Consider the following 115,343-nt stretch of genomic DNA (forward strand, 5'->3'; position numbering starts at 1 on the left):
AAACTCTGCCAATTCCTGCAAGCGTGCAGGTTTTGCACCGTGATAACCTCCTATTGAATTATGAAAATAACTTGTACGCGCTCCATTTAAACCTATGCGTTGTTCAAAAACACGATACCGCGAAGTGTCTTGCAAAATCTGCTTATCTGCTTCAGAAGCTTGAAAAGGCTGCTCTACCAATCGTGCCGCCATAAAGTTTTCGGTATTCACATAACGGCGATCTACTTGTACCAAATCAAAAACAATCAAAATTGCCATAACTAAAATCACTTGGATTTCAGATACTATTTGTTTGATGTAAAACCAAATTAACCCGGCCGCGATCAGTACTAAAATCAGCGTTTTGAGCGTGTCGTTTACCAGAAGTGATTTTCGGTCTTCTTTAACGGCACTTATAAAATCCATTCCGAAATTCTGAATGTAATATGCGTCATTGCCGCCGGCAAAAGAAAATAGACTTCCGTTGAATAATAGAATGATCAGAGATAGTCCTCCGGTAATTCCCGTAGTCCATTTTAAAGCTTTGAGCTTATCTTCTTTTGCTTCGGTTTTTTGTAAAATTTTATACAAGCCAAACACCGCCAGAACAGGTACACAAAGCTCAGCGATCACCTGTATTGAAGTTACAGCCCTAAACTTATTATAGAGCGGAAAATAGTCAATCCAAAGATCGGTAAACCAAGAAAGGTTACTTCCGAAGCTTAACAACAGCGAGAGTATCGTTCCGCCCAAAAGCCACCATTTAAGGCGTCCTTTTACCATAAAAATTCCTAAAACGAATAAAAATACTACAACAGCCCCGAGATAAGCCGGACCTGAAACTCCAGGTTGACTTCCCCAATAATATAGCCCGAATTGCCCAAAAATAGATTCAACCTGAGCAGGCGGAACTCCTTGTTGCAATAAAAACTGCGTAAAAGCACTGTCTTTATCATAAGGCTCAGAATTTGAACCTCCATAAAGACCCGCGATAAACAGGTCTAAAGTTTCAGAAATCCCGTAGCTGTATTGATTGATGTATTCTTTATCTAAACCACCAACATCAGTTTTAGGTGTTCCATCAGGATTGATGGTCAGATCGCTTTTTCCACGAGTACTAAAAGCGCTATACTCTGAAGTTGCCATCAAACTTGCCGCATTAGTACCTATAGCAAGGACAACAGCCAAAACTAAAACCCCCACACTTTTAAAGAAATGTGGTAATTCATTTTTTCGGAAAGCGTCTATTAAATAAGCTACGCCAAGCACTAGAACCAACAACATCAGGTAATAGGTCATCTGCACGTGATTGGCGACAATTTCTAACGCCATCGCAACCGTAGTGAGAATAAAACCCCAGATATACTTTTTTCTAAACGTAAGAAGGATTCCACTTAAAACCAGCGGCATATAGGCGATCGCGTGAGCTTTTGCATTATGGCCAACTCCTAAGATAATAATGAGATAACTAGAAAACCCAAAGGCTAAGGCACCCAGACCGGCATATTTCCAATCGAGTTTAAGCACAAGAAGCAGCACGTAAAAACCTACAAAATAGAGAAATAAATAGTCTGCGGGTCGTGGCAAAAACCTGATCCTAAGATCTAAACTTTTGATCCAGTTAAATGGATATTTAGCTCCCAATTGATACGTAGGCATTCCGCCAAAAGCTGCATCCGTCCAGTACGGTTCTTCGCCGGTAGCGGCTCTAAAATCCATTTGTTCCTTAGCCATCCCGCGGTATTGCTGAATGTCACTCTGAAACATCTTTTTCCCGGAGAGCACGGGACTAAAATAAAGTAATGCAGTAATTATAAATATCAAAACCACAACAAGGTGTGGCGCGATCTTTTTAAAGGAAAATGTCATATAAGTTAGCTATACTAAAGCGTGGAAATTAGTCAATTTCTTCATAATCGATATATTCTCCCACAGTTTTATTTGAAGTCTGATCGCGATGCGGAACACGGTCTATAACCGTCTCTCCTTCTTTTTTAGCTGCAGGTTCTTTATAGCCGGGACCTTGGGCCATATTCTGAAAACGCTCCCCTACCTTTTTGGCCAAGTAACGCATAATATAAGGAGATAAAAATCTAAAAAGGATTCGCAATCCAAAGAAGATTAATAAGATGATAAGCAATGTTTGAATAAACTTCATCAGCACAATATTTGCGACAAAATTAACCATTACCACACGTTTTCACCTTAAAAAAAGAATAAAACCTAGCCTGTTGGGTTGTATGTTAACTTTAGGCTATCTCTTATTTTTACACTATGTTTGTCAGATTGCAGGTCAAAAAAATTCTTAGTTCCAGTTTTATGAAATTCAGTGCTATGCCGAATAAATTGATTTTTAGTTTATCGCTGTTGTTGTGCGCATTTGCTCAACAAGCTAAAGCTCAATACACTGAAACCCTAAACTCAAACAGGCCGGGACAATCTCAAGGAGCCTTTGCCGTGGGCCGCGGCGTTTTTCAGGCAGAATTAGGAGCGACAATGGGTAAAGAATCACATAATTTACTCTACACAGAAACTGACAATATCGGGGCGGAATTTCAGTTGAGATACGGTGCCATTCGTGAGCAGTTAGAATTTAACTTCAGCGGAACTTATTTATATGAAGATATTGTTCCTACAGCCGGTGCTGCAGAACCATACAGCCATAGTGGTTTTCCCATTATTACGCTAGGAGCAAAATATCTGCTGTACGATCCTTATAAAAATTACGAAGAAAAAATTAATCTGTACAGTTACCACGCCAATCGTGCATTTAAGTGGCGTACACTAATTCCCGCAGTTTCTATTTACTCAGCCGCAAATTATGTGTACGAAGACGATAACCCATTTTTACCTAGCAGTCAGGCGGGTTTTACTCCAAAGGTCGTTGCGATCACACAACACAACTGGGGCCGTTGGGTTTGGGTCAATAACTTTATTTATGATCAATTTTTAACTGATTTTCCTACTAAAGCCTGGATCACCACAATGACGCATTCGTTCAATTCTAAAATTGCAGCTTTTGCAGAGTTTCAGGTGATTATGAGCGACATTTATGCTGATGACCTATTTCGCTTTGGCGGTGCTTACTTGATCACTAAAGATCTTCAGGTAGATGTAAGTGCACTCATCAATTTTAAAGAGACTCCTAAACGCCAGCAATTGGGATTAGGATTGTCTTACCGATTGGATTTTCATAGCCACGATGAATTGCTTCCGCAGAAATAAAAAATACGGTTACCTTTACAAGCTATATTATTAGAGTAGAATGATTACAATAAAAGAAATGAAAACAAAACAGGAACTGACAAAATTTGTCAAGTTTCCGTTTTCACTTTATGATAAGAACAGTAACTGGGTTCCTCCGTTAGTCAATGACGAGCTTGAAAGTATGGATCCTGAAAAGAATCCTGTTTTTAAAAATGCCGAGGCCCGCTTCTTTTTAGCTTATAAAAACAACAAACCGGTTGGTAGGATCGCAGCGATCATCAATCATATTGAGATCAATGAACAAGGTAAACCTAAAATGCGTTTTGGGTGGTTTGACGCCATTGATGACCTTGAAGTAACTAAAGCACTCATTGCTCAAGTAGAAGAAATTGGGCGCGCTAATAACTTAAATTGGATTGAAGGTCCGGTAGGTTTTAGCAATATGGAAAAGGCCGGAATGCTCATCGAAGGTTTTGAATACCTCAATACGATGATCACTTGGTATAACTACCCATACTACAAAGAACATTTTGAAAAACTGAATTTTGAGAAAGCTTCTGAATGGGTTGAATATAAGATCCAAATCCCTGAAAAATCTCCCGAAAAGGTTGAAAAATTTGCGCGAATCATTGTAGAGCGTTACAACCTTAAGTTGATTCACTTTAAAAATAGCAAAGAGATTCTGCCTTATGTAGATGATATGTTTGGGCTGCTCAATAAGACCTACAACGATCTGAGTACTTTTGTACCTATTCAACAATATCAGATCGATCATTATAAAGATAAGTACATCAAATACATCAATCCTCATTACATTAAATGTATTGAGAATGCTGAAGGTAAACTCATTGCCTTTGCGATCACGATGCCTTCATTTAGTAAAGCATTAAAAAAAGCTAACGGTAGTCTGTGGCCTTTTGGCTTTATTCATCTGTTACGCGCAAGAAATAATAACGATACGGCTGCCTTTTATTTAATTGGCATCGATCCCGAATATCAAGGTAAAGGGGTTACCGCAGCGATTTTTCAAACAATGCAAGATCTGTTTACTGCTAACGGTATTACTGAAGTGGAGACCAATCCTGAACTTGAAGAGAACAAAGCAATTCAGCAGCTTTGGAAAAAGTACGATCATCAACTGCATAAACGAAGAAGGACCTATAAACGTGATTTATAGGCCCTAAACTCTTTTAGATTATAGCTGTGCTATATTATTATTCGGTAAGAATAAAACTTACCTGAATTTTTGAAGTTATCGTTAATTCGCCAGGTGCTAAAGTACGTTGCGTGCTATCTGCCGATTCTGCCATTGCCATTTTGTACATTGGCTGTGGTTGAGGAACGCTTGTTCCTAATTCTGCGATCGTAATCGCTTTGCCAATTCCTTGTCCTAATACTTGCGCATATTCCTGTGCTTTAGCTTTAGCGTTAGCGATAGCTTTCTTGCGCGCTTCGGCTTCATAAACTTCCATTTTTGAAGAAGAAAATTCTACACCGTTGATGGTATTGATGCCCGAAGATAAAAGTCCTGCCATTATTTTATCGTAGTTAGAAAGATCTTTCAGTTTTACAGAAATAGTCTGACTCGCGCGATAATTATAGGTTTTGGTATTGTAATCGTAGTTTTTGTTCAGATTTACATATTCGGTCTGCACTTGATTCTGCGGAATATTCATCTTCAGTAAATAATCTAAAACCTTATCAACGCTGGTGTCATTTTCAGCCTTGACTGTTTTTGCGTCTTTTCCTTCGGTTTGAACTCCCATACGTATGGTAACTTCATCGGGTACTGCTACTACTTCCCCTTCTCCTGTTACGTTTACTGTTGGTTGAATAGCTTGTGCGCTTGCCATAGTGGTCATTGCGGTAATTGCTAGAATTAAAATAGATTTCATAATAGTTGTTTTTTATTTACCTCAATAAAAGCAAGTCCTGTGCCATTAAAGCCGACCTGTCTTGTTGAGTATAAATAAAATTACAATAGGAATCGCTAATAAACCTACCATCAAGGTATTAACCTGAAACAAAGCAGGCACCATTAACAAAGTAATAACATAACCACCAACTGCGCCACCAAAATGGGCATCGTGACCAATATTGTCATTATTAGCCCGCATCCCATAAATTGAGTACAATAAATAGCCAATCCCAAAAATATACGCCGGAATAGGTACAGGAATAAAAAACATATACAGACTCATATCTGGGTAAAGCAAGATCGCAGCATACAAAATTCCTGACACGGCGCCACTGGCTCCCACCGCAGTGTAATGATATTCATCTTTATGAAAATAATAGGAAAGTAAATTTCCCAGGATCAAACTGCCGAGATAAATAACCACAAATCCCCAATTGCCTAAAAACGAAATAACTATAGGCGCAAAGAAATAGAGCGTAAGCATATTAAAAAATAAATGCGACGTGCTCACGTGCAGAAAACCTGAAGATAATACACGTATCTGCTCGCCTCTACGCACCGCCCCCGTATTAAACTTATATTTTTTAAAAAAGGAATAATCGTTAAAACCTTTAATTGAGATCAACACATTGACACCAATTACAATGGCAGTAATTATACTTAAATCGCCCATAAAAGCTCAAATTTTGGATTCAAATATACCTATATTTGTGCACTAACTGCCGTTTCATGTGATGCCGTTTATAGGTAGAAATAAACTATAACTCGGAATGTTGTTGAGACGCTTGTAAGAAGTAAATTTTAATTTCTAAAACAGGTTAGAGATCCTAGACGCTTAGTAGAAACCTAAAAAGAACTTTATAGATTCAGAATTTTTACGCGCAGTTACCCATAAAAACAAAACGCACATGCAACGCCTTCTTTTTTGGCTGGTTTATCCTCTATTGTGGATTATCTCTAAACTCCCGTTCTGGCTATTTTATAAAGTTTCTGATGTTATTTTTTTCATCTTATACTACGCGGTAGGTTACCGAAAGAAAACGGTACGTTTCAATCTCAAAACGGCATTCCCTGAAAAATCAGATGCTGAACGTAAAAGCATCGAAAAGAAGTTCTATAGACATATGTGTGATATGTTTTTAGAAATGATCAAATCGATCTCTATCTCTGCCGATGAACTCAAAGAGCGCTTTCAATTTGATGACTTGAGTATCGTTGAGAAATTAGTTAAGGAGCAACGCAGCTCCTTAATTATGATGGGGCATTATGCCAGTTACGAATGGCTTACGGCGTTGCAATTCTATTTTGATCACAGTGGCTACGGAATTTACAAACGAATTAAAAACCCGTATTTTGATAAGCTAATTCACGAGATTAGAGAAAAATGGAATTCTAAGCTGTTAGCGAATAAAGAAGCTACTTTCATTATCAGAAAACAACAACGCGCCGGAAAAATGGCTACGTATGCGTTTATTGCAGATCAATCACCCAAAACCCGAAAAAACTATCACTGCACCGATTTTCTAGGAAAGAACGTGCCCTTTTTCACCGGAGTGGAGCGCCTGGCAAAATCTGAAGATATGCCAGTTATCTATCTCGCGGTAGACAAAATAAAAAGAGGCTATTATAAAGCCTCTTTTAAAGTTATTACCGAAGATCCCACCACGCTACCGGATTATCAAATTACCGATGAATTTGCAGCATTGCTAGAAGCGCAAATCAAAGCAAATCCGGAATATTATTTATGGACACATAAGCGGTTTAAACACGCCCTTTAGGTTTAAATACCCGCTATCGATTTAATTTCGCTGATCATTGTATCTGCAACTTGATCTGCTTCGGTTTGGGTTTGTGCTTCCGTATAGATACGAATGATAGGTTCTGTATTTGATTTTCTAAGATGTACCCAATAATTTTCAAAATCAATTTTCACTCCGTCTATGGTATTTACATCTTCATTTTGATAACGCTGCGCAATTTCCTTTAAAATAGCATCCACATCTAAGGTCGGCGTTAATTCAATTTTCTTTTTACTCATAAAATACGCCGGGTAACTCGCGCGTAATTCACTTACTTTAATTTTCTTTTTCGCCAAATGGGTTAAAAATAAAGCAACACCCACAAGCGCATCGCGGCCATAATGAGACTCCGGATAGATTATTCCACCGTTACCTTCTCCTCCAATTACAGCATTAACCTCTTTCATTTTAGTCACCACATTCACTTCCCCTACAGCTGCAGCGTGATAGGTTCCTCCGTGTTTTTGAGTGATGTCTCTTAAGGCTCTTGACGAACTCAAATTAGAAACCGTATCTCCGGGATTTTCACTCAATACATAATCTGCACAAGCTACTAGAGTGTATTCTTCGCCAAACATTTCGCCAGTCTCATCAATAAACGCAAGTCGATCTACATCAGGATCAACCACGATTCCTAAATCGGCATTTTCTTCCGGAACCAACTTACAAATGTCAGTGAGATGCTCTTTTAAGGGTTCAGGATTATGCGGAAAGTTTCCGGTAGGCTCACAATATAATTTTTCAACATAAACCCCTAAACGTTCTAGAAGCATTGGGATTGCAATACCTCCGGTAGAATTTACACCGTCAACCACAATCTTAAAATTAGCAGCTTTGATTGCATCTTCATCTACCAAATCCAGATCCAAGACCTCGTCAATATGAATGTCGATATAGGCATCATTTTTATGAATTGCACCCAAAGCATCAACTTCAGCAAAAGTTACCGCAGAATCTTCGGCAAGTTTTAAGATCTCTGCACCGGCTTCAGCATTGAGAAATTCACCATTTTTATCCAGAAGTTTTAATGCGTTCCACTGTTTAGGATTGTGAGATGCGGTTAGGATTATCCCGCCATCAGCGTGCTCTAATTGCACCGCGAGTTCTACCGTTGGTGTGGTAGAAAGATCAAGATCTACCACGTCAATCCCCAAACCTACTAAGGTTTGCATAACCAACTGCTGCAACATCTCTCCGCTCAGGCGCGCATCTCGACCTACCACGACTTTATACGTGTCTTTATTGCGTTGCTTTTTTATATAAGTGCCGTAAGCAGCTGCAAATTTCACCGCGTCTATAGGGGTTAAATTCTCTTCAGGCTTTCCTCCAATGGTACCACGTATTCCTGATATTGATTTTATTAGGGTCATAAATAAAGTATTCTGATTTTATTGAGCTTATTTTCAAAAACTGAAAATTATAATGCTCGTAGTTTTAAAATTTCTGGTCTGACAAATATAGCCATTAGAGGCGCTTCTGTATCTTCAGAATTTGTAATTTAAGCCTGTGAATTTTTTAGCGCACATATACCTGTCTGGCAACGATACGCTTATTAAGCTGGGTAATTTTATGGCTGATGGCATAAAAGGTAAACAATACAAAAACTACCGGCCTCAATTGCAAAAAGGAATTTTACTACACCGCAGTATTGATAGTTTTACAGACTCACATCCTATTGTAAAACAAAGTACAAAAAGACTGCATCCTAAATACAGTCATTATAGTGGGGTTATTGTAGATATTCTTTACGACCATTTTTTGGCAAAAAACTGGAAAAAATATAATAAGATCCCTTTACCTCAATATGTTGAAGATTTTTATGATTTGCTTGATGAGCATTATGATATTCTTACGCCCTCTATTCAGCGTATGGTACCGCATATGATCGCAGACAACTGGCTGTTGAGTTATGCTGAAATTAGCGGTATTGCGACGGTGCTTTACAATATGAATAGACGCACTAAAAACATAAGTGGAATGGATCGCGCAGTCGAAGATCTGCAGTTACATTATCACGACTTTGAAAACGAATTCACACTATTTTTTGAAGAACTTCGGGCATTTTGCTCCAACCGAATCAAAGAACTTGACATTCAATTTAGATTAAAAAACACCTGACCTTATGCAACAAAAAAACGTCTTGAAGCTCCCATTTTGTTTCCAATTTTTAGTGCTGAGCTTTTTCTTGATTTTAGCAGCCTGTAAAACAGAAACTCCAAAACCCCGCAGCATTGAGCGTGGGAAAATCGCAGATAGTATCATGGTGGTTTCTGCACGCGAAGAAGCATCTAGAATTGGAGCTCAAATTTTACAAAAGGGAGGAAATGCCTTTGACGCGTTGATTGCTGTTGATATGGCACTTAATGTGGCTTATCCGTTTGCAGGAAGTTTAGGCGGTGGCGGATTTATGGTCTACCGCAAAGCTGATGGTGAAGTAGGCAGTATTGACTATCGCGAGAAGGCTCCTATGGCAGCAACGCACGATATGTATCTTGATAAAGAAGGTAACGCAATAGATTCCTTAAGTCGGCAGGGACCTTTGGCGGTAGGCGTTCCCGGAAGCATCGCCGGTATGTTTGCCATTCACGAGAAATTGGGTTCAATGCCCATGGCAGAAATCCTTCAACCTGTGATCGAGTTGGCTGAAAAGGGTTATCAAATTACCGAGAATCAACTGGCGCGCTTTCAAAATTATGCTTCGGTTTTTGACCAAGTGAACGGCAAAGAAACACTGTATTCTATTGGATTTCGCGAAAGTGATTCCATAAAAATTAAAGCTGGTGATCGCATTAAAAATCCGCAATTAGCTTCAACGTTGAAACGGATTGCCGTTAATGGAAAACAGGAATTTTATGAGGGGGAAACCGCAAAAAAATTAGTTGATTTTATACAGAAACACGGCGGGATCATCAGCCTTGATGATTTAAAAAATTATGAAGCGGTATGGCGAGAACCCATCATTTCAAATTATAAAAATCTTCGGGTGATCGGGATGCCTCCACCATCAAGTGGCGGAGTCTGTTTAGCCGAAATATTAAAAATGATCGAACCTTATGATTTAAAATCTTTCGGTCATAATTCAGTAAAAAGCATTCAAGTTATTACCGAAGCAGAACGCCGAGCGTATGCTGATCGTAGTTTCTTTTTAGGTGATCCTGATTTTAATGAGATTCCTATTGACTCGCTTACAAGTGAGGCGTATGCCACGCGACGTATGCAATCTTTTGATTTTGACAAAGCAACGCCTTCTGCTGAAGTAAAGCACGGGGCGATCTCAGGATACGAGTCTATGGAAACCACACATTTTTCCCTCATTGATCAATATGGTAATGCAGTAGCCCTTACCACTACCCTAAATGGCGCTTACGGCTCAAAATTATATGCAGATGAATTGGGCTTCTTTTTAAATAATGAGATGGATGACTTTAGCGTAAAGCCCGGCGTGCCGAATATGTTCGGACTTATAGGCGCTGAAGCGAACAAGATTGAGCCTCAAAAACGAATGTTGAGTTCTATGACTCCTACTATTGTAGAAAAAGAGGGGCAACTCTGGATGACTGTAGGTACCCCTGGAGGATCAACCATCATTACTTCGGTGCTGCAGACCATTCTCAATGTAGCGGTTTTTGACTACGGAATGCAAGAAGCGGTAGATGCGCCACGCTTTCATCACCAATGGCTTCCTGATGTTGTTACTTTTGAGCCTGATGCTTTTGGTAAAGAGCTTTTAGACACCTTAAGTAAAAAGGGGTATGAAATACGTCAGGAGAATAGTGTGATTCTGGGTAAAGTAGATGGAGTTCTTGTTCTTCCTGATGGAAAGTTAGAAGGTGGTGCGGATCGCAGAGGCGATGATACCGCAGTTGGTTTTTAAAGCATTATACACTAATCAATGCATAATGCAAATTATAACGTTTTTAGTGTATATTTTAAATTATAATCAAAATAGATTATATTTGGCATTATATACTAAAATCTATAATTTTAAATGAAAGCTGTTCTTACAGGAGATATCGTAAATTCCAGAGCTTTTATGGGCTGGCAAGATGCTCTCATTGAAGTGTTAAATAGGTATGGTTCAAGCCCAAAGACCTGGGAAATCTTCCGTGGTGATAGTTTTCAATTGATTGTGGATGCAGCTTTGGCTTTAGAAGCCGCAATTCATATAAAGTCTGTAATAAAATCTAATGCAGCTATAGATGTACGTATCGCGATAGGCTTAGGTGAATGCTCTTATGATGCAGATCAAATTACCTTGGCAAACGGCAGTGCTTTTATACATTCGGGTACAGCTTTTGACGCTATTAAGAATAGAACGCTAGTGCTTCAATCAGCCAACGAGCAACTGGATGAAACGCTAAATCTTATGCTGTCGTTAGCAAGTCTTACGATGAATCAATGGCCACCGGTTACCGCGCAGATCGTTAAAGCGCGTCTCGAAGAACCTCAGCTCAATCAAACCGAATTGAGCCAGAAGCTTGATAAAGCTCAGAGTGCTATAAGTAAAGCGCTTTCCCGTGCAGGTTATGACGAGATTCATTCAATGCTACAGTATTACACTAAAAAAATTGAGACCTTATGATCGTTCTTGCGCTAAAATTGGTTCTGGCTCATATCTTAGGAGATTTTGTGCTTCAGCCGTCTAAGTGGGTAAAGCATAAAATGAAACACGGTTGGAAATCAAAATACTTACTAGCGCACGTAGGTGTTCATCTGATTGCTTTATTGATTTTACTCCAGTTTGACACCGCTTACTTTTTAGGCATTACAACTATCATTCTTACGCACTACGCCATTGATGCGCTTAAAATAAAGTTTACAACAAAAAAGAACAGCCGCAAGCTATTTGTCGCAGACCAGATCGCACACCTTATGGTGCTCAATCTCGTACTTTATTATTATACGCCATACCGCATTGATTTCACTGAAATCCTAACGTCACAATCTCTGTTGCTCGTCACCTTACTATTTTTTGTGACCTATGTTGCCGGAATTCTTATGCGTGTTGCGCTTCAGCCGTGGCAAGATGCTATTGAGCCTGCTTCAAAAAAAGAAAATGCAAAAAGCACCTCGCTCGCGGGAGCCGGAAAGATTATAGGGATTCTTGAACGCTTGTTTGTGTTCACCTTTATTTTACTCAACACCTGGTCTGCCATTGGATTTCTCATCACGGCCAAATCAGTATTCAGGTTTGGTGATTTAACCGAAGGCAAAAACCGAAGACTCACCGAATATGTCCTTATAGGCACCCTATTAAGTTTTGGGATCGCAATAGGTTGCGGCTTAATGTTTAGATACTTAAGCGCATTAGACACATTTAACGCCTAAACACCTTCTTTGCGTAACACTTCTAGTGGCGAACTTTTAATCACACTGCGACTGTTGCTCAATCCAATGGCTAAAACAAGCGCTGTAATTCCTGGTAATAGAACCAAAAATGGAATTGCCGATGGAATAAATGCCGTATCAAACGCAAAATAAGCGAGTAACAAACTGCTCAATAGCGACAGCAAAATACCAGACAGCGTTCCCAAAAGTCCTAAGTACAAATATTCTAGACCTTGAATGCGCAATATTTGCTTGCTCTTTGCTCCCATCGTGCGCAGCAATACACTTTCCCGAATCCGTTGAAATTTACTCGTACGCACAGCACCTAGCAAAACAATGATCCCAATTAGAATACTGAAAAACGCCATAAAGTTGATGATGTAACTTATTTTGGTAAGCAACTCTTCAACAACGCTAAGCACCTGCCGTAGATCAAGAATCGAAATATTAGGGAATGCTTTTACTAATTTCTGTTGAATGGCTGCTGAAGCTTTTGCATCAGGAACCTGTGTGGTGATCACACCAAACTGTGGCGCACGCTCCAACACTCCTGCCGGAAATACGATTGAAAAATTCAACTGCATTCTACTCCAATCTACGGTGCGTATACTTCCTATTTCGGTTTCTAAGAGTCGGCCTTGTACATTAAAGGTCACGCGGTCTCCTACTCCAACTTTTGCATCTTCAGCAAAATTGTCACTTACAGATATTGGAACAACCTCAGCTTCTTCGGTAAAGGTTCCTGTAAATGTTCCGACTTGTAAAACTTCCGAAGCGATTAAAGAATTCCTATAGGTCGTTCTGAATTCGTGGTTTAAGATCCATCGATTTATGTGTACGGTCGTGTCTTTTTTTAAGTCGGCATTATCACGACCGTTAATGCTTTGCACGCGCATCGTCACAATTGGAATCTGATCTAGCGGCGGCAATTCATTCGAAGTAAGTGTTTGTGCAACTTCAGTCATTTGATCATTTTGAACGTCGAGCAAGATCATATTGGCTTGATTGGCTTCACTATCTAAATTGGCCTGAGCGAGCAGAATATCTTTAGTAAAGTAAAGCGTACTTATCAAAAACGAACCAACGCCTATCGCGAGAATCAACACCACCGTTTGATTCTGAGGCCGGAACAAATTACGTAAGCTTTGCCGCGAGGTAAAGCTCCAACTTTCGGGAAAATACTTCCGAAGTAAACGCATGAATGCACGGGCGATTCCACCTAGAATACTAAAAACAACGAGAATTCCGCCTAAGAATGATGCGGCATACTTCCAATCTTCCAACAGCCAAAACGCAAATAAAAACACAAAGGTGAGTATCGCCAATGAGACTGCTATCGCCGTTTTTGACGACTGCTGATTGTCTGAAGCACTTACCCGTAAAGTTTGTAAAGGAGAAACCTGCAGCGTACTCAACAACGGGTAGAGCGCAAATAAAACCGACATAAAAGCGCCGATGAAGATTCCTAAAAAGATAACCGGCCAAGATAATTTAAGTGCGACATCTACCGGTAATAATCCTTCTAAAAGAATAGGAAATAACTGCTGCAACAACAAACCGGCAATGGTTCCTAGAATTCCACCTACGAGTCCTAAAACACCAATCTGGATCAAATAAATAAGAAATGCCTGCTTACGGCTTGCTCCCAAACACTTTAAAATAGCGACCGATTTGAGTTTGTCTTTGATATAAATCGTAGTCGCACTTGCAATGCCCACGCATCCTAAAAGTAAGGCGATAAAACCTACTAAATTCAAGAACTTCCCAAAGTTTTCGTAGCGTCGGCCAAGACGCTCACTGGTAGATGTATGGGTGTCGAGATCAGCATCTGCCTCATCCAGCCGATTATCAATCGCTTGATCAAGAAGTTCCATATCTTGATCAGGTGCTTCAAAATAAAACTCATAATCAATTCGGCTTCCCAACTGAACCAAACCGGTTTTTTCTATAAATGGGTACGGAATGACCACTGGTGGAGCGATTGCGCTAAAAACGGCGTTGCTTCCGGGAAGCGCTTCAACACCACCTAAAACAGGCAGTTTCACTTCACCTATTTTGATCGTATCTCCAACCTTTACATTTAGTTGAAGCATCACTGTAGCATCGAGCAAGGCACCTTGCTTCTCTTGAAAATCTTCAGCAGCCGATTCTGGTTGCGTCTCCAACTTTCCGTAGAATGGAAATCCGTTGCTAATCCCCCGCACTTGTAGTAATTTGGTCGCTTGATTTTTTGGAAACAGCGCCATCGAGGAAAACGAAATTTCTTCAGCATCTGCCCCTCCTAAAGAATCTACAATAGCTTGTGCTTCTTCGGTTAGTGGATGATCGCTGTCGATTTTAAAATCGGCGCCCATCAAGGCTTTTGACTGCAAGGAAATGTTATCCTTTAAAGTTTCTCCAAAAGATTGAATGGACACAATCGCTGCAACTCCCAAAATGATCGAAACCATAAAGAGGCTCAACTTCCCGGCACTTGCTTTAAAGTCGCGCCACGCCATTTTTCTCAACCAGCCTAAGCGCAAAGAACTTTTCAAACCGCTCATACGCTTGCTTTTGTAAGGTTTGCTATTCGGCCTCCTTTAATGGTGAGAATATTCTGCGTTTTCTGAGCGAGTTCCATATCGTGTGTAACCAAGACTAATGTTGTCCCCAATTCTTTATTCAACTCAAAAAGCAAATCAACAACAGTTTCACCGGTTTCAGCATCCAGATTTCCCGTGGGTTCGTCTGCGAACAAAATTTTAGGATCGTTGGCAAAAGCACGTGCAAGCGCTACCCGCTGCTGCTCTCCACCAGAAAGTTGCGATGCGTAATGATTTCCGCGATCTCCAAGACCAACTTTAGTGAGTAATTCGGCTGCTCTTTTCATTGCGTGCTTGGCACCTTGTAACTCTAAAGGAACCGCCACATTCTCAAGTGCGGTAAGCGTAGGTAATAATTGAAAATCCTGAAAAACAAAACCAACATCTTTATTGCGCAATAAGGCACGTTCATCTTCGGTAAGACTACTGAGCTCGACACCATTTAAAGTCACTGTTCCAGAATCTGGTTTATCAAGACCGGCACATAAACCAAGTAAGGTGGTTTTACCACTTCCCGACGGACCAACGATAGAAAAGGTTTCTTTTTCTGTTATACTAAAGTTAATATCATCAAGTACTTTGAGCGTTTTTGAGCCACTGGTATAGCTTTTTGCTAAATTTGAGATTTCTAATATAAATGCCATAAATGGGTATTGCTTGGAAGAATAGTTTTGGACGCTTTTTTAGTCCGAAGCTTACGTGAAAACCTCACGCGCGCCAATAAATGTTTAAAATAATCAATTACCTTTTAAATCTACCCTCTTGAAAAATAGAATTCCCTTTTATCTCCTTTTTGTTTTCTTGATCCTTGCTGCTTGTAAAGATGCTAACACCACTAATGTTGAAGAAAATGAATCACAAAATACTTCTGAAACTACTGATGCAGAAGATCAAAATGCTACTTCAAACAGCATTTTATTCTTTGGCGACAGCCTGACTGCCGGTTACGGCCTGGAAGATCCAGACAATGCATTTCCCGGTTTGATTCAGGAAAAATTAGACAGTCTCGGACTTGACTATAATGTGATCAACGCCGGTTTAAGTGGCGAAACTACCGCCGGAGGTAAAAACAGATTAGAATGGGTACTTGAACCTGATGTAGCTATTTTTGTATTAGAATTGGGAGCTAATGATGGTTTACGAGGCGTTTCGGTGGCAGAAACACGTGAAAATCTGCAATGGATGATTGACAAAGTAAAAACGGAAGCGCCGCAGGCGAAAATCGTTCTTGCGGGGATGCAGCTTCCGCCAAATTTGGGCACCGAATACACCACCGATTTTAAAAATATGTTTCCACAGTTAGCTGAAGAAAATAATATTGCTTTTATTCCTTTCCTATTACAAAACGTAGGAGGTATCGCAAGCTTAAACCAAAACGATGGTATTCATCCTACCGAAGAAGGGCATAAACTGGTAGCTGCCAATGTATGGCCTGTTTTAAGACCACTTGTTCAAGAGTAAACAATGGCGCAAAAAGAAACCAACCTGGAGCAGCTCTACGATTACCTCAATGATGAAGAAGATGCGAGGAGTTGCAAGGCGATCGATGAAGAATCTTGTAGAGAAACGCCAAAAAATTATTTCCTCATTCTCATAAGTAATATGCTCACCTCTCTGGGGGACACCTTGAGCAATCCTAAAACGGTACTCACGTGGATTATGAGTTATGTGAATGCTCCTGTGATGCTCATCAGTTTTATTGTTCCCATTCGAGAATCAGGGTCGATGTTGCCCCAATTGTTTATTGCTCATTACATAAGAAAACGTGCCGTACGCAAATACGTTTGGGTCTTAGGTTCGTTTCTACAATTTCTAGCTATTGCCGGTATCGGGTTGGTCGCCTTATCTTTTGAAGGAATTATTGCCGGTTGGTTGATAATCGGATGCCTAATTGCGTTTAGTCTTGCTCGCGGCTTGTGCTCCATTGCTTTTAAAGACGTTTTGGGAAAAACAATTCCGAAGAAAAAACGCGGAAAATTAAAAGGTTACACCTCATCGGTAAGCGGAATCTTGGTCTTAGCAGCCGGTCTATTTATTCTTTACCGATCTAAAGATGATGTGGGTATCGAATTTTACAGCTACCTCATATTCTTTGCTTCAGCATTATGGCTGATTGCTGCGTTGATCTATGCGAACATTAAAGAATTTCCCGGTGCTACCGAAGGAGGTAAAAACGGTCTAAAAGAAGCTTGGAATCGTCTGAGTTTACTCAAAGAAGACAAACCTTTTAGAAATTTTATTATCACTCGTTCTCTACTCCTTTGCTCTGCCTTAACTGCTCCTTATTACATTTTACTAGCACAGCGCTATGTAGGTAAAGAAGCCTATTTATTGGGTTTGTTCATTATTGCAAATGGAGTCGCTTCCATCATTAGTGCGCCGGTTTGGGGTAAAATGGCAGATAAATCCAGTAAAAAAGTAATGACTTATGCTGCGATGCTTACTGCAGGTTTAGGACTCATTGTAGTTGGATTAATTCAATTTATCCCAAGTTTACGCGATCAGGTTTGGTTGTATCCTTTGGCGCTTTTCGTCTTAGGAATTGCCCATCAAGGAGTGCGCCTGGGACGTAAGACCTACATTGTAGATATGGCAGAAGGCAACCGCCGTACCGATTATGTTGCAGTAAGCAACACGCTCATCGGCATCATACTACTAATAACTGGAGGTTTGAGTGCTCTTGCTTCGCTGATCTCTGTTGAAGGCGTAATTGTTTTACTTTCAGTTTTAGGCATTATTGGTGCCTTCAAGGGTTCTACCCTACCCGATGTAGAATAAACGTTTTGAAACATTCATTTTCTAAGCAGCAAAAAAAAAAAACGCCACGTTTTAAGTGGCGCTCTTTCCATTGCTGGATATTGTTATATCGGCTGCATCCTGGATGCCCTTAGATATTAAAGATTACTTCTTTTTAGAAGCAGTCTTCACCGGCTTAACAGCAGCAGGTTTTGTAGCCTGTTTAGCTGGAGCAGCCTTTTTAGATGACTTGTTTTGTGCCATTGTTTGACTCATTTTATAGTACTAATGTATGCCGAAATTTGATATGTTTTACAAAGTGTTCGGTGGATTTTAGTTAAATTTATAGTTAATATTTCGGTGCTTTTTTGAAGCGCTTTTTAACCAATAAAATATGAGCAATCCCAGTAAAATAGAGGCTTATTTTGAAACGGAACATCCTTTTAAAGATGCTATTTTAACATTAAGAACCATAGTTGAGCAAACAGAACTTGTTGAAACCTTTAAATGGAGTGCTCCTGTGTACACCATAGACGGCAAAAACGTCGCAGGGATCGGAAAATTTAAACATCATTTTGGGGTTTGGTTTTTTAACGGCTCGCTTATAAAAGATAAATATGGGCGGCTGCACAATGCACAGGAAGGTAAAACCAAAGCCTTGCGCCAGCTGCGCTACACCGATGCTTCAGAAATTAAAGAAGACGAACTTTTATACTACCTCAACGAGGCGATTAGCAATCAGAAAAAAGGATTAGAATTAAAATCCGCGAAGCCGGTAAAAAAAGTGGTTTTACCTACAGAACTCACTCAGGCGTTCTCAGAAGATAAAAACTTAGAAAAGGCTTTTAAAGCACTCACTCCGGGAAGACAAAAAGAATACGCCGAGCATATTGCTTCTGCCAAACAAGAAAAAACCAGACGATCCAGACTCGAAAAAGCCACACCACTTATTCTTGACGGCAAAGGCTTACACGATAAATATAAAAATTGCTAAGATGTCGGCTAACAAAACACAACCTACAGAAGCTTCGGTATTGGATTATATCAATGCAGTGCAACACGAGCAACGCAAGAAAGATGCATTAGAACTTTATGCCATTTTCAACGAACTTCTCCCTGAACCGGCAGTGCTATGGGGCGATAGCTTGATCGGCTATGGATTGTATCATTATAAATATGATAGCGGCCGCGAAGGTGATTTTTTTCTTACGGGATTTTCACCGCGTAAACAAAATCTTTCAATTTATATTATGCCGGGTTTTAAGCGCTATACAGAATTGCTTGAACAACTGGGCAAGCACAAAACCGGGGCTTCGTGCCTTTACATCAACAAACTCGCAGACATTGATCTTGAGATTCTAAAAAAACTGATTACCGAATCTGTGGCTTATATGCGTGAGAAATATAAAGCTTAAAACTTATCTCTTTACAACGCCAATAAAGCTATTATTTGCACGTTGACCTAACTACAACTACATAATTTAACTATGCGATTATCTCTTTCTATTCTTGTTGCCAGTATCATTTTAGCTAGCTGTGGTTCGGTGAAGAAAGAAAACATTGAGTATTTAGATACAGCGTATAAAGCTTCTGCAGAAGCTCCTGAGCTTAATATTTTTCAGCCTAAAGATTCCCTGGTAGCTCACGATGTGCTGATTTTTGTTCACGGTGGAAACTGGAACAGCGGGAATAAAAACACCTACTCTGTATTAGGGCGCAACTTTGCAGGCAAAGATTACCTAACCGTCATTCCCGGTTACTCGCTGAGTCCTTATGCTAATTACGATCAGATGACTCAAGAGATAGCCAAAGCTATTAAGTGGACGCACGAGAATGCCAAAGCATATGGCGGCGACCCTAACCGAATCTTTTTAATGGGGCATTCCGCAGGCGGTCATCTGGCTGCGCTAGCGGCTATGAATCCAAAATATTTAGAAAATACAGATTATATAAAAGGAATTATTCTCGACGATGCAGCCGGACTCGATATGTATTCCTATTTGCAAGAAAATCCTCCTGGTGATGATGAGTATTACAATGTGACTTGGACGACCAATCCCGATGAATGGAAAAACGCTTCGCCGTATTATTTTTTAGATGAAAATACGCCGCCTATTTTAACCTTGTTAGGAACTAAAACCATTCCGTCACTTTACTATTATAATGATTTGTTTCATAAGAAGCTTCTCGAGTTTCAGCCCGAAGCACAACTGCTGATTATGAATAAAAATCATACCGCGATGGTGACACAATTCTTCAATCCGTTGAGTAAGTATTTTAAGGAGATTCAAAATTTCACTTCAAGTATTGAGTAAACTACCTCAGGCAAGCCTTTGGCAGCGCCAATAAAAAAAAGGGACAGTAAAACTGTCCCTTTTTTGTTAATCTTCTTCTGCGATGATCTTGTTCTGTTTAAAAGGCCGTACGATGAGTCGGGCTGCTTTGTCGTAGTTGAGATAACTGTAAGTCCAGTTGAAAAAGGTCACTACCCTATTTCTAAAGCCCACGAGAAACCAAAGGTGTATGAACATCCAAATAAACCATGCCAGAAATCCACCAAAGTGAATTTTACCCATATCGACCACGGCTTTGTTTCTACCTATGGTCGCCATTGAGCCTTTATCAAAATACTTAAAGGGCTCTAACTCCTCTTTACGCAGCATCTTTTTAAAATTCTTCGCCAGGTTTTTACCCTGCTGAATAGCGGGCTGTGCCAATTGCGGATGACCTTTTGGGAAATCTTCGGTTTCCATTAAAGCAATATCTCCAATGGCATATATATTTTGAAAACCAGCGACATGGTTGTACCGGTCTACTTTATAGCGATTCAGTTTTGGTAATAAAGCAGTTTCTTCAAAACCTTTGATAGAAGCACCGGTCACACCTGCAGACCAAATAAAAGTTGCGGTGTCTAGCACTAGATCTCCTTTTGTAGTCACACGGTTATTCTCATAATTGCCTACAAAAGTTTCTAAGTGAATGGTCACGCCCATTTCCTCTAAAAACTTCTGCGCTTTTTCTGAAGATTGCTTGCTAAAAGGCGGTAACACGCGATCTGCACCTTCAATCAGGTGAATTTCAATCTCGCTGGTATCCATATCAGGATAATCGGCTTGGAGGACATTCGAGCGAAGTTCGGCAAAGGCACCACTCAGCTCAACACCAGTTGGGCCGGCTCCAGCGATTACAAAACGTAAAAGTTCTTTTCGTTTCACCGGATCTTCGGTTCTGTTGGCCTTCTCTAAATTTTCAAACATCAGACTTCGAATGTTTAAAGCCTGCGGAAGGCTTTTCATCCAGATCGCATTTTCTTCAATAGTTTTATTTCCGAAGAAATTAGTGCGCGTACCTGTAGCAATCACCAGATGATCATAGTGCAAGTCGCCAATATCAGTACGCACTTTTTGCAGTTGAGTATCTATACGATGCACTTCAGCCAACCTGAAATGCATATTTTTTTGCTTCCTGATGATTTTCCTGAGTGGGTATGCTATAGATTCTGGCTCGAGCCCAGAAGTAGATACTTGATACAATAAAGGCTGAAAGGTGTGGAAATTTCGCTTGTCGAGTAAAACTACTTGATAATCTGTTTTTTTAAGTTTTTTGATCAGGTTCATACCTCCAAACCCCCCACCAATAATAACGATGCGCGGTTGGTTAGTTTCAGGAATATTCATGGTAGTTAATTTGTATCAAAGTTAACGTACAGGCGCTAGAACCATTAATCTTTATCATTATTTTAGCAATAGCTGTAACATATTACTCCGCTTCTGTACAAATACTCCAACTAACAATTTAATATTGGATCCGCAACTTGAAAAACAATTTGTAACACAGCTTGAAGCCAATCAAAATATTGTGCATAAGATCTGCAGGCTTTATACCCACGATCAGGAATCGCATAATGATTTGTTTCAAGAAATAACCATTCAATTATTTAAAGCCTATCCTAAATTTAGAGGAGACTCTAAGTTTACCACCTGGATGTATCGTGTAGCGCTCAATACAGCAATTACGCTATATCGCAAGTCTAAGCGACGGATTAAAACGCAAGACTACGATAACGTGATGTTTAAAATAGCCAGTACCGATTATGACGACACTATTGAAGAACAATTAAAATTAATGTACTCGGCGATCAGGCAACTCAACGATATTGATAAAGCGCTAGTATTTCTTTATCTCGAAGACAAACCCTATAGCGAGATCTCTGAAACTTTAGGTATTTCTGAAGTGAACGCCAGAGTAAAAATGAACCGGGTAAAAGGAAAGTTGAAAGACTTATTAAATGTGTAGAACGATGGATGAATTAGATTTCTTAAAAAAAGACTGGAAGCGCCAAGAGGCAGATCTTCCTAAAGTAAGTGTAGACACTATATATAAAATGATTCATAAACGCTCTTCGTCTTTGATGAAGTGGATTTTATATGTATCTATTTTTGAGTTTGTATTATGGACTATTCTTAACATAACTACGGTAAACGCCGAAACCCTTGAGACACTTAGACAAATACATTTGTATGAATTTGAAATTGTAGGTATTGTATTGCAGTATGCCGTTCTAGGCATCTTTATCTATCTATTTTACAAGAATTATAGAGAAGTACAAACTACAGATAATACAAAGCATTTAATGAGTCGTATTCTCAAAGTGAGACGTACGGTTAACTTTTATGTCGCTTATAACCTGATAATCTTTTTTATTATAGGGATGGTGGTATTCATTGCAATGCTCAATTTTGACCCGAAGTTCAACGATGTAATGATACAAGCCGAAGACGGTACGCAATCTATGCCGTTAGGATTTATAGCCGTATTTATTGTGATGCTGCTCGTTCTAGTCGCATTGCTGTGGGCTTTCTATAAGCTGCTTTACGGTATTTTATTACGCCGATTAAAACGTAATTACAAAGAGCTTAGCAAGCTAGAAATGCGTGACTAGATTGCTTCTCTTCTTTATTCTTAGAATATCAAAGCCTGTCTTGATTGAGACAGGCTTTTTTATGCTCAAACCTTACCTCTACCCTAAACCATCTCCGGGCAGGCTTTTGGGGAACATGGTGATTAGCGAAAACTTTTAAAGATTTAAGAAAATCATAATCTTTTTTATGGAGCTATTAACAAGTGGTACACTTATTTTTGTGACAAACAACCTATTATGCCCAAAGTCTTACTCGTTCTTTTTATTGCTGTTTTGCTGAATGCATTTACTGTAAAAGCACAAGAATACACTTCTGCATCTATAAAGCAAACCATTCAAGATTTTAAGAAGGACCCTCGCGGTCCTTATTTACGTATACGTTGGTTTTGTGAAGACGGCACCATGCGTGAGCCTAAAGATCCGTGTCCGGAAGGCGTAGACGGTATTCAGCACGCAAGCTATAAACCGCTAACCGAAAATCTGGCGGAGCGTAATCATTTATTTTTTGGTGAAATTTTAGCCGCAACTGATAAAAATAAATTTTGGGATGCAGCACAAGAACAAAGCCGACTAAAACAATACCAACTCAACAAATATTTGCAAAGTGTAGATAATGGTTGGATTCTGGAAAAAGCACAATTTTACCGCGGGGCGATACAATCTGAAGATGAAGAAGCTTGGGGAATCGAATTCTACGAATGGTTACTTAAGGATGACGCCCGATTAGAAAAGAATTACTACGTTATTCGTCAATCTTTAAAAGATATTCCGCATTCAGGTGATGACAATATTGCCCAGCGTATGCGAAGCGAATCAAAAGTTATCGCTGAAGAATTCCCAAAATTTATGGACGTTCGCGTGAAAATTCACGGGCAACCTGAAGTAAGTGATCTCGCTCTTGTTCAAAATTTCCGTCAAGAATATAAAGATCAACTCACTCCGGAACTTAAGGAGCAATTTGATGCTTTAGTGGCTACGCTAAATGAATATTATGCACCTGTCAATTTAGAGCGCCTTAAAAATCAAGTTGCGAGCATTAAAGGGGACTTTGATGTAAAACAGCAACTGCTCAAGTTTACCACAGACTTTGATAACAACACTCCGGCTTACGACGTCATTCCTGAGATTAGTGATCTTTTGTGCAACATTAGAACGCAGGTAACGCAAGTGAAAAAGGCCTCAGAGCGTCTAACGCTTTTAGATGTTTCTTTAAAGTTAGAAGAAATGCTTCTGAAAAAAGCCGCAGACTGGGAGCCAGAAGATCTGCGCGACCTCTTAGATAAAAACTATTACCTAAGCTACGCAACCGCCGGTACCGGACTTCTCGAGGTTTGGGAATGGGAAGAAGTGGCTTCAGTTATTGCTCCTATAAATTATACCACAGTTTCTTTAGCCGAATTGAATTCCATTTTAAACACTTCACGCAGCATTGTGCAATGGAGTGCGGCAATGGCTAAAGCCAATTACGATGCTGTAGTTGAAAAATACGCCGAATTTGAACCTCTCGCAACGGGCTTTATTGACGATCGCGTGCGGTCATCTGTGGCGCTTCCTTTAGGAAAAACGGTTAGCGAATTGGGTGATTTTATTTCAAATAAATCAAACTTGGAGAACGATGTGATGCAAATTGATGAGCAAAGCGCTATTCACGGCTTGAATCCTGGTTATGCACTGGGCGAATTGGTTGTCGTATCGGGAAATCCGGATGCGGTTGAAGTTTCTAATAAAAAGATCTACATCTTTAAACGTCCACCTTCAGACCTAAAACCGGTTGCCGGAATTGCTACAGTAGATGAAGGAAATTTAGTTTCTCACGTACAACTTCTCGCGCGTAATCTAGGTATTCCTAATGCTGCTTTAAGCGATAATAACCTTGAAGATCTTCAAGAGTTTAATGGCAAAGAAGTGTTCTACGCAGTTTCAAATAAAGGTACAGTGATCCTAAAACCTGCAGATGAAATGACTTCGGAAGAAAAAGCGCTTTTTTCATCTGAAGAACGTAAGCAGACAAAAATTGCCGTCCCAATCGAAAAAATTCAGTTAGATCAAAAAAGCATCCTCAATATGCGGGATATCGATGCTTCCGCAAGCGGAATTCTTTCAGGACCAAAAGCTGCAAATTTAGGTCAGTTGAAAAAAATGTTCCCAGATCACGTAGTGGAAGGATTAGTGATCCCATTTGGGATTTTTAGAGATCATATGAATCTCCCAATGCCCGGTCAAGGCAAAAGTTACTGGGAATTTCTTACCGAAATGTTTGAAACCGCCGAAGCTAAACGCCAGACAGGAACTCCTGATGCTCAGGTGGTAGATTATCAACTTGCCAAACTTGCTACCTTGAGGGACGCGATCAATGCGATGCAATTGAAACCTGCCTTTATTAGCGAATTGCGTAATTCATTTGCTTCTATTTTTGGTAAACCTATAGGACAGGCCCCGGTGTTTTTACGTAGTGACACCAATATGGAAGACTTAAAAGAGTTCACAGGTGCCGGATTAAACCTGACGCTTTTTAATGTGGTAGAAGAACAAAAGATCTTAGACGGAATTAAAAAAGTATGGGCGTCGCCTTATACCGAGCGTAGTTTTAAATGGCGCCAAGTATATCTTTCTAATCCCGAAAATGTGTTTCCTTCAATACTTGTAATCCCAAGTGTTGATGTTGATTATAGCGGCGTTATGATCACCAAAGGAATCAACGAAGGTACAGACGAGGATCTTACAGTAGCATTTAGCCGAGGTGCCGGTGGAGCTGTTGATGGTCAAGCTGCCGAAACTCGCTTAGTAACCGCTAACACGACTAAACTATTAGCTCCGGCTAGACAGCCGGACTATATTAGACTTCCGGTTTCCGGGGGAACCAAAGGATATTCGACTTCTTTTGAAGCTTCGATCTTGAATGATAAGAATATTCAAAGCTTGAGAGAAGTGGCAGAAGAAATTAGATCAAAAATTCCTGAAGAAACTAACAGTGATCCTAAGGCTGCTTATGATGTAGAATTAGGTTTTCAAAATGATAAATTATGGCTATTTCAGATCAGGCCATTTGTCGAAAATAAAAATGCGCTGAGCAATGGATATCTTGACTCCATTTCGCCTAAAACCAATCCTGACGAATATATTGAGATGGACAGCAAACTTTAAACTTCCGCAGTAATTTCTATAAAAACAACCTATGAAAAAAGTACTAATCTGCATACCGGTCATTCTCCTCACCTTAGCATTTGCAGTACCTGACAGCTTCTACCCTATTGACGGATACGAACGTACAGGCATTGACAGATTGGCCCAACTAGAAAAAATAGTGCGCGACAGTATTGCGTATAATCGTATTCCGGCCGGAGCCTATCTTTCGGTTGAAGATATAAAACTTCGATTGACCGGAAAACAAGACAGCGCGATCGCTTATATGACTGAGGATGCAGAATTTCAGAAAAAAATAGGCGGTTTGTTTTATGGTTTAGACCAGAGCTATTCGATCTCGGTATTAGATATGACTGATAGTACTAATCTTAAATACGCTGCGCGAAATGAAACCCGAGGATATCAACCGGGAAGCGTGGGTAAATTAGCTATTCTCATCGCGATGTTTGACCAACTCGAAAAACTGTGTCCTGATGATTGGGGAGCACGAGTAAACCTACTTAAATATAAACGCGTAAAAGGCGGTCCGTTTGCAGTATATGATCATCACACGATTCCGGTTTATGATATTGAGCAAGATAAATTAACCCGAAGAACCGCGCGCGAAGATGATGTTTTTAGCCTTTATGAATGGATTGACCATATGGTTGCCGTGAGTAATAACGGGGCTGCAAGCGTGGTCTATCGTGAGGCTTTATTGCTGAAAGTTTTTGGAGAAAAATACTTTGACCTTACTGACGAAGAAGCTATGCAATGGTTTAAAGATACAGACCGTGGCGAGGTGACCAGACTTGCTAATGAAGTAGTAAACGAACCTTTACGCGCAATGGGAATCACAGAAGATGAGTGGCGTCTGGGTGGTTTTTTTACTAACGGTGGAGAACGCTATGTAGGCAGAATGGGCGGCAGTATTGGTTCACCTAAAGGATTGATGAAGTTTTTGATCAATCTAGAACAAGGTAAAGCGGTAGATTCCCTTTCTAGTTTAGAAATGAAACGCATTATGTATCAAACAGAACGTCGTATTCGGTATGCATATTCTCACGAATTAGACTCAGCTGCTGTGTATTTCAAAAGCGGAAGTTTTTATAAATGTGATAAAAGTAAAGGTGCTTGCGGCGACTATGCCGGGAATGTTTTTAATTATATGAATTCTGTAATTATTGTAGAACATCCTGATGACGGTCCCAAGTATATTGTATGTCTAATGACTAATGTGCTTAGAAAAAATTCAGCTACAGATCATATGTATCTCGCAAGCCGTATTGATAAAGTTTTACAAGAAGTAAACCAGCCAAAAGCCTCAGCTACGGGGCAATAACATATAAAATTGGTACGCATTAAATCCCGTTCATTTTTTGGACGGGATTTTTTATTTACCAAGTTCATTTAAGTCTAAAAAATTCTCGTCAGATTATTAAAGAATCTTACTAAATTCAAACGGAATTCAGGTTCAGAAAATAACCAACACGCAGTACAAGTCCTATGAAAACTATTCAATATAAAAAAGAGATTCAAGCGCCCGCGACAAAAGTGTACCGTACAATGCTAGGCTTAGATAACATAAAAACTTATGAGAAGTGGACGGCAGCGTTTGACCCCTCCTCCACCTATGAAGGAAGTTGGGATAAAGGTTCAAAAATATACTTCGTGGGCAAAGATAAAGAAGGTAACCGTGGCGGAATGATTTCTGAAATCGTCGAGAATATTGCTAACGAATTTATCTCTATACGCCATTATGGAATTTTAAAAGGAACTCAGGAAATTACTGAAGGTCCAGAAGTAGCATCGTGGGCTGGTAACTTAGAGAATTATAGCTTTAAGGAGCATCAAGGGATCACCACAGTTACCGTAGATAGCGAGGTCCCTGAAGAATATCTTGATAACTTCAATACTACGTGGTCCAAAGCTTTAGACAAGCTTAAAGAACTTTCTGAAGCTTAAATCTTAGGTTGAGATACTTAAATTAAATTTCAGATTTGTGTCAAAAACATTTTTCAACTAAATTTACATCGTACACGATTTAATCGCAAAAGATATAAAATGAAATATACTACCACTCAAAGCGTTTTTAGGATTATCTTAGGTACTTTAATGGCCATTGCCGGCGTTGGGCATCTCACCTTTCAGCGACAAGAATTTCAGGCTCAGGTACCACGCTGGCTACCGGATAGTGCCGCTTTTATGGATTTTGTGGTACTCGCTTCGGGGGTTACAGAAATTCTATTAGGTCTCGCAATGATCTTTTTAACTAAACATCGCATTAAAGTGGGCTTGATCTTAGCGCTCTTTTATGTGCTGATCTTTCCCGGAAACATTTCGCAGTACACCAATGGTATTGATGCTTTTGGTTTAGATACGGATCAAAAAAGGTTAATACGCTTGTTCTTTCAACCGGTGTTGATCTTATGGGCGCTTTGGTCTACCGGAGCACTCACCTATTTGAAAAATCGATTTAAAAAATAAGCAATGAATTTCTACGATTTAGAAGCCAAAACACTTCAGGGAGAAACGATCTCAATGAATTCTTTTAAGGGAAAAACGGTTCTTGTAGTGAACACTGCGAGCAAGTGCGGCCTTACGCCACAATATGAGGGACTTGAGGCACTGTACGAGAAGTATAAAGATAATGGTTTAGAGATTTTAGGCTTTCCCTGTAATCAGTTTGGTAATCAAGAGCCCGGCAGCGCTGATGCTATAGAAGAATTTTGCCAGATGAATTACGGTGTTCATTTCAAAATGTTTGATAAAATTGAAGTTAATGGCAGTAATACGCATCCCGTTTTTAAATACCTAAAGAAGCAGCTTGGCGGAACTTTAGGAAGTCGCATTAAATGGAATTTCACCAAATTTCTCATTGACAAAAACGGACAACCTGTAAAGCGCTTTTCACCCCTGACTAAGCCCGAACATCTGACTAAAGAAATTGAAAAAATTCTGTAAATGAATCAAGAAACTCCTCAATTGCATCTTGAAAACCAATTATGTTTTCCACTTTATGCGGCTTCACGGCTTATGACCAAAATGTATGCACCTTTGCTAAAAGAACTGGATGTAACCTACCCGCAATATTTGGTTTTACTGGTTTTATGGCAAAATGGCGAACAGACCGTGAATGCCATTGGATCCTGCTTACTCTTAGAATCCAACACCCTCACTCCTCTTCTTAAACGCTTAGAACAAAAAGAGTTATTGGTGCGTAGTCGTGCCCAGCACGATGAGCGTGTGGTTTTAGTCAAACTCACACCTAGCGGTCAAGCGCTAAAGGAAAAAGCAGTAAGTATTCCGCAGCAAATTGCAAGTCTTTTTAGCGACGTAGATCTTAAAGAAGAAGATTATACCACCTTTGAGAAAACCTTAGCCCAGCTTGTACTGGTGTTGAAAGAACGCAGCCAGGAAGTTTAAGACCCCAATGAAGTACCAGTTGTCGTATCTAATAAAGCAGGTTGCAACTTTTTAAGCGCCAAGGACGCAAAGGAGCGCACATCACGGTTTTTAGCGGTTATTTTGAGTTCGGCAAGCAACGGCAGGAATGAAGTATCTCCTAAAAATTGAATCAAATAAATCACAGGAAGTCTAAGGTTTCCATCACCTACTTCAATGAGTTTTATAAGGGCCTTATTAAAACTAATATCATCTTCTAAAATCTCTTGATACACATCGACGTCCTCGATAATTGCGAGCTCTAATAAAGGCAATAAACTGTGTTTTAATTTAGGGGAAAGAATGTTATCTAAAAACTCGATGGCATTCGCCCGCGTATCGCGATCAGTACTTACAAAGCCTTTGTAGGCCACATCAAGATCTTTTCGACTGTAGTACACCGCAAGGAGTTGAAAAATTGTTTCAATACGCAAGCTTAGTTGCCGATCTAAAACCTCTAGCAAACCTTCGCGTGCTTGAAGTAATTCGGTTTGATCATCTTCCGGTAAGCGATCATATGCCTTAGCATTAAAATTACTTTTGATCACTTTACGACTACTTACAATATCCCGATACTCAAAGGTATACTGCAATAGAAGCCTAAATACCGTTTTGGGGAAATAATTAAGCTTAGGATTCTTTCCTTTTAATTTATGTAATGATTTTGCTGAAGCACGGCGAATAAGGTTATCGCGACTCTGGAGTAAGCGCAGTAAGACACGCACAGAAGCTTGTGTCTCAAACGTCTGTATCACCGCCGGGATATATTTCTTTGCATTGTTTTTCAATAACTTTTCAGCTTCTCTGGCTAGCAAGATCTCACTAATGCTTTCCCCGTAAGCAATAAGCGCTGCGATGGCATCTTTTCGGTACTGTTTAACCGTCAGAAAATCAATCAACGCATCAATAAATTGCGGAGCTCTCGAAATTCCTGCAGCGATAATGGCGTGGCTTACAATATGCGGATTCCGGTTATTAAAGTTAGCCGAAATAAAAGAATAAAATTGCGGCATCTGCGCGTAACCAATTGACTCTAACAGAAACGAAAGTTCCTCAGGACGGTGATCGCTATCTGGCAATTCTAATTCTGCCAGCCACAATTCGATACGCAATTCAAGATTGTAACGGCTTGCGATCTGTTGGTTATTTCGTGCTTCTTTGGCCAGGCAAAGTAAGGCTGCGTGCGCAATATAATCGCTGCTGTGATTGAGATAGCTATCAAAAATTCGGCTATCATTTAGCGAGGTATGCAAAATGAGATAATTCATCGCCGCGTACACTACTTCGTCATCTTTAAGATGCACCATATCGCGTACGGCTTCTAGCGCAGTGCCCTCAGGATAATGGTAGAGTTGATTAATAGCAGCGATTTTAACCGCATCGTCTTCGTGATTCAGTAGAGGAATGATCTTTTGCTTTAAGATCTTAGCATTACGTTTATTTAGATGGTTGAGATATTCTACAATTTGTAAAGGATTCCCATTGCTTAAAATACGTTTCCCCAGCTCTAAAGGTGACTTGCGCTTGCGTCTCGGAACTCCTTCGGTGACCTCAACAGCTTCTTTAAGACTTTGTCTAAAACTCTTAAAGTAAGAATCTCTAACTCTAAAAATTCCGACAATCCAAACCAAAATCAGAAAAATGATAATTACCGTAACATAGTTAGACGGTAACGACAATCCTTTTATCACAAAAATTAAAAGACAGCCGGCGATTCCTGTAGCGACACTATCAACCACCACATCGATAAATGATTTGGTGCGGTTTTTTATTTCTAAGGAAACCGGCACCATCGCAAGTTCGGTAGCAGCTTTATTGACAGATTGCTTAAAACTTCCGTCAATACCTTTGATGATTATGAGCACCCATAATTCTGGAAATGTCAGGAATAATAAAGAACCTAGTGCAATACCTAACGGAAGGATTAGCAACGAACTATTAACTCCCAACTTTTCTACTACCCGGTTGGTCAAAAACAATTGAATCCCAAGCGAGACCAAATTGAAGGTCGAAAACCAAAAGCCAAAAAACGAGGCCAGTTGATCTGCATCAGGAATGGATCGCGCAGCAAAATCACTAAATTGAAAGTCTACAAGTTTAGCAACAATAACACCTAAACCTATGATCAAGGCCAGATAGGTTAAGTGTCGCGATTTTAATAAAAGCTTATATGCAGAGTCCCCAAGCGATTGGTTACTACTTTCTGAAATTGAAGCTCTGCTGACGTATCCCTTTTTATAGATCAAGGATAGTAACGGAATACAGGAAATAATAAACAATGAGGCGATCAGCAACATATTTCCATTACCAATATACGGCACGAGAATAGTCGTTAAGTAGCCTCCAAAAATCCCTCCTGCAATTGCCCCGGAACCGATGAAACCAAAAAGTCTTTTGGCTTCTCTGGCGTTAAATACCATATTCGCTAACAACCAAAATTGACTTGTGGTGAGCACGGCGAAAATTCCGCTAATAACATAAAAAATATAAAGCGCTATGGCGCCGATAGCGTTTAGCTTATACAATACGGCTAAAAACACAAAAGCCAGTGCAAAGAACACCAGCGATGAAACCATAATACGACGTAAAGAATACCGCCTTACCGCTTGATTATAAAAATATGATGTTACGATTGCCGTTGCAGCTATAAGTAAGTAACCAAACGCAAGATTATCTGCTCCCAGCCCCTTTAGAAAAAGCGCGTTGACAGTAGGTTTTACAATAAGCAAGATCGTGATGATCAAAAAGACGTATAACTGCATGAAAAAAGAGATGGTTATTTCACCATCTCTTATATTAAACGTCTTTTTAAGGAACTTCTTAATCACCTAAGTTGCCAGCGCCTTTTGTAGCACTTGCAAGTAAAGTTCGAGATTTTTGTAGAGCTTTCTCTACAGGAAATACTAAATTTCTTATAATTTGTTCACCGTTAGGATCTTCAATAAGCGCAACCATAATATACTTGCGACCATCTTCTCCCCAAACTAAAATAGAATCTGAATGATATTGTTTCCAAGAACCAGATTTTCTAAATAGACGTGCATTAGGTGCTATACGCTCAAGCGTATTTACAAACTTGTGGTGTAATGAAGGATTCTCCATAATATCAAGCATTGCTTTAGAACGCTCTGGGCTTACCAATTTACCGGTAACTAATTTGTAGTAAAATCTGCAAACTTGTTCTGCAGTTGCGGCATGGCTTAGTCCTTTCATTGGGTCAGGTCTACGTTCTCCGGCAGCCGCATAGCGCTTTCCTACCCAAAGACCACCGCCTTTATTCTGATCGTATAACTTATAACGGTCGCTGGTAAGAACACTTGAGATCTTGTCATATCCCAAACGGTCAATCATACGCGTACTGGCCTGATTATTTGATTTGCTGATCATCAACCACATATCTTTTTTAACTTCTGCGGTTTCTTTAAGTTCTCCTTTTTCGATCGCATCCATCGCTGAAAGTAGGATTGCAATTTTAGGCAAACTCGCAGCATACATCATTTCTTCACCATTAAGACCTGCATATTGAATCGCATTAGGGTCATCAAGACTCACAATACCCACAGCCATCTTTTTCTGGTCTATCAGGCGTTTCATTGTAGGATCTTTAGCGATCTGATTGTATAATTGAGTAGTTAAAACACTGCTGTTAAAATCTTCTAGCGGTGCATCAATACAATCTTTAAATGGAAGTTCTTGTGCAGTTATTTTTGAAGTCATTGCTACTACTAGCAATACAAGGGCGAAACTTAGTTTTCTCATAAACAATTTTTGGGTCTAATTGATTTTGGGGCTTTAACGCAATATTTACATTAATAGTATGCAAAGGTTAAAGAAAAATCAACCTAAAATCAATATTTAACATTCTTTGTTTTAAATAGTTGCAAGCGCTATGCCAAAGAAATGTTAAAACTCAAGAAATTTGTAGGTTTATTTCACTGACTAATAGTCCCATCTACGGGTTTGATTAAGCTGTTCTTCTTTCTCTAATTCTTCCTGCGGAATTACTTTTAAGAAGGAAGGATGCTGCTCTATGGCATACTCAATCATTTCTACAATATCCTCTACGCTATCATTTTCGTAGTCGATATCTAATGGTTTTTTAATTTCCATAGTCTGAAGAATACCGCGTTTTTTAATACGAATTCCCTTTTTATCAAAAGATCTTCTAAAACCATCAATAACGATAGGCACTACTACAGGTTTGTATTGTTTAATGATATGCGCGGTACCTTTTCTAATAGGTTTCCAAGGTTTTGTAGTTCCCTGCGGAAAAGTGATCACCCAGCCGTCGTGCAATGCGATCCCAATATTTTCGGTATCGCTCAAGTTTACAGGTCTGTCAATCTCTTTTCCTTTAGATCGCCAAGTTCTGCTAACTGAAACTGCACCGGCATAAGCCATAATACGCGGTAATAATCCACTGCGCATCGTTTCGCTTGCTGCTACATAATAAATGTTGAGTTTAGGCTGCCACAGATAACCTACATTTTTGATGCTATCTACTCTACCGCTTAAACTCGCATTAAATACGTGAAACATCGCGACAACATCAGCAAAATAGGTTTGATGATTAGAGACAAAAAGTACGTTTGTGTCCGGCAGATCTTTTATAATTTCAGAACCGTCTATCTGTAACGCATTAAAACCACGATAGCGGCGATGTGACATCACACCCGCCACTCGTATAAGCCACTTCTTGATGAAGTCATAATGCCCAAACGGATTGGTTTTAAAAAGTCCCATAGTTTTTTGTACGTAATAAAAGGATAGTTGTGAAATATAAAATTAAAACTTCAAATTATATGCCTAAAGTCGATCTATTTGCTGAAATGCCCATTTGACTTCACTTAGCATCATTGCGGTCGCGCCCCAGACCACGTGCTCTGAAAGATAAAAAGCAGGAACGTCAAGCATCGTCCCGTAAGAGGTATCTATGCGTTGCTTTATAACGCTTTTGTCTGCAAGAAACTCCTCTAGCGGAACTTCTAATATCGCTTCAACTTCTGCATCTTCTTTGGTAAATACCGGAGTTTGCTCTACATAGCCTATAAAAGGTTGTACCCAAAAATTACTAGGTGGAATGTATAATTTAGTGAGCTTCTTCACGACATTTATTTCGCTTTGCGGAAGGCCTACTTCTTCTTCTGTTTCTCTCAAAGCAGTATGTTTAATACTCTCATCAAAGGTTTCGGCTTTACCACCGGGGAAGCCTACTTGGTTACTGTGAACTCCTTTATAGGTTTTTCTTAAAATGAGTACGAGTGTCGTTTCCCCTTTAGTATTAGGATAAAAAACTGCCATCACCCCTGCCCATCGCGGCTTTTTGGCTTCGATATCCATTTCGCTTAATGCACGAATGCGTTCATCGGGCGCCATAAGAAACTGCGCTTCTTGTCCTAATAATTCCAAATTGCTTAATTTTGGAACTTGTTTTAAAAACTCATCAAACTGCATATATGCGTACTTCTCTTTACTTTTTACTTAGCTTAATTCTATTGACGGGAGCCGGATGTGAAGATAAAAAAACAAAAGAAAAAGCCGAGGAAACGCAACAAACTGAGACTGTTTTAGATAGCACTCCAGAGCAAAAAGCTCAAGCCGAAAACGAGCGTCTTAAGAAAAAACCGGGTTCAATTATTGAATCTCAAGCAGAGCTAATCCCCTTTTTGACCGAATACGGAAAAAAGAATAAAGAAACGCGAGCACGTATTTCAACGAAATTTGGTGATATTGACATTCAACTTTACCGAGATACGCCTTTGCATCGTGCCAACTTTGTGCTTCTGGTAAAACAAGGTTATTTTGATGACACTATGATTCATCGCAATGCGCTGGATTTTGTTGTACAAGGGGGAAATAGCGATGGTTATGAAACACCTAAGAAGCGCCAGCGTATAGGAAATTATCTCATTCCCAACGAAGCTAGTGCTAATCACACTCACGTGCGCGGCGCATTTTCGGCAGCAAAATATTTAGAGCAAAACATCAGCGATGCCTCTTCTCCTTTTGAATGGTTTATTGTGGTTCCTGAGCGTGGCGCTCATCATCTTGACGGCGAGCATACGGTTTTTGGCCGCGTGACTCAAGGTATGGATGTGGTTGACGAAATCAATAAACTCAAAACAGATGACAACGAGTGGCCTATTGAAAATGTATATTTAAAAGTAGAATTGCTAGATTAAGCTTTTTAATCTTTGAAAATCCCGGTTTCTAAACCGTCTAAGCTGGTCTGATTTTTTTCGGTCCAGTATTCTTTAATACCGCTTTCTCCTTTTTGTTCTGCCCAAACCTTTAGCGTTTCGCGTTCCCCTTTATAGTCCATAAAAGGAACTCCAAAACCACAGGAAGTTTGTACCAAATCTATTTTTAACTTGAAGATCTGTCGGGAACCTGCAGTTTCTTCAAAATACTTCATATACGCAGCAAACTGATCATCGCGCTCATGGTAAACTTCGGCCTCACCATAAAGTCTCAAAATCAATGGATTTTTTTCAAACGAACAAAACATAATCGTCATCCGCGTATCTTCGAGCAAATGCGCTGCGGTTTCATTTCCGCTTCCGGTAAGATTGAGCCAAAGTACCTCTTGTTCATTCAGAATATAAAAGGTGTTCATGCCTTTAGGTGAAATATTCACACGTCCTTCGGCAGCTGCCGTACCCACAAAAAATATCTTTTGGGCATCTATAAATTCTTGAAGTTGTTGATTGAGATGCGGAAGCTTTTTGCCCATGATTGAAAGTTTTTTTAAAGCTACGAAAGTAATTGCAGTCTGCTACCGCTCTGCCTTGCTATAAATAGAAGGCAGTTGCACTTCATATACCACCGCTAACGTTCTAATGACAACTACCACAAGTCCTGAAACTACTGCATTTACACCAGCAGCAATGCCGTAATGGTGCATTATGACATACAACGTTCCTCCTGCAATACACGCACTCGCATAAATTTCCTTTCTAAAAATCACCGGAATTTCATTACACAGAATATCGCGAATCACTCCTCCAAAACAAGCAGTAATAGTCCCGAGAGCCACACAAATAACCGGGTCCAGGTTGATCAACAATGCAATTTCTACACCGGTGACCGTATATAACGCAATACCAATGGTATCAAATAAAAATAATGATCTGCGCACGTAACGCAATTGCTTTCTAAAAATAATACCTACTATAGTAGTCGCAACGATGATATACACAAAGGTTGAATCTAGCAACCAAGAAACCGGCGATTTGCCAATGAGCAAATCACGTAAAGTGCCACCGCCCACCGAAGTAACCGTCGCAATGATCAAGATCCCAAAAAGATCCATACGCTTTTTTGTTGCCGTGATCACTCCCGAAATCGCAAATGCGATAGTTCCTAAAATATCAATTATACTGGCAATATTTTCCATTACTGCTGGGTGTAATAGTTATAATCTTTAAGCACCCGATCTACGAAGTTAAAAGGTGTTTCTTCTGGAGTGATCTGCATGGTTGCCGCCAATTTCTGACTCAATTTTAGAATAACATTGTGTTTGCTGTGCAGGCGTGCTTCGGTATAAATGGTTTTTACCTTTTGAATATCGGCATCTGTAAACACAGTCACTTGTGGATATTTAGGTACATAATCGTCTGCTATAGTTTCTAAAATTGTATGGCTGATTTTTACCTTTTTACGTTCAGTAATTACGGTTGTTCCGGCAGCGATATCTCCCAGGCGTTGCCCTTTTCCGTTAAGCAAAATGGTAAATACCGCCACTCCCCCACTGGTAAGAGTTATGTCTACCATACGCATCAACCAGCGCACAAAATAACTTCCAAAACCTGGTTTTGAGCCATCTATTTTTACCACACGTAAACCTAAAGCGGCCTTGCCCGGGGTACGACCATCCCAAAAAGCTTCGAGTAATAAAAAGTATAAAAACGAAGGAATCCCAACGATCATAAAGTAAATATTGATCGAACCGTTAGAATTAGAGTCCAGTCCATACGCAGAAAGCAAAAAGATTGAGGCAATCCAGTAAGCACCTAAGATTAAAAGGTCTATCAGGTAGCCCAAAATACGATCACCAATACCTGCAACTTGCTGCTGTATGCTCACATTTTGAGCAGTTTCTATTTGAAAATTATCCATTAACTTAAATGCTATTCCCGACAGTCGAGATTAAAAAATGTCTATTAGAACTTTTGTTTCAGAGCGCTCAAAATGCAAAAAAATAAATTAGGCATTAAATAAGCACACGTAATCTACTATTCTTTTATCTTTGAACGATACCATTCTCATTAAACCCCATTTTGAGGCTGTTTTAATGAGCATCACAACAATTCAATTTATGCGCGAGGCGGCTTTTGTGAAGCAAAATAAGGACAAATGGATAAGATTTGAAAACGTTCTGTCTGGTAATCATACAGATTTATCACCTGACGAATTATCTGCTCTATATCTTGAAGTTACAGATCATCTTAGCTATGCGAAGACCTTTTATCCTCAGAGTAAAACCGCGCAATACTTAAACCATCTGGCCTCGCAATCGCATCAAAAAATCTATAAAACCAAGCAAGAATCCAGCACGCGTTTTATCACTTTTTTCACTCAAGAATTTCCGTTGTTGATGTACAAGTATCAGCGCCAGTTGCTCATTTCTTTCTTAGTGTTTACCCTATTTTGTGTCGTAGGTGCTTATAGCGCTGCGACAGATGGCGCTTACGTGCGTAGTATACTGGGAGATGCTTATGTAAATATGACCTTAGAAAATATTGCTGATAATGACCCGATGCGGGTGTATAAAGAAATGAACGAAGTTGAAATGTTTATGGGCATCACCGTAAATAATATTAAAGTCGCGCTAATGGCTTTTATCTTCGGAATTTTACTCAGTATTGGTTCCCTTTATCTAATGATGCAAAATGGAGTTATGTTGGGTTCTTTTCAATATTTCTTTTATGACAAAGGACTGCTATGGGAATCTGTACGCACGATCTGGATTCACGGTACGATTGAAATTTCGGTGATCATTATCGCCGGCGCAGCGGGTTTGGTTTTAGGAAACGGTATTTTATTCCCGGGAACCTATACCCGCCTAGAATCCTTTAAACGCGGTATGAAAGACGGATTAAAAATCGTGGTGAGTACGATTCCGTTTTTTATTATTGCCGGCTTTCTTGAAGGTTTTGTTACCCGGCATACCGAAATGCCAGACTGGCTAGCCATCTTAATTATTACACTTTCTTTGTTACTAATTTTATTTTACTACGTCGTATACCCCAAAATATATTTCAAAAAACAACTACAACCATTAGATGAAAGAACTGATCACATTTAAAAAACAACGCGAACTAGGCGACATAATTACCGATACATTTAAATTCATTCGGCTGGAGTACAAACCATTGTTTAAAGCACTTTTACGCAATGCAGCGATTCCATTTTTAGTGCTGATAGGTATCTCTGCGTACTACACGAGCGCAACGGCCAACTTTTCATTTTTAGAGGGTGGTACTTTTGGCGCAGCTAATTTATTCCTACCCATTTTAGCTTTATTTATCGCCCTGTTTTTTTATTATGGTGTGCTCTATGGTACCATCTTAAACTATATCAAGCTATATGTTGCCAATCAAGGGGTTGTAGATCAAGATGAGTTAAAACGTTCTGTAAAATCAGAACTGGGTAGCTTAACCGGGCTCACTTTTCTAATTTTCATAATGATCTTCTTTGGGTTTATGCTGTGTTTCTTTCCCGGAGTTTATATTGCGATTCCTCTGTCGTTAGCTTGGGCCATTCTGGTTTTTGAAAATAAAGCTGTGGGAGATTCTATCTCAGACAGTTTTAAACTCATCAAAAATGAATGGTGGATCACCTTTGCCACAATGTTGGTTTTAGGTATTTTACTCTACATCGCTAACATTGTACTTTCACTCCCTGTGATTTTATATAGCTTAACCAAAGGTTTTCTTTCTGCTGAAACAATCTCTCAAGGCGATATGTCAAGTATGTTTGATTGGGTTTATATTACGCTGAGCGTGCTTTCATCGGCGGTGCAATACATTCTTGCCGGTATTTTTACCATCGCGATCGCTTTCATTTATTTCAATCTGAATGAAAAGAAAAATCAAACCGGAACTTTTGAAACTATTGAAAGTATTGGCTCAGACCATTAATGATCACTAAGCTGTTTTACATATTGATTTGCTTGTTTTCGTTTGCAGCATTTGCTCAAAATACAAACGATTCAACAACTGTAGCCCGGCAAGTGCGCTATGATGACAGTGTTGTGGCGCCTAAATATTTTGAGGAGCAAGCACTTGAAGAATACCGTCAGGATGACGCCTTTGACTATGTGGCTTTTGTTCCGCCAGATAATATTTGGACACGCTTTAAAACCTGGCTTAATGACCTCTGGGCTTCTTTTATTCAATGGCTTTTACAGGGAGAAGAAGTTGGCGGTATTCTTGGTTTTCTGATTGAAGCACTGCCTTATTTGATCATTATTTTGGTGGTAGCCTTGCTCGTTTGGTTCATTATGCGCATTGACTTTGGCGGTTCGCCTCTCAAAACAAATGCTTTGAACAAAGTCATTCTTTCAGACGAACAAAAAATAATAGAGACCCAAAACATACAAGAACTTATTGACACTGCGCTGAAAGAAAACAATTATAGACTCGCCGTACGTTTTTATTATTTACTGTTATTACAAAAGTTAGCACAAAAAGATATTATAGATTGGCAAGCTCAAAAAACCAATGCCGATTATGTTTATGAAATCAAGAACGACACCTTGCGTGCAGACTTTACCAAATTAACCCGGATCTACGATTTTATCTGGTATGGAAATTTTAATGTGAGTTCGCACCAGTTTTTAAAAGCCGAAAAAGAATTTAAAAAGACCACTGCAGATTTATGAGCAAACGCTATAAAATAATGGCAGGGGTACTCATCGCTTTTCTTGCGGTTTTGATTCTTGCCGAAGCTTCACAACCCGAACCCATCAACTGGTTTAAGGGATACGGTAAGCAGGATAAAATTCCTTTTGGCACCTATGTTTTTCACGAGCAATTGCCCAGTGTGATTAATGCAAACCGAATTGAAGAAGTCAACATTCCCCCATTCGAGTTTTTACAAGACAGCACCCTACCAGCAGGAAGCACTTATTTTTTCCTAAACGGAAGTGTTTATAATGATGCCACCGAAAGTAATAAACTCTTAGAATGGGTAGGACGAGGCAATACCCTTTTTGTTTCGGCCGGCTCTATTAGCAAAACCATCTTAGACAGCCTTTGGTTAGGCCTGAACTTTTATAGCGAGACCGCCAACCTAAAAAAACGACCACTGGTTAATTTTACCAACCCGCGATTAAAAGCAGAGCGCCCTTTTCGGTTAAATAAAGATGTTGGTACCGTTTACTTTGATGAGATAGACACTCTTAAAACAACTGTTCTTGGCGTGTTTGATTTGATTCGTGATAACGATTCGTCACAAATAAAAAAGCCCAAAGTCAATTTTATTAAAACTCCGTACAAGAACGGAACTGTCTATTTACACACGTTCCCAGAAGGCTTTACCAATGTTTTTATGTTAGACAGTACTAATGCAGAATATACTGCAAAAGCTCTGTCTTACCTCCCAGATGATGGCACGATATACTTAGATCAATATTATAAAAACAGTAAAGAATATGCTGTTTCTCCATTGCGATTGATTTTGACCAATAAATATTTAAAATGGTCGTGGTACTTGCTAATTCTTGTAGCGGTTCTGTGGGTTATTTTTGAAGGAAAGCGTAAACAGCGCAGCATTCTGGTGATTCAGCCTTTACCGAATAAAACATTAGATTATACAAGAACTATTGCCGGAATGTACCTTGACAAAAAAGATAATCGGCAAATCGCGATGCACCAGATCAATCATATCTTAGAGCATATACGCAGCGTTTATTCCTTGTCAACAGAGCGCTTTAGTCAGGATTTTGTTGACAAATTAACCGCTAAAAGCGGCAAACCTCAAACCGAAATCAAATCGCTCGTAGATTATATTATCTTGATCAGACAAAAAGCTGTTGTGAGCGAGGACGAACTTATAAAGCTCAATACGCTTGTAGAAAATTTTAAAAACACCCATTAGTTATGGAAGAATCCTATAAAGACCCTGAAAATCAAAATACACCTCAAGATTCGACGGATGAAGCTTCAGAAAATTTAGCATTTCAGAGCAGAATTCCGCTCGAAGAATTACGAGATAACGTAGCTGCTTTAAAAGCTGAACTTGCAAAAGTGATTGTAGGCCAGCACGAGTTTATAGAGCTGCTGATCGTCGCTTTGCTTTCTGATGGCCACGTTTTGATCGAGGGTGTTCCGGGAATTGCTAAAACGGTTACCGCAAAACTTTTTGCCAAAACATTGAACACCAACTTTAGTCGTATTCAATTTACACCAGATTTAATGCCAAGTGACGTTCTGGGAACTTCGGTTTTAAATATGAAAACCAGTGATTTTGAATTCAAACACGGGCCTATTTTCTCTAACATCATATTAATTGATGAGATCAACCGCGCTCCGGCTAAAACTCAGGCTGCACTCTTTGAAGTGATGGAAGAACGCCAGATCACCATAGATGGGCATCGTTATGAATTAGAAAAACCTTTTATGGTTTTAGCCACACAAAACCCTATTGAACAAGAAGGAACTTACGCCCTTCCCGAAGCACAACTTGACCGTTTCTTATTCAAGATCAAAGTGAATTACCCCGACCTAGAAGATGAAATTCAAATTCTTAAATCACAAAACGAGCGTACCGGCTCACAAGCAGAAGCCATCAATAGTGTACTTTCACCAGAGCAACTTCAAGAATATCGCGAGCAAACCCGTAAAATCCTAGTAGAAGAAAAAATACTTAATTATATCGCGCAGATCACGGTAAAATCGCGCACGCATCCGCATTTATATCTAGGAGGATCGCCTCGTGCTTCCCTATCTATTATGAACGCTGCAAAAGCATTTGCTGCGATTTCCGGGAGAGATTTTGTGACTCCAGAAGATGTAAAACGCTCCGTAACTCCGGTTTTACGACATCGGGTTATTCTCTCTCCAGAACGCGAGATGGAAGGTATGACTCCGGAAACCGTTATCGATATGTTAGTACAATCTGTTGAAGTCCCTCGTTAGTGCGCATCGTTAACTTCATAAAAAATCTTTATCTCGGTAAGCGACTATTTTTTATACTCGCTGTGCTTATCGTACTCTTTCTTTTCTCCTACTGGTGGCATACGCTTTTTAGCATTGCGCTTTTAGGAACGTTTTTTTTAAGTGTCGCATTTCTATTTGATGTCGTACTACTTTTTAAAAACAAGGAAGGAATAAACGCAGCGCGGAAGCTTCCTGAGAAATTTTCAAATAGTGATCTTAATGAAGTCCCCTTAGCAATTCAAAACAAGTATAATTTTGCTATTGGTATTTCGGTGATTGATGAAATTCCTGTTCAGTTTCAAAAACGCGATTTTCTAAAAACCGGAAGCATTCCGTCTCGCGGAAAAACTATAATCAACTATCAATTAAGGCCGGTAGAACGCGGAGTCTATACTTTTGGACGCCTGAATATCTATGTCAATTCCACTTTAAATCTCGCCAGACGCAGGTTTACATTCGGCAAAGATCAAGAGGTCAAAGTGTATCCTTCATTTATTCAGATGAAAAAATATGCCTTTCTGGCGATTGATAATAAACTGACGCAATTTGGTCTCAAAAAAATCAGGCGTATAGGTCATACGATGGAGTTTGAGCAGATCAAAGAATATGTGAGTGGCGATGATGTGCGTACCATAAACTGGAAGGCAACCGCTAAGCGTGGCGAGCTGATGATCAATCAGTTTCAGGACGAAAAATCACAACCTGTCTACTCTATTATAGATGCAAGCCGCGTGATGAAAATGCCGTTCAACGGCCTTACCTTACTCGATTATGCGATAAACAGTTCGCTTGCTTTTAGCAATATAGCTTTAAAAAAGAACGATAAAACCGGGTTGTTAACCTTCAGCAACACCATTCACAATCATCTCGCAGCCAGCAGCAAGAAAACGCATTTAAATACTATTCTTGAAGTCCTTTATTCGATCTCAACAAATTTTCTTGATAGTGATTTTGGTAGATTATATGCTGAAGTAAAGCGAAAAATATCCCACCGCAGTTTATTGCTCTTGTACACTAATTTTGAGCATAGCAGCGCAATGCAACGCCAATTGCCCTATTTAAAAGGACTTTCCAAAAAGCACATTCTGGTGGTTATTTTCTTTGAAAACACAGAACTTGAAGATCTAATCGCTAAAAAAGCTCAGAACACACCAGAGATCTATCATAAAACGATTGCCCAAAAAATGCACTATGAGAAGAAGTTAATGGTTAAGGAACTGGAAAAAAATGGCATTCAAACCGTACTTACCAAGCCCGAAGATTTAACCGTGATTACCATCAATAAATATTTGGAAATAAAAGCACGCGGAATTCTGTAATGCTTCGATAAAACAAACACTATTTAAAACGTTTGAAGCGCTTAAAATCTTCTATAAATTTTTGAATAACTCCTATCTAATTTTCTCGCAAAAGCCTTTATCTTTGCAGCCTAAAATTTTATTATGATCCAAGTTACTTTGCCAGATGGCAGCGTAAAAGAATTTGAAAGCGGGGCAACACCTTTTGATGTTGCAAACAGCATAAGTGCCGGCTTGGCGCGAAATGTTATTTCAGCTAAATACAATAACAAAACGATTGAGACCACCACCCCACTTACCGAGGATGGTGCACTTGTTTTGTTTACTTGGAATGATGATGAAGGAAAAAAAGCTTTTTGGCATTCTTCGGCGCATATTTTAGCGCAAGCTTTAGAAGAATTGTATCCGGGAGTAAAACTTACCATTGGTCCCGCAATTGACAAAGGATTCTACTACGACGTAGATCTTGGTGAAAAATCCCTCAGCGAGAACGACTTTAAACAGATTGAAGATAAAATGCTTGAGATCGCTCGCGGAAAACACGAGTTTTCTATGCGCAGTGTTTCTAAAGCAGATGCGCTGGCAATGTATCAAAAGCAAGACAATCCGTATAAGGTAGAATTGATCGAAAATTTAGAAGACGGCTCGATCACTTTCTGCGATCACGATACCTTTACAGATCTATGTCGCGGTGGTCACTTGCCCAATACCGGTTTTGTAAAAGCGGTTAAATTGATGAGCGTTGCCGGAGCGTACTGGAGAGGCGATGAAAACAAGCCGCAACTTACTCGAGTTTATGGTATCTCATTTCCGAAGCAAAAAGATTTAAAAGAATATTTAGAATTACTTGAGGAAGCAAAAAAACGCGATCACAGAAAACTAGGTAAAGAGCTTCAGCTTTTTACTTTTTCGCAGAAAGTAGGACAAGGACTGCCATTATGGCTGCCTAAAGGTGCCGCTTTGCGTGAGCGTCTTGAAAATTTCTTAAAGGCTGCTCAGAAAAAAGCAGGTTATGAGATGGTGGTTTCTCCTCATATAGGTCAAAAAGAACTTTATGTGACTTCTGGGCATTATGCAAAATATGGAGAAGACAGCTTTCAGCCTATTACGACACCGGCAGAAGGTGAAGAGTTCTTATTGAAGCCTATGAACTGTCCGCATCACTGTGAGATCTATAATGCGATGCAGTGGAGTTATCGTGATCTCCCTAAGCGTTATGCTGAATTTGGTACAGTATACAGATATGAACAAAGCGGTGAATTGCACGGACTTACACGTGTACGTGGGTTTACGCAAGATGATGCGCATATTTTCTGTACTCCAGATCAGCTGGACGATGAGTTCATGAAAGTAATTGACCTTGTACTTTATGTATTTGGCTCACTAGGTTTTGAAAACTTTACCGCTCAGGTTTCTTTAAGAGACCCCGAGAATAAGGAGAAATATATAGGTACTGATGAGAACTGGGCAAAAGCCGAAAATGCGATCATCAATGCCGCTAAAGCTAAAGGTTTAAATTATGTCGTAGAGACCGGCGAAGCTGCGTTTTACGGGCCTAAGTTAGACTTTATGGTAAAAGATGCGTTAGGCCGTAGCTGGCAGTTAGGAACCATTCAGGTGGATTACAATCTTCCTGAACGTTTTGAACTTACCTACAAAGGCAGTGATAATGAAGAACACCGCCCGGTGATGATTCACAGAGCACCCTTTGGAAGTTTAGAGCGTTTTGTTGCTATTTTGCTTGAGCACACCGGCGGAAATTTCCCACTTTGGTTGATGCCAGAACAGGCTACCGTGTTAACACTCAGTGAAAACTATGAGGATTACGCACAAAAAGTATTAACTTTGCTCGAAAATCATGGTGTACGTGCCACGATAGATGATCGTGGAGAAACTATGGGAAGGAAGATTCGCGAAGCAGAAATGCAGAAAATGCCTTTCATGTTAATAATTGGCGAGAAAGAAGCCAATGATGGTACGGTTTCTGTACGTAAACATGGTGGAGAAGATTTAGGAACGATGACAGTTGCAAAATTTGCTGAACTGATTGATGCTGAAATCTCCAAGACATTGAAAAAATTTGAAGTTTAATTAAAATTATATAGCCATAGCAATACGTAGAAAAAGATCAAGAGGACCCGCAAGAGTCCAAAAGCAAGACCAACACAATATCAACCAAAAAATTCGTGCACGTGAGGTGCGCCTTGTGGGCGATAATGTAGAGATGGATATCTATCCTACCAGCAAAGCACTGGAAATCGCTCAAGAACTGGAATTGGATTTAGTGGAGATTTCTCCTAATGCCAATCCACCGGTTTGTAAGGTAATGGACTATAAAAAGTTTGTTTACGAGCAAAAGAAGCGTGAAAAAGCGATTAAAGCTAAAGCTTCTAAAGTGGTCGTAAAGGAAATTAGATTTGGTCCTAACACAGACGATCACGACTACGAGTTTAAAAAGAAACACGCATTGAAGTTCTTAGAAGAAGGAGCTAAATTAAAAGCGTATGTATTCTTTAAAGGGCGTTCAATCATCTATAAAGATCAAGGTCAGATTTTATTGCTTCGTTTAGCACAAGATCTTGAAGAATATGGTAAAGTTGAACAAATGCCAAAATTGGAGGGTAAACGTATGATTATGTTTATGGCTCCTAAGAAAAGTAAATAAAGGTCATTAGACTTTTTAAAATATAAATCCCGACCTTCTTAGAAAGGCCGGGATTGTTTTGATTAAAAAAAATCACAACAAACAGTAATAAGCGGAATAATTAAATAAACTAGGAATTATGCCTAAAATGAAAACAAAAGGCAGTGCTAAAAAGCGTTTTAAGCTTACAGGTACTGGTAAAATCAAAAGAAAGCACGCGTTTAAGAGTCACATCTTGACTAAAAAGTCTAAGAAACGTAAGCTAGCGTTAACTCACGACACTTTGGTACACAAAGCTGACGAGAATAACGTGAAAATTATGTTACGTCTTAAATAAGCACGTAACCGGTTAAATTATTTTATAAACCCTGGAGTTGGGCAAAACGAAAAAATCAGAGTTTTAAAAGTGGTGCTTGTCACCCGCCTGCTACAAAAACAATTAAATTATGCCAAGATCAGTAAATTCAGTTGCTTCTAGAGCCCGAAGAAAAAAGGTAATGAAGCAAGCCAAAGGTTACTTTGGAAGACGTAAAAACGTCTACACAGTTGCTAAAAATGCGGTGGAAAAGGCTATGCTTTATGCATACCGTGACCGTCGTCAAAAGAAAAGAAATTTCCGTACGTTATGGATCACTCGTATTAACGCGGGTGCTCGTATGCACGGAATGTCTTATTCTCAGTTTATGGGTAAAGTTAAAGCTGCAAACATCGAACTTAATCGTAAGGTACTTGCAGATTTAGCAATGAATCACCCAGAAGCTTTTGAAGCAATCGTAAATAAAGTAAAATAAGGCTATAACGCCTAATTAAACAATACTTCCGCTTAGAAATGAAAAGCCCGATCAAATTGATCGGGCTTTTTTATTGATGTTATTTTATAACAATCTCCACTAAATTACATCCAGTTAAAGATGATTTCCTTTTCCATATCAGGATGTAAACTATTTAATACGGGACACGTTCTTGCTGTATTTTCTAGAATTTTTCGGTTTTTATCATCAGCCACTCCTTTTAAATTAATCTTCACTTCTATTCTAGCGATTCTTCGAGGCTCTGCTTTCATTATTTTAGTCACTTCAGCAGTAGAACCGTCTATATGCACATCTTCCATCTGAGTAGCCTTAATACCCATTACCGTAAGCATACAGCTTGCTAAAGCAGTCGCTACAGTATCGGTAGGAGAAAAAGCTTCTCCTTTTCCATTATTATCTGTTGGAGCATCGGTGATAAACGTGTTACCAGATTTAACGTGTTCACATTCGGTACGTAAATTCCCCAGATATACTACTTTACTTGTCATACTTTTAGTTTTTAAGGTAAGACGAGGATCCTTGTTCAGAAGGAATTTCAACAACAATTTCCTCTAAATTTTCTCCATATTTTAAAATATAAGCTGCGGTATTGAAATAACCCGCCGAAACCGGATCCTGCACATACTTAAATTTATTCTCAACGTATTGTGTAATATAACCCGCATCTGCAGCATCATAAAGACTTTCTGCAGCCGCAAGACGCAAAATAGTATCAAAAGTAAGATCGTAACCGCGCACCGCATAACTATTGGGAACATATCCGTATTTATCTGCATAAGCTTGAACAAAACCTGCGTGATTTTCGGTATAGCTACGCGCTACAGAAGGGAAATGAAAATTAAGACGCATTAAGGTAATGTTTGAAATATCATCACTCTGATATGCTGAACCTTTGTCTGTAGTCAATAAAGTGATCTTTTTACTTGCCGCTTGCGTACTCAGGCTTGTAGTTACACTACTGATTAGCGCAATATCATTACTTTCTAAAATCACCCAGTTATCTATAGTTTCTGAAAGTTTAGAGGTAAGATTACTCGCTCTAAGATAATAGCCGCTATCTGAAGACTCCGGAAAAACCACTTTAGCGCTTGGATATAAATCTAAAAGTTTCGCCTTAATACCTGTGTTTTTAGAATCTGCAATAACAATTATATTTTTTCCTTTTCCTTCCTGCTTAATGTAACGCAGCATTTGCTCTCTCAAAATCTCATCATCAGGACGCGATTGAAACATATTAGAGCGCATACTTACATTAGGAACGATTGGAGAAACCACCGGTATGGCACGATCTCTTAATAACTGACTTGCTTTTTCGACATTCGACGTAAGCAACGGACCAATAACAGCATTCATTTTATTAAAATCTCCATTATTGATGAGTTGCTCAATTTTACGATCATTGCCCGCTTTACCATCTCCTCTCGAATATTGCGTATCAAACACATATAAATTCGAAGAAATACCCAAAGCTTTTGCTGAATCAATAGCCATTAATGCTCCACTATAAAAGTCAAGGGCAATATTCATTACCCGATCATTTTTGAGTACTTTTTTTCGAACATCACCTGTATCTACAACTGTTTTACCAAGATTAAAAGGCAACATCACGGCGATATTCTTGGTTGATCTGTTAGTTAAATTATCCGCTAAACGTGTAGCCTCGCCGGTAACGTCAAGAGCAGTATTACTAAGTTTTTCCTTCGGAAGCTTTAAAATCATTCCGCTTTTAAGTCCGTCGTTTAAAGAAGGATTTAAAGCGATCAATTCATCTTCGGTCATATCCCAGCGTTGGGTAAGTCGAAAAAAGTTTTCTTTGGGTTTAACCTCATAAAAACCATACTTACTCTCTTCAAGCACCGCATCTTTAGCATATGATTTATCCGGAACATTTAAAATAGTTCCTATTTGCAAGCCCTCTTTAATTTCCGGGTTCATTTGCTCCAATTCAGCAATGGTAATACCGTACATAGAAGCAAGACCGTATTTAGTCTCTTTAGATTTTACAATATGCTTTCTGTTGGTCACCGCTGGTTTAGTAGAATCGTCTTCTGCTACAGCTTCACTAGTATTAGGAATTTTTACCGTTTCGCCTCTTCTCAACTCTGCGCTGTAAAGATGCTTGTTATAACGTTTGATCTCTGACTCAGCCACATCATAATTTTTAGACAGCTTATACAATGTCTCGCCTTTAGCCACCGTGTGTAGTATAAACTTTCCGTCTGCAGAAATTTCTGATCCGCCCGGTGCTGACTCGCCTCCCGGTAAAATCAAGACCAGACCAGGATACAATTTGCTTTTAGCTTCAGGATTCAGTCTATAAATTTCATAAACCGTAACGTTGTATTTGTTGGCAATACTAGAAACTGTTTCGCCTTCCCGTACTTGATGACTTGCATATTTTTGCTGCCCAATACTCGAGCAACTGAACACTACAAAGATGACTACGAAAAGAATTGATATGTTTTTCATTGTGTTTATTTTTTACACCAATACCTCATAAAATTATGAGGTATTGCCATATAAATGAGTTTTAAACGCTGTTAAATCTTCTATTCCCACTCAATCGTGGCGGGTGGTTTAGAACTGATGTCATAGACTACTCTATTAACGCCTTTAACCTTATTTATTATATCATTTGAAACTTTTTGAAGAAAATTATAAGGCAGATTTACCCAATCTGCGGTCATCCCATCTGTACTTTCTACCGCACGCAAGGCAACACATTTTTCATAAGTACGCTCGTCTCCCATAACACCAACAGAATCCACAGGCAGCAACATAGCACCGGCTTGCCACACCTGATCATATAATCCCCAATCACGTAATCCGTTTATGAATATAGCATCAACCTCTTGAAGAATACGTACTTTCTCTGGTGTTATATCTCCAAGAATCCTAATGGCAAGGCCAGGTCCAGGGAATGGATGCCTTCCTAATAAAGTAGGGTTCATATCCATACTTGCACCCACTCGGCGAACTTCATCTTTAAAAAGCATTCGCAAAGGCTCCACCACTTTAAGCTTCATAAAATCTGGTAGACCGCCTACATTATGATGCGACTTTATTGTTGCCGAAGGCCCTCCGGTAGCCGAAACAGACTCGATCACATCAGGGTAGATCGTACCCTGAGCCAGCCATTTTGCATCCTCAACCATATGCGCTTCATCATCAAAAACTTCAATGAATACACGACCGATGGTTTTACGCTTCTCTTCAGGATCGCTCTTACCTGCTAATGCACTTAAAAAACGATCAGAAGCATCAACGCCTTTTACATTCAACCCCATGCCTTCATATTGTTGCAATACGTCATGGAATTCATTCTTTCTAAGCAGTCCGTTATTTACAAAAATACAGTGCAGGTTTTTGCCAATCGCTTTGTGCAAAAGCATTGCTGCAACTGAACTATCTACTCCGCCAGACAAGCCTAAGATCACTTTATCTGAACCTACCTTTTTCTTTAATTGCGCTACAGTGCTTTCAACAAAGCTATCGGGAGTCCAGGTTTGTTCAACCTTAGCAATATTAATCAAGAAATTCTCTAAAATCTTCTTACCGTCTGTAGAGTGGTATACTTCTGGGTGAAATTGAATTGCGTAGGTCTCTTCTCCTCCTATTCTGTAAGCCGCGTTTTCCACATCGTGCGTACTTGCAAGTTTCACCGAACCTTCAGGCAAAGCTTTAATCGTATCACTGTGGCTCATCCAAACTTGGCTTCCTACTTCTACACCTTCAAAAAACGCTTCATCCTCTTTAATCATAGAAAGATTAGCTCTACCGTATTCTCTGGTATTGGACTGCCCCACTTCACCACCGTGAAAATGCGCCAAATATTGCGCTCCATAGCATACCCCTAGCAAAGGCTTTTTCCCTCTAATTTGAGATAAATCAGGGTGCGGAGCATCTTCTGCTCTAACTGATGATGGAGAGCCTGATAAAATCACAGCTTTATAGCTGCTTAAATCTTCAGGTAAATTGTTGAATGGTTTGATCTCGCAGAAGATATTGAGTTCCCGTATACGTCTGGCGATTAACTGGGTATACTGCGATCCGAAATCTAGAATGAGTACGTTATTTTGCATAAACAAAAATAGCATTTCTATCTATTTTCAAAACATCAAAACCTAAGGTTCTTTTGCACAATTTAGTCAACAATCTTCCGGCTATATTAGCTACTTGAAATTCAATTTTTTAGCATAATCTCAATTTCTTTTTGTAGATAGACTATCAAAGCTATTCTATCGATAAATAACTTTTGCACTGTCTTTTTAAACGGTTAAATCTTACAGAAAATCATCTTATCATTATTATATTATCACTATTTAACGTTTTTTAAGAATTTAAACGTATTAGTTCTTCAGTTATCTTGGAAAAATAGAATTATTGCTTAAAAATATAATTAAAAACAATATTATCTTATTTAATCTTTATATTTGAAGAAATTAGATGTTCCCTAAACCTAATCTAAAATGTCAGTATCAAAACAACTTAAATCCCTCAGGGAAGGTGCTTCGCTTTCACAAAAGAAAGTAGCCGAAGAACTCGGTATCACTCAGGGCGCCTATTCTTTAATTGAAAACGGTCAGAATTCAATCACGACCGAACACTTGCTCACGCTTAGTAAATTGTACAGCGTTCCTACAGATCGCATTTTAAAAGGTTCTCATAATTCTATTATGATGAACTCAACTAATGGATTTGTACCATTAATTAATGTGGAAGCTCGAGCAGGTTTTATTGAAAACCGTGATAATGAACAATGGATGTCAACCTTAGACATGTTTAAACTGCCGGGCTACGAACCTTCAAAAGGTCAAAAACTTTTTGAAGTTGAAGGTGACAGTATGATGCCTACCCTAATGCACGGTGATATTCTTATTACACAACATACAGATGATCTAAACGAAATTTTAGACGGTTCTGTAGCGGTAATTGTAACTGCAAAATCGGTTTTAACCAAACGTATAAAAAAAGATTTACCTAACGATGCCATAATATTGATAAGCGATAACAGCAAGTACGAAAGTGTGAGCTATGACCTTAAAAATATTCTTGAAATATTAGTGGTTAGAGGTAAAATCACAAGCTCGTTAAATGTTGTGGATATGGATGCGAATAAACGTGTGCAGCATTTAGAAAGTCAGGTTGACAAGCTTCAAAGTGATATGAGCAAGCTTATTGAAAAAATCAATAAATTAGTTTAAGCGTTACTAAACTATAACCAATAAAAAAACCGGCAATTAGCCGGTTTTTTTATTTTAAGATAATCACAGAATTAATCACGTGTCACACGACCTACCGGAAAAGATGCTGTGTTTATTTGCATTGTATTCGTTACACTAGATCCTGCTTCCTGTGTCACAGTACCTACAAGAGGACGCAATACAAATGGACTGATGGAAGAAGAGCTGCTGGTGTTGTCAAAAATAGGCTGAATAGTGATAAATACTTGCTTTCCTACTAGGTTAGGCAATGTATTTACTCCGTATGCGCTCAACACATTTTCATTAATGAAATCCTCACCCGGAAAATCGGGTGCAGGGTTTATGTTCAAACTGAAAGGATCTGATTCATCAGCATTGTTCACGTTAGTAAACCTTCCTGTAGAAAGATCCACGTCACCACTAGCCCCCGGAACGGTTACCCAACCTTCGTATTTCCATCCTGCCGGTAAAGTAGGTAATTTTAACCCCGGTTGTCCTGTTGCAGGTACATACCAATAAAGTCCGCTGTTTTCATTAGTGCTCACATTATCTGTAGGCGTTTGAAGCACAAACTGACCAGACGCGCTGGTATACGAACCAAAATTTTGAGAAACGTCAACCGTAGCTGCATTCCCAACAAATTCTCCACTCAGCAAAATAGACTGACTAATTTCTGCACTGGAATCATTGCCCGGTTCTACGCTTAACAAAAATTGCGTAGCACCTTCAACATCTCCGGTAAGTGCTTCAAAACTTTTAGGGAAATTTACATCAGTAAATCTACCTAGTGAGATCACTTCGGCACCATTAGAGATCCAAGCCTGGTATTCAGCACCATTTTCTAAGCGCTCAAGACCAGAAATATCAATAGTCACCGTAGATCTTGCTACGGTGTCATCACCTGAGCACGAAGCGAATATCGCCAAAACTGCAAGTAGTAAAAGGTTTATTTTTTTCATAAGAATTTTTTTATAGTTTAAGTTGTTTCTGAAATGTAAAACGATGTTCTGTTTAAAAAATTTCATTTGCTTCAGACAATCATTTCCGCAAATAAAGGGAACAAAAAAACCAAACCACAAAATTGTGGTTTGGTTTAATACTATTTTAATATAATCTATTAAGCGTTTTGCTTTTTGATAAGATTTAAAGCAGAACCTTCACGATACCAAGCGATTTGCGCATCATTATAAGTATGATTTGCTTTAATCGTGTCTTTGCTTCCGTCAGCGTGTGTTACCTCGATTGTTAACGGCTTGTCTGGAGCAAATTCTTCGATATCTAAGAAGCTGAATGTATCATCTTCCTGAATCAGATCATAGTCATTTTCGTTAGCAAAAGTCAATCCTAACATTCCTTGTTTCTTAAGGTTTGTTTCGTGAATACGTGCAAAAGATTTAACCAATACTGCAGCTACACCAAGATGACGTGGCTCCATTGCAGCGTGCTCACGAGAAGAACCTTCACCATAGTTATGATCTCCAACAACAATGGTTTTGATTCCTTTAGCTTTGTACTCACGTTGTGTATCTGGCACACCGCCATACTCGCCTGTCAATTGACTTTTTACAAAGTTAGTCTTCTTATTGTATGCATTTACAGCACCAATCAGACAGTTATTTGAAATATTATCAAGATGTCCACGGTAACGTAACCAAGGTCCCGCCATAGAAATGTGGTCTGTCGTACATTTTCCGAAGGCTTTGATAAGAAGTTTTACTTCTTTTAACTCTGAGTCCTTAATAGGAACAAATGGAGTTAGCAACTGTAAACGCTCGCTGTCTGTAGCAACTTTTACTTCAACTTTACTTCCGTCTTCGGTAGGTGCTAAATACCCGTTTTCTTCAACAGCAAAACCTTTAGTAGGCAATTCTAAACCTACAGGTACGTCTAATTTCACTTCTTCTCCATCTTCGTTGATCAGTGTATCATTTAATGGATCAAAATCTAAACGTCCTGAAATAGCAATAGCTGCAACCATTTCTGGAGAACCTACAAATGCGTGCGTATTTGGGTTACCATCGGCACGTTTTGAGAAGTTTCGGTTGAAAGAGTGCACAATAGTGTTTTTCTCTTCCCCTTTACGATCACTACGATCCCACTGACCAATACAAGGTCCGCAGGCATTTGTAAAAATAGTCGCTCCTAAATTCTCAAAAACCTCTAACAAACCGTCACGCTCTGCAGTGTAACGAATTTGCTCTGATCCCGGGTTGATACCAAAATCACTCTTAGGTTTTAATTTCTTGTCAATCGCTTGCTGCGCGATAGAAGCTGCTCTTGATAAATCTTCATAAGAAGAGTTTGTACAAGAACCTATCAGACCCCAATCAACTTTAATTGGCCAGTCATTTTTAGCTGCCTTTTCTCCTAGTTCTCCTACCGGAGTAGCTAAATCTGGAGTAAAAGGACCATTAAGGTGTGGGCGTAATTCTGAAAGGTTAATTTCAATTACTTCATCAAAATACTGCTCAGGATTAGCATATACCTCGTCGTCACCTGTTAAATATTCTTTGATCTCATTTGCTGCGTCAGCAACATCTGCACGATCTGTAGCACGTAAGAAACGCTCCATAGATTCATCATAACCAAATGTAGACGTGGTTGCACCAATTTCTGCACCCATATTACAAATGGTTCCTTTACCAGTTGCTGAAAGGTTTTTAGCACCCGGGCCAAAATATTCAACAATAGCGCCAGTACCACCTTTTACAGTTAGAATACCTGCCACTTTAAGAATAACATCTTTAGAAGCAGTCCAACCGTTTAGTTCACCTGTTAATTTAACTCCAATTAATTTTGGAAATTTAAGTTCCCACGGCATTCCGGCCATTACATCGACAGCATCAGCACCACCTACACCAATAGCAACCATACCAAGACCTCCGGCATTTACCGTATGACTATCAGTACCAATCATCATTCCTCCAGGAAATGCATAATTTTCTAAAACTACTTGGTGAATAATACCTGCACCCGGCTTCCAGAAACCAATTCCGTATTTATTAGAAACGGACTCTAAGAAATCAAAAACTTCGTTGCTCGTTTCATTAGCACGTTTTAAATCCTTCTGAGCACCTTGCTTTGCTTGAATTAAGTGATCACAATGCACAGTGGTAGGCACGGCAACCTCTTTTTTTCCTGCTTGCATAAACTGCAAAAGCGCCATCTGAGCTGTAGCATCCTGACAAGCGATACGATCTGGAGCAAAATCTACGTAATCTTTACCACGTACAAATGCCTTATCAGTTTTACCATCCCAAAGGTGAGAGTATAATATTTTTTCTGCCAGTGTTAAAGGCTTACCGGTAATTTCTCGAGCGGCGTCAACACGCTCTGCCACCATACTGTAAACCGATTTGATCATATCGATATCAAATGCCATATCTAAATTTTAGTTAATTGAAATTGTAAATTAATTGCGCTTGAAAGCGGCGCTAAAATTACGAAAAAGCGAAGAATTTAGGAAGCCGACATATAGATTAAGGCAATGCTTGTAAATGCTAAACTTATTGCAATTTACCTCAAGAATATATCGATTTCGTTGCTTAATTATGATTATTAGGTAGTTAGAAGTCAAATGTTAATAAAAAAAGACCTCAGGCAATTATTTAGAGTCTTTCTATATTACTCTAGAGCAGGCTTTTTATGATTTTTTTAAGGGTTAAGCCTTCGGCCTCAGCCTTATAGTTCTTCAATAAACGGTGCCCTAAAATACCTTGAGCTACGGCTTTTACATCTTCGATATCAGGAGAATATTTCCCTTGGATCGCAGCGTGCGTTTTTGCAGCAAGAATTAAGTTCTGCGAAGCTCTAGGACCTGCCCCCCAATCAATATAATCTTTTACGATCTGAGGTGCACTTGTTGAATCAGGGCGTGTTTTACCCACTAATGCAACCGCATATTCAACAACATTATCTGCAACAGGAATTCGTCTTATGAGCTGCTGATAATTTACAATATCAGCTGCAGTGAACAGAGGCTTTACCGACACTTGAATATCTGCCGTAGTCGCTTTGACGATAGCTACCTCTTCTTCATAGCTGGGATAAACAAGATTAATCGCAAACATAAAACGATCTAACTGAGCTTCCGGCAAGGGATAGGTTCCCTCCTGCTCAATAGGGTTTTGCGTCGCTAAGACGAAGTAGGGTTTATCTAAAGGATATTGTTTACCGGCTACAGTAACCGCTTTTTCTTGCATCGCTTCTAAAAGCGCAGCCTGTGTTTTAGGCGGTGTACGGTTGATTTCATCTGCAAGAACAATATTAGCAAAAACAGGTCCTTTAAGGAATTTAAAATTGCGGGATTCGTCAAGAATTTCTGCACCTACAATATCGCTAGGCATCAAATCTGGCGTAAACTGAATTCGTTTAAAATCTAAACCTAAGGCTTGCGCAATCGTGTTGACCATTAATGTCTTAGCCAACCCCGGAACACCTATTAACAGCGCGTGACCGCCACTAAAAATTGAAATGACGATTTGATCTACAACCTCGTGCTGACCAATGATTACGCGACCTATTTCTTTTTTTAAATCTTGATAACGGGTGACCAGCGCATCAATTGCCTTAGCGTCTGACATAGTTTATTGTTTTATCCAGTTGCTACTATAATCGCAAGTTCTATAATCTCCGTTTAATTTAATATAGGTTTCCGCTATTTTTTCATTCTTCCATTTTTCAATGGCTTTGATACGTTTAGCTTGTAAAGCGAAGTTTTTAATTTTTACGTAATCAATCGCAAAATCTGCTTCGTGTTCTTCAATACGATCAGAAACGGTATAAATCTCATAACGTGTTTTTCCCGTACGCGTAGGATTATTAAAAGCTATTGAAACTTCTCCCTCTTTTAGATTTTGAACCTTAGGATATAATTCTGGCGGAAGGTTTTTAAGCTCAAACATACGGTCTTGTGTCACAGGATTGATCATAATCCCGCCGTCGCTAGCCGTTTCTTTTTCATCTGAAAATTCACGTGCAGCTTCCGCGAAAGTGATCTCGCCATCTTCAATGCGTTTTCTAATTTTTTCGATTTCGTCTTTTGCAGCGTTTTCTGCAGCAGCAGTCACTTTAGGGATTCTTAAAATATGACGAAGATCAATTTTTTGACCACGTATTTTTTCCACCTTTATAATATGATAACCAAATTCAGTCTCAAAAGGCTTACTTACTTCACCCTCCTGTAAACTAAAGGCCACATCTCTAAATTCTTTAACAAACTGTGATTTGCGATCTACATCTCTAATTAGACCACCGTCACCACGGGTTGATTCATCCTCAGACCACAACACCGCTTTGGTAGCAAAGCTGCTTCCGTTCTCAAGAATATCTGTTCTGTATCCGTTAAGCTGATCAATTACTTTCTGCTTCTCCTCCTGAGGTACATCTGGAATGATCTGAATTTTTGAAACTTCAAGCTCCACACCAAATTGTGGCAGCCCATCTTCTTCTAATTCTTTGTAATACGATCTGATCTCTTCTGGAGTTACCTCTATCTCTTCAACAATATTTTGCTGCATGGCTTTAGCCAATTCCTGATTGCGGTTAAGTTCCAAAAGCTCCTTTTTAAGATCGCTCATTTTTTCTTTACGGTAGAACTTCAATACTTTCTCCTCAGAGCCTAACTGATTGATAAAATAATCTATCTGCTGTTGGGTATACGAGCGCACTTGCTCTTCGTTGATCATCACACTATCAATCACTGCGTGATGCGCATAAAGCTTATCTTCCATCAGTTTATCCATCACGCTACACGTAGATAGATCTTGACCTTCTACTTTTTGCTGTTTGAGTGATTCGATTGCTTGCTGAATGTCGCTTTCTAGAATTACATATTCTCCAACCACAGCTGCCACACCATCTACTTTAAACGTGGTTCCTGATGTAAGCGGTTTATCCTCATTTTTAGCAGTATCGCCAGCGGCGTCTGTATCAATGATTTCTTGTGCGGTCAAGCCTGACCACATACTACACAAAAGAAAGAGCGCAAAAGCTTTAGTTATACAGTTCAAATTGTTTGTTTTTAATTGCATCCTTAGTAATATCCTTTTCTAATTGTTTTATCAAATCTAGTTTTCTTCGGTTAAGAAGAATTTGCTTCACCGTTGGCAACACATATTCTAATGGCGCGTCATCATTGCGATCAAGGCGATCATTAACTGCGATCAAATATAATCCTAATGAATCACGCAGTTGTAAAAATTCGGTTTTATTTAGTAGCTGGTCACTGTTTTCAACATTTACCGGAGGAATTTTAGCAATAACCTTATCTAGACTTATCCAGGTACTGTCATTTAAATATTGTGCTCTAAACTGAACCGAAATAGAGTCTAAAAAACGCTTGTCTTTAGCATTAAAGCGCGTAAAACGCTTTTTTATTTCATCTTCATTATAATCATTCTCTCCCATCTCAATGTACCGCAGTTTGAGTAGGGATTCATTCAGCTTAAAATTCTCTTTATTTTCAGTATAAAATTGTGAAGCCTCAGCATCTGTAATACTGCTGTCCAAGCTACGCGTAACCAAAGCGTCTTTGTAGGCCTGCGAAAACAAATCTAGTTTATACTGTTCTACCAGATTGTTCAATCGGTCTTGCTCGTCTAGCGTGATGTTGCGCTGTGCATTATCTACGAGTAATCGCTTAGTCGCCCAGCGATTGATGTAACCATTCACTAAGGTGATGCTGTCTTCCGGAGACATTTCTGCAGTGATCAACTTCTCTATATCTTCCTTATACAAATAAGCATTACCCACTCGCGCAACAGGAACACCGGCAGGTACTTTTGACCCCAAAAGATCACAAGAAACCACAAGGCCGGCAAAAAGCACGAGTATACTAAAACGCATTATAAATCTAGACATATCACTTAAACCAACTCAAAAGTCTCTCTCAAAGACTACAACTTGAGACCTCTGTTGCAAATGTTTTACAGAATTGCAAAATTAAGAATTCTCATGCAGAACTGATTATTTCATAAATCACTGAAAGCCTACAAGATAGATCTCAAACTTATTCTTAAGCCATCTAAAAACGAATTAATCTACTCTAAATCTGAAGAATTGAAAAAGCTTATGGGTAATTTTGCTCCGGTCATCGTACGCAATGACCTTTAATTTTGGCACACCTATTGACTCTATTTTATGGAACAAAGAATAAAACTGATATGGGATTTTAGAGGTCCTGATGCTTTTAAAATCGCAGAACACCACGTCATTCATTTAGATGAGTATAAGACTGCGCACGACCTGAAGGTTAATGAAACAGGCGTTGAGCAGAAATCTGAATTATACGCTATCGCGTATTTTATAGTTTCTAAAGCACAAATGCCTGCCGTGCGCGATGCTTTAAAACCACATCGTGGGGAATTTTGTGATTAAAGCTTGCGCTTAAAGTTTTGCTTTGAGGCTAAGGTGTTAAAAAATACTTTGATAGCATTCAAGCTTTTATATCTTTGCGCGTAATTTTTTTAAAAATTAACTGTATTACAAACAATCGCCTAGCACAAACAGGCAAAATTCAATTTAAAATGAAAAAAATTTTCTTACCCCTAGTAGCTTGTTTTATCAGCTTTTCTGCGCTGGCTCAAACAAAAGTTGGAACCATCGACAGCGATTTAGTGATCTCAAGCCTTGATGAAGTAGCACAAGTACAAAAAGACTTAGAGGCTTATAATGCTGAATTAGAAAAACAGTTTAAAGATTTAGTGACTAAATATCAAACCGCTGTAACCGCTTATCAGGATGCTGAGGCAACAGCTTCAGAGGAAGACAAGCAAACTAAACAAGAAGAAATCGTTGGTATGGAACAAGATATTCAGCGTTTTAGACAAAATTCTCAAGGGTTGATCTCAATCAGACAAAATGAATTGATGCAGCCTTTATACCAAAAAGTAGGTCAAGCACTCAATCAAGTTGCACAAGAGCAAAACTACTCTCAGGTGTTAACGCTTAATGCCGGCGTAGCTTACTTTGACCCTGCTCACGATTTAACACAAGCCGTAGCAGATAAGCTAGGAGTTACTTTAAAAGTACAAGGTCAACAAGACCAAACTGCCTTGCCTACTCAGAATTAATACGGCAATCTATCACATAAAAAAAGGGAGCAAATTGCTCCCTTTTTTTATGCTTCATCCTAGCTAGTATAGCTTGAGGTTTATCTGCTATAATTTGGTGATTCTTTAGTAATGGTCACATCGTGCGGATGACTCTCGTGAATACCACTTGACGTGATTTTTACAAAACGTCCATTTTCTTTTAAAGCTTCAACATCTTTGGCTCCGCAATATCCCATTCCGGCTCTTAGACCACCTATAAATTGATGCACGCTTTCATAAAGTTCGCCTTTATAAGGAACACGGCCTACAATTCCTTCCGGTACCAATTTCTTAATATCATCTTCAACATCTTGAAAATAACGATCTTTTGAACCTGTTTTCATAGCTTCTACAGAACCCATTCCGCGATAGGTTTTATATTTTCTACCTTCATAAATGATGGTTTCTCCCGGAGACTCCTTAGTACCCGCAAGCAAAGAACCAAGCATTACACAGTCTGCACCGGCAGCGATCGCTTTAGGAATATCTCCTGTATAGCGAATTCCTCCATCTGCGATTACCGGTATCCCGGTACCTTTTAGAGCTGCTGCTACTTCTAAAACCGCGCTAAATTGAGGAAAACCAACACCTGCCACAACACGTGTTGTACAGATAGAACCGGGTCCTATACCTACCTTAACCGCATCGGCACCTGCTTCCACTAGATATTTAGCAGCTGCGGCAGTAGCGATATTTCCTACTACAACATCAAGTGCAGGAAACTTTTCTTTTACACTTTGCAAAACACGAACCACACCTTGCGTATGTCCGTGTGCTGTATCGATCACCACAGCATCCACTCCGGCATTTACAAGTGCCTCAACACGCTCAACAGCATCAGCAGTAACACCTACAGCAGCGGCAACGCGCAATCTTCCGTAGGTATCTTTATTAGCAATAGGTTTTTGTGTAAGTTTTGTAATATCTCTAAAGGTTATTAGACCTATAAGCTTGTTATCTTTTGTAACAACCGGAAGTTTTTCGATCTTATTTTCCTGCAAGATCACTTCGGCCTCCGCTAACGAAGTCCCTTCAGAAGTAGTAATAAGATTTTCTGAAGTCATTACCTCAACAATAGCACGCTCGTTGTCTTTCTCAAAGCGCAAATCTCTATTTGTTACGATTCCTTCAAGGTGACCTTCAGAATCCACAATAGGAATCCCGCCAATGCTATGCTCTGCCATCAGACGCTTAGCATCTTTAACTTTAGCTTCTTTATTAAGCGTTACCGGATCAATGATCATCCCGCTTTCGGCACGTTTTACACGACGCACTTTAACAGCTTGCTGCTCAATAGTCATATTTTTATGCAACACCCCAATACCACCTTCACGAGCAATAGCGATCGCCATACTTGATTCGGTCACGGTATCCATCGCTGCAGAAACGATTGGCACATTAAGCGTGATGTTTTTAGAAAATTTTGACTGAATATTTACTTCTCTTGGAAGCACCTCAGAATAAGCAGGAACTAAGAGTACGTCATCGTAAGTAAGACCTTCTCCCAGTATTTTTGTTTCGTGAGCTGTCATTGCAATTAGGATTTAATTGCGTGCAAATATACTGCTAAAATCTCAAACTTTGGTGTAAAATGAATTTTAATAAAAGGCTATGCCTAATTTAACCTAATGATAATTATGAAAGATCTTAGAAGCCTCGTTGTGTGCCGACTCAAAACTCATTGGTCTGATTCCAGAATCTACTTTAACTGAATTGAAATAGGAAAGCATTTTTTCTGTAGGCATATTACCGGTAAGTTCGTCTTTTGCCATTGGGCACCCACCAAATCCCTGAATCGCACCGTCAAAGCGCCTGCACCCCGCTTTATACGCCGCGTTGACCTTCTCAAACCACTGATTTGGCGTGGTATGTAAATGCGCACCAAACTCGATTTGAGGATACGCCGGAATCAATTCGCTAAATAAATAATCAATCGTTTGAGCATCAGAAGATCCTACAGTATCCGAAAGTGAAATAATGCGCACTCCCATTGCTGCTAATTTTTCGGTCCAGGCTCCTACAATATCCACGTCCCAAGGATCACCATACGGATTACCAAAACCCATACTTAAATACGTAACTACTTCTTTATTGTGTTTAGTTGCGGTCTCTAAAATATCAGAAAGAACCACTACCGATTCTTCGATAGTTTTATGCGTATTACGCATTTGAAAAATTTCGGAGATACTAAAAGGATAGCCTAAGTACGCTATTTGGTCAAATTGCACAGCATCTTGAGCGCCTCTTAGGTTCGCCACGATGGCGAGCAATTTTGTTGCTGTTGCACTCAAATCTAATCGGTCTAAAACCTGAGCCGTATCTGCCATTTGTGGAATCGCCTTCGGACTCACAAAACTGCCAAAATCAAGGGTATCAAAGCCACAGCGCAGCAGCGATTGCAAGTATTGCGCTTTTGCTTCAGTAGGAATAAATTGCTTTATACCCTGCATAGCATCTCTGGGACATTCTATTATTTTAACCGGTTTTGACATTAAGCTCTTTTAAAGAATTTAAAGATACACAAACTGCTTGAAGCGCAAATTTTCATAAGAGATTTTAGTTCTTATTAAGGTCATAAACATCCGGTTAATACGCATTTGGTTTAGGATTTCCTTGCTCATTTCCGCTAATGGAAAAATTTAGCTCGAAAGATTATCAAGATCATTTATTTTATGATCGGAAGTTTTAACGTAAACGTAGAACCATTGGCAGGTTGGCTTGTAGCAAGGATCTCTCCGCCTATTTGATGAGCAATCTCCTGGCATAAAATAAGACCAATACCATTACCTGCTTCATCGTTTGTGCCCTTTACCGAAAATCGTTCTTTTTTAATCAATACTTTGTCTAGGTCAGCTTTAGAAATTCCCACACCGGTATCAGAAATAGAAAGTTCGTAAACTTCTGCAGTGCGGTTTGCACTAAAAGTTATTTTGCCGTTTGCAGGTGTGAACTTGATCGCATTGCTAAGCAGATTTCTCATAATCACGATGACTACTTGACGATCTGTAAAAATGATATCTTCCTTAGGAATTAAACAGTCAATTTTAAGATTTTTACGCTCTATAAAAACCTCTTCAGCCTCAACAACTTCGCTTACTACTTTATGCGGGTGCACTTCAGAGATTATAAATTTATAACCATTCATTTGTGATTTCGCCCACAGTAAAACGCTATCAATTAAGTAATAAAGATTAGATGTTTGTTTCTTTAGCTCTTCAGACAAGGCTTCAATTTCTTCAGAAGTAAAGTTTTTATAATTGTTATGCAGCAAATTAATACTGCTCAACACCGCCGCTACGGGGCTCTTTACATCGTGCGCAACTATTGAGAATAAGTTATTTTTCTGATGATTAATCGCGGTTAGGTTTTTATTACTCGTATTTAAAACCTGCTGCTCTTTTTTAAGAATGCGATTAGCGCTTTTTTTATAGCTGTACATTCGGTAAAGGATAAATAGCAGCAAGAACAATAAAACAATTAAAACAGAAATACCAATGATAGCATAGCGCTGGTGTTTGATCTGTAGCGCTTGCATTTCGGCATCGCTACGTAGCAATTCATTTTCTAACTGTTGTTCTTCAATACCAAATTGAATCTTGAGGTTTTGAAGAATATTAGATTGTTCTCTGTTGTGGATCTCATCATTGAGTTTAATATACTTTTGCGCATATGCTAATGCTTCAGCAGTATTATTATTGGCTTCATGCAGTTTCTGCCGTGCCTCATAATAGGCTAGAATAACGTACTGATCTTTTAAATCAAGAACTTGCTGCTCAATAGCCAAAAGCTCGTTAGCAGCCTCATCTAATCTACCCTGCGCTGTATAACTCTGCGCGATATACGATTTTGCCAAACATTGAAACTGCACCGGAAAATTGGAAGTCTGTAATGCCAGATTTAAATTAGCGATCGCATCATCGTACGAACCCAAAAAATAGCGAGCGGTTCCTAAGTTAAAATAGGCAACCCCGGCGATTCTAGGGTCTCCTCCTCCCTTTATGAGGTTCAAGGCTTTTTTTGAATAGTAAACGGCACTATCTAGAACTCGTTTTTCCCTAAATACACCACTTAAATTTACTATGTACTTTATGTACTGATTTCTGTTATTTACAGAATCTACATAATCCAATGCCTGCCTGAAGTTCTTTTCAGAAGACTCATAATCCCGTAGATAAAATTCGAGAACTCCAAGATTCCCGTAGCTTTCACTCAGGCCTAAACTGTCGTTTTTAGCTTTATATAGCGGAAGCGCCTTTTGAAATTCCAAGATAGCATCGGGGTATTTTGAAGTGACGATATAATAGGTTCCCATTCTATTATAAGCTTTTGCGATACCACGCTGGTAGTTGTTGAGTTGGGCGAGCTCTAAAGCCTTATCAATATAGCGCTTGGCACTATCGGGTTGATAATACAAATACTCATATGCAATGCGCTCATTAAAATCACTGCGAATCGTATCGTTCGCTGCTTTTTTCAACTCTTGCTTTAAAGAGTCTATTTGGGGAGTTTGACTATAAAGATTTACAGTAGCCACAATAGTCAACAATACAAACCAATTGATGGTTTGCGTGATTACTAGGGACTTCTTAAACTTTAAGTTCACTAAATTGGTAGATTTAGGTTGTATGTTTTTGAACGCAAAAAAGCGGTTTTGATACTTAGGTTCTGAAAACCCGTAAATGTATTAAAGCTTTTTAACTCTGCTTTATAATTTCTTCATTAATACGCTTGATTAATGAGGGCCCTTCATAGATAAATCCTGTATACAACTGAATCAAACTCGCTCCTGCCTCTAATTTCTCTAGTGCATCCTGTGGGCTGTGGATACCTCCTACTCCGATAATAGGAAAAGCACCTTGACTTTTTTGATGTAAAAACCTAATGACTTCTGTAGAACGATCACGTAAAGGACTTCCACTTAAACCTCCTATTTCCTCTTTATTTGAAGATTGAAGTCCGTCGCGACTAATCGTGGTATTGGTTGCAATAACGCCGGCGATCTTTGTGTCTTGAACAATTTCAATGATATCATTCAATTGTTCATCGGTGAGATCCGGTGCGATTTTAAGTAAAATAGGTTTTTGAGATCTAGTGCTGTTAAGCACTTGAAGGCCCGCTAATAATTTGGTAAGCGGTTCTTTATCTTGTAAGGCTCTTAAATTGGGGGTATTTGGCGAACTTACGTTAACTACAAAATAATCTACATAATCGTAAAGGGCTTCAAAGCAGATCTTATAGTCGTTAAACGCCTCCTCATTAGGGGTGACTTTATTCTTCCCAATATTCCCTCCTATCAGTACATTTTTATTTTTTTTGAGGCGCGAAACCGCTGCTGCCACTCCGCCATTATTAAATCCCATTCTGTTTATAATGGCTTTATCTTCTTTTAAACGGAATAAACGTTTTTTAGGATTTCCGGGTTGTGGCTTTGGCGTTAATGTGCCTATTTCAATAAAACCAAACCCGAAATCTGAAAGTTCTTGATATAATTTGGCATCTTTATCAAAACCCGCAGCAAGCCCCACCGGATTTTTAAATTTCAGTCCAAAAACCTCACGCTCTAAAGCTTTATGCTCAATGTTAAAAACAGGCTTAACTAATCGCGTTAACCCCAATCGTTTCATCAACTTAATGCTTTTAAAGCTAAAGTGATGCACACCTTCTGGATCAAAATTAAAAAGCAGTGGGCGTATAATTGATTTATACATAAAGGTCAGTTTTTTAGAGTCGTGCAAAAATAGGTTTATGTGATGCAACTCAAAAAGAAAATCAGTTCTTAATAGAACGAATTAAATATTTTATAAAATTGATTCTCTGTATTTTATTTTTTGATCATAACAGTACCTTTACACCCTAAAAACCATCTCGTTTAAAATTTGCCTATGATCCAAAAAGACCTTTTAATCAAGCGTTTTATTAGCTATGTAACCATAGATACTCAAAGTGATGAAAACAGTTCTAGCACGCCCAGCACCCAAAAACAATGGGACCTTGCAAACAAACTGCATCAAGAGCTTCTTGCAATGGGGCTTGATGATGTGAGCATTGATCAGAATGGGTATATTATGGCTACGCTACCCGCCACGGTCGCAAAACCGCTTCCTACTATTGGTTTCATTGCACATTATGACACTACGCCAGATTTTAGCGGCACCAATGTGAATCCGCAAATCATTGAGAATTACAATGGAAAAGACATTGTTTTAAATGAAGCATTAGATATCATTTTATCTCCTGATGATTTTGACGATCTCTTAGAGTATAAAGGTCAAACTATAATTACAACTGACGGAACAACGCTGCTTGGCGCTGATGATAAAGCCGGTATTACCGAAATTATGGAAGCGGTTCAATACCTAAAAAATCATCCTGAAATTGAACACGGCCCCATTCGTATTGGCTTTACACCTGATGAAGAAATTGGGCGTGGCGCGCATAAATTTGATGTCGAAAAATTTGGCGCCGAATGGGCATACACAATGGACGGAAGTCAAATTGGCGAACTCGAGTTTGAAAATTTTAATGCTGCAGGTGTCAAGGTTTTTGTAAAAGGAAAAAGCGTACATCCGGGTTATGCTAAAGGCAAAATGATCAACAGTATTCACATCGCTCAGGACTTTATCAGTTCGTTGCCGCGCTTAGAAACTCCGGAGCATACCACAGGGCGTGAAGGTTTTTTTCATCTAAATGGAATTCACGGAGATGTTGAGGAAACTGTTCTTGAATACATCTTAAGAGATCACGATAAAGAGCATTTTGAAGCACGTAAAGAGGTGCTTAACAATCTTGCTGCGGAAATCAACAGTCAATATGGTTTAGAACTTATTTCTATTGAGATTAAAGATCAGTATTTTAATATGCGGGAAAAAATTGAGCCGGTAATGCATATTGTTGAACTTGCAGAAAAAGCGATGCACGCCGTTGATGTCGAACCTATAATCAAACCCATTAGAGGCGGAACCGACGGATCACAACTTTCTTTTATGGGCTTACCCTGCCCTAACATTTTTGCCGGTGGACACAATTTTCACGGAAGGTTTGAATATGTACCTGTAGAAAGTATGATCAAAGCGACCGAGGTGATCATTAAGATCGCAGAATTGGCTGCAAAAAAATAATTACCGCAACCGAAGCAACCATTTAAAATATCTTGCGTCTAGAATGTGTAACACAAAAAATCACATTTCATATTATGACGTTAACTAACACAACAACGTATTTTAAATTATTTGCAGCAAGTATTGGTTTAGCTACACTTATCTCTTGCGGGACAGATGATACCAATTACGAAACACCTATCACCGAAACAGACGAGGAAGCCTTTGAGCGCAATGAAGCTGAAATCTTAGCGTATATTGAAGCAAACGAATTAGAGGCAACACGTACAGACAGCGGTTTATATTACGTGATAGAAACTGAAGGAACCGGCGAAACACCATCAAGCAGTGCCAACGTCACAGTCACTTACAAGGGTTACTTTTTAAATGACTCTGTTTTTGACCAGGCTGTAAACCCAATCGAATTTAATTTAGCCAACGTAATTGCAGGATTTAGAGAAGGTATCAGTTTAATGAAAGAAGGCGGAACTGCAACACTATTAATGCCTGCAAAATTAGCTTACGGTGCATCTGGAGCAGGCCCAATACCTCCTAACACTGCACTTGTCTTTGACATCGAACTCATTGCAACAGAATAATGCTATTAGAATAGCATTAAAAAAGGAGCGCCAATTGCGCTCCTTTTTTTTATACTACCCAAAGGTTTAAAACCTTGTGGTAGTTTATATATTGCACCATTTATAGCTTACTTTTCAAATGCCTTAAGTGTTTTAGTAATGATACTCACACAGTCTAAAAGTTGCTCTTCGTTCATTACTAAAGGTGGTGCAAAACGAATGATGTTTCCGTGAGTAGGTTTTGCCAGAAGTCCGTTTTCTTTCAAAGCCATACAAATATCCCAAGCCGTACTGCTATCTTCAGAATCATTTATTACAATCGCATTTAGCAATCCTTTACCACGCACTAAACTTACAATAGTACTCGTTTCAATATACTCGTTGAGTTTAGCTCTAAAAAGCTTCCCTAGAGCTTCGGCATTTTCTGCTAAATTTTCATCTTGAATAACCTGCAAGGCAGCCATTGCAACTGCCCCTGCAACAGGATTTCCTCCAAAGGTAGAACCGTGTTGTCCCGGCTTGATCACATTCATAACCGGATCATTTGCCAATACCGCCGAAACAGGATAAGCACCGCCAGATAAAGCTTTTCCTAAGATCAAAATATCTGGATTTACATTCTCGTGATTTACGGCAAGTAACTGCCCCGTTCTAGCGATCCCCGTTTGAACTTCATCAGCTATAAAAAGTACATTGTGTTCTTCACACAAGCCTTTACATTTAGCCAAGTAGCCTTCATCAGGTACAAATACCCCGGCTTCTCCCTGAATAGGTTCCACTAAAAATCCGGCGATATTTTTATTTTCTATCAACGCACGCTCTAAAGCATCCGCATCGTTGTATGCAATTTTTATAAAACCAGGAGTATACGGACCAAAGTTTTTACGTGCATCTTCATCGTTAGAAAAAGAAATAATGGTTGTTGTTCTTCCGTGGAAATTATTTTCGCAAACAATGATCTGCGCATCTTGCTCAGGCACGCCTTTTTCTTCATACGCCCATTTACGAGCGATTTTTATGGCAGTCTCTACCGCTTCGGCACCCGTATTCATAGGTAACAACTTGTCAAACCCAAAATATTCGGTAGCATATTTCTCATAACGACCTAATACATCATTATGAAAAGCGCGAGAGGTAAGTGTAAGCACTTCGGCTTGTTTTGTCATTGCGCCTACAATGGCCGGGTGACAATGCCCTTGGTTAACTGCTGAATATGCTGATAAAAAATCATAATACTTTTTATCTTCTACATCCCACACGTAAACGCCTTCGCCACGTTTTAGCACCACAGGAAGCGGATGATAATTGTGCGCGCCGTGCTTGTCCTCAAGAGCAATCGCCTCTTGTGAAGTAAGTTGATCTACAGTAGTCATTTTGTAAAAATTTTAAAGGTAATCTTTCAACGATTCCTGCTTTTGATGCACTCTTGAAAATTCATTTTTCATAGCATCGTATTAAGGAGAGAAATCATCCTTATTAAGAAATCGCAAATTACTAAAAATAAAGCAGAAAACTTAAGAATTAAGCTTCGGTGTAACCTGATAATCCATAAATATCCCGCCGAGCATTATTTCGCTAAAACATATTAAAAAGCGGTTCTGCAGATCGTCTTATTTATACTATTTTTGCCGCGTGTCAAGAAGAAAGAAATCCAGAAAAATATTCTCAAATGTGTTGGTTACAGATGCCGGCGCAAAAGGGAAATCTATTGCCAAAGCGCCAGACGGGCGTGTAATTTTTATTAGCAATGCGGTACCCGGTGATGTGGTAGATATTCAAACAATGAAGCAGCGCAAAGCCTACTACGAAGGCAAAGCGATAAAAATTCATGAATATTCTCCTAAGCGCACTGAGCCGGTTTGTAAACATTTTGGGACCTGCGGCGGTTGTAAATGGCAAAATATGCATTACGACTATCAGCTGGAATACAAGCAGCGAGAAGTAGTCAACAACCTGCAACGTTTGGGCAAAATTGACTTGCCAGACATCACTCCTATTAGCGGTAGTAAAGACATTTACTTCTACAGAAATAAAATGGAATTTTCCTTTAGCGACAGCAAATGGCTTACGTTGAAGCAAATACAAAGCGATGAGATTATTGAAGATCGCAACGCGCTGGGCTTTCATATTCCGGGGATGTGGGACAAAATTCTGGACATTGATAAGTGTCATCTGCAACGCGACCCCAGTAACGCCATACGTAACGGCGTGAAAGAGTTTGCCACAAAAAACAACATTCCGTTTTTTAATGCGCGCAATCAAGAAGGACTCCTGCGTACGCTTATGATTCGTACAAGCAGTACCGGTGAACTGATGGTTTTGGTTCAATTTTTTGAAGATGCCGAAGCTCAACGCAAACTGGTTCTTGAGTATTTAAAGGAAACCTTTCCTGAAATTACTTCGCTACTTTATGTGATCAACGAGAAAGGTAATGACACCATTTATGATCAAGATGTTATTTGCTACGCCGGAAGAGATCATATTTTTGAGGAGATGGAAGGACTTAAGTTTAAAATAAACGCCAAATCTTTTTATCAAACCAACTCTGAACAAGCGTACGAACTTTACAAAATTACCCGAGATTTTGCCGAATTGAAAGGCGATGAAACGGTTTTTGACCTTTACACAGGAACGGGTACTATTGCTCAGTTTGTTGCCAAAAAGGCTAAAAAGGTGATCGGTGTAGAAGCCGTGCCTGATGCGATTTTTGCTGCAAAAGAAAATGCGCAATTAAACGAAATAGAAAACGTTGAGTTCTATGTGGGTGATATGAAAAATGTATTTAACGATGCATTTATTGCTCAGCACGGTCAGCCTGACGTCGTGATCACAGATCCACCTCGCGACGGAATGCACAAAGATGTAGTCGCTCAACTTATTAAAATTAAAGCAGATCGCATTGTTTATGTGAGCTGTAACAGTGCAACACAAGCCAGGGATCTTGCGTTGTTAGACCCATATTATAAAGTAGAACGCGTTCAACCGGTAGATATGTTTCCGCAAACACATCACGTAGAAAACGTAGTTTTACTAAAACTGAAATAAAGCTCATGCTTAAAAACGGGATTTTATTAGTTTTTATCATTGCGCTCATCGCGATTTCTTGCGAGCGCGATGATATCTGTGCAGCAAGCACCCCCACCACACCGGTACTCACTATTGGCTTTCAAGATGCTGATAACACCACCGAAGATAAGGAGCTTAATATCACGATCTATAAAGTGGACAACTCAGACAGCTTGGCGTATACCAGCGCATCAACTGTAGAAATTCCTTTACGTACAGATACTACCGCAACCGTTTTGGTTTTTGTAAAAAACCCTAATAATCTTGTGGCTGCTGAAGACCCTAACAATGCCGATACAGTGACTTTTAAATACACACCTCAAGAAGAATTTATAAGCAGAGCTTGTGGTTATCGGGTGAGTTTTTCAAACCTTACTATTCAGAATAATCCGGGTTCAGACGGGCGCTGGATAGACGATATTATTATAAACACCAGAACTATAACTAATAATGACACTACTCAGGTATATATTCGTCATTAGTAGTTTACTGATGACCGGTTTTTCGCTTAGCGCTCAGGACGAACAAGGCATTACTCAAGAAAGCATAACCGACTCAACAGCGGTAGACTCCCTTGCTTCTAAACCTAAAACCAATAAATACGGTTTACGCGTAGGTATTGACCTGAGTAAACCGCTAAGAACCATTCTGGATGATCGCTATCAAGGATTTGCTATTTTAGGGGATTTCAGAATAAAAGATCGCTATTATGTAGCTGCGGAATTAGGTACAGAAACCCGTGACTTTAACGAGCCTACTTATGATGCCCAGGTGCAGGGTAGCTATTTAAAAGGTGGAATAAATTACAACGCTTACAGCAATTGGGAAGGAATGTCTAACCTGATCTACGTGGGGTTACACGTAGGTTTTTCAACTTTTAATCAGGATTTAAACAACTATACCATTTACACCACCAATACCTTTTTTGAGCCTGATGTACGCACTGATCCACGCAATTATTCTAATCTCAATTTAATTTGGGCAGAACTGCAAATGGGAATTCAGGTAGAGTTATTCAACAATTTGTATATGGGACTTAATGTACAATTAAAACGTATTTTATCTCAAAAATCGCCTGATAATTTCACCAATCTTTATGCTCCGGGCTACAACAAAGTAACTTTTGAAAATGTTTATGGCGCGGGCTATGGCTACACCATTTCCTATTTAATTCCTATTTTCAAAAAATAAATAATCAAGGAGCACACCTCAGGTATGCAACATCCTTAAGTAACATCAATAAAAGCAGACTTTCACTAACACCGTCTGAATGGGATTACGTTCACGCATACGCATTATCAACACCTTCATCAAGAATCCGGATGACACCCCCTACGCTATTTCGGTTTGGGAAAAACTAAAGTTTTTAGTTTCCGGTATCATCTATGACTTTGGTTTTGCCTTTCTGTTTTTGATTCTTATGAGTCTTATTGAACCCTTGACCAAGGGGTATGAAAACGTGCTCAATCAAGAATTGTACAGCTTTTGGATGTCTATCTTGTTGATCACCATTGTTCCGCCGATTCTTGAAGAATTCGTATTTAGATTTCCATTAAAATACAAACGCAATTACCTTTTGCGGCTCATCGCTTACCTTTTTAAACTTGATTTAGAAACCTTCTGGAAAAAACATCTCCGCATCATCGTGTATGTATTTTCGGCAGCATTTGGTTTTGTTCATATGTCTAACTACAGCAATGTGGATCTTTGGTTTTTTATATTGTCACCCATTCTCGTTGGGGCGCAACTCTTTGCCGGAATTATTTTTAGTTTTCTCAGACTAAAACTTGGCTTTATTTGGGCGATACTGGGACATTTTAGCCATAATTTCATTTTAATTATGATGGCTTTTCTCTTTTATCACAATGTGATGATTCCGCTTGTTGATGATGACACAGTTAAGATAGAAGCTGCCGGACTTGCTTTTGAAGTGGAAGAAACTTCGATTTTACATTTTGACACCACGCAACAAGGAAATTTACTATGCCTTGAAGCTCAAAATTATAGCTTACAAAAGCTGGTTGACAGTTTGTACACTAGCGACACGCTAAAACTTAGAGATAACGAACTGATCAATTTACACCTGCTGAGCAAGCAAGATTCCGGTTATACAAAACTTAAATTTCTTGAAACGCTTCAAGAACATTATGTTTTTAAAAAAGTGGTTGACAGCACGCGTAACCAGAAATAAGCTGCCCCGGCTTTAGTATCTTTGCGTTATGATAAAAGAAATTAGCAGCACACAAAATCCTACGATAAAACACCTTGTAGCCTTACAAGAAAAGTCGAGAATTCGTCGTAAAACCGGTGAATTTCTGATTGAAGGTGTCCGAGAGATCAATCTGGCTTTTGATGCAGGTTTTGAACTGACTCAAATTTTCTTTTGTCCTGTAATTGCTCAAACAGAAGCATTAGAAGAACTTCAGACTAAAATCTCGAGTACAACTGAGCAAATTATAGTTACTGAAGAGGTCTACAAAAAAATCGCTTACCGATCAGGAACCGAAGGAATAATCGCTTCCGCGAAAGCAAAACAAAATACTTTAAACAATCTTGAGCTTCCTGAAAATCCGCTGATCTTAGTAGCCGAAGCTCCTGAAAAACCCGGAAATATCGGGGCGCTTTTACGTACTGCTGATGCGGCAGGAGTTGACGCTTTCATTTTAGCTAATCCGCGTACAGATCTGTACAACCCAAACATTATTCGTTCTAGCGTAGGTGGTTTGTTCACGATTCCAGTGGCCACAGGCAGTACAGAAGAAGTTATTAATTTTCTGAAGCACCAAAACATTTCGATTTACACCGCAATTTTACAGGAAGCTATTTCTTACGAAAAGCAAGATTTCACCACCTCTTCTGCCCTAGTTGTGGGTACCGAAGCAGATGGCCTTTCTGAAGAATGGCGTAACGCTGCAAAACAAAACATCATCATCCCGATGCAGGGCCGCCTCGACTCTATGAATGTTTCGGTGGCTGCAGCAATCCTTATTTTTGAAGCGCGCAGACAACGCGGTTTTACTCTTTAAATTTCCTCTAATGACACCCACGCTTGTTTTTTATATCATCATTGCATTTATCATCTTAAGTTTTGTGATAGATCAAATGCTCGATTGGCTTAACGCTAAGCATTTTGACGATCCTATTCCTCAGGAACTGGCAGATGTTTACGACTCAGAAACCTACCGGAAATCTCAAGATTATAAAAAGGTAAACGCAAAATTTAGCACGCTTACTTCAAGTTTTATGCTTGTGATCACTTTGTTATTTTTTGTTTTTGACGGATTTGCTTTCGTAGATCAAATTGCCAGAAGTATAAGTGATAACGAAATTATTGTGGGCCTGATTTTCTTCGGAATTATTATGCTTGGGTCTGATATTTTAACAACGCCTTTTAGCTACTATAAGACGTTCATCATTGAAGAGCGCTTCGGTTTTAATAAATCTACACCAAAGCTTTTTCTAGCAGATAAACTCAAAGGTTGGCTGATGACCATAATCGTGGGAGGCGGTTTGCTCGCTCTGGTCATTTGGTTTTATCAAATAAGCGGAAGTCTATTTTGGGTGTATGCCTGGATTGTTTTTGCGGTTTTTGCGTTAGTGATGAATATGTTTTACGCCAAGCTGATCGTTCCTCTTTTTAATAAGCAAACTCCGCTTGAAGAGGGCTCGCTTCGGAATAAAATTGAGCAGTATGCGGCCACAGTTGGTTTTAAACTGAATAATATTTTTGTGATCGACGGCTCTAAACGCAGCACTAAAGCCAATGCCTATTTTTCAGGATTTGGTTCTGAAAAACGCATTACGCTATACGACACCCTAATCAATGATCTGGAGGAAGATGAGATCGTTGCTGTTTTGGCGCACGAGGTGGGACACTACAAGAAAAACCACATTATTGTAAACTTATTTGCTTCGGTAATTCTAACAGGATTTACGTTGTGGCTTTTAGGAATTTTCATCAGCAATAGCATTTTTTCTGAAGCTTTAGGTGTTGCTGAACCCAGCTTTCACATCGGTCTTATTGCATTTGGTATTTTGTACAGCCCAATAAGCGGAATCACCGGTTTTTTAATGAGTGTTCTCTCGCGCAAATTTGAATATCAAGCAGATAATTTTGCAAAAAATACATACGCCGGGGATCCATTGATCAGTTCGCTAAAAAAATTATCCCGCAACAGTTTGAGCAATTTAACGCCGCATCCGCTCTACGTAAAGCTACATTACTCGCACCCCACGCTCTTGCAGCGCTACCGCAACTTAAAAGGGTAAAATACATGCTTTTTATTTCTTCAGACAAACCTGAATCACTGCCAAAATCCATTTGCTTTTTTAGGATATAATTGTACTTTTAAATTATGACTCCGGTTGATATAGAAAAAGAAAATAAAGAGCTCGCCAGACAATACAAAGAGTTGCTGCGCATAAGCTACCGCACGCTTTCTGACGATGATAAAAAATTGATCAGACAAGCGTTTGACGTGGCTGTTGATGCGCATAAAGATCAGCGTCGCAAATCTGGTGAAGCTTATATTTTTCACCCGCTTGCTGTTGCACGCATAGTCGCCAGCGAGATCGGGATGGACGCAACTTCTATTGCTGCAGCCTTACTGCACGATGTCGTAGAAGACACCATTTATACGCTTGAAGATCTCGAAGAACGCTTTGGCCCTACTGTCGCAAGAATTGTAGACGGACTCACTAAGATATCGAATCTCAAAAAGCACAGAGATGTCTCGCTTCAGGCCGAGAATTTCAGAAAGATGCTGCTTACCATAAACGATGACGTTAGGGTAATTATCATCAAGATCGCAGATCGTTTGCACAATATGCAGACAATGGATTCTATGCGGCCTGATAAGCAAATTAAAATCGCCAGTGAAACCCTTTACATCTATGCTCCGCTTGCGCATAGAATTGGGCTTTACAACATCAAAACAGAACTTGAAGATCTTGGTTTAAAATACACAGAGCCAGAAGTATTTAAAGATATTTCTCGCAAAATGAAAGAGACCAAAGAGCAACAAGATCAATATATTGAAGAGTTTACGCAGGCGGTTCAAAAATCTTTGGATAAAGAAATTTTGGACTATGAGATAAAAGGTCGGCCAAAATCTATTTACAGTATTCGTCGCAAAATGCTCAAGCAGAATATTCCGTTTGACGAAGTCTATGACAAATTTGCGATACGTATCATTTACAAGGCGACACCAGAAAGCGAGAAGTTTTTAGCCTGGAAGATATACTCCATAGTTACAGACCACTTCAGACCTAACCCTACGCGACTCAGAGATTGGATTTCCTCTCCAAAATCTACCGGTTACGAAGCACTTCACATCACCGTGATGGGTTTAAAAGGACGCTGGGTTGAAGTGCAAATTCGTTCTGAACGTATGAACGAAATCGCTGAAAAAGGTTACGCTGCACATTATAAATACAAGCAAGGTTCTTCAACTGAAAATGAAGAAGATAAAACGCTTGATGAATGGCTGAACCGCTTGCAAGATGCACTCGAGAACAACGAGACGAATGCCGTTGAATTTGTTGAGCAGTTTAAACTGAATCTTTACAACAAGGAGATTTTTGTTTTTACGCCGCAGGGAGATCTAAAATCACTACCCAAAGCTGCCACGCCACTCGATTTTGCTTTCAGTATTCACACCGAAATAGGAATGCATACTCGCGGAGCTCGGGTGAATGGCAAATTGGTTCCTTTGAGTCACGAACTTAAAAGTGGAGATCAGGTAGAGATCATTACTTCAGAGCACGCAAAACCTAACAACAACTGGTTAGACTACGCTACCACAGCGCGCGCGCGTTCTAAAATTAAATCTTCGCTTAAAGACGAAAAGAAAACCATTGCCGAAGACGGTAAAGTTATTCTTACCCGAAAACTGCGTTCGCAAAAGATCACGCTTGATGAGAATATCATCAACGAGATGGTTATTTACTTTAAGCTCAAAACCAGCCTAGACTTATTTTATCGTGTAGGTATTGGGACCATTGATAATAAAATGATTAAGGAGTACGCGGCTTCCCGAAGCAGCGCTATTGTAAGCTTCTTTAAAAATAAAATTCGGAAAGCTCCGATTGCAGAGCACGTTGACAAAGATGAGATAACTGATAAATACGATTTATTGGTTTTTGGGAAAGACGAGCAAAAGTTAGACTATACGCTTGCAGCTTGTTGTAATCCGATTCCCGGGGATAAGGTATTTGGTTTTACCACGGTTTCTGACGGAATTAAAGTACATAAGCAAAACTGCCCTAATTCTATTTCCTTACAAAGTAATTATGCGTATCGCATCATTCCGGCGAAATGGATAGATTCATCAGCTCAAGAATTTAGAGCAGATCTAGAATTAACCGGTATAGATACACTAGGACTTGTTAATCACGTGACGCGTGAAATTTCAGAACATATGCACGTAAATATGCGCGGACTGAATTTTACCACCAACGACGGCGTTTTTAAAGGGAACATAACCGTGATCGTTCAAAACAAAAAGCATTTACACAGACTTATCGAAAACTTGAAAAAAATAAACGGTATCGACAAAGTCATACGCTTGTAAATGCGTAACTTTGCAAATATTATTATGATACCAAAAGCTACAATAAATAAAGATCAGGAAGTCGTTAAAAACGTCTTCACAAAGTTTCTAGAAGATAACGGTCACCGTAAAACTCCAGAGCGCTACGCAATTCTACAGGAGATTTACAACTACAATGATCACTTTGATATTGAGACCCTCTACATCAGCATGAAGAATAAAAAATATCGTGTGAGTAGAGCAACCCTTTACAATACAATAGAGCTTTTGCTTGCTTGTGGTCTGGTACGTAAACATCAATTTGGTCAAAATCAATCGCAATACGAGAAATCGTATTTTGATAAACAACACGATCACGTGATCCTTACCGATACCGGTGAAGTGATTGAATTTTGTGACCCGCGTATTGAGTCTATTAAAAAGACTATTGAAGAGGTTTTTGATATAAAAATCAACAAGCACTCCCTTTATTTTTACGGTAACCGCAAGCAGGATAATTCAACCGAAAATACAACCGAAGACAACAACTCATAAATGGCAGTAGATTTACTTCTTGGTCTCCAATGGGGAGACGAAGGTAAGGGCAAAATCGTAGATGTTCTTACAAAGGATTATGATATTATAGCCCGTTTTCAAGGCGGACCAAACGCTGGACATACGCTAGAATTTGATGGAATTAAGCACGTTTTGCACACGATTCCTTCAGGAATTTTTCACGAAAATGCAATCAATCTTGTAGGTAACGGAGTCGTAATCGATCCTGTTATTTTTAAGAAGGAATTAGACAACTTAGCGCAATTCAAGATAAACATTAAGGAGAAACTTCTTATTTCTCGTAAAGCGCATCTAATTTTACCTACGCATCGCCTTCTTGATGCTGCTTCTGAAGCTTCAAAAGGAAAAGCAAAAATAGGTTCTACCCTTAAAGGAATAGGACCAACGTATATGGATAAAACCGGTCGTAACGGAATCCGTGTAGGAGACCTTGAACTTGCAGACTGGAAAGAGCGTTATGCTGCCTTAAGAGACAAGCATATTGATATGATTGACTTCTATGACGCAAAGATCGAATATGATCTTGAGGAACTAGAAGCTGAATTCTTTAAGGCTGTTGAAGTTTTAAAAGAGCTCACCTTTATTGATTCTGAAGAATATTTATATCAAGCGCAACAAGCCGGAAAATCTATTTTAGCTGAAGGTGCGCAAGGATCTTTATTAGATATTGATTTTGGTACGTATCCTTTTGTCACCTCTTCAAACACGACAGCTGCCGGCGCCTGCACAGGTCTGGGAGTAGCACCTAATCAAATTGGGGACGTATTTGGAATTTTTAAAGCTTACACTACTCGAGTAGGTTCTGGCCCCTTCCCTACCGAACTTTTTGACGAAGTTGGTGAGACTATGGGACGCGTAGGTAACGAGTTTGGAGCTACCACAGGTAGACCTCGCCGTTGCGGATGGTTAGATCTTGTAGCCCTTAAATATGCGGTGCGCGTAAATGGCGTTACTCAATTGATGATGATGAAAGGTGATGTTTTAAGTGGTTTTGACACGCTTAAAATTTGTACACAATACAAATACAAGGGTGAGGTTATTGATCACCTACCCTACAATATCGAACCGGAAAATGTAGAGCCTGTTTATTCAGAAATGAAAGGCTGGGAAGAAGATCTTACCAAAATGAAAGGTGATGAGCAGCTTCCTAAAGAGCTTAACGCCTACATTGAGTTCTTAGAAAAAGAATTGAATGTGCCTATCAAAATCGTTTCTGTAGGACCAGACAGAACCCAAACGATCCATCGATAGTCACAAGATTATAGAATTGATTAAAATCCGAAGTAAAAACTTCGGATTTTTTTATGCTTTCTTTTTAATAGTATTATGAAAAGCTCAACGCGTTAACACTTACATTTACAGTAAACTAACAATCAACTTTTCAATGAAATTATTTCAATGCAGTAACTGTAAAAATCCGGTGTATTTTGAAAATACAACCTGTGAAAAATGCGGTAACAACCTAGGATACCTTAATGCGATTGAAGAAATAGTCTCTTTTCCGGCTGAGCAAAAAACGGTTATAGCGCCTACCAAAGAAAAAACAGCGCTTACCTACTGTGCTAATCATCAATACAACGCCTGCAACTGGTTAGTAGCTACCGAAAATTCAACGCCGTTTTGTGAAGCTTGCAGTACTAACCGCACCATTCCTGATTTGAGCATTCCTGAAAATAAACTGGATTGGCAGAAAATTGAAACAGCAAAGCACCGTCTTTTTTATGCGCTTCATAAGCTAAAGCTCCCCACAAAATTTATTATTAATAAGCAACCGCTGAATCTTACATTTGACTTTTTGGCTCCAGACCCCAGCGATCCTTCCAAGATAAAAACAGGACACGCTAATGGTTTGATTACGCTCAATATTCAAGAAGCAAATGCTGCACACAGAGAATATATTAAAGAACAACTTTCAGAACGCTATCGCACGCTTTTAGGTCATTTTAGACACGAAGTCGGTCATTTTTACTGGGAAGTTTTAATTCAGCCTAATGCTAAGAATCTAGAAGAATTTAGAACTCTTTTTGGTGATGACACACAAGATTACGGTCAAGCTTTAGAAGCTCATTATAAAAATGGTGCTCCCGAAAATTGGCGCGAGAGTTACATCAGTAGTTATGCAACAATGCACGCTTGGGAAGATTGGGCAGAAACTTGGGCGCACTACTTACATCTGATGGATATGCTTGAAACCTCGTATAGTTTCGGCTTGAGTTTAGATCCTGATATCTCTAAAGTACGCAATCTTGAGGTAGCCTGTGATTTTGACCCCTATGAGGAAAAAGATTTTCAGAAAATCATTAAACACTACTTACCACTCACCTACGCCTTAAACTCTCTTAACCGCAGTATGGGGCATCAGGATGCATATCCTTTTGTGCTTTCTCCACCGGTTATTGAGAAATTGACGTTTATACATAAAGTGGTAAGGTTGTAAAGTTATTTGAACATTGATGATTATTTTTAGAGCACCAATTGTGTCCTATGTTTGAAGTTGAACTTACCGCACGCTTAAAAAATTATACCGATACTCGAGCTCAGATTTTAGCCTTACCCATTGATTCACATTATAAACTGGATTACGATGATCGTTATTATGACATCGATGACACTCTAACGCAAGGCGATCAAGAGTTTCGTTTACGTACAAAGACCAATCGAGATTCTGGTGAGGCTAAACATTACCTCACGTTTAAAGACAAGGCTTTTGAACAGGTGACGCGCTCTAAACCGGAATATGAAACTTTGGTTTCAGACCATTATAACACAGAGCAAATCCTTTTTAAGTTAGGCTACCAGAAAAGCGCACATTACACCAAACACTGCGAGATTTTTAATCTGAAATATCATAACGCTTCCATCGAGATTGCTTTAGTTCAGTTTGATAAATTAGCAGACACATTTATCGAAATTGAAACCAACACCCTTGATAAAGCGGAGACTGATGCTCTTTTTGAAAAACTTTACAAGCTTCTGGAAGAGATAGGACTTTCTAAAGATCAACTTACTAAAGAGTTTTATATAGATATGATCAAAGCAGCCCAATCTGAGTAGTTTCCCTTGCTTTGAGTCCTTTAGATTTTTGATTTAAACAAATACTTAAAGCGGGTGTTTTTCCGTTATATTTGCATCAAAATTTGCTATGCCCAATTTTTTTAGAAAAAGCGCCCTTTTGCTTCTCGTTCTTTTTTCGATCAGTCTGTCTGCTCAAGAGAAAAAGGAATTAGACATCACTTCAGATATCTCACAAATTGACGAAGTCAAGTATCCCGGAGCCTTGGTAATGTATAAAAATACCAAGCAGGTCTACATCCAGCACGAAGGAATCGAGATGTGGTGTGATCTGGCCTTCCATTACAAAGATGAAAATTTTGTGAGAGCCATTGGTAACGTGCGTATGAAACAAGGCGATACCATAAGTATGCGTAGCAATTATGCTGAGTATAATGGTGACACGCAATTTGCTTGGGCTTCCGGAGGCGTGAATCTCAGAACTCCGACTGCAACCTTAGATACTGACACGCTATACTTCAACCGAATTAAACAACAAGCGTATTACAGAACTGGCGGTACGCTGCGCGATACAGCTAGCGTTATCGAAAGTAAAATAGGTCGGTACTTTTTAGATCAAGATAAATACTCTTTTATTCAAAATGTGGTTGTTACCAATCCTGAATATGTGATCAATAGCGACCAACTCGACTTTTATTCAGAAACCGGAGCTGCATACTTATACGGCCCGTCGACCATTACAAGCGAGACCAGCACTGTGTATTGCGAGCGTGGCTACTATGACACGCGCAATGACAACGGCTATTTTGTAAAGAACTCTCGTATTGATTATGACAATCGTACAGTATATGGCGACAGTTTGTATTTTGACCGTCCTACGAGTTTTGCTTCGGCGACCAACAATATTCGCGTAATTGACACGGCAAATAACAGCGTGATCAAAGGGCATTATGCCGAAGTGTTTAAAGAAAAAGATTCGGTATTTATTACCAAAAGAGCGGTCGCTATAACCGTGCAAGATCAAGATTCTATTTATGTGCACGGTGATCGACTTGTAGTTACCGGAATTCCTGAAAAACGCATCGTACGCGGTTACTACAACGTGCGTCTTTTTAAAAGTGATATGAGTGGTAAATGCGACTCCATTCACATTAACCAAGCTAACGGACTTACCCAAATGATTGGAAAACCGGTTTTATGGAGCGGTCTGAGCCAAATGACCGGTGATTCTATTCACTTAAAAAGTAACACAAAAACAGAGCAGCTAGATTCGCTTCACGTTTTTGAAAATGCATTTCTGGTTCAACAAGATACCATTCCGCTATTTGACCAAGAGAAAAGTGGTTTTAATCAGGTTAAAGGTGATGTGCTCTACGGAACTTTTCAGGACAATGCTCTACATCAAATAGACATCATAAAAAATGCCGAAAGCATCAATTATATGCGAGCAGATGATGGTGCTTTACAGGGAATTGACAAAAGTAAATCGGCTTCTATTACTGCTATTTTAGAGGATAATGCTTTGGTAGAAATTACCAAATTCAAACAGGTAGATGGCGAGGTGTATCCGCTTTCAAAATTCCCTAAAGAGTCTCGAGAATTTGAAGGGTTGAACTGGCGTGGTGAAGAACGATTGCTCACAAAAGAAGATATTTTTAAAGGAGAAGCTCCGTTTAAACTTACGAAGATCGAAGGAATTCCGCTGCCGGAAATTGATGAAGACTTCTTTGATAATACGATCCCTGAAGAAGAGCTCGATATCCCCGAAGCTTCTAAACTCAACCCATCTGATCTAAAGAATCGAGAGGAAGATGCTCCGGCGATTGGGGTGCCAATCAATGAAAAAGCCACCATCAAAAAAGATTCGTTAGCTCCCAAACCTTCAAAGCCGGCAAGCAAACAACCGCTTAAACAATTACCTACTTTAAAAGTTCAAGATTCCACAGATAATGAAAGCTGATTTCTTTAAATATCAAGCGCAAACGAGTCCGCATCCTCTAGCGATGGAAGTCTCGCACGCAAAAGGCAGCTTTATTTATGACACCACAGGCAAAGCCTATTTAGACTTTGTAGCAGGCGTTTCGGCAGCGAGTATTGGGCATTGTCATCCGGCGGTAATTAAGGCGATTCAGAAGCAAAGTGAGAAGTATTTACACGTGATGGTTTACGGCGAGTATGCGCAAGATCCTGCTGTCGAATTAACGCGCTTAATTGCTGCAAATTTGCCAGATCCGTTAGAACAAACCTATTTGGTAAACAGCGGTACAGAAGCTATTGATGGTGCAATGAAGCTTGCTCGACGCGTCACAGGTCGAAGTAAAATAATTTCGGCAAATCAAGCCTACCACGGCAATACTTTTGGAGCATTGAGTCTGATGAATTACGAAGAACGTGTTGCCCCTTTTAGACCGGTGGTTGGCGCTATCTCACACATCAACTTCAATAGCTTTGAAGATTTAGAACAGATTACCGATGATGTCGCCGGGGTCGTTTTGGAGACCATTCAAGGGGGTGCGGGATTTATTCAACCGGAGCACGGCTGGCTAGCTGCAGTAAAAAAACGCTGCGAAGAAGTTGGAGCACTTTTAATCCTAGATGAAATTCAGCCCGGTTTTGGACGTACAGGAACATTTTTTGGTTTTGAAAATTATCATGTAGTTCCTGACGTGGTGGTGATGGGAAAAGGAATGGGTGGCGGAATGCCCATTGGCGCTTTTACTGCTTCAACGGCACATATGCGGTTGCTTTCTGACAATCCTAAAATGGGTCACATAACCACTTTTGGAGGTCATCCTGTCATTGCGGCAGCAGCTTTGGCTACTGCAAAAACGATTTTGGAAGGAGAGCTCATTCAGCAAACTTTAGAAAAAGAAAAACTTTTTAGACGCCTACTGAAACACGATCTGATCACCGAAGTACGTGGTAAAGGCCTTATGCTGGCAGCTATTACACCTTCCGCAGAAATTACAACCGAAGCCATTTTGATGGCGCGAGATGAAGGTCTTATTTTATTTTGGCTATTGTTTGAGACTAAAGCCATTCGCATCACTCCGCCCCTAACGATCTCTGAAGATGAGATTATAAAAGGCTGTGAGATCCTGCTTAAGGTTTTAGATAAAATTGCGACTAAATTGTCATAATCAACTGTTTAGGCGTAATTGTTGATTACTTTGTTAACAACAATATGTAGCCTACAGTCTTCTGCCTGTTATCCTTTATAAATTTATATAGGCAGAAATTTTAAAAGCAACGTGTATGAAGTTTAATCAAGAACACGAAGAGAATAATTTCCCGCTCACCCGTTTTGAATCTATGTTAAAGACAAATGATGTCCTTTTCTTCGATTCGGATGAATTTGAGAATATTGTCAACCATTATTTAGAAAATGGCAAAATTGCGCTCGCAAAGAAAGCTGTTAAACTTGGTCTTGACCAGCACCCTTCTTCCTCAAATCTCAAACTTTTTAAAATCGAAATTTTAATCTTTGAGAATAAACTTGATGAAGCAGATCGTTTGCTGGCAGAACTTTATGAATTAGAACCTCAAAACGAGGAAGTCTATATTCAGAAGGCTAATATTTTCTCAAAAAGAGACGATCACAAAAAAGCCATTGAGCTGCTAGAAACTGCACTGGAACTTACAGATGCAGATGCTGATATCTATTCTTTAATAGGAATGGAATATTTGTTTATGGACGATTTTCAGAACGCTAAGTATAGTTTTATGAAATGTCTGGAAGTAGATGAAGACGATTACTCTGCACTGTATAATGTGATCTATTGCTTTGACTTCTTAGAACAACACGAGGAGGCGATAGATTATCTCAATATGTTTATTGATAAAAATCCGTATTGTGAGGTCGCCTGGCATCAGGTGGGTAAGCAGTATTTTGATCTGAAAAATTATAACAAAGCGCTAGCCGCATATGACTTTGCGATCATTAGCGATGATACTTTTATCGGTGCCTATTTTGAAAAAGGAAAAGTGCTTGAAAAATTAGGTCGCTATAATGAAGCGATTGAAAATTATCAAATCACTCTTGGGCTGGATGATCCTACATCATTTGCATATTTAAGAATGGGTAAATGCTACCAAAAGTTGCATTGTGATGACCTTGCCATCGAATTCTTTTTAAAAACCGTTAAGGAAGATCCACTTTTAGATAAAGGCTGGATCGCGATTACCGATTTTTATACTAAGAAGATGGATTATCAAAATGCGCTTTACTACATCAACAAAGCCATTAATATTGATGGTGAAAATGTGTTGTATTGGAAACGCTATGCTAAAATCAACAACCGCTTAAAGTTTTATGAAGAAGCAGAACGCGGCTATCGCAAAACTTTAGAATTAGGAAATTATGAGCTAGACACTTGGTTAACGCGCTGCGATATTCTTATTTACCTAGGAGAATATGAAGCTGCCGTAACCAACTTGTTTGAAGCCATGGAGTTTTATCCTGAATCTCCGCAAATAGAATTCAGACTTGCAGGATTATATTTCAGTCTTAATCAAGAGGAAAAGGGGCATTTTCATCTAGAAAATGCATTGCGCTTAGAACCTGATTACGATATCATTCTTGAGGAACTTTTCCCTTTTGTTTATGCCAAACGTAGCGTACTCAAAAAAATAAAAAAGGCTAAGAAATCTTAATTCTGTAAAAAGGTCTATTTTAAAAATGATCATATCATAAATGATCTTAAGGAACTATTTTTCATTGAGACACCACTAAAAACCACAGGTCATACTACTTGTGGTTTTTTTATTTTTCTTGCCGGCACTTGCGGCTTTGAATTTATATTTCTTTCTTACTTTTGAGGCCAAACAACAACCTGCCTATGTCTCAAAACAGATCATTACTCAACTATGCGGTAATTACATTAAAAGGCCTTGCGATGGGCGCTGCTGATGTAGTTCCTGGAGTTTCTGGTGGTACTATCGCATTTATTGCAGGTATTTATGAAGAATTAATTGCGACTATTGACAAGCTTGACACATCTTTCTTTAAAGTCTGGAAGAATGATGGAATTAAAGCGGCTGTAAATGCATACAATTTAAAGTTTCTTGGAGCACTTTTCTTCGGTGTTATTCTTAGCATTCTCTCTTTAGCTAAGCTTATTACGTATTTACTCGAAGAACATCCGTTGCTGTTATGGGGATTCTTTTTTGGTCTGATCGTAGCAAGTATCGTTTATATCGGAGCTCAAATCAAAAAATGGAATTTTGGTGTCATACTCTCAGGAGTAATTGGTATTGTGATCTCCTACTACATCACCATCGCCGAACCTTTAAGCACAGGTGCAAGTTACTGGTTTATTTTTCTTTCAGGCTTTGTAGCCATCATTGCGATGATTCTTCCAGGAATATCCGGTTCGTTTATTCTGTTACTTTTAGGCTCTTACAGCATTGTTTTAGGCACTGTGCGTAACTTTGTTGATGCGCTTCTTGCCTTTGATTTTTCTGCTTTAAAAGATGCAGCTTTAAAGCTCGTACTCTTTATGTTAGGTTGCGTGGTAGGCTTAAAGACATTCTCAAAAGTTCTCACCTATCTCTTTAAAAATTATCAAAATATGACGCTCGCTTTACTTACAGGTTTCATGGTTGGCGCGCTCAATAAAGTTTGGCCTTGGAAAGAGGTGCTTTCGTACCGCACCAATTCTGAAGGGCATCAAGTACCCTTAATTGAAAAAAGCATTTTGCCTCAGTATTTTGACGGCGACCCTAAAGTACTCTTGGTTTGCATCTTGGCTCTTATAGGGTTTTTGACTATTTTTCTACTTGAACGCTTTGCCAATTCTAAACAAGAAAATGGAATCTAAACATCGCTCCTTTCCTGATAAGGTTTGGCTGGTACTTAAAGGGCTTGCAATGGGCGCAGCCAATAAAGTGCCGGGCGTTTCCGGCGGTGTGGTCGCTTACGTTGCAGGCTTCTATGAAGAGTTTATTTATTCGCTTCAAAAAGTCAATAAAAATGCGTTTAAACTATTGCTTAATGGAAGGTTTAGAAGCTTTGTGCGCTATGTAAATGGCAGATTTCTATTTCTGCTGATTCTGGGAATGATCATTAGTTATTTTAGTGTGTCAAAACTTTTAGACATCGCTATTGACCACTACCCTTTGTACGTTTGGAGTGCTTTTTTTGGAATGATCATAGGTAGTATCTATTACATCGCTAAAGATTTTAATGACTGGTCCCAGCGCAATATCATTATCCTAGCCCTCGGAATTATCACAGGAATTCTTATCAGTTTACTTGAGCCTGCTACACAAAACGACAATCTGATCTTTGTATTTTTCTGTGGAATTATTGGCGTTTCGGGAATGACATTGCCGGGATTATCGGGTTCTTTCATTTTGATCCTATTGGGTAACTACGTGTTGCTGTTAGTTGATTCGGTCAATGCACTTTACGACACACTGTCTGACCTCATTCAGGCTGATTTTTCATTTATTAACGATCCGCACCGTTTGCGCTTACTTCAAGTGATGGCGGTATTCACTTTAGGATCTGTAACCGGTCTTGTGACCTTATCTAACTTTTTAGGTTATTTGCTGAAGCATTATAAACATGCAACCAATGCAGCCATAATAGGTTTTATTGCCGGCTCTTTAGGGGTTGTTTGGCCTTGGAAAAATCCTGTTTTTGAGCGCAATGCACTCGGTGAAATCAATTATGATCGTGTAGGTGATCCTATTTTAACGAATTATGACCGATATTGGCCAGAAAGTTTTTCCGCAGAAAACATAATTGCAACGATATTCATACTTTTAGGAATCTTTAGTGTGGTAGCATTGGGTAAATACGGGGAAAAGACCCGTGTACAGTCTTAGGAAATACTCCATTTTTACAAGCACTAAAACCAACTAAATCATATAACCCCAACCAATTATGATTAAATTAGGCCTTATAGGTAAGAATATTGACTACTCCTTTTCAAGAAAATATTTTACCGAAAAGTTTGAAAGAGAAGCTATTGATGGATCATACGTTAACTTTGATTGCCAAAGCCCTGACGAAGTAAAACAGCTACTGGAGCGTACAGATTGCTCAGGATTCAATGTTACGATCCCTTACAAGGAAACGGTAATGCCCTACCTTGACGAACTCAATAAACACGCAAGTTCTATTGGCGCGATCAACACTATAAAACGGTTGAGCACCGGTAAGTTGAAAGGTTTCAACACAGATTATCTAGGATTTAGAAGATCTTTAAAGCCTTTTTTAGAGGAGCAAAATCATACGCACGCGCTTATTTTAGGAACCGGCGGCGCTTCAAAAGCCATCGCTTACGCCTTAGAATTAGAAGATATTTCATTTAAATTCGTTTCTCGAAACCCTGAGAAAGATCAGCTTGCGTATGACGCTTTAAATGGTGCAATTCTTTCAAAACATACGCTTATCATTAACACCACTCCGCTAGGAACGTATCCTAATATAACAGACTGTCCTAAAATCCCTTATCGCTTGCTGGGCAAATATCATTTGCTTTATGACTTGGTTTACAATCCGGTAGAAACGCAATTTTTAAAAAACGGAAAAGCCCAAGGCGCCCGCATTTCAAACGGTTATGAGATGCTTAAACTACAAGCCGAAGCAGCCTGGCAAATCTGGAATTGATCTAGCCTTCTCACATTGTGCTCTTGTTAATTGCTTTCTTAGTAGTATCTTTAAATACTAATAAAGCACCTTAACATTGAAACAAATGTCAGAAGAAAAAAAAGCATCAGACAAAGACGAGAAGATTGATAACGATAAAGCACAGAATTCTAGTCAGATAGAATCTCAACAACCATCAGATAACTCAGAAACGCCTGCAAATCCTTCAGAACAACAGGATGAAGCACTTGTTACTGAATCTATAGACGTTATACAAAGCGCCAAGAATGAGGAACATGATGACGAAGAATTTGTTGCTGAAGAATCAGACGAAGATGAGGAGACTGATCCTAATGATCTGGATGCAGCTTTAAATGAAGATAGTGAGGACGAGAGCACTTCTGAACGTCATAATATTCCTAAAAAAGAATACGATAGCCTTAGTAAAGAAGAACTCATAAAAGAGTTCAAATACCTGCTTAATAATCATAAAATTCAAGCCATTAAAGAGCACGTGACTGAATTGCGTGCAGCGTTTATATCTCAGTTTGAAGAAGAGCAGGAAGAGGCTAAAGAAAAGTTTTTAGAAGAAGGCGGAAACATCATTGACTTCAGATATTACAGTCCGTTAAAGAAGGAATTCAACTCACTTTATTTTGAGTATCGTGAAAAGCGTAATAACTATTACAAAAATCTCAAAAAGGATCTTAATGCCAATCTAGAGACGCGCAATGCATTAATAGAAGAGCTTAAAGAACTTAAAAATGAGGTAGGTGGTGAAGATAGCATCAATACTACATTTGAGAAGTTTAAAGACATTCAGGAACGCTGGCGCAATGCCGGGAATATTCCGCGAGACCGTTATAACCTGGTATGGAACAACTACCACCATCATATCGAAAATTTTTATGATTTTCTGCATCTCAACAGAGAGTTTAGAGACAAAGATTTTAAAGAAAATCTTGACAAAAAACTGAAACTTATTGAGCAGGCCGAAGAACTTGCTAAAGAACCGGATGTAAATAGAGCATTTAAAGAATTACAAATGCTGCATAAAATCTGGAAAGAAGAAGTAGGACCGGTTTCTAAAGAATACCGTGAGGAAATCTGGGAAAAATTTAGTGCGGCTACGCGTAAAATTCACGATGCGCGTCAAGAATATTTCAAGAATATAGATAAGATCTACGAAGAAAATCTTGAGAAAAAACAGGAGGTTATTGCTAAGATCGAAGACATAGCGGCTAATCCGGCGACTGCGCACAGCGGCTGGCAGAAACAAATGAAAGAAGTAAATACCCTGCGTGAAGAGTTTTTCAAAATAGGTAAAGTTCCTAAAAAGGATAACGAACCTACGTGGAAGGCGTTCAAAAAAGCGACGCGTGAATTCAATCATAATAAAAACGGATTCTATAAAAACCAGAAGAAGCAGCAGTATGAAAACCTGCAGAAAAAGCTAGAACTGGTTCAGATCGCTGAAGACAATAAGGACAATGAAGACATTAAAGTCACTATTGATCTTATGAAACGTATTCAAGCCGATTGGAAAAAAATTGGCCACGTTCCTCGTAAAGACAGCGATAAAATCTGGAAACGCTTTAAAAAGGCTTGTAATCATTTCTTTGACCGCTTACACGCAGAGAAAAAAGAAATCCTTGAAGAAGAGAAAGGAAACCTTGAAGAGAAAAATGCATTACTCGATAAGGTTAAAGCAATTGAACTCAGCGGTAGTCACGAAGATGATCTAAAAACCATTAAAAGTATCATTAAAGAATGGAAAGATACCGGTCGTGTACCTCATTCTAAAAAGAGTATTGAGCAAGACTTTAATAAAGTACTCGACGGTTTGTTTAAAAAATTAGATCTAGGTAAAAAAGAATCTGAACTTATTAAATATGAAAATCGGGTTGCGGCTATTGCCGATGAGGATAGTAATCAAGCGCTTAATAAAGAGCATTATTTCATCACTAAGAAAATAGATGAAATCAAAGCCGAAATCAATCAGCTTGAAAATAACTCAGGATTTTTTCAGCACGTTGCAGATGATAATCCATTAGTACGTGATGTTCATAAAAACATCGCTGATCACAAGAAAAACCTAGAAATATGGAAAGCTAAACTGGCTAAACTTAAATCTTTATACTAGTTATTGGATTTAGAAGTTTTAAAGCTTTCGATTCAAAAGATTACTTATTATCATAAAAAAAAGCACAGCTCTTACAGCTGTGCTTTTGATTTTTAAAACGTTTCAGTTCTTTAGTCTTTATAAAGATATAAAGAAGATACACCTGATAGTGTTGTTGCAGAATTAGGAGCAACATTACCTCCTGCCGACGAAGAAACATTTCCGTAGGTAAGGATTTGTCCGCCTCCGTTTGCTAATTCAGCTACGTAAACCGCATCGGTTTCTGCATCATAAACCACATTGACCGGATTCCCCATAAGTGTTGCATCACCTTCATATCTAACCTGATCAGTAACTGCTAAAGTTCCACCGTTATCAACCGCATCAAATTTAGAATCAAAATTAGTGATCACGTGAAATGCACCATCTACAGCAAAGTCTCCTCCTGAAGCTGCTGCAATATCAGTCATAATCATAGTTCCACCATCATAATCAAGTCCGTGTGTACGCACAATACCTTCAACCGTAATGCGCTTAGAAGCTGCAACAGTCGCATCTGTTGTGTTAGTAGATGCAAAGTTTGTAAATACCGCAAGATCACTACTGCTATCTACCACAGCATAAAGATCGTTACCAACAAACTCAATACCCCAAACTGCAAAATCAACAGTAACTGTATTTCTTAAAGTAAAAGAATCTCCATCTTTTTCAAAAACGAAAAATCTTCCGTTAGCATTGGCATTATCAGAAACAACATAGATATTTCCATTAACGGCTAAATCTCTAGGGCTTTGTAAAACAGTAGGTCCCATAATATCTACATCAAGACTAATAGTAGCCTCAATAATATCACTTACACTCAAATAAGATTGAAGTGACGTTTGTGTCGCGCCACGTGCTGCAATAGTAAAACTATCATCATCCGGACTGTAATAAATTCCTTCTGCATCTGCTGAAGCTGTTCCGTAAGTAGTAATTTCTCCTCTAAGAAGGTCGTATTTAGTTACGCTGCCATCTGTATGACTCGTTGCATATAAGTCTGCTGTTCCATTAATTTCGTTACCTGCATCATCCGTGTCATCATCACAAGAAGTTAAAGCTAATAATCCGATAGCTCCAACATAAATAAATTTAGAAATGTTCATAAATTGAATTTTAGTTAAAATTGTTTTGTTCCTCCTAAGAAACGCAAAACAGCTTGTTCTAGTTCTTAAAGATTTATCAACGCTATTAACACAAAATCATATTGGATTAGAATTCAATGTTTTACATCTTTTAGGTTATGAAGAATTAACGAAGGTTTAGCAGGGCTTTAGCACAAATTAAGAAGCTGCACTTTTGCCAAAAATTGCTAAAAACTTTAAAATCGTCTTAATTAACTGCGCTCAGGAAACTTGCCTTCAACGTTTTTGAAGAATAGTTGGAGTTGGCGCAAGTCGCGCTCGCAATCTCCGGTAGGATAAAATGGTCGCCCAATGCGATGTTCCTTCTTACCAAAATCCATTGTAATAGGAAGAATAGGCACTTGAGCTTTTAAAGCGATATAGTAAAATCCCGTTTTCCAATGGTCCACTTTCTTACGCGTACCTTCAGGCGAAAGAGCAAGTCTAAATGTATCGTGATCCTCAAACATTCGAGCAATACGATCTACTTTATTTTCGCTTTTAAAGCGATCTAAAGGAATTCCGCCAACTTTTCTGAAGTACCAGCCAAAAGGCCACTTGAACAATTCTTTTTTACCTAAAAAATTAATTTGAACATTGATGACGCTTCTGAACAAAAGTCCCATATAGAAGTCGTGCCAACTCGTGTGTGGAGCGGCAATGACAACCATTTTTTTGACCTCAGAAGGAAATGTGCCGTTAATTTTCCAACCTAAGGCTGTGTAGATAAAAAGTGCGAGTTTTCGCATTATGCTTGCTGCTTTTCTAGGATTGCGCGTGCTTCTTCTAAATCCTGAGGTGTATCAATACCAATAGCCGGTGAGTGTGACAACACCATTTTTATGCGTTTACCATATTCTAAATAACGTATAGCTTCAATTTTTTCTGAAGCTTCAAGCATACGCATCGGCAACTTTTCAAAGTCGAGCACAGCTTGCTTTCTAAAGGCATAAATACCTTTATGCTTAAAATACGTTACATCAACATCCCTATCACGACGAAAAGGTATCGCTGCACGCGAAAAATACAATGCAAAATCAGCTTGATCTACAATCACCTTTACATTGTTAGGATTTTCAATATCTTCAATTTTAGTAATAGGAGTCATCAAAGAAGCTAAGTCAATTTGCGCTGCATCTTCCTCATAAAACACTTGCAACACATTGCGCATATCTTCAACATTAGTAAATGGCTCATCTCCTTGTACATTCACAACAATATCAATATCTAGATCAGCAACAGCCTCAGCAATACGATCGCTCCCGCAGCTGTGTTCTTTGACGCTCATAATTGCCTGACCTCCGGCACTTACTATTGTATCATAAATGACCATACTGTCGGTTACTACATAAACCGTATCGAAAAGCTCTGTGTTTACGGCCGCTTCATAGGTGCGTAGAATTACCGGTTTTCCGCCGAGATCCTTCATTAATTTCCCCGGAAATCTAGATGCTTCATAGCGCGCAGGGATCATCGCAATAGTCTTTAATCGTTGAGTCATTGTAGCGAATTCTTTTTTAGCTTTCGTTTTTGATACCATTTATAGATTCGGTAGCCTAACAGAAGTACCAAAACGCCTGCAAGAATAGGAATAAAAATGGCAACTATGGAAAATATCGTGGATACTATAGCCTCTAAGGTTGCAAAAACCGAATTAGCAATTCCTAGTGTAGTTGCACTCGAAGTCGCTCTTAGTGCAGCGGTTGATCCTGCTATAAGCCCGGCAGTTCCTCCACCCCCAATGATTGCCAGCGACCAGGAAACCCACGGGCCGTAATCTCCTAAACTTACAAAAAACAAAATAGTGCCTGCAACCGCTGCGAGTGGAACAGCAATGGTATCAAGTGCATTATCAAACCATGGAATGTAATATGCTAGAATTTCAAAAACCGAAGCCACACCGAGCAGAACTAAAGTCTGCCAATTGCCCAACCACTCCCAAGTACTCAACTGGATCACATCAAAATAAGCCGCCATACTTAGCGCCAGCAGCGGCAAAAATATTCTAAAGCCTGAAGCAGCCGCCAACCCAATTCCTAAACAAATACTTATAGCAAGTTCCACATCTCTTAATTTTCGATAAACATATCGTCTTTAAAACCTATAAGATACAGCTTTTTGCGCGCACGTGTAACGGCGGTATACAGCCAACGCAGATAATCTTTATCCATTCCGTTAGGAAGATATGGCTGTTCTACCATAATCGTTTCCCACTGACCACCTTGTGATTTATGACATGTAATCGCATAGGAGAATTTGACCTGAAGGGCGTTAAAAAATTTGTTGTTCTTAACCTTCATAAACTTCTTGTACTTTGAAGTCTCATCGGCATAATCTTTCATCACTTCCTGATATAACGTATTGCCTTCTTCATAGGATAAAGAAGGTGTTTCTGAAGTTAAGGTGTCAAGCAATAAAACAGTTTCAAAAGGCGCCAAGTTAGGATAATCTGTCATTTGAATTTTTACTTCCGCAAAGCGGAAACCGTACAACTCCTTTATACTGAAAATCTCAAGAATTTCAATAATATCTCCGTTGGCGATAAACCCGGCTTCACTTTTAGTATCTAACCAAAAATAATTATTCTTCACCACCATAAAATAATCTCCGGCACTCACCTCTTCTTCTTTAAAAAGTATGCGGGAGCGAATTTGCTGGTTATAAAGATTTGCGCGCTTGTTTGAGCGTACAATAATAGCGGTCCCCTCATTGCCGTATTCTCTGTAAGAATCGCCTAAGGCATCCATAATTTCGTGGCCATCTATTAGGCGTATCACATCATCTTGGCCGCTCAGATCAAATTTAAAATCTTCGTAGAGTTCGTCATTTAAGAATTCTCTGATCCTAGTCGCATTTTTAAGAATTCCACTCGTTTCGGCTTGTCGCATAACTTCATCGAGTTCTATGCTTTTTACCGTTTTATCAAACTGCATTTGAAGATTGCGCGCATCAAGCGCCGGGCTTAAATCCATTTTTACGGGTGGAAGCTGTGCTTGATCTCCTATTAGAAGTAATTTGCATTTATGACCACTATATACATATGACATCAAATCATCAAGCAGCGAGCCGTTTTCAAATAATTTAGATTCTGCTGCATTATCAGATATCATTGAAGCTTCATCAACAATAAAAATTGTATTGCGATGCTTATTGCGTTGTAACGTAAAAGAGACTCCGCCTCCCCGCTCCTTTTTAGGATAATATATTTTTCTATGAATGGTATGCGCGGGTTTGTCACTGTAGTTAGAAATGACTTTCGCCGCCCTTCCTGTAGGTGCTAACTGCACCGATGACATTTTAATTTTCCACAAGTTTTTAACAATGGTACCAATCACGGTAGTTTTTCCGGTACCGGCAAAGCCTTTTAAAACGTAAATAGAATTGTTTTTAGGCTCGAAAATAAAGTCGCTAAGTTGTTGTAATAGAATATCTTGTTTCTGGGTTGGCGTAAAAGGAAAATCTTTAAGTAAAAGCTTATAAAATGCGTGCTGATCCAGCTCCATAAATAATTATTGAAAGTGTAAAGATACTAATGAATTTAAGGGGATATTCTTTAACGATTAAAAAAAAATTGTAGATTTGCTTATAACCTTAATTAAAATCTAAAACCACACATCGAATGAAAATAGTAATTCAGTTAGTACTTTGGGTTGTTATCGGAGTATTAGGATATTTACTTTTTAACGCTGTTTACGGCGAAGTAAAATTTAATGACCTTAAAGTTGTACGTTATCAAAAAGCCGTTAACAAACTAAAGGAAATTCAAAAATCTCAAATGGCTTACAAACAGATAACCGGAAAGTTTGCAGAAGATTTTGATCAATTAATTGCATTTATTGATACAGCCGAATTTGTACTTACTGAACGCCGTGATACTTTAGTATTAGATGAAGAAGCGACACGTCGTTACCGAGTTGATACTAACAAGGAGATTACTATTATTGATACGTTAGGATTCCGTTCTGTTAAAGATTCTCTTTTTCAAGGGACTGATCGTTACAAAACTATGATGAATGTTCCTGCTCCAGTAGCTGATGCTAAATTTGAAATGGAAGCCGGGACTATATTAAAGAGTGATGTGCCAATCCCGGTATTTGAAGCAAAAGTTTCTAAAGATATTTTGTTGGCTGATCAACCAAAAGATTATGTTGCTAAAGAAAAGCAAGTGGTTTCTGTTGAAGGAGTAAATGGAGCTTATCTTACTGTAGGTTCTATGACTGAAGTTAAAACAGCCGGTAACTGGCCTAAGAGTTACGGAGATGCAGAGGACTAAAAATCTGGAAAATCCAGAAAATCTTATAGTATCCATCCAGGTTAGCCTGGATGGATTTTCTTTTTATATCAAAAATAAAGAGCATCAATGTGTTGAAGCAAAAAGCATTGCATTTGCGCGATCACTTTCTCCTGAGAAAGCCTTAAGTGAAATTAAAAAGATCATTGAGGCAACTCCTAATCTTCAACAGAATTTTGAAGAAGTAGTTGTGGTTTACGTCAACGAACTTTTTACAGTAGTTCCACAGGCACTTTTTGACGAAAAACATCTCACCGATTATTTAAAATTCAATACTAAGATTTTAAAAACCGATTTCATCGTATACGACGAGCTCGAGGCCTTAGAATTGGTAAATATCTACGTGCCTTACGCAAATATCAATAATTTCTTTTTTGATCATTTTGGAACGTTTACTTACTTCCACAGTCAGTCAATACTACTAAACAACATTCTTGCAGTAGCATCAACACAAACTGCCGAAGTTTTTGTTCACGTTAGACCGCATACACTTTCGGTTATTGCTTATCAAGAGAAAAAACTATTATTGAGCAATCAGTTTAACTTTGATACACCTCAGGATTTTGTTTATTATATTTTGTTCTGTTACGAGCAACTTCAATTAAATCCTGAAATTCACCCGTTGGTCTTAAGCGGAGCTATTACTAAAGAGGATGCCAACTATGAGTACATCTACCAATATGTGAGAGAAGTTCGTCTTGTTCCTCCTGAAACTACTACTCCCGAAGAACTTAAAAACACGATTCTAAATTACCCATTGAGCTTATGAGAATAATCAGCGGAAGTTATAAGGGCAGACGTATACTTGCTCCAAAAAAATTACCAGTAAGGCCTACAACTGATATGGCCAAAGAATCGCTGTTTAATATTCTACGCAATAGATATACTTTTAGTACAGTTTCGGTACTTGATTTGTTTTCCGGCACCGGAAATATAAGCTACGAATTTGCATCCAGAGGTAGTGAAAATATCACAGCAGTTGATGCCAACGCTTCTTGTGCGCGCTTTATTCAGCAAACCTCAGACGACTTAGAGATGCAGATCAATGTCATAAAATCTGATGTTTACAGCTATCTGGCAAGAGGTGCTGCAAACTATGATATCATATTTGCAGATCCACCTTATGACTTTGAAACCTCTGAATTTTTAAAGATCGTTGACTTGGTTTTAGAAAACGAGCTACTTACTGATGATGGCACCTTAATCATAGAACATAGCAAGCATACAGATTTACAAGAACATTCTAATTGTTTTGAGACGCGTAAGTATGGGGGTAGTGTTTTTAGTTTTTTCAATAGAAATTCATAATACACTGATTTTTAGTATTTTTACTAAAAATCAATCCCAACTTGAAACCTCTTAAAATCATAAAACTCAACTTTTGTGTTTTAAGATTTTACGATCATTTTGTCATTTCAGAGATACTTGATGGCGTAAATCTCACGCAGGAACACATAGCACAAGCTCACGAAATTATCACTGATTTTTTTGGGCCTGCTACCTATTACGGCTATATATCGTTACGGATTAATGATTACAGTGTGAATCCTACAGATTATTTATCCTGCCCTTTCTATGATTATATTGCAGGAATGGCTGTGGTAAGTAATAGAGCGATAAAACGAGAAGCTGCTCAATTTGAAAAAGCCTTTTTTAAAAAACCTCTTGAAGTTTTTTTCACTTTAGAAGAAGCAATAGATTGGATTAAAAGGCTACCAAAGACCGATCTAAATAAAAAAGCAGACCTATAAGCCGGGTTCTGTAATTACAAAAATGTAATCCCTTATCATTTATCTAGACAAACAATTACTTGTTTGCTCAATCTGTCTACCCTCCGGCATCGCACGGGACGCACTTCATTGCCGGTATACATGACATTGCACCACATAGAGTTTACCTGATTTCACTACAGCATGATCTGTACATTCTTTCTGTTGCACTGGTCCTAATACTCTAGAAACCTAAAGTATTGACGGCTGTTAGCCGCTATGTTTCCCTATGGTGTCCGGACTTTCCTCTCGTTTGCACGAGCGATAAGGCGGTCTGCTTGCCGCAAAAGTACGTTTTTAAACTTAGCCATTCAGCGTGTTCATAATCTTATTAAATGTAAAAATTGTTGATAACATCATAGCAAAAATCAGCGCTATTGGGTGCCTATTGATATAGCTCTTTTTATATTTGTTTCCGTAAGAAATTATAGCGATTTCTATCTTAATCATCACCAGATTTCTGCATTGGAACAGTTTATAGTATCAGCCCGAAAATACAGACCTGCCACGTTTAAAGACGTTGTAGGCCAGCAGGCCATTACCAATACTTTAGAGAATGCCATTGCAAATAACCATCTGGCTCAAGCCCTACTTTTTACCGGTCCGCGTGGTGTAGGTAAAACTACCTGTGCACGTATACTTGCAAAAAAGATCAATCAAGAAGCTGATGAAGTTGTAGATGAAAATGAAGATTATGCATTTAATATTTTTGAATTGGATGCCGCTTCAAACAACTCTGTTGATGATATTAGAAACCTCATAGATCAAGTGCGTATTGCACCGCAAGTGGGTAATTATAAAGTCTATATCATTGATGAGGTACACATGTTATCTTCGGCGGCTTTTAATGCCTTTTTAAAAACGCTGGAAGAACCACCGAAACACGCTATTTTCATTCTTGCAACCACTGAAAAACATAAAATATTACCAACTATTCTATCTCGCTGTCAAATTTTTGACTTCAAAAGAATTACGGTAAAAGACATACGCGAGCACCTTGTTGATATCGCTAAGCAAGAAGGTATAACCGCTGATGAAGAAGCACTTCACATCATTGCACAAAAGGCAGACGGTGCTTTGCGTGATGCCTTGTCTACCTTTGATCGGGTGGTGAGTTTTTCTGGAGAAAATCTTACCCGCGCTGCCGTAACCGAAAACTTAAATGTTCTTGATTACGACACCTATTTTGAAACTACCGATCTCATTTTAGAAAATAATATCCCCCAACTACTGCTAAGTTTTAATGATATTTTAGCTCGCGGATTTGACGGCCACCACTACATCGCAGGTCTAGCATCGCATTATCGCGATCTTATGGTTTGTAAACAACCCGCGACCATTGCTCTTTTAGAAGTGGGCGATCAGACTAAAAAGAAGTACCACGAGCAAGCGCAAAAAACAAGCTTCAACTTTTTAATGCAAGCCTTAGAGCTCGCCAATGAATGCGATCTAAAATACAGAACTAGTCGCAATCCTCGCCTGTTAGTTGAATTATGCTTGATGCAAATGGCCTCTATCACTTTTGATGGAGAAAAAAAAAAGCCCGTAATTTCATAATTCCGGCTTCGTATTTCAAAAGTCAGCCTGAAAAAGCACCTAAAAATGTATCAGTAGAATCGAAACCGGTTTCTACTCCTGTTCAAAACAAAGAGCAGACAGCGGAAAAGATAGGTGAACCTGCTAAGCCAATACCAAATCAAGCGGCTGAACCAGAAATCACCCAAGAACAACCACGCGTAAAGCCCGATTTGATCAATCAAAGTCAGCGCGTTTCAGGACTTTCTTTAAAAGGTTTACGCCGCAAAAAAGAAATTCTTGAGCGACAAACTGAAAAAGAAGTTGATGTAAGCAAACTGCCGCGAGAGCCTTTCACCGAAATCGCAATGCAAGCCGCCTGGAAAGAATATGTGGCAAAACTTCAGAAAAAAGGTGAAAAAATTCTGGCTTCAAATCTAGAAACTGATACACCAACGTTAAAGGGAACCGCCATTCAGATTGAGTTTCCTAACGATACTATGCGGGTAGAATTAGAACGCGCGCAACACGGACTTTTAGAATTTTTAAAGCGTAAGTTGCAGAATTACGACATCACCATTGATATCACGGTCAATGAGGCCGCAGAGCGTAAATATGCGTACACGACCCGTGAGAAATATGAAAAACTAAAGGATAAAAATCCTGATCTCGACTTACTACGTAAAACTTTTGATCTTGATATCTAATGCTAGGACTTAAATTACCCACAGACCCAAGATGGGTCAATATTGTTGAAATGAATATTGATGATATTCTTACCGATCACGCTTTTTGCGAGCAAAAAGCAACCTCTACGGCGATATCTTTAATTGTTTCTTTTCCGGAATATACTGAGCTGGTGCAAGAAATGATTGCTTTGGTTAAAGAAGAAATCAGCCATTTTAAGCTCGTTCACGATAAAATAATTGCCAGAGGAAAGACTTTAGGTCAGGATCGAAAGGATGCTTACGTAAATAAATTGCTCAAATTTTTCCCCAAGGGAGGCAGTAGAACGACACAATTGGTACACCGTCTGTTATACGCGGCGCTTATAGAAGCCCGAAGCTGTGAACGATTTAGATTGCTATCACAGGAGCTTGAAGATGAAGAATTACGCACATTTTATCACAACCTAATGGTAAGTGAAGCCAATCATTATACTATGTTTTTAGGCTTTGCTCGTAAATATGGCGATGAAAAAGAAGTCAATAAGAAATGGCAGGATCTTCTAGATTTTGAAGCCGAAATAATGAAAGACCTTAGTAAAGAGGGTACTATTCACGGATAAACTAGCTTCGGCTCAATATACCTATTAAAGGATACTTGCAAAAAAATAGCCGGCTAGTTGCCGGCTATTTTTTTATCTAAGCTTTTTTAAAGTCGATAGGAGGCCATTAAAGCGAAATACTGATTTTTTCCTTCGATGCCTGAATAGCGCTCTTCGATTACATTTCTAAATCCTACAGAATAGCGTGCTTCAATAGATAGAAAATCAAATACCTGAACACCAATACCGCCAATTCCTGAATAATCGAAATTTTTATAAACCTCGTGATTGTCAGAATTCCATACAGCAACGCCTACTTGCGGTCCTAAATGAATATTGAATTTCCCAAAATTCTTTTTGAACAGTAAAGGCAACTGAAGGTAATCAAGTTCAGCACGCTCATCAAATGGACGCATAGGCAAACCATCTTCTCCATTACCAAAGTTATATTCAGGCCCTGTGTTAGGCTTTATACCTTGCCCGGAGTATAAAAATTCCGGTTGAAATTGAAATGCATTTCCCAGCGGAATTTCAGCAAAAACACCAGCTGCAAAACCATAGCGACTACTAGAGTCATCAAAGGCATCTCCACTCAAAGTAGAAACATTCATACCTATTTTAGCACCGTAGCGTACTCCTTGCGCAAAAGAATTAAATGCTGCCAAAAGAAATATTCCGAGTAAAAATTTCTTCATAATTATATTTTTAAATTTATTGAAGTTCAGTAAAGTAGCATAACAATATTACTACTATTTTTAATTGCAACCTAAACCGGCAGCTTTTTATCGTTGTAAAGCGATTTAATGATACCATCAGACAAGCCTATCTTAGGAACATGAATATTCTTAGCTCTACTCCATTTCATTGCAGAAAGATAAATACGGGTCGCCGGGATGATCACATCGGCACGATCCAGATTTAAACCAAGTTCTGTAACTCGTTCCTCATAAGTATAAGATTGTAAAAACTCGTAAAACGTGACCATGTAGAAATACGTCAAGGGTTTGCCGTCCTTTTTACCGCTGAGTTTAAAAATCTTGTTGATATTTCCACCAGAACCTATGAGTTCAATTTTGGTATGTCCGGCAGTGACTTCCTTAATCCAGTTTTCAACTTCGGTCCACGTGTTATGTCCTACTAAACCTTCTAGTAGTCGTACAGTTCCTAGTTTAAATGATCTAGAAGCAACTACCTCTCCTGCGCTATACAATGTAAATTCGGTACTACCACCTCCTACATCAACGTATAAATAAGAGCGGTCAGAAGCTATGAGGGACTTCAAATCGGTATTAGCAATAATCGCTGCCTCGTCGCTTCCATCAATTATAGTGATCTGAACACCTGTTTTTTTCTTTATCGTCTTCACAACCTCGCTTCCGTTTGTGGCTTCGCGCATTGCTGAAGTCGCACAAGCTTTATAGTCTACTACTTTATGCGCCTTCATTAAAAGCTTAAACGCTTCCATAGTATCAATCATGCGCTCGATATTTTCTTCGGAAATTTTCTTTTCCTTAAAAACATCAGCTCCCAACCGAATAGGCACACGCACTAAAGAACTTTTTCTAAAAATAGGATCGCGATCTTCTACCTCTATAACATTTGCTACCAGCAAGCGCACGGCATTAGAGCCAATGTCTATCGCACCGTATTTCTTTAGTTGAATCATAGTTTAAGTAAGTTTATTCAAATAGTAATCGTAAGTCGCAAACTGCGAGCGCAACGGAGCCTCATCATTTTTACGATATGCATTGTCCTGTTTTGCGGTAATCTCTCTGGCTTTCACATTATCATTCCAGCAGATGGTATAAGTATCTATAATTTCCTGCTTGATATCCTCATCATAGATTGGGCAAGTTACTTCTACCCTATTATCGAGATTTCGCGTCATCCAGTCTGACGACGAAATAAACACCTTCTCCTCGCCTTCTTCTCCAAAAATCATTACCCTAGGATGCTCTAGAAATTTATCTACGATGCTTATCAGTTTTATATTCTCACTCATCCCTTCAACTCCCGGGATCAAACAACATACGCCACGAATGATCATATCTATTTTTACCCCGGCATTGCTGGCCGCGTAAAGCTTATCTATGATAGCATAATTAGACATACTGTTAAGCTTCAGTCTAATGTATCCTTTCCCTCCATTTTTGACCTTTTTGATCTCGTTATCGATCAACTTATAAAATGTATTACGCGCATAATGCGGTGAGATCACTAAATGCTGATACGTATTTACGATATAATTGGTATCAAAGAAATTAAAGAGTTTACTCAGGTCTTTAAGTATTTGCTTATTTGCGGTAAATAGCGTGTAATCTGTATAAATGCGTGCGGTCATACCGTTGAAGTTTCCGGTACTTATAAACCCATAACGTTTAAGTCGTGAACCTTCTAAGCGCTCTATAACACACACTTTACTGTGCACTTTAAGCCCCGGAACACCAAAAATAAGCTTTACTCCTTCATCCTGCATTTTATTGGCATAACGCATATTACTCTCCTCATCAAAACGGGCACGCAATTCAATTTGTACGGTTACTTCTTTTCCATTTTTAGCCGCATTGATCAAAGCACTAGCTACATGGCTTAGTTTGGCCAAACGATAAATGGTAATTTTTATGGTTTTTACTTTAGGATCCAGAGCGGCCTCGCGTAAAAACTTGATCACATATGCAAAAGTGTGGTACGGCGTGTATTGCAAAAAGTCTTTTTCTGCGACTTTTTTAAACATACTATCGTTTAAACTGATTCCTTTAATGGGTAGCGGCTTTTGCTTAGCGTAAAGCAAATCTGTACGGCCAAGACTAGGAAAATCCATATAGTCCTTTCGGTTGTGATAACGGCCACCGGGAATGATACTGTCTGTATTTTCAATCCCTAATTTATTCAATAGAAAAGCTAGTGTATCGTCTCCGATAGTCTGATCGTGTACAAAGCGCACAGGCTCGGCATCTTCCCTACCTTTTACACTTTTAGATAACTTTTCAATAAAACTTTTCCCCAGATCAGATTCAAGATCAAGCTCAGCATCACGCGTGATCTTAATCATATGTGCCGAAATCTCATCGTACTCAAATATGCTGAAAACCGATTCTAAATTATACCGAATCAAATCATCAAGGATCATAATATAATCGTTGCCATCAACCTGCGGAAGCACCACAAAGCGATCAAGCTCACTAGGAATTTCAACCAAAGCATAAATAGGTTTTTTACTGCCCTTTTTCTTCATTGTGATCGTCAGATACGCCTCAAGATCCTGAATACGCGGAAGCTCCAGATCATCGCTTAAAACAATGGTAACCAAAGCCGGACTTACTTTTTCGGTAAAAAAAGATTTAATGTACTCGCTATGCTCAGGAAAATGAACCTCATTTTCTTTGATCACGTAAATTCCCTCTTCTTTTAAACGCTGAAGAATGTCATCAATAATATTTAAACTTTCTTCCTGCTGTTGAATTACGATGCGCGTAATTTTCTCAAGAAGTTCATCTGCTGCATAAACGCCTAAAGCCTTACGGCCTTTTTTACCCGCTTCTACAATACGTTTTACCGTGGCATAACGCACTTTAAAAAACTCATCTAGATTATTAGAGAAAATCCCTACAAACCTTAAACGCTCAATCAACGGAACCGTTTCATCAGCAGCCTCTTGCAAGACTCTAGCATTAAATTGCAGCCAGCTGATTTCTCTATTAATATAACGCGTTTCATCTGCTTCTAAAGTGGCCATATTTATTCGGTTATCCATTTATTTAATTTGCTTCGGTTTGATGTAAAGCTTGGTTTCGCCAAGATCTATTTCACTCCAGTGCTTCACATTAAAGGTAATTTCTGTAAATGCTGCAGTAGCTACATTATCTATTGGTTTATTTCCGTATTGATTTACCCAATAAGTCAGTGCATTATTGTGTCCAAATACCATCAAACGGTCAATCTCATCATCACAAGATCGTATAAAACTATCTAGACCCGTCCCATTAAAATCATACAATTGGTGCGAAAGCTCTAACCGCTCTTCCGGGATTCCTAATTCTTTCAAATACAATAAAGCTGTGGTTTTTGCACGAACAGCATCACTGCTCACTATGCGCTGTGGTAATGTAATTTTTTCACGAATATAGGCTCCCATTTTAGGAGCGTCTGAAAGGCCACGCTCGTTTAAGGGCCGCTCGTGATCATCAAGATCAAACTCCCACGATGACTTGGCGTGACGTACTAGATATAATGTTTTCATACTGTAAATTTAAGGGGCAAGGCGTTCTAATTTCCAGTGAACACCGCCCGGAGTATAGCGCAACCTATCGTGAAGACGGTTGGGTCTACCTTGCCAAAATTCAAATTCGGTAGGCACCACGAGATACCCACCCCAATGTGGTGGTTTAGGTATTTCGGTTGCGGCATATTTTTTTTCTAGGTCTGCAAGACGCTTCTCTAAAAATTCGCGATCAGGAATCACCTCACTTTGCGGTGACGTCCAAGCACCTAACTGACTTCCTGCAGGTCTGCTGTGAAAATAAGCTGTAGAAGTCGCTTCTGACACTTTTTCGGCACGACCTTTAATTATAACTTGTCGTTCCATATGGGGCCAGAAAAATGAAATACAGAGATTGGGATTTTGAGCGATCGCCTGGCCTTTTTCACTTTCATAATTGGTAAAAAAAACAAAGCCATTTTCATCGTAGCTTTTTAATAAAACCACACGACTTTTAGGATAACCATCAAGACCAATTGTAGATACCGTCATCGCGTTTACTTCGCTTTCTCCCGCTACGGCTTCGGTCTCTTGAAACCACTTTTTAAACTGCTCAAACGGATTGTTTTCGCTTTGCGAAATCGTTAATTCACTTTTTTCGTAAGACTTTCTATAATCGCTTAAATCTTCTGCCATTTTCTTATTTTGAAGCAAGGTACATCAATGTGCTATAAAGGTAAAAAGCACAAACGTATCTTTTACCAAAATTTAAAATTAAATAAGAAAAGAAATCAATTTAAATCCTAGACCGGCAGTTCGTCAAAATCAAAAACTTTACCATCATCAGCGGTAAGCACATTCTCAAAAACTGCTTTGGCCTCGTTAGCAAACAAGGTCAGATCAGGATAGCGGGTACTGTAATGTCCTAAGATTAAATAGTGAGCATTTGCGCCTTTTGCCATAAGACCGGCTTCACGCGCGGTAGAATGCCCGGTAGGATTCGCCAACTTGGCGTGAGCTTCTAAAAAAGTAGACTCGTGATACAAAAAGGTCACATTTTTTAACTGCGGAAGGTTGTCTGGCTTATAAATCGTATCACTACAAAACGCGTAACTGCGCGGTGGATCAGGATCAAAAGTAAGCTCCTTGTTCGGTATAACTGTACCGTCATCGAGTATCGCATCTCCCCCGGCTTTGATCTTTCGGTAATACACCACATCGATCTCGTGCTGTAAACAGGCATTCATATTGAGTTTACGCTCTCCCGGTTTTTCTTTGAATAGAAACCCGTTAGCGTAAATGCGATGCTTTAACGGAATGGTTTCTACGGAAACTTTTTCGTCCTCAAATATGAGCTGCGGCTCTTTGCTTTCTAACTCGTGAAAATATAGCGGATAATTGGTCCAGGAATTAGAAAGTTTCAACTGAAGCGTTATCGCTTGTTTGATTCCTTTAGGACCATACACGTGCAGTTCTTTTTCTCTATTGAGTAATCTAAACGTAGAAATAAGTCCAACTAATCCGAAGAAATGATCCCCGTGCAAATGCGAGATAAAGATGTGCTTAATCTTTGAAAACTTAACCTTATTGCGGCGTAATTCTACTTGGGTGCCCTCACCACAATCAATTAAAAACAAGTGGTTTTTAATTTGTAATACTTGTGAAGTAGGATTAGTAAAACTACGAGGTGTTGCTGCGTAACAGCCTAAAATGGTAAGCTTCATTAATAAGGAACGATTAATATGCGTAAGTTACTGCATAAAAATCTATTTAAAGAATGTAGTATTTAAAACCCTAGATCACGCTGTATTTCTTCAAGATCGATCACATCTTTAGCCTCATCCAGTGTAGGCACCACCATAAGTTCTTCAGGCACGTGATCAATATGAACCGCCTTATTTACCAGAACAAAAGACTTTTGCGCGGCGCGCTGCGCATTAGAAAGCGGTAAAAAGTACAAAAGCTCTTCCAATGTAAGGGTTTCATATTTTAAAAGGTCGATTACCAAGTTCTTTTCAGCGTGCGCTTTGGGGACTATAAAATCAAGAAAAGAAGCAAAACTTTTTACTCCGTTTTCCTCATCGGCAAGAATGGTATAAGAATCTTTTTCGGTTATGATCATTGCTGTTTGATTTTTGAAGCCAGCAAATATATCACTGCCATTCTAATTGCGACACCATTTTCGACCTGATTTAATATGATAGATTGGCCGCTGTCTGCCACATCACTGGTAATTTCTACCCCACGATTAATAGGCCCAGGGTGCATCACGACAATTTCTTTATCAAGCGAATCGAGCAATTCTTTATCCAAACCGTATTGTTGCGTATACTCCCGAGTAGATGGAAAATAGCTGATATCCATACGCTCATTTTGAACGCGCAACATATTGGCTACATCACACCACTCTAATGCTTTTCTGAGGTTAAGTTCAACCTCAACACCAAGCGATTCAATATGTTTTGGCATTAAAGTTTTGGGTCCACAGACTTTAACTTCAGCTCCCAAATGTTTCAGCGCATATATATTAGAAAGCGCCACACGACTGTGGAGAATATCTCCTACGATCACGACTTTCTTTCCGGCGACTTCTCCTAACTTTTTAGTAATAGAATAACTATCAAGTAAGGCTTGCGTAGGATGCTCATGCGCTCCATCGCCCGCATTTACGATGCTCGCTTTAATATTTTTAGAAAGAAAAACACCCGCTCCCGGATTAGGATGACGCATCACCACCATATCTACTTTCATAGACAAGATGTTGTTTACAGTGTCTATTAACGTTTCTCCTTTTTTAACCGAAGAAGCACCTGCCGAAAAATTGATCACATCTGCGCTCAGCCGTTTTTCCGCCAGTTCAAAAGAAAGTTTAGTACGTGTAGAATTCTCAAAGAAAAGATTGGCAATGGTAATATCTCGTAACGAAGGAACTTTCTTAATCGGCCTATTGATTACTTCTTTAAAATGATCTGCCGTTTCAAAAATGAGGTCAATATCTGCTTTTGTGATATACTTGATCCCCAATAAGTGGTTTACACTTAACTCGCTCATTCTGTTACTTTATAATTACTTATTTACAAGATATACAACATCTTCTCCCCCGTTTTCGACCCATTTTACCAAAACCTTTTCTTCATTGATCGCATCTACCTGACGCCCACGATAATTAGGCTGAATGGGCAAATGCCTGCTGAAACGACGATCAATTAAAGTAAAAAGCTCTACGTTTTTTGGCCGGCCAAAACTCTGTACTGCCGTTAACGCAGCATTAATGCTACGGCCGGTGTACAACACATCATCAATAAATACGACGTTTTTATCTTCGACTACAAAATTGATCTTAGTTTTATTAGCTTCCAGCGGTTTATCGCTACGTCTAAAATCATCTCTAAAAAAAGTGATATCTAAATAGCCCAGTTTAATTTCAGGGATTTGATAATCGGCTTCCAGAAGTTTTTTAATTCGCTCTGCGACGTAAATTCCGCGGGGTTGAATCCCTATAAGAACAGTATCTTTAAAATCTTTATGATTTTCTATAAGTTGACAAGCCAGTCGATTTAAAATGATGTTTATTTCTTTTGCATTAAGCAAGACTTTCTGGCTCATAATGGGAGAACTACTATTTTGGGAAACAAAGGTATTTATTTTTTTTGAACGAGGCTTTTCAACCTGCTGCCAAATACAAACAATTTAGTCTTTCTTTTTTCCAAACCAATTGAAGCCAAACGGTATCGCAAAAAACAGGAAAAAGTATTTACCGGTGACCAAACCTATAAGTGTAATTAAAGCGGCAATGATGTAAATCCAGTTGGTTTTTGAGATTTTCACTACTTGATCCCTTTTGATGGTTTCCGCCATTTATTTTCTAACTCCAAAAAGTTGACATCAATCGCAGGATCTTGCGGTTCTAAAACCTTAGCCTGAAAAGAACGCTGCAAAATATCTTCGATCAAATAATCTTCTTGCACATCAGCAGGGTCGTAAATTTCTTTTAGCGAAATATCAAAAAAGCTTGCGGTAGTATTCAGTAAAAAAGCCTTTAATCCGCTTCGGTAATTTTTGATAAGGTCAAAAGTCGTTTGACCGGTTTGACGGTACATCAGTTTTACAAGAATTTGACCTTCGGTACGAGTAAGTTTCTTCAGCTCTTCTTTAAACTCATCTTCTACATACCGCTGAATGATCTTCGTATAACGCTTGCGATCCCGTTTTGTTTTCATAGAATCCAGACGCTCGTTGAGTTCTACGAGTCGCTCACCTGCCAGTTTTGCATAAGGCCAGACTTTTCTTGTTTTCCGTCTTAAAATAAGATACCTACGTCTAGCCGTATTGTCATCAAACTTGAGCCTTCCTAAAACCACAACATCATCAAGAAAAATAGCTGATCGCGCAATACTATCGCCATCTACGAGGTAATACTCGGTAGCGGTAGTATCAGGTTCCTGCTCTGTAGTTTCAGTAGTCTGAGCTAAGAGGTTTCCACAAAAAAACAGAAAAAATATGTAGCTGCAATTCTTCAAATTCTTGTTTAAATGATGTTGTGCTAAAACTGTTCCAAAAGTACATAATCGCCAAGATTGCTTTATGCTTTTGGCATGAATATTCTTACTTTCGTACAAAATCATAATTATGTCAAAAAGCATTTTAAATAAGAAATCACTCGACTTTTTAGAGTCATACCTCAATAATGCCGCTCCTACCGGTTATGAGTGGGAAGGGCAAAAAATCTGGATGGACTACCTAAAACCCTTTGTAGACACGTTCATAACTGATAACTACGGAACCGCGGTAGGAGTCATCAACCCTGATGCTAAATACAAAGTGGTTATTGAAGGCCATGCTGACGAAATCTCGTGGTATGTAAATTACATCACAGATGACGGTCTTATTTACGTAATACGTAACGGTGGAAGCGATCATCAAATTGCCCCTTCTAAATTGGTAAATATTCACACCAAAAAAGGTATTGTTAAGGGAGTTTTTGGCTGGCCAGCGATTCATACGCGTGATAAAAGCAACGAGAAAGCTCCAAGTTTAGATAATATTTTTATCGATACTGGTTGTAAAACCAAAGAAGAAGTAGAAAAACTTGGTGTGCACGTGGGTTGCGTGATCACGTATCCGGATACATTTACCGTACTTAACGAAAACAAGTTTGTATGTCGCGCTCTTGATAACAGAATGGGCGGATTTATGATTGCTGAAGTGGCGCGTCTACTTAAAGAGAACAAGAATAAATTAGATTTTGGATTGTACATCGTGAACTCGGTTCAAGAGGAAATCGGACTTCGCGGCGCGGAAATGATCACGCACACAATTCAACCTAATGTGGCGATCGTTACCGATGTAACGCACGACACCACCACCCCAATGATCGAAAAGAAAACCAATGGTCACGCGGCAATAGGCGACGGACCGGTAATTTCTTACGCTCCTGCAATTCAGCAAAAACTAAGAGATTTGATCATTGATACTGCCGAAGAAAAGAACATTCCTTTTCAGCGTGCTGCAAGCAGTCGCGCTACCGGGACTGACACCGATGCATTCGCTTACAGTAACGGCGGTGTACCTTCGGCATTGATCAGTTTACCGTTACGCTATATGCATACCACTGTAGAAATGGTGCATCGTGATGACGTAGAGAATGTGATCAAAATGATTTACGAGAGTGTATTAAAAATAAAAGACGGTCAGAGCTTTAGTTATTTTGACTAAATTTAAGTGCTTTACTAGCCATCATAAGGAATGTCCGGATTGACCAAAAGTCACCGGACATTTTTTATTGAATCCCTTTTCTACTGAAGCTTTCATTTTTTCTGAAAGTACTTTCACAAATAATTAGAAATCTGCGATCTAATATTATTATTTCGTTAGCAAGCTTACGCTCAAATTGGGATTAAATTTGAGTTATGACCATTACTGAAGAAAAACTCGAGAATATTCTATCTAGCCCGGAAGAAGCTGCGCGCATTGCCGACCTTATTTATGTTACTGATGAACACCTTACCATTTGTCGTAAAAAGCACGGTAAAGGATTTACTTATTGCAAGAATAATAAGACGATAAAATCAAAGCAATTGCTTAAGCGCATAAAAGAATTAGTCATCCCGCCGGCTTGGCAAGATGTGTTGATCGCTGAGCCCGCTAATGGTCATTTACAAGCAGTGGGTCGCGATGAAAAAGATCGCAAAGTTTATCTCTATCACGAAACGTGGAATAAACTCAGAAATGAAACAAAATTTTTAAAACTCGCTGCATTTGCTAATGTTTTACCGCAAATACGCAAACAGGTAGATCAAGATCTTGATGCTCCAGAGATGACCAAACGCAAAGTTTTAGCCTTGGTAGTTCGGTTGATGGAAGAAACACATATACGTGTAGGCAATGATTGCTATGCCAAGCGGAATAAAACCTATGGGCTATCTACGTTACGCACCCGTCACGTAAAAACTACAGAAAGTGATATTCGGTTTCAATTTGTTGGAAAAAAAGGTAAGGAGCACGACATTGCCATTACAGATGAAAAACTCATTGATCTAGTCAACCAATGTGAAGAAATTCCTGGTTGGGAACTGTTTCAATTCTATGATTCAGACGGAAGCAAAGATCACGTAGACAGTACAATGATCAATGAATACATTCACGAATTAAGTGGCGATCTGTTTTCAGCAAAAGACTTTAGAACCTGGGCGGCGACTAAAATATTTTTTGAATGCTTACGTGACCTTGGCTATATAGCTGAAGAAAAGCAGAACGCTAAAAATTTACTTACCGCGTATGACGCTGCTGCTGATGGTCTGGGTAATACTCGTACGGTGTGTCGCAATTACTACGTACATCCCGTAATTCCAGAAGCCTATGCAGACGGATCTATCGTACCGTATTTTGAAAAAGTTGACAGCATAAAGCCAAAATCTGACTCACACCTCTCCCGCACAGAAACGGTTATCCAAGAAATGCTGGCTAACTACGAGGTCAATATTTAAATACTCATAAGAGTTACGCTAATGCTTGCTAAATAACACTTGCTTAATGTTTAGCAAACCTAGACTTGCTTCTATTTTTCACCCAATTACAGTACCTTTGCACACTTGAAAAAGAAAATGGCAGAATCACAAGAATACATTGAAGTTTATGGCGCGAGAGCACATAACCTTAAAAATATAGACGTTCAAATACCCCGAGAAAAACTGGTCGTAATTACCGGTCTTTCCGGTAGTGGTAAATCCTCTCTTGCATTTGACACCATTTACGCGGAAGGTCAGCGTAGATACATCGAAACGTTTTCGGCATATGCCAGACAATTTTTAGGTGGTTTAGAGCGCCCTGATGTAGATAAAATACAAGGGCTTTCACCGGTGATCGCGATCGAGCAGAAAACCACGAGTAAAAGTCCGCGGTCTACCGTAGGAACCATCACCGAAATTTATGACTTCTTACGCCTGTTGTATGCGCGTGCTAGTGATGCATACAGCTACGAAACCGGCGAGAAAATGGTAAGCTACAGCGACGAGCAGATCAAAGATCTTATTAAAACCGAATACGCCGGCAAACGGGTAAACGTGTTGGCTCCTGTTATCAGAAGTCGTAAAGGGCACTACCGCGAATTATTTGAACAAATCGCAAAACAAGGCTTTGTCAAAGTGCGTGTAGACGGTGAAGTACGCGACATTGAAAAGGGAATGAAGATTGACCGCTACAAAACCCACGATATTGAGATCGTGATCGATCGGTTGAAAATTGAGGAAGGTCAGGACATCGATAAACGCATCCTGGAAACCATCAATACCGCGATGTATCACGGCGAAGATGTGATGATGATTTTGGATCACGATACCAACGAAGCGCGTTATTTCAGCAGAAGCTTAATGTGTCCTACTTCCGGGGTTTCTTATCCTAACCCTGAACCTAATAATTTTTCGTTCAACTCACCCAAAGGCGCTTGTCCTAAATGTAACGGTATTGGTGAGTTACGCGTCGTTAACGAGGATAAAATCATCCCGGATCCTAAATTATCGATTAAAAATGGCGGACTAGCTCCTCACGGAAATCAAAAAAGTAATTGGATTTTTAAGCAACTAGAGATCATTGCGCAGCGTTTCGACTTTAAATTAACCGATCCTATTAAAGATATTCCTAAAGAAGCATTGACTATGATTCTTTACGGCGGAAAGGAAAAGTTCACTGTTGACTCCAAAACACTTGGAGTTAGCCGAAATTATAAAATTGATTTTGAAGGGGTTGCTAATTTTATTGAGAGCACCTATAACAATAATGATTCTGCTTCCCTGAAGCGCTGGGCTAAAGAATATATGGAAAAGGTGGTTTGCCCGGAATGCGAAGGATCACGCCTGCGAAAAGAATCGTTATACTTCCGCGTACGCGAAAAAAATATCGCCGAGCTTGCGCAAATGGATGTGCTAGAACTTGCAGCTTGGTTCAAGGATTTACCCGATAATTTAAGCGACAAACAAACCGCGATCGCCACCGAAATTTTAAAGGAGATCAATGCGAGACTTCAGTTTCTTGTAGATGTTGGTTTGACATACCTCTCCTTAAACCGAAGTTCAAAATCGCTTTCCGGTGGTGAGGCGCAGCGTATTCGCCTTGCAACACAAATAGGTTCGCAATTGGTAGGCGTGCTTTATATTCTTGATGAGCCGAGTATTGGTTTGCATCAGCGAGACAATGAAAAACTCATCAATTCGCTAGAATCCCTACGCGATTTAGGTAATTCAGTTTTGGTTGTAGAGCACGATAAAGATATGATTGAGCGTGCTGACTATGTGATTGATATTGGTCCGTTTGCCGGAAAGCACGGTGGTGAGATCATAAGTGAAGGTACACCAAAACAGCTTGTAAAGCAGCATACACTTACCGCTCAGTATCTCAATGGAGAAAAAGAAATCGCAGTTCCGGCAGAACGCCGCAAGGGCAATGGTAAAAAAATCGTTTTAAAAGGAGCTACAGGCAACAACCTAAAAAAGGTAAATGTTGAGTTTCCGTTAGGCAAAATGATCGTAGTCACCGGAGTTTCAGGAAGTGGAAAATCTACGTTGATCAACGAGACCCTCTACCCTATTATGAATGCGCATTATTTTAACGGTGTTAAAAAACCTGCACCGTATAAGAGCATCAAAGGTCTAGATGAATGCGATAAGGTTATTGATATTAATCAATCGCCTATTGGCCGCACACCACGTTCCAATCCCGCAACGTATACCGGGGTTTTTGGCGAAATTCGCAGTTTGTTTGCGCAAATCCCTGAGGCACAAATTCGTGGTTATAAGCCGGGCCGTTTTAGTTTTAACGTGGCTGGCGGACGCTGTGAAACCTGTAAAGGTGGTGGTTTACGCGTGATAGAAATGAACTTTCTACCGGATGTTTATGTTGAATGTGAAACTTGCCAGGGGAAACGCTTCAATAGAGAAACGCTAGAAATTAGATATAAAGGAAAAAGTATCGCCGATGTTCTTGAGATGACCATTGATGAGGCGGTTCCTTTTTTTGAGCATATTCCTAAAATCTACCGAAAGCTCAAAACCATTCAAGATGTAGGACTAGGTTATATTTCATTAGGGCAGCAATCAACTACGCTTTCAGGTGGTGAGGCCCAGCGTATAAAATTAGCTACAGAGCTTTCTAAACGCGACACCGGAAATACCTTCTACATCCTTGACGAACCTACAACCGGTTTGCATTTTGAAGACGTACGCATCTTGATGGACGTGCTTAACAGACTTACCGATAAAGGAAATACTATGTTGATCATCGAGCATAATCTCGATGTGATCAAGATGGCAGATCATATTATAGACATTGGGTATGAGGGCGGTAGAAATGGCGGCCAACTTGTTGCTAAAGGGACTCCTGAAGAAGTGGCTAAAGATAAAAAGAGCTTTACCGCCAAGTTTCTACGAAATGAATTAAATTAGGCTCTTGCCAAAATTTTACAAAACAAAATATTATGAGAACTGAACAAAAACCTAAGGGTTGGAATGAGATAAAAACAAACGACTCTTGGGCTATTTTTAAGATAATGGGCGAATTTGTAAGCGGTTTTGAAAAGCTTAGCAGAATTGGTCCTTGTGTTTCTATTTTTGGTAGCGCACGTACTAAACCAGATCAAAAATATTATAAGCTTTCTGTGGCTATCGCAGAAAAAATCGTTGAAAACGGCTACGGTGTGATCACCGGTGGTGGCCCCGGAATTATGGAAGCCGGTAACAAAGGTGCGCACCTTGCCGGCGGTACTTCGGTAGGTTTAAATATTGATTTGCCGTTTGAGCAACACGACAACCCATATATTGA

General features: G+C 39.2%; 107 protein-coding genes, 1 other RNA gene and 1 pseudogene (2 of these 109 cut by a window edge). 64 read left to right on the forward strand and 45 right to left on the reverse strand.

The features are described 5' to 3' along the window. Positions 1 to 1,848: the 5' portion of a YfhO family protein gene (locus HCN54_RS07475; protein WP_167597204.1), read on the reverse strand. The gene continues 594 nt to the left of window position 1, outside the view; the window shows 1,848 of its 2,442 coding nt (coding positions 1-1,848); it begins with the start codon at positions 1,846 to 1,848; its stop codon lies beyond the left edge, outside the window. Positions 1,849 to 1,876: 28 nt separating this feature from the next. Next, on the reverse strand, positions 1,877 to 2,137 hold the full coding sequence (locus HCN54_RS07480) for a DUF4834 family protein (protein ID WP_072980406.1): 261 nt from the start codon (positions 2,135 to 2,137) through the stop codon (positions 1,877 to 1,879). 176 nt (positions 2,138 to 2,313) lie between these two features. Between HCN54_RS07480 and HCN54_RS07485 the strand changes: the two genes are divergently transcribed. Together HCN54_RS07485 and HCN54_RS07490 are read left to right on the forward strand one after the other, a co-directional pair. Beyond that, positions 2,314 to 3,204 carry a transporter gene (locus HCN54_RS07485; RefSeq protein ID WP_167597205.1) on the forward strand — a complete coding sequence of 297 codons (891 nt, stop codon included), beginning with the start codon at positions 2,314 to 2,316 and terminating at the stop codon, positions 3,202 to 3,204. Between the two features lie 40 nt (positions 3,205 to 3,244). Then, positions 3,245 to 4,363, forward strand: coding sequence for a GNAT family N-acetyltransferase (locus HCN54_RS07490; RefSeq protein ID WP_072979148.1), 1,119 nt, complete (start codon positions 3,245 to 3,247; stop codon positions 4,361 to 4,363). A gap of 37 nt (positions 4,364 to 4,400) precedes the next feature. Here the strand turns inward: HCN54_RS07490 and HCN54_RS07495 are convergent, their stop codons facing one another. Then, positions 4,401 to 5,081 (reverse strand): SIMPL domain-containing protein, encoded by a 681-nt coding sequence (locus tag HCN54_RS07495; protein WP_167597206.1) that lies wholly within the window; start codon positions 5,079 to 5,081, stop codon positions 4,401 to 4,403. Between the two features lie 45 nt (positions 5,082 to 5,126). After that, complete coding sequence (locus HCN54_RS07500) at positions 5,127 to 5,777, reverse strand: rhomboid family intramembrane serine protease (RefSeq protein WP_167597207.1); 651 nt, start codon at positions 5,775 to 5,777, stop codon at positions 5,127 to 5,129. Positions 5,778 to 6,012: 235 nt separating this feature from the next. Here HCN54_RS07500 and HCN54_RS07505 point away from each other — a divergent pair, with 235 nt between their 5' ends. Continuing rightward, positions 6,013 to 6,882 (forward strand): lysophospholipid acyltransferase family protein, encoded by an 870-nt coding sequence (locus HCN54_RS07505; RefSeq protein WP_167597208.1) that lies wholly within the window; start codon positions 6,013 to 6,015, stop codon positions 6,880 to 6,882. Between the two features lie 2 nt (positions 6,883 to 6,884). Here HCN54_RS07505 and glmM read toward each other — a convergent pair whose 3' ends face one another. Then, positions 6,885 to 8,273, reverse strand: coding sequence for a phosphoglucosamine mutase (gene glmM / locus HCN54_RS07510; RefSeq protein ID WP_167597209.1), 1,389 nt, complete (start codon positions 8,271 to 8,273; stop codon positions 6,885 to 6,887). A 136-nt stretch (positions 8,274 to 8,409) separates the two neighbouring features. On the opposite strand from glmM, the gene HCN54_RS07515 reads away from it, so the two are divergent. The 4 genes from HCN54_RS07515 to HCN54_RS07530 all read left to right on the forward strand — a co-directional run bounded on the left by HCN54_RS07515 (position 8,410) and on the right by HCN54_RS07530 (position 12,231). Further along, the gene (locus tag HCN54_RS07515) at positions 8,410 to 9,021 is read left to right on the forward strand and encodes an ACP phosphodiesterase (protein ID WP_167597210.1); all 612 of its coding nucleotides are present in this window, start codon (positions 8,410 to 8,412) and stop codon (positions 9,019 to 9,021) included. A 4-nt stretch (positions 9,022 to 9,025) separates the two neighbouring features. Next, positions 9,026 to 10,777: a gamma-glutamyltransferase gene (gene ggt / locus HCN54_RS07520; protein WP_167597211.1), complete on the forward strand. Its 1,752-nt coding sequence runs from the start codon at positions 9,026 to 9,028 to the stop codon at positions 10,775 to 10,777. A gap of 114 nt (positions 10,778 to 10,891) precedes the next feature. Then, a complete protein-coding gene (locus HCN54_RS07525) occupies positions 10,892 to 11,485 on the forward strand; it encodes a SatD family protein (RefSeq protein WP_167597212.1) in 594 nt (197 codons plus the stop codon). Next, positions 11,482 to 12,231: a DUF3307 domain-containing protein gene (locus tag HCN54_RS07530; protein ID WP_167597213.1), complete on the forward strand. Its 750-nt coding sequence runs from the start codon at positions 11,482 to 11,484 to the stop codon at positions 12,229 to 12,231. The genes HCN54_RS07525 and HCN54_RS07530 overlap by 4 nt, the downstream gene beginning before the upstream one ends. Here the strand turns inward: HCN54_RS07530 and HCN54_RS07535 are convergent. Then, the gene (locus tag HCN54_RS07535) at positions 12,228 to 14,774 is read right to left on the reverse strand and encodes an ABC transporter permease (RefSeq protein WP_205881705.1); all 2,547 of its coding nucleotides are present in this window, start codon (positions 14,772 to 14,774) and stop codon (positions 12,228 to 12,230) included. The genes HCN54_RS07530 and HCN54_RS07535 overlap by 4 nt on opposite strands. Then, positions 14,771 to 15,457: an ABC transporter ATP-binding protein gene (locus HCN54_RS07540; RefSeq protein WP_167597214.1), complete on the reverse strand. Its 687-nt coding sequence runs from the start codon at positions 15,455 to 15,457 to the stop codon at positions 14,771 to 14,773. Before HCN54_RS07540 ends, HCN54_RS07535 begins: the two co-directional genes overlap by 4 nt. Positions 15,458 to 15,575: 118 nt before the next feature. Here HCN54_RS07540 and HCN54_RS07545 point away from each other — a divergent pair, with 118 nt between their 5' ends. From HCN54_RS07545 to HCN54_RS07570, 6 genes are all read left to right on the forward strand, one after another. Next, positions 15,576 to 16,274, forward strand: a complete 699-nt coding sequence (locus HCN54_RS07545) for an arylesterase (protein WP_167597215.1) — start codon at positions 15,576 to 15,578, stop codon at positions 16,272 to 16,274. A 3-nt stretch (positions 16,275 to 16,277) separates the two neighbouring features. Then, entirely contained in the window at positions 16,278 to 17,591 is a 1,314-nt protein-coding gene (locus HCN54_RS07550; protein WP_167597216.1) for an MFS transporter, read from the forward strand. A gap of 55 nt (positions 17,592 to 17,646) precedes the next feature. After that, entirely contained in the window at positions 17,647 to 17,820 is a 174-nt protein-coding gene (locus HCN54_RS07555) for a hypothetical protein (protein WP_167597217.1), read from the forward strand. 123 nt (positions 17,821 to 17,943) lie between these two features. Continuing rightward, positions 17,944 to 18,543 carry a YdeI/OmpD-associated family protein gene (locus HCN54_RS07560; RefSeq protein WP_167597218.1) on the forward strand — a complete coding sequence of 200 codons (600 nt, stop codon included), beginning with the start codon at positions 17,944 to 17,946 and terminating at the stop codon, positions 18,541 to 18,543. A 1-nt stretch (position 18,544) separates the two neighbouring features. Continuing rightward, a complete protein-coding gene (locus tag HCN54_RS07565) occupies positions 18,545 to 18,964 on the forward strand; it encodes a DUF1801 domain-containing protein (RefSeq protein ID WP_167597219.1) in 420 nt (139 codons plus the stop codon). Between the two features lie 72 nt (positions 18,965 to 19,036). After that, positions 19,037 to 19,864: an alpha/beta hydrolase gene (locus tag HCN54_RS07570; RefSeq protein WP_167597220.1), complete on the forward strand. Its 828-nt coding sequence runs from the start codon at positions 19,037 to 19,039 to the stop codon at positions 19,862 to 19,864. 66 nt (positions 19,865 to 19,930) lie between these two features. Here HCN54_RS07570 and HCN54_RS07575 read toward each other — a convergent pair whose 3' ends face one another. Further along, the gene (locus HCN54_RS07575; RefSeq protein ID WP_167597221.1) at positions 19,931 to 21,226 is read right to left on the reverse strand and encodes an NAD(P)/FAD-dependent oxidoreductase; all 1,296 of its coding nucleotides are present in this window, start codon (positions 21,224 to 21,226) and stop codon (positions 19,931 to 19,933) included. A 124-nt stretch (positions 21,227 to 21,350) separates the two neighbouring features. Between HCN54_RS07575 and HCN54_RS07580 the strand changes: the two genes are divergently transcribed. The 8 genes from HCN54_RS07580 (at position 21,351) to HCN54_RS07615 (ending at position 29,019) form a co-directional block, all read left to right on the forward strand. Continuing rightward, a complete protein-coding gene (locus HCN54_RS07580) occupies positions 21,351 to 21,845 on the forward strand; it encodes an RNA polymerase sigma factor (RefSeq protein ID WP_072979180.1) in 495 nt (164 codons plus the stop codon). A gap of 4 nt (positions 21,846 to 21,849) precedes the next feature. Beyond that, entirely contained in the window at positions 21,850 to 22,491 is a 642-nt protein-coding gene (locus tag HCN54_RS07585) for a hypothetical protein (RefSeq protein ID WP_072979182.1), read from the forward strand. Positions 22,492 to 22,707: 216 nt separating this feature from the next. Then, positions 22,708 to 25,614 (forward strand): PEP/pyruvate-binding domain-containing protein, encoded by a 2,907-nt coding sequence (locus tag HCN54_RS07590; protein WP_167597222.1) that lies wholly within the window; start codon positions 22,708 to 22,710, stop codon positions 25,612 to 25,614. 31 nt (positions 25,615 to 25,645) lie between these two features. After that, positions 25,646 to 26,935 carry a serine hydrolase gene (locus HCN54_RS07595; RefSeq protein ID WP_167597223.1) on the forward strand — a complete coding sequence of 430 codons (1,290 nt, stop codon included), beginning with the start codon at positions 25,646 to 25,648 and terminating at the stop codon, positions 26,933 to 26,935. A gap of 164 nt (positions 26,936 to 27,099) precedes the next feature. Further along, a complete protein-coding gene (locus HCN54_RS07600) occupies positions 27,100 to 27,558 on the forward strand; it encodes an SRPBCC domain-containing protein (RefSeq protein ID WP_167597224.1) in 459 nt (152 codons plus the stop codon). A 99-nt stretch (positions 27,559 to 27,657) separates the two neighbouring features. Then, positions 27,658 to 28,080 (forward strand): hypothetical protein, encoded by a 423-nt coding sequence (locus HCN54_RS07605; RefSeq protein WP_167597225.1) that lies wholly within the window; start codon positions 27,658 to 27,660, stop codon positions 28,078 to 28,080. Positions 28,081 to 28,083: 3 nt separating this feature from the next. After that, positions 28,084 to 28,557 (forward strand): glutathione peroxidase, encoded by a 474-nt coding sequence (locus tag HCN54_RS07610; protein WP_167597226.1) that lies wholly within the window; start codon positions 28,084 to 28,086, stop codon positions 28,555 to 28,557. Continuing rightward, positions 28,558 to 29,019, forward strand: coding sequence for a MarR family winged helix-turn-helix transcriptional regulator (locus tag HCN54_RS07615; protein WP_167597227.1), 462 nt, complete (start codon positions 28,558 to 28,560; stop codon positions 29,017 to 29,019). Here HCN54_RS07615 and HCN54_RS07620 read toward each other — a convergent pair. From HCN54_RS07620 to HCN54_RS07635, 4 genes are all read right to left on the reverse strand, one after another. Further along, a complete protein-coding gene (locus HCN54_RS07620; protein WP_167597228.1) occupies positions 29,016 to 31,799 on the reverse strand; it encodes an NTP/NDP exchange transporter in 2,784 nt (927 codons plus the stop codon). The two genes, HCN54_RS07615 and HCN54_RS07620, sit on opposite strands and share 4 nt — an antisense overlap. Positions 31,800 to 31,857: 58 nt before the next feature. After that, positions 31,858 to 32,796, reverse strand: coding sequence for a serine hydrolase (locus tag HCN54_RS07625; protein WP_167597229.1), 939 nt, complete (start codon positions 32,794 to 32,796; stop codon positions 31,858 to 31,860). Positions 32,797 to 32,976: 180 nt separating this feature from the next. Further along, positions 32,977 to 33,780, reverse strand: coding sequence for a lysophospholipid acyltransferase family protein (locus tag HCN54_RS07630; protein WP_072979203.1), 804 nt, complete (start codon positions 33,778 to 33,780; stop codon positions 32,977 to 32,979). Positions 33,781 to 33,843: 63 nt separating this feature from the next. Beyond that, on the reverse strand, positions 33,844 to 34,491 hold the full coding sequence (locus HCN54_RS07635) for an NUDIX hydrolase (RefSeq protein WP_167597230.1): 648 nt from the start codon (positions 34,489 to 34,491) through the stop codon (positions 33,844 to 33,846). A gap of 2 nt (positions 34,492 to 34,493) precedes the next feature. On the opposite strand from HCN54_RS07635, the gene HCN54_RS07640 reads away from it, so the two are divergent. Beyond that, positions 34,494 to 35,219 (forward strand): peptidylprolyl isomerase, encoded by a 726-nt coding sequence (locus HCN54_RS07640; protein ID WP_167597231.1) that lies wholly within the window; start codon positions 34,494 to 34,496, stop codon positions 35,217 to 35,219. Positions 35,220 to 35,224: 5 nt separating this feature from the next. Here the strand turns inward: HCN54_RS07640 and HCN54_RS07645 are convergent, their stop codons facing one another. Genes HCN54_RS07645 through HCN54_RS07655 form a run of 3 tightly spaced genes read right to left on the reverse strand, consistent with a single transcriptional unit; the run spans position 35,225 to position 37,155 of the window. Further along, complete coding sequence (locus HCN54_RS07645; protein WP_167597232.1) at positions 35,225 to 35,770, reverse strand: pyridoxamine 5'-phosphate oxidase family protein; 546 nt, start codon at positions 35,768 to 35,770, stop codon at positions 35,225 to 35,227. Between the two features lie 42 nt (positions 35,771 to 35,812). Continuing rightward, on the reverse strand, positions 35,813 to 36,433 hold the full coding sequence (locus HCN54_RS07650; RefSeq protein ID WP_072979211.1) for a trimeric intracellular cation channel family protein: 621 nt from the start codon (positions 36,431 to 36,433) through the stop codon (positions 35,813 to 35,815). Then, positions 36,433 to 37,155 (reverse strand): RDD family protein, encoded by a 723-nt coding sequence (locus tag HCN54_RS07655; RefSeq protein ID WP_167597233.1) that lies wholly within the window; start codon positions 37,153 to 37,155, stop codon positions 36,433 to 36,435. The genes HCN54_RS07650 and HCN54_RS07655 overlap by 1 nt, the downstream gene beginning before the upstream one ends. 199 nt (positions 37,156 to 37,354) lie before the next feature. On the opposite strand from HCN54_RS07655, the gene HCN54_RS07660 reads away from it, so the two are divergent. The 10 genes from HCN54_RS07660 to rplT all read left to right on the forward strand — a co-directional run bounded on the left by HCN54_RS07660 (position 37,355) and on the right by rplT (position 46,933). Beyond that, on the forward strand, positions 37,355 to 38,344 hold the full coding sequence (locus HCN54_RS07660) for a stage II sporulation protein M (protein WP_167598855.1): 990 nt from the start codon (positions 37,355 to 37,357) through the stop codon (positions 38,342 to 38,344). Further along, positions 38,322 to 39,179: a hypothetical protein gene (locus tag HCN54_RS07665; protein ID WP_167597234.1), complete on the forward strand. Its 858-nt coding sequence runs from the start codon at positions 38,322 to 38,324 to the stop codon at positions 39,177 to 39,179. The genes HCN54_RS07660 and HCN54_RS07665 overlap by 23 nt, the downstream gene beginning before the upstream one ends. Continuing rightward, positions 39,179 to 39,922 carry a DUF4129 domain-containing protein gene (locus HCN54_RS07670; RefSeq protein WP_167597235.1) on the forward strand — a complete coding sequence of 248 codons (744 nt, stop codon included), beginning with the start codon at positions 39,179 to 39,181 and terminating at the stop codon, positions 39,920 to 39,922. The genes HCN54_RS07665 and HCN54_RS07670 overlap by 1 nt, the downstream gene beginning before the upstream one ends. Further along, the gene (locus HCN54_RS07675) at positions 39,919 to 41,139 is read left to right on the forward strand and encodes a DUF4350 domain-containing protein (RefSeq protein ID WP_167597236.1); all 1,221 of its coding nucleotides are present in this window, start codon (positions 39,919 to 39,921) and stop codon (positions 41,137 to 41,139) included. The genes HCN54_RS07670 and HCN54_RS07675 overlap by 4 nt, the downstream gene beginning before the upstream one ends. A gap of 2 nt (positions 41,140 to 41,141) precedes the next feature. Beyond that, entirely contained in the window at positions 41,142 to 42,179 is a 1,038-nt protein-coding gene (locus tag HCN54_RS07680; RefSeq protein WP_167597237.1) for an AAA family ATPase, read from the forward strand. Then, on the forward strand, positions 42,179 to 43,519 hold the full coding sequence (locus HCN54_RS07685) for a DUF58 domain-containing protein (RefSeq protein ID WP_167597238.1): 1,341 nt from the start codon (positions 42,179 to 42,181) through the stop codon (positions 43,517 to 43,519). Before HCN54_RS07680 ends, HCN54_RS07685 begins: the two co-directional genes overlap by 1 nt. Positions 43,520 to 43,642: 123 nt before the next feature. Then, the gene (gene thrS / locus HCN54_RS07690; protein ID WP_167597239.1) at positions 43,643 to 45,589 is read left to right on the forward strand and encodes a threonine--tRNA ligase; all 1,947 of its coding nucleotides are present in this window, start codon (positions 43,643 to 43,645) and stop codon (positions 45,587 to 45,589) included. Between the two features lie 22 nt (positions 45,590 to 45,611). After that, positions 45,612 to 46,163 carry a translation initiation factor IF-3 gene (gene infC, locus HCN54_RS07695; RefSeq protein WP_072979225.1) on the forward strand — a complete coding sequence of 184 codons (552 nt, stop codon included), beginning with the start codon at positions 45,612 to 45,614 and terminating at the stop codon, positions 46,161 to 46,163. A 118-nt stretch (positions 46,164 to 46,281) separates the two neighbouring features. Then, positions 46,282 to 46,479, forward strand: coding sequence for a 50S ribosomal protein L35 (gene rpmI / locus HCN54_RS07700; RefSeq protein WP_009780460.1), 198 nt, complete (start codon positions 46,282 to 46,284; stop codon positions 46,477 to 46,479). A 109-nt stretch (positions 46,480 to 46,588) separates the two neighbouring features. After that, positions 46,589 to 46,933, forward strand: coding sequence for a 50S ribosomal protein L20 (gene rplT / locus HCN54_RS07705; RefSeq protein ID WP_009780461.1), 345 nt, complete (start codon positions 46,589 to 46,591; stop codon positions 46,931 to 46,933). A 104-nt stretch (positions 46,934 to 47,037) separates the two neighbouring features. Here the strand turns inward: rplT and HCN54_RS07710 are convergent, their stop codons facing one another. From HCN54_RS07710 to guaA, 3 genes are all read right to left on the reverse strand, one after another. Further along, entirely contained in the window at positions 47,038 to 47,442 is a 405-nt protein-coding gene (locus tag HCN54_RS07710) for an OsmC family protein (protein WP_167597240.1), read from the reverse strand. A 4-nt stretch (positions 47,443 to 47,446) separates the two neighbouring features. Continuing rightward, positions 47,447 to 49,423, reverse strand: a complete 1,977-nt coding sequence (locus tag HCN54_RS07715; protein ID WP_167597241.1) for a LysM peptidoglycan-binding domain-containing protein — start codon at positions 49,421 to 49,423, stop codon at positions 47,447 to 47,449. Between the two features lie 80 nt (positions 49,424 to 49,503). Next, the gene (guaA, locus tag HCN54_RS07720) at positions 49,504 to 51,036 is read right to left on the reverse strand and encodes a glutamine-hydrolyzing GMP synthase (RefSeq protein WP_167597242.1); all 1,533 of its coding nucleotides are present in this window, start codon (positions 51,034 to 51,036) and stop codon (positions 49,504 to 49,506) included. Positions 51,037 to 51,423: 387 nt separating this feature from the next. On the opposite strand from guaA, the gene HCN54_RS07725 reads away from it, so the two are divergent. Further along, positions 51,424 to 52,158, forward strand: coding sequence for an XRE family transcriptional regulator (locus HCN54_RS07725; RefSeq protein WP_167597243.1), 735 nt, complete (start codon positions 51,424 to 51,426; stop codon positions 52,156 to 52,158). Between the two features lie 71 nt (positions 52,159 to 52,229). Here the strand turns inward: HCN54_RS07725 and HCN54_RS07730 are convergent, their stop codons facing one another. The 5 genes from HCN54_RS07730 to HCN54_RS07750 all read right to left on the reverse strand — a co-directional run bounded on the left by HCN54_RS07730 (position 52,230) and on the right by HCN54_RS07750 (position 59,019). Beyond that, positions 52,230 to 53,117, reverse strand: coding sequence for a hypothetical protein (locus HCN54_RS07730; RefSeq protein WP_167597244.1), 888 nt, complete (start codon positions 53,115 to 53,117; stop codon positions 52,230 to 52,232). Between the two features lie 158 nt (positions 53,118 to 53,275). Beyond that, positions 53,276 to 55,540 carry an aconitate hydratase gene (locus HCN54_RS07735; RefSeq protein WP_167597245.1) on the reverse strand — a complete coding sequence of 755 codons (2,265 nt, stop codon included), beginning with the start codon at positions 55,538 to 55,540 and terminating at the stop codon, positions 53,276 to 53,278. 247 nt (positions 55,541 to 55,787) lie between these two features. Beyond that, complete coding sequence (locus tag HCN54_RS07740) at positions 55,788 to 56,741, reverse strand: AAA family ATPase (protein ID WP_167597246.1); 954 nt, start codon at positions 56,739 to 56,741, stop codon at positions 55,788 to 55,790. Positions 56,742 to 56,744: 3 nt separating this feature from the next. After that, positions 56,745 to 58,169, reverse strand: coding sequence for a peptidylprolyl isomerase (locus tag HCN54_RS07745; RefSeq protein ID WP_240924961.1), 1,425 nt, complete (start codon positions 58,167 to 58,169; stop codon positions 56,745 to 56,747). Then, positions 58,153 to 59,019, reverse strand: a complete 867-nt coding sequence (locus HCN54_RS07750; RefSeq protein WP_240924962.1) for a peptidyl-prolyl cis-trans isomerase — start codon at positions 59,017 to 59,019, stop codon at positions 58,153 to 58,155. The genes HCN54_RS07745 and HCN54_RS07750 overlap by 17 nt, the downstream gene beginning before the upstream one ends. Before the next feature lie 279 nt (positions 59,020 to 59,298). Between HCN54_RS07750 and HCN54_RS07755 the strand changes: the two genes are divergently transcribed. Together HCN54_RS07755 and HCN54_RS07760 are read left to right on the forward strand one after the other, a co-directional pair. Next, positions 59,299 to 59,535 (forward strand): hypothetical protein, encoded by a 237-nt coding sequence (locus HCN54_RS07755; protein WP_167597248.1) that lies wholly within the window; start codon positions 59,299 to 59,301, stop codon positions 59,533 to 59,535. Positions 59,536 to 59,684: 149 nt separating this feature from the next. Continuing rightward, the gene (locus HCN54_RS07760; RefSeq protein ID WP_167597249.1) at positions 59,685 to 60,230 is read left to right on the forward strand and encodes an OmpH family outer membrane protein; all 546 of its coding nucleotides are present in this window, start codon (positions 59,685 to 59,687) and stop codon (positions 60,228 to 60,230) included. An 80-nt stretch (positions 60,231 to 60,310) separates the two neighbouring features. Here the strand turns inward: HCN54_RS07760 and guaB are convergent, their stop codons facing one another. The 4 genes from guaB to HCN54_RS07780 form a co-directional block, all read right to left on the reverse strand. After that, positions 60,311 to 61,783, reverse strand: a complete 1,473-nt coding sequence (guaB, locus tag HCN54_RS07765; RefSeq protein ID WP_167597250.1) for an IMP dehydrogenase — start codon at positions 61,781 to 61,783, stop codon at positions 60,311 to 60,313. Between the two features lie 93 nt (positions 61,784 to 61,876). After that, complete coding sequence (locus tag HCN54_RS07770) at positions 61,877 to 62,743, reverse strand: hydroxymethylglutaryl-CoA lyase (protein ID WP_167597251.1); 867 nt, start codon at positions 62,741 to 62,743, stop codon at positions 61,877 to 61,879. 173 nt (positions 62,744 to 62,916) lie between these two features. Next, positions 62,917 to 64,854, reverse strand: coding sequence for a tetratricopeptide repeat protein (locus HCN54_RS07775; RefSeq protein ID WP_167597252.1), 1,938 nt, complete (start codon positions 64,852 to 64,854; stop codon positions 62,917 to 62,919). Positions 64,855 to 64,945: 91 nt separating this feature from the next. Next, positions 64,946 to 65,959 carry a quinone-dependent dihydroorotate dehydrogenase gene (locus HCN54_RS07780; protein WP_167597253.1) on the reverse strand — a complete coding sequence of 338 codons (1,014 nt, stop codon included), beginning with the start codon at positions 65,957 to 65,959 and terminating at the stop codon, positions 64,946 to 64,948. A 174-nt stretch (positions 65,960 to 66,133) separates the two neighbouring features. Between HCN54_RS07780 and pepT the strand changes: the two genes are divergently transcribed. After that, a complete protein-coding gene (gene pepT / locus HCN54_RS07785; protein WP_167597254.1) occupies positions 66,134 to 67,369 on the forward strand; it encodes a peptidase T in 1,236 nt (411 codons plus the stop codon). 74 nt (positions 67,370 to 67,443) lie between these two features. Then, the gene (locus HCN54_RS07790) at positions 67,444 to 67,947 is read left to right on the forward strand and encodes an FKBP-type peptidyl-prolyl cis-trans isomerase (protein WP_167597255.1); all 504 of its coding nucleotides are present in this window, start codon (positions 67,444 to 67,446) and stop codon (positions 67,945 to 67,947) included. 107 nt (positions 67,948 to 68,054) lie between these two features. Here the strand turns inward: HCN54_RS07790 and rocD are convergent, their stop codons facing one another. Beyond that, the gene (rocD, locus tag HCN54_RS07795; RefSeq protein ID WP_167597256.1) at positions 68,055 to 69,299 is read right to left on the reverse strand and encodes an ornithine--oxo-acid transaminase; all 1,245 of its coding nucleotides are present in this window, start codon (positions 69,297 to 69,299) and stop codon (positions 68,055 to 68,057) included. A 259-nt stretch (positions 69,300 to 69,558) separates the two neighbouring features. Here rocD and rlmD point away from each other — a divergent pair, with 259 nt between their 5' ends. From rlmD to HCN54_RS07885, 18 genes are all read left to right on the forward strand, one after another. Then, positions 69,559 to 70,971, forward strand: coding sequence for a 23S rRNA (uracil(1939)-C(5))-methyltransferase RlmD (rlmD, locus tag HCN54_RS07800; RefSeq protein WP_167597257.1), 1,413 nt, complete (start codon positions 69,559 to 69,561; stop codon positions 70,969 to 70,971). Positions 70,972 to 70,976: 5 nt separating this feature from the next. Continuing rightward, positions 70,977 to 71,474, forward strand: coding sequence for a DUF6452 family protein (locus HCN54_RS07805; protein ID WP_072979260.1), 498 nt, complete (start codon positions 70,977 to 70,979; stop codon positions 71,472 to 71,474). Continuing rightward, positions 71,443 to 72,183 (forward strand): DUF6048 family protein, encoded by a 741-nt coding sequence (locus tag HCN54_RS07810; RefSeq protein ID WP_240924963.1) that lies wholly within the window; start codon positions 71,443 to 71,445, stop codon positions 72,181 to 72,183. The genes HCN54_RS07805 and HCN54_RS07810 overlap by 32 nt, the downstream gene beginning before the upstream one ends. Positions 72,184 to 72,262: 79 nt before the next feature. Beyond that, a complete protein-coding gene (locus HCN54_RS07815) occupies positions 72,263 to 73,183 on the forward strand; it encodes a CPBP family intramembrane glutamic endopeptidase (protein WP_167597258.1) in 921 nt (306 codons plus the stop codon). Between the two features lie 28 nt (positions 73,184 to 73,211). Continuing rightward, positions 73,212 to 74,018: a TrmH family RNA methyltransferase gene (locus HCN54_RS07820; protein ID WP_205881706.1), complete on the forward strand. Its 807-nt coding sequence runs from the start codon at positions 73,212 to 73,214 to the stop codon at positions 74,016 to 74,018. A gap of 10 nt (positions 74,019 to 74,028) precedes the next feature. Then, positions 74,029 to 75,261 carry a M48 family metallopeptidase gene (locus tag HCN54_RS07825; RefSeq protein ID WP_167597259.1) on the forward strand — a complete coding sequence of 411 codons (1,233 nt, stop codon included), beginning with the start codon at positions 74,029 to 74,031 and terminating at the stop codon, positions 75,259 to 75,261. Positions 75,262 to 75,347: 86 nt separating this feature from the next. After that, positions 75,348 to 77,564, forward strand: a complete 2,217-nt coding sequence (locus HCN54_RS07830) for a RelA/SpoT family protein (protein WP_167597260.1) — start codon at positions 75,348 to 75,350, stop codon at positions 77,562 to 77,564. 24 nt (positions 77,565 to 77,588) lie between these two features. After that, a complete protein-coding gene (locus tag HCN54_RS07835; protein ID WP_175546491.1) occupies positions 77,589 to 78,077 on the forward strand; it encodes a Fur family transcriptional regulator in 489 nt (162 codons plus the stop codon). Beyond that, positions 78,078 to 79,349, forward strand: a complete 1,272-nt coding sequence (locus HCN54_RS07840) for an adenylosuccinate synthase (RefSeq protein WP_167597261.1) — start codon at positions 78,078 to 78,080, stop codon at positions 79,347 to 79,349. It begins immediately after the preceding gene. Between the two features lie 133 nt (positions 79,350 to 79,482). Continuing rightward, entirely contained in the window at positions 79,483 to 80,535 is a 1,053-nt protein-coding gene (locus tag HCN54_RS07845; RefSeq protein WP_167597262.1) for a putative zinc-binding metallopeptidase, read from the forward strand. Positions 80,536 to 80,582: 47 nt separating this feature from the next. Further along, positions 80,583 to 81,152: a CYTH domain-containing protein gene (locus HCN54_RS07850; RefSeq protein WP_167597263.1), complete on the forward strand. Its 570-nt coding sequence runs from the start codon at positions 80,583 to 80,585 to the stop codon at positions 81,150 to 81,152. Positions 81,153 to 81,240: 88 nt separating this feature from the next. Beyond that, positions 81,241 to 83,070: an OstA-like protein gene (locus tag HCN54_RS07855; RefSeq protein ID WP_167597264.1), complete on the forward strand. Its 1,830-nt coding sequence runs from the start codon at positions 81,241 to 81,243 to the stop codon at positions 83,068 to 83,070. Then, complete coding sequence (locus tag HCN54_RS07860; RefSeq protein WP_167597265.1) at positions 83,060 to 84,250, forward strand: aspartate aminotransferase family protein; 1,191 nt, start codon at positions 83,060 to 83,062, stop codon at positions 84,248 to 84,250. Before HCN54_RS07855 ends, HCN54_RS07860 begins: the two co-directional genes overlap by 11 nt. Before the next feature lie 115 nt (positions 84,251 to 84,365). Beyond that, positions 84,366 to 85,763, forward strand: a complete 1,398-nt coding sequence (locus tag HCN54_RS07865) for a tetratricopeptide repeat protein (protein WP_167597266.1) — start codon at positions 84,366 to 84,368, stop codon at positions 85,761 to 85,763. 185 nt (positions 85,764 to 85,948) lie between these two features. Next, on the forward strand, positions 85,949 to 86,929 hold the full coding sequence (locus tag HCN54_RS07870; RefSeq protein WP_167597267.1) for a DUF368 domain-containing protein: 981 nt from the start codon (positions 85,949 to 85,951) through the stop codon (positions 86,927 to 86,929). Beyond that, a complete protein-coding gene (locus HCN54_RS07875; protein WP_072979288.1) occupies positions 86,919 to 87,941 on the forward strand; it encodes a DUF368 domain-containing protein in 1,023 nt (340 codons plus the stop codon). Before HCN54_RS07870 ends, HCN54_RS07875 begins: the two co-directional genes overlap by 11 nt. Before the next feature lie 58 nt (positions 87,942 to 87,999). Beyond that, complete coding sequence (locus HCN54_RS07880) at positions 88,000 to 88,728, forward strand: shikimate dehydrogenase family protein (RefSeq protein WP_167597268.1); 729 nt, start codon at positions 88,000 to 88,002, stop codon at positions 88,726 to 88,728. Between the two features lie 85 nt (positions 88,729 to 88,813). Continuing rightward, the gene (locus HCN54_RS07885; RefSeq protein WP_167597269.1) at positions 88,814 to 90,850 is read left to right on the forward strand and encodes a DUF349 domain-containing protein; all 2,037 of its coding nucleotides are present in this window, start codon (positions 88,814 to 88,816) and stop codon (positions 90,848 to 90,850) included. Between the two features lie 110 nt (positions 90,851 to 90,960). Here the strand turns inward: HCN54_RS07885 and HCN54_RS07890 are convergent, their stop codons facing one another. The 5 genes from HCN54_RS07890 to HCN54_RS07910 form a co-directional block, all read right to left on the reverse strand. Then, the gene (locus HCN54_RS07890) at positions 90,961 to 91,974 is read right to left on the reverse strand and encodes a hypothetical protein (protein ID WP_167597270.1); all 1,014 of its coding nucleotides are present in this window, start codon (positions 91,972 to 91,974) and stop codon (positions 90,961 to 90,963) included. 230 nt (positions 91,975 to 92,204) lie between these two features. Then, complete coding sequence (locus tag HCN54_RS07895; RefSeq protein ID WP_167597271.1) at positions 92,205 to 92,741, reverse strand: 1-acyl-sn-glycerol-3-phosphate acyltransferase; 537 nt, start codon at positions 92,739 to 92,741, stop codon at positions 92,205 to 92,207. Then, a complete protein-coding gene (kdsB, locus tag HCN54_RS07900) occupies positions 92,741 to 93,493 on the reverse strand; it encodes a 3-deoxy-manno-octulosonate cytidylyltransferase (protein ID WP_167597272.1) in 753 nt (250 codons plus the stop codon). The genes HCN54_RS07895 and kdsB overlap by 1 nt, the downstream gene beginning before the upstream one ends. After that, positions 93,490 to 94,056: a DUF4126 domain-containing protein gene (locus HCN54_RS07905; protein ID WP_167597273.1), complete on the reverse strand. Its 567-nt coding sequence runs from the start codon at positions 94,054 to 94,056 to the stop codon at positions 93,490 to 93,492. Before HCN54_RS07905 ends, kdsB begins: the two co-directional genes overlap by 4 nt. A gap of 5 nt (positions 94,057 to 94,061) precedes the next feature. Continuing rightward, positions 94,062 to 95,495, reverse strand: coding sequence for an ATP-dependent RecD-like DNA helicase (locus HCN54_RS07910; protein WP_167597274.1), 1,434 nt, complete (start codon positions 95,493 to 95,495; stop codon positions 94,062 to 94,064). Positions 95,496 to 95,611: 116 nt separating this feature from the next. Between HCN54_RS07910 and HCN54_RS07915 the strand changes: the two genes are divergently transcribed. Genes HCN54_RS07915 through rsmD form a run of 3 tightly spaced genes read left to right on the forward strand, consistent with a single transcriptional unit; the run spans position 95,612 to position 97,591 of the window. Further along, positions 95,612 to 96,265 carry a hypothetical protein gene (locus HCN54_RS07915; protein WP_072979304.1) on the forward strand — a complete coding sequence of 218 codons (654 nt, stop codon included), beginning with the start codon at positions 95,612 to 95,614 and terminating at the stop codon, positions 96,263 to 96,265. Continuing rightward, positions 96,252 to 97,052, forward strand: a complete 801-nt coding sequence (locus tag HCN54_RS07920; RefSeq protein WP_167597275.1) for a DUF3822 family protein — start codon at positions 96,252 to 96,254, stop codon at positions 97,050 to 97,052. Before HCN54_RS07915 ends, HCN54_RS07920 begins: the two co-directional genes overlap by 14 nt. After that, positions 97,049 to 97,591 (forward strand): 16S rRNA (guanine(966)-N(2))-methyltransferase RsmD, encoded by a 543-nt coding sequence (gene rsmD / locus HCN54_RS07925; RefSeq protein WP_167597276.1) that lies wholly within the window; start codon positions 97,049 to 97,051, stop codon positions 97,589 to 97,591. Before HCN54_RS07920 ends, rsmD begins: the two co-directional genes overlap by 4 nt. A gap of 424 nt (positions 97,592 to 98,015) precedes the next feature. On the opposite strand, the gene rnpB is transcribed toward rsmD, so the two are convergent. After that, an RNA gene (gene rnpB, locus HCN54_RS07930) (RNase P RNA component class A) lies at positions 98,016 to 98,333 on the reverse strand. 184 nt (positions 98,334 to 98,517) lie between these two features. Here rnpB and HCN54_RS17475 point away from each other — a divergent pair. Continuing rightward, positions 98,518 to 100,274, forward strand: a pseudogene (locus HCN54_RS17475) (DNA polymerase III subunit gamma/tau). Beyond that, on the forward strand, positions 100,274 to 100,855 hold the full coding sequence (locus tag HCN54_RS07945) for a tRNA-(ms[2]io[6]A)-hydroxylase (RefSeq protein WP_167597279.1): 582 nt from the start codon (positions 100,274 to 100,276) through the stop codon (positions 100,853 to 100,855). The pseudogene HCN54_RS17475 and the gene HCN54_RS07945 overlap by 1 nt, the downstream one beginning before the upstream one ends. Before the next feature lie 86 nt (positions 100,856 to 100,941). Here the strand turns inward: HCN54_RS07945 and HCN54_RS07950 are convergent, their stop codons facing one another. The 11 genes from HCN54_RS07950 to HCN54_RS08000 form a co-directional block, all read right to left on the reverse strand. Continuing rightward, complete coding sequence (locus HCN54_RS07950; RefSeq protein ID WP_072979312.1) at positions 100,942 to 101,529, reverse strand: porin family protein; 588 nt, start codon at positions 101,527 to 101,529, stop codon at positions 100,942 to 100,944. A gap of 71 nt (positions 101,530 to 101,600) precedes the next feature. Continuing rightward, a complete protein-coding gene (locus tag HCN54_RS07955; RefSeq protein ID WP_072979314.1) occupies positions 101,601 to 102,500 on the reverse strand; it encodes a Ppx/GppA phosphatase family protein in 900 nt (299 codons plus the stop codon). A gap of 3 nt (positions 102,501 to 102,503) precedes the next feature. Further along, complete coding sequence (gene ppk1, locus HCN54_RS07960; RefSeq protein WP_167597280.1) at positions 102,504 to 104,588, reverse strand: polyphosphate kinase 1; 2,085 nt, start codon at positions 104,586 to 104,588, stop codon at positions 102,504 to 102,506. Beyond that, positions 104,589 to 105,074 (reverse strand): SixA phosphatase family protein, encoded by a 486-nt coding sequence (locus HCN54_RS07965; protein WP_072979318.1) that lies wholly within the window; start codon positions 105,072 to 105,074, stop codon positions 104,589 to 104,591. 9 nt (positions 105,075 to 105,083) lie between these two features. Beyond that, positions 105,084 to 105,728, reverse strand: coding sequence for a pyridoxamine 5'-phosphate oxidase (gene pdxH, locus HCN54_RS07970; RefSeq protein WP_167597281.1), 645 nt, complete (start codon positions 105,726 to 105,728; stop codon positions 105,084 to 105,086). 107 nt (positions 105,729 to 105,835) lie between these two features. Beyond that, the gene (locus HCN54_RS07975) at positions 105,836 to 106,756 is read right to left on the reverse strand and encodes a ribonuclease Z (RefSeq protein WP_167597282.1); all 921 of its coding nucleotides are present in this window, start codon (positions 106,754 to 106,756) and stop codon (positions 105,836 to 105,838) included. A 62-nt stretch (positions 106,757 to 106,818) separates the two neighbouring features. After that, positions 106,819 to 107,154: a ribonuclease Z gene (locus HCN54_RS07980; protein WP_167597283.1), complete on the reverse strand. Its 336-nt coding sequence runs from the start codon at positions 107,152 to 107,154 to the stop codon at positions 106,819 to 106,821. Then, the gene (locus HCN54_RS07985) at positions 107,151 to 108,083 is read right to left on the reverse strand and encodes an aspartate carbamoyltransferase catalytic subunit (protein ID WP_167597284.1); all 933 of its coding nucleotides are present in this window, start codon (positions 108,081 to 108,083) and stop codon (positions 107,151 to 107,153) included. Before HCN54_RS07985 ends, HCN54_RS07980 begins: the two co-directional genes overlap by 4 nt. A 15-nt stretch (positions 108,084 to 108,098) precedes the next feature. Further along, positions 108,099 to 108,638, reverse strand: a complete 540-nt coding sequence (gene pyrR / locus HCN54_RS07990; RefSeq protein WP_167597285.1) for a bifunctional pyr operon transcriptional regulator/uracil phosphoribosyltransferase PyrR — start codon at positions 108,636 to 108,638, stop codon at positions 108,099 to 108,101. Between the two features lie 84 nt (positions 108,639 to 108,722). Further along, positions 108,723 to 108,860 carry a hypothetical protein gene (locus tag HCN54_RS07995; protein WP_167597286.1) on the reverse strand — a complete coding sequence of 46 codons (138 nt, stop codon included), beginning with the start codon at positions 108,858 to 108,860 and terminating at the stop codon, positions 108,723 to 108,725. After that, positions 108,860 to 109,657: a DUF4294 domain-containing protein gene (locus HCN54_RS08000; RefSeq protein ID WP_167597287.1), complete on the reverse strand. Its 798-nt coding sequence runs from the start codon at positions 109,655 to 109,657 to the stop codon at positions 108,860 to 108,862. The genes HCN54_RS07995 and HCN54_RS08000 overlap by 1 nt, the downstream gene beginning before the upstream one ends. 1 nt (position 109,658) lies before the next feature. On the opposite strand from HCN54_RS08000, the gene HCN54_RS08005 reads away from it, so the two are divergent. The 4 genes from HCN54_RS08005 to HCN54_RS08020 all read left to right on the forward strand — a co-directional run. Next, positions 109,659 to 110,747 (forward strand): M42 family metallopeptidase, encoded by a 1,089-nt coding sequence (locus HCN54_RS08005; protein WP_167598860.1) that lies wholly within the window; start codon positions 109,659 to 109,661, stop codon positions 110,745 to 110,747. Positions 110,748 to 110,941: 194 nt separating this feature from the next. Continuing rightward, complete coding sequence (locus tag HCN54_RS08010) at positions 110,942 to 112,018, forward strand: DNA topoisomerase IB (RefSeq protein ID WP_167597288.1); 1,077 nt, start codon at positions 110,942 to 110,944, stop codon at positions 112,016 to 112,018. Positions 112,019 to 112,135: 117 nt separating this feature from the next. Next, on the forward strand, positions 112,136 to 114,967 hold the full coding sequence (gene uvrA / locus HCN54_RS08015; protein ID WP_072979331.1) for an excinuclease ABC subunit UvrA: 2,832 nt from the start codon (positions 112,136 to 112,138) through the stop codon (positions 114,965 to 114,967). 32 nt (positions 114,968 to 114,999) lie between these two features. Continuing rightward, positions 115,000 to 115,343: the 5' end (the start) of a TIGR00730 family Rossman fold protein gene (locus HCN54_RS08020; RefSeq protein ID WP_072979333.1), read on the forward strand. 346 nt of this gene lie beyond the right edge of the window; 344 of the gene's 690 nt are visible here — the first part of the coding sequence; the start codon lies at positions 115,000 to 115,002; its stop codon lies beyond the right edge, outside the window.

The organism is Leeuwenhoekiella sp. ZYFB001 (genome assembly GCF_011784865.1).
Lineage (GTDB): Bacteria > Bacteroidota > Bacteroidia > Flavobacteriales > Flavobacteriaceae > Leeuwenhoekiella > Leeuwenhoekiella palythoae.

What these genes read in the sequence shown, in the direction of transcription:
- HCN54_RS07480 (WP_072980406.1), bottom strand. Translation starts at nt 2,137, where the DNA reads ATGAAGTTTATTCAAACATTGCTTATCATCTTATTAATCTTCTTTGGA.
- HCN54_RS07485 (WP_167597205.1), top strand. Translation starts at nt 2,314, where the DNA reads ATGCCGAATAAATTGATTTTTAGTTTATCGCTGTTGTTGTGCGCATTT.
- HCN54_RS07490 (WP_072979148.1), top strand. Translation starts at nt 3,245, where the DNA reads ATGATTACAATAAAAGAAATGAAAACAAAACAGGAACTGACAAAATTT.
- HCN54_RS07495 (WP_167597206.1), bottom strand. Translation starts at nt 5,081, where the DNA reads ATGAAATCTATTTTAATTCTAGCAATTACCGCAATGACCACTATGGCA.
- HCN54_RS07500 (WP_167597207.1), bottom strand. Translation starts at nt 5,777, where the DNA reads ATGGGCGATTTAAGTATAATTACTGCCATTGTAATTGGTGTCAATGTG.
- HCN54_RS07505 (WP_167597208.1), top strand. Translation starts at nt 6,013, where the DNA reads ATGCAACGCCTTCTTTTTTGGCTGGTTTATCCTCTATTGTGGATTATC.
- glmM (WP_167597209.1), bottom strand. Translation starts at nt 8,273, where the DNA reads ATGACCCTAATAAAATCAATATCAGGAATACGTGGTACCATTGGAGGA.
- ggt (WP_167597211.1), top strand. Translation starts at nt 9,026, where the DNA reads ATGCAACAAAAAAACGTCTTGAAGCTCCCATTTTGTTTCCAATTTTTA.
- HCN54_RS07525 (WP_167597212.1), top strand. Translation starts at nt 10,892, where the DNA reads ATGAAAGCTGTTCTTACAGGAGATATCGTAAATTCCAGAGCTTTTATG.
- HCN54_RS07530 (WP_167597213.1), top strand. Translation starts at nt 11,482, where the DNA reads ATGATCGTTCTTGCGCTAAAATTGGTTCTGGCTCATATCTTAGGAGAT.
- HCN54_RS07535 (WP_205881705.1), bottom strand. Translation starts at nt 14,774, where the DNA reads ATGAGCGGTTTGAAAAGTTCTTTGCGCTTAGGCTGGTTGAGAAAAATG.
- HCN54_RS07540 (WP_167597214.1), bottom strand. Translation starts at nt 15,457, where the DNA reads ATGGCATTTATATTAGAAATCTCAAATTTAGCAAAAAGCTATACCAGT.
- HCN54_RS07550 (WP_167597216.1), top strand. Translation starts at nt 16,278, where the DNA reads ATGGCGCAAAAAGAAACCAACCTGGAGCAGCTCTACGATTACCTCAAT.
- HCN54_RS07560 (WP_167597218.1), top strand. Translation starts at nt 17,944, where the DNA reads ATGAGCAATCCCAGTAAAATAGAGGCTTATTTTGAAACGGAACATCCT.
- HCN54_RS07565 (WP_167597219.1), top strand. Translation starts at nt 18,545, where the DNA reads ATGTCGGCTAACAAAACACAACCTACAGAAGCTTCGGTATTGGATTAT.
- HCN54_RS07570 (WP_167597220.1), top strand. Translation starts at nt 19,037, where the DNA reads ATGCGATTATCTCTTTCTATTCTTGTTGCCAGTATCATTTTAGCTAGC.
- HCN54_RS07575 (WP_167597221.1), bottom strand. Translation starts at nt 21,226, where the DNA reads ATGAATATTCCTGAAACTAACCAACCGCGCATCGTTATTATTGGTGGG.
- HCN54_RS07585 (WP_072979182.1), top strand. Translation starts at nt 21,850, where the DNA reads ATGGATGAATTAGATTTCTTAAAAAAAGACTGGAAGCGCCAAGAGGCA.
- HCN54_RS07590 (WP_167597222.1), top strand. Translation starts at nt 22,708, where the DNA reads ATGCCCAAAGTCTTACTCGTTCTTTTTATTGCTGTTTTGCTGAATGCA.
- HCN54_RS07595 (WP_167597223.1), top strand. Translation starts at nt 25,646, where the DNA reads ATGAAAAAAGTACTAATCTGCATACCGGTCATTCTCCTCACCTTAGCA.
- HCN54_RS07600 (WP_167597224.1), top strand. Translation starts at nt 27,100, where the DNA reads ATGAAAACTATTCAATATAAAAAAGAGATTCAAGCGCCCGCGACAAAA.
- HCN54_RS07605 (WP_167597225.1), top strand. Translation starts at nt 27,658, where the DNA reads ATGAAATATACTACCACTCAAAGCGTTTTTAGGATTATCTTAGGTACT.
- HCN54_RS07610 (WP_167597226.1), top strand. Translation starts at nt 28,084, where the DNA reads ATGAATTTCTACGATTTAGAAGCCAAAACACTTCAGGGAGAAACGATC.
- HCN54_RS07615 (WP_167597227.1), top strand. Translation starts at nt 28,558, where the DNA reads ATGAATCAAGAAACTCCTCAATTGCATCTTGAAAACCAATTATGTTTT.
- HCN54_RS07620 (WP_167597228.1), bottom strand. Translation starts at nt 31,799, where the DNA reads ATGCAGTTATACGTCTTTTTGATCATCACGATCTTGCTTATTGTAAAA.
- HCN54_RS07625 (WP_167597229.1), bottom strand. Translation starts at nt 32,796, where the DNA reads ATGAGAAAACTAAGTTTCGCCCTTGTATTGCTAGTAGTAGCAATGACT.
- HCN54_RS07630 (WP_072979203.1), bottom strand. Translation starts at nt 33,780, where the DNA reads ATGGGACTTTTTAAAACCAATCCGTTTGGGCATTATGACTTCATCAAG.
- HCN54_RS07635 (WP_167597230.1), bottom strand. Translation starts at nt 34,491, where the DNA reads ATGCAGTTTGATGAGTTTTTAAAACAAGTTCCAAAATTAAGCAATTTG.
- HCN54_RS07640 (WP_167597231.1), top strand. Translation starts at nt 34,494, where the DNA reads ATGCGTACTTCTCTTTACTTTTTACTTAGCTTAATTCTATTGACGGGA.
- HCN54_RS07645 (WP_167597232.1), bottom strand. Translation starts at nt 35,770, where the DNA reads ATGGGCAAAAAGCTTCCGCATCTCAATCAACAACTTCAAGAATTTATA.
- HCN54_RS07650 (WP_072979211.1), bottom strand. Translation starts at nt 36,433, where the DNA reads ATGGAAAATATTGCCAGTATAATTGATATTTTAGGAACTATCGCATTT.
- HCN54_RS07655 (WP_167597233.1), bottom strand. Translation starts at nt 37,155, where the DNA reads ATGGATAATTTTCAAATAGAAACTGCTCAAAATGTGAGCATACAGCAG.
- HCN54_RS07660 (WP_167598855.1), top strand. Translation starts at nt 37,355, where the DNA reads ATGCGCGAGGCGGCTTTTGTGAAGCAAAATAAGGACAAATGGATAAGA.
- HCN54_RS07665 (WP_167597234.1), top strand. Translation starts at nt 38,322, where the DNA reads ATGAAAGAACTGATCACATTTAAAAAACAACGCGAACTAGGCGACATA.
- HCN54_RS07670 (WP_167597235.1), top strand. Translation starts at nt 39,179, where the DNA reads ATGATCACTAAGCTGTTTTACATATTGATTTGCTTGTTTTCGTTTGCA.
- HCN54_RS07675 (WP_167597236.1), top strand. Translation starts at nt 39,919, where the DNA reads ATGAGCAAACGCTATAAAATAATGGCAGGGGTACTCATCGCTTTTCTT.
- HCN54_RS07680 (WP_167597237.1), top strand. Translation starts at nt 41,142, where the DNA reads ATGGAAGAATCCTATAAAGACCCTGAAAATCAAAATACACCTCAAGAT.
- thrS (WP_167597239.1), top strand. Translation starts at nt 43,643, where the DNA reads ATGATCCAAGTTACTTTGCCAGATGGCAGCGTAAAAGAATTTGAAAGC.
- rpmI (WP_009780460.1), top strand. Translation starts at nt 46,282, where the DNA reads ATGCCTAAAATGAAAACAAAAGGCAGTGCTAAAAAGCGTTTTAAGCTT.
- rplT (WP_009780461.1), top strand. Translation starts at nt 46,589, where the DNA reads ATGCCAAGATCAGTAAATTCAGTTGCTTCTAGAGCCCGAAGAAAAAAG.
- HCN54_RS07710 (WP_167597240.1), bottom strand. Translation starts at nt 47,442, where the DNA reads ATGACAAGTAAAGTAGTATATCTGGGGAATTTACGTACCGAATGTGAA.
- HCN54_RS07715 (WP_167597241.1), bottom strand. Translation starts at nt 49,423, where the DNA reads ATGAAAAACATATCAATTCTTTTCGTAGTCATCTTTGTAGTGTTCAGT.
- guaA (WP_167597242.1), bottom strand. Translation starts at nt 51,036, where the DNA reads ATGCAAAATAACGTACTCATTCTAGATTTCGGATCGCAGTATACCCAG.
- HCN54_RS07725 (WP_167597243.1), top strand. Translation starts at nt 51,424, where the DNA reads ATGTCAGTATCAAAACAACTTAAATCCCTCAGGGAAGGTGCTTCGCTT.
- HCN54_RS07730 (WP_167597244.1), bottom strand. Translation starts at nt 53,117, where the DNA reads ATGAAAAAAATAAACCTTTTACTACTTGCAGTTTTGGCGATATTCGCT.
- HCN54_RS07735 (WP_167597245.1), bottom strand. Translation starts at nt 55,540, where the DNA reads ATGGCATTTGATATCGATATGATCAAATCGGTTTACAGTATGGTGGCA.
- HCN54_RS07740 (WP_167597246.1), bottom strand. Translation starts at nt 56,741, where the DNA reads ATGTCAGACGCTAAGGCAATTGATGCGCTGGTCACCCGTTATCAAGAT.
- HCN54_RS07750 (WP_240924962.1), bottom strand. Translation starts at nt 59,019, where the DNA reads ATGTCTAGATTTATAATGCGTTTTAGTATACTCGTGCTTTTTGCCGGC.
- HCN54_RS07755 (WP_167597248.1), top strand. Translation starts at nt 59,299, where the DNA reads ATGGAACAAAGAATAAAACTGATATGGGATTTTAGAGGTCCTGATGCT.
- HCN54_RS07760 (WP_167597249.1), top strand. Translation starts at nt 59,685, where the DNA reads ATGAAAAAAATTTTCTTACCCCTAGTAGCTTGTTTTATCAGCTTTTCT.
- guaB (WP_167597250.1), bottom strand. Translation starts at nt 61,783, where the DNA reads ATGACAGCTCACGAAACAAAAATACTGGGAGAAGGTCTTACTTACGAT.
- HCN54_RS07770 (WP_167597251.1), bottom strand. Translation starts at nt 62,743, where the DNA reads ATGTCAAAACCGGTTAAAATAATAGAATGTCCCAGAGATGCTATGCAG.
- HCN54_RS07780 (WP_167597253.1), bottom strand. Translation starts at nt 65,959, where the DNA reads ATGTATAAATCAATTATACGCCCACTGCTTTTTAATTTTGATCCAGAA.
- pepT (WP_167597254.1), top strand. Translation starts at nt 66,134, where the DNA reads ATGATCCAAAAAGACCTTTTAATCAAGCGTTTTATTAGCTATGTAACC.
- HCN54_RS07790 (WP_167597255.1), top strand. Translation starts at nt 67,444, where the DNA reads ATGACGTTAACTAACACAACAACGTATTTTAAATTATTTGCAGCAAGT.
- rocD (WP_167597256.1), bottom strand. Translation starts at nt 69,299, where the DNA reads ATGACTACTGTAGATCAACTTACTTCACAAGAGGCGATTGCTCTTGAG.
- HCN54_RS07805 (WP_072979260.1), top strand. Translation starts at nt 70,977, where the DNA reads ATGCTTAAAAACGGGATTTTATTAGTTTTTATCATTGCGCTCATCGCG.
- HCN54_RS07810 (WP_240924963.1), top strand. Translation starts at nt 71,443, where the DNA reads ATGACACTACTCAGGTATATATTCGTCATTAGTAGTTTACTGATGACC.
- HCN54_RS07815 (WP_167597258.1), top strand. Translation starts at nt 72,263, where the DNA reads ATGGGATTACGTTCACGCATACGCATTATCAACACCTTCATCAAGAAT.
- HCN54_RS07820 (WP_205881706.1), top strand. Translation starts at nt 73,212, where the DNA reads ATGATAAAAGAAATTAGCAGCACACAAAATCCTACGATAAAACACCTT.
- HCN54_RS07825 (WP_167597259.1), top strand. Translation starts at nt 74,029, where the DNA reads ATGACACCCACGCTTGTTTTTTATATCATCATTGCATTTATCATCTTA.
- HCN54_RS07830 (WP_167597260.1), top strand. Translation starts at nt 75,348, where the DNA reads ATGACTCCGGTTGATATAGAAAAAGAAAATAAAGAGCTCGCCAGACAA.
- HCN54_RS07835 (WP_175546491.1), top strand. Translation starts at nt 77,589, where the DNA reads ATGATACCAAAAGCTACAATAAATAAAGATCAGGAAGTCGTTAAAAAC.
- HCN54_RS07840 (WP_167597261.1), top strand. Translation starts at nt 78,078, where the DNA reads ATGGCAGTAGATTTACTTCTTGGTCTCCAATGGGGAGACGAAGGTAAG.
- HCN54_RS07845 (WP_167597262.1), top strand. Translation starts at nt 79,483, where the DNA reads ATGAAATTATTTCAATGCAGTAACTGTAAAAATCCGGTGTATTTTGAA.
- HCN54_RS07850 (WP_167597263.1), top strand. Translation starts at nt 80,583, where the DNA reads ATGTTTGAAGTTGAACTTACCGCACGCTTAAAAAATTATACCGATACT.
- HCN54_RS07855 (WP_167597264.1), top strand. Translation starts at nt 81,241, where the DNA reads ATGCCCAATTTTTTTAGAAAAAGCGCCCTTTTGCTTCTCGTTCTTTTT.
- HCN54_RS07860 (WP_167597265.1), top strand. Translation starts at nt 83,060, where the DNA reads ATGAAAGCTGATTTCTTTAAATATCAAGCGCAAACGAGTCCGCATCCT.
- HCN54_RS07865 (WP_167597266.1), top strand. Translation starts at nt 84,366, where the DNA reads ATGAAGTTTAATCAAGAACACGAAGAGAATAATTTCCCGCTCACCCGT.
- HCN54_RS07870 (WP_167597267.1), top strand. Translation starts at nt 85,949, where the DNA reads ATGTCTCAAAACAGATCATTACTCAACTATGCGGTAATTACATTAAAA.
- HCN54_RS07875 (WP_072979288.1), top strand. Translation starts at nt 86,919, where the DNA reads ATGGAATCTAAACATCGCTCCTTTCCTGATAAGGTTTGGCTGGTACTT.
- HCN54_RS07880 (WP_167597268.1), top strand. Translation starts at nt 88,000, where the DNA reads ATGATTAAATTAGGCCTTATAGGTAAGAATATTGACTACTCCTTTTCA.
- HCN54_RS07885 (WP_167597269.1), top strand. Translation starts at nt 88,814, where the DNA reads ATGTCAGAAGAAAAAAAAGCATCAGACAAAGACGAGAAGATTGATAAC.
- HCN54_RS07890 (WP_167597270.1), bottom strand. Translation starts at nt 91,974, where the DNA reads ATGAACATTTCTAAATTTATTTATGTTGGAGCTATCGGATTATTAGCT.
- HCN54_RS07895 (WP_167597271.1), bottom strand. Translation starts at nt 92,741, where the DNA reads ATGCGAAAACTCGCACTTTTTATCTACACAGCCTTAGGTTGGAAAATT.
- kdsB (WP_167597272.1), bottom strand. Translation starts at nt 93,493, where the DNA reads ATGACTCAACGATTAAAGACTATTGCGATGATCCCTGCGCGCTATGAA.
- HCN54_RS07910 (WP_167597274.1), bottom strand. Translation starts at nt 95,495, where the DNA reads ATGGAGCTGGATCAGCACGCATTTTATAAGCTTTTACTTAAAGATTTT.
- HCN54_RS07915 (WP_072979304.1), top strand. Translation starts at nt 95,612, where the DNA reads ATGAAAATAGTAATTCAGTTAGTACTTTGGGTTGTTATCGGAGTATTA.
- HCN54_RS07920 (WP_167597275.1), top strand. Translation starts at nt 96,252, where the DNA reads ATGCAGAGGACTAAAAATCTGGAAAATCCAGAAAATCTTATAGTATCC.
- rsmD (WP_167597276.1), top strand. Translation starts at nt 97,049, where the DNA reads ATGAGAATAATCAGCGGAAGTTATAAGGGCAGACGTATACTTGCTCCA.
- HCN54_RS07945 (WP_167597279.1), top strand. Translation starts at nt 100,274, where the DNA reads ATGCTAGGACTTAAATTACCCACAGACCCAAGATGGGTCAATATTGTT.
- HCN54_RS07950 (WP_072979312.1), bottom strand. Translation starts at nt 101,529, where the DNA reads ATGAAGAAATTTTTACTCGGAATATTTCTTTTGGCAGCATTTAATTCT.
- HCN54_RS07955 (WP_072979314.1), bottom strand. Translation starts at nt 102,500, where the DNA reads ATGATTCAACTAAAGAAATACGGTGCGATAGACATTGGCTCTAATGCC.
- ppk1 (WP_167597280.1), bottom strand. Translation starts at nt 104,588, where the DNA reads ATGGATAACCGAATAAATATGGCCACTTTAGAAGCAGATGAAACGCGT.
- HCN54_RS07965 (WP_072979318.1), bottom strand. Translation starts at nt 105,074, where the DNA reads ATGAAAACATTATATCTAGTACGTCACGCCAAGTCATCGTGGGAGTTT.
- pdxH (WP_167597281.1), bottom strand. Translation starts at nt 105,728, where the DNA reads ATGGCAGAAGATTTAAGCGATTATAGAAAGTCTTACGAAAAAAGTGAA.
- HCN54_RS07975 (WP_167597282.1), bottom strand. Translation starts at nt 106,756, where the DNA reads ATGAAGCTTACCATTTTAGGCTGTTACGCAGCAACACCTCGTAGTTTT.
- HCN54_RS07980 (WP_167597283.1), bottom strand. Translation starts at nt 107,154, where the DNA reads ATGATCATAACCGAAAAAGATTCTTATACCATTCTTGCCGATGAGGAA.
- HCN54_RS07985 (WP_167597284.1), bottom strand. Translation starts at nt 108,083, where the DNA reads ATGAGCGAGTTAAGTGTAAACCACTTATTGGGGATCAAGTATATCACA.
- pyrR (WP_167597285.1), bottom strand. Translation starts at nt 108,638, where the DNA reads ATGAGCCAGAAAGTCTTGCTTAATGCAAAAGAAATAAACATCATTTTA.
- HCN54_RS08000 (WP_167597287.1), bottom strand. Translation starts at nt 109,657, where the DNA reads ATGATTTTGTACGAAAGTAAGAATATTCATGCCAAAAGCATAAAGCAA.
- HCN54_RS08010 (WP_167597288.1), top strand. Translation starts at nt 110,942, where the DNA reads ATGACCATTACTGAAGAAAAACTCGAGAATATTCTATCTAGCCCGGAA.
- uvrA (WP_072979331.1), top strand. Translation starts at nt 112,136, where the DNA reads ATGGCAGAATCACAAGAATACATTGAAGTTTATGGCGCGAGAGCACAT.